Raw genomic sequence first — 88,762 nt, forward strand, 5'->3', positions numbered from 1 at the left:
ATTTAATCAACCGCATGTTTTTGCTTGTTCACATATTATCTTATTTGCACATAACCCAGCTTACACGCGTGCTGATTATGAAAAAGTAGTCGACCAAGGTATCGTTGATAATCGCACTAAATTAGAAGATAAAGAAAAAGCATTCGGCGGTTACGCTTTTGCTGATATGAATACTGATGAGCAAGGTCGTAATGCAAGCTGGACTAAATCTCAAACTTATATTGCATTAGGTAATGCAATGCATACGTTAGCGCGTTTAAAAGTAGATTCAACTCCGATGGAAGGTGTCGATAGCCAACTAATAGGTGAAATTTTTGCTGATGAGCTAGGTGGATATGAATGTGACGTTGCATTAGCAATTGGTTACCATCATCCATCTGAGGATTATAATGCGAAATTGGCTAAATCAAGACTGACAATGGAAAAAGTATTAACTGTTATTTAATATTGAATTATTTACAGGGTATTATTTTTTCTTTTAAAACAAGCAACTACACAGAAATATTTACAGGGATACTTGTTAGACTGTAATAAAAACGTTGTAGTTGCTTGTTTTTTTTAGTTTAAGGTTTTGGTTTATATTCGATACGATGAATAAATGTTTAAATTTTTGTGCCGATTAAATGATCTAATACAGGCACTAATACTAATGGTTGAGCAGAGCTAATGATTGCAGTTAGCATTTTAACTCGCGCACCTTCATGTTTGTCTTCCAACCCTTGTGCTTTCAAATAATGCTCTTCACTTATCCACTGACTGTAAGAAACCCATTGATTATCTTTAGTTTTATGTAAACGAGAGCCTAGAGCACCGTATTTTTCAATATTTCGTTGTACTAACTCTGTCCAACCTTCTTTAAATACTTTTTCATGTGCTGGATTTATTTCCCAACGAAATAATACAGTAACCATAAACTACTACTCCTAATGACTTGTCTTGTTCGTATTGTCGATAAAGATAATTGTTTCTATTATAGCCATGCCTGAATCTTACTTACTGTGAGTTAATTTGATTTTTGCGATAAATTATTTTTATTTTCATGCTTTTTAAGCATTTAGCGTATTTATTTTCTCTCTTTTTTAGCATATCTCCACATTTTCTTCACAATCTTTGCCTTTTTTTACTTTATGATAGAAGCAATAGTTGAATGCTATTGTCTTTTTCTTGTTACTCGAACCATATCTATTAGAAGATCAAATAATGAATAAATCAAAGAAGGTTTTTATTTTTGCGGGGCTATTATTGAGTGTCGTTAGCAGTTTAGCTTCTGCTCGTGGTCCAGCACCCGCTGTACCTGTTCATAGTGATGTGGTTGCGATGCATGAAGTTGCTCAATCCTTAACCCTGATCGGTAAGTTACAAGCCGAACAATTTGTTAGCATTGCCTCAGAAGTGACAGCCAAAGTCACGCGGATAGCGGTAGAAGCAAACCAAACAGTAAAAAAAGGGCAACTACTTATTCAATTAGATGATGCTAAAGCAAAAGCTTTATTGGCTGAAGCTAGGGCTTATTTACGAGATGAACAAAGGAAGCTAAAAGATTTTCAGCGTTTAATAAAAAAGCAGGCCGTCACACAAACAGAATTTGATGGACAAGCCTCGGTAGTTGCAATTGCTAAAGCGCGTTTACTTGCAGCACAAGTTTTTGTTGATAATCACCGTCTTGTTGCCCCTTTCGCTGGCACCATCGGTTTACTGGACTTTAGTGAAGGTAAAACCGTAGCCATAGGTGAAACGTTACTGACCTTAGATGACCTCTCTGAAATGACTTTAGATTTACCTGTCCCTGAGCGTTATTTATCTATGGTCGAAATTGGTATGGATGTTTCAGCTATTAGCCGTGCGTGGTCCGATACTTCGTTTATAGGTAAAGTAGCCGCTGTTGATTCGCGTATCAATCCTGACACCTTGAACCTACGTGTTCGTTTGCTTTTCGATAATAAAAGTCAACAATTAAAGCCCGGTATGATGATGAAGTCTCAGCTGGTGTTTGCCGCTGTTAATGAGCCTATTATTGAAGTGCAATCGCTGGAGTACTCAGGTACTAAACGCTTTGTGTATGTGATTGGTGATGATAATAAAGTACAACGTAGAGAGGTGACCCTCGGTGCGCGTATCGGTGACCAAGCTTTAATTGAATCAGGTTTGGAAATTGGAGAGCGTATTGTCGTGCAAGGTTTGGTGAATATGCGTGATGGTCTAGTCATCAATGATTTAGGTAAAGAAGGTTCAGCAGCAGATGTTAATGCGAAAGCAAAGACTGACAAGGACCGTAAATAATGTGGCTATCAGATGTGTCGGTAAAACGGCCGGTAATGGCAATAGTATTAAGCTTATTGTTGTGTGTATTTGGTGCAGTTTCTTTTAATAAGCTATCTGTTCGTGAAATGCCGGATATAGAAAGCCCGGTTGTATCGGTCATGACTCGTTATGAAGGAGCAAGTGCAACCATCATGGAGAGTCAGGTTACTGCTGTTATTGAAGATCAAATCACAGGTATTAGCGGTATTGATGACATTGAGTCAGTTACTCGAAATGGTATGTCACGTATCACGGTGACATTTGATTTAGGTTGGGACTTAACCGAAGGCGTTAGCGATATTCGTGATGCAGTAGCTAAAGCAGAACGAAGTTTACCCGATGAAGCCGATGAACCTATTGTTTCTAAAAACAACGGTTCAGGTGAGCCTTCCCTTTATATTAATCTCAATTCGACAACCATGGATAGGACTCAACTTACCGATTATGCAGATCGTATTTTGGTAGACCGATTTAGTTTGATCAGCGGTGTGAGTTCAGTGGATTTATCGGGTGGCTTATACAAGGTCATGTATGTGAAGTTATATCCAGACATGATGGCTGGCCGATCTGTGACCACAAATGACATTGTTAATGCATTACAAACCGAAAATGTTGAAAATCCTGGAGGTGAAGTACGCAATGACACCACGGTGATGTCAGTTAGAACAGCACGCTTATATGCGGAACCTCAAGATTTTGATTATTTAGTGGTTCGGACTGCCAATGATGGGACTCCTATTTATTTAAAAGATGTCGCAAAAGTCTATGTAGGAGCTGAAAATGAAAACTCTGCCTTCAAAAGTAATGGAGTGGTTAATCTAAGCTTAGGTATTGTTGCCCAATCCGATGCTAACCCATTACAAGTTGCTGCTGCTGTGCGCAAAGAAGTGGATAATATTCAACAGTTTTTACCTGAAAATACGACCTTGTTAGTGGATTATGATTCGACTGTATTTATCGAGCGTTCTATTGAAGAGGTTTATAACACCTTAATGATCACTGGTGGGCTGGTGATCTTGGTCTTGTATATTTTTATTGGTCAAGCAAGGGCCACCATCATTCCTGCCATTACAGTACCTGTATCGTTAATTTCCGCTTTTATTGCAGCCTATTATTTCGGATTCTCCATCAATTTAATTACCTTAATGGCGCTAATTTTATCGATAGGGCTGGTGGTTGATGATGCGATCGTGGTGGTTGAGAATATTTTCCACCACCTTGAAAAAGGGGAAAAACCCTTGATGGCTGCTTATAAGGGCGCCAGAGAAGTTGGTTTTGCTGTTATCGCGACCACTATGGTGTTGGTGATGGTTTTTTTACCTATCTCCTTTATGGACGGCATGGTAGGACTATTATTTACTGAGTTTTCAGTATTACTCGCCATGTCGGTTATTTTCTCATCCTTTATTGCCTTAACATTAACGCCCGTATTAGCGAGTAAAATGTTAAAAGAGCATCAACAACAAAACCGTTTTAACCGTTGGGTGGATAAACAGTTTTCACGCTTAGAAAGTGTTTATCGTGGTGGTTTAGTCTATGCAATGAAATTACGTTTAGCGGCCCCCTTAGTTATTTTGGCTTGTATTGCGGGGAGTTACTTTTTAATGCAACAAATTCCTTCACAATTAGCACCTAAGGAAGATAGAGGGGTGATCTTCGCTTTTGTGAAAGGAGCCGAAGGCACTAGTTTTAACCGTATGTCGGCTAATATGGATTTAGTACAAGCACGTTTGATGCCACTACTAGGTCAAGGTGTGATCAAGTCTTTTAGTACTCAAGCGCCGGCATTTGGTGGTAACGCGGGGGACCAAACCGGTTTCGTTATTATGATTTTAGAAGACTGGAATGAGCGAAGTGTATCGGCCAATCAAGCGCTTGGTTTGGTTAATAAAGCATTAAAAAATCTACCTGATATTAAAGTGCGTCCATTATTACCAGGTTTCAGAGGAGGTTCTGGTGACCAAGTTGAGTTTGTACTTGGTGGTTCCGATTACCCTGAGCTAGCCAAGTATGCCGAGCTATTAAGGCAACATGCTGAAGCAGATGGCATACTCATTAATGGTGATTTAGATTATTCAGAAAAAACACCTGAATTAGTGGTGACCTTAGACAAACAAAGAGCGGCGGAATTAGGAGTGAGTTTGGATGAACTATCTCAAACCTTAGAAGTGATGCTCGGAGGTCGTAGTGAAACCACTTATATCGATCGCGGTGAAGAATATGATGTTTATTTACGCGGTGATGAAAACAGCTTCAATAATGTCAGTGATTTAAGTCAGATTTATATGCGCACCAATCGTGGTGAATTGATCACTTTAGATACTATTGCTGATATCGAAGAGGTGGCTTCCGCCAACCGTTTGTCTCATTACAATAAACAAAAATCAATTACCTTAGGCGGAAGTGCCGCAGAAGGGAAGTCTTTGGGGCAAGTATTAGATTACCTGGACGCAAAAGCAATAGAGTTACTGCCAAGTGACATTTCAGTCTCGTATAATGGTGAGTCGAAAGAATACAAAGAAAACCGTAGTAGCGTGTTAATTGTATTTGGACTTGCTTTATTGGTGGCCTATTTAGTGCTAGCTGCTCAATTTGAAAGCTTTATCAACCCCTTAGTGGTCATGTTAACCGTACCGATGGGGGTGTTGGGTGGCTTTATTGGTATGGTTGTGATGAGTCAGGGATTAAATATCTACAGTCAAATTGGCATGATCATGTTGATTGGTATGGTAACAAAAAATGGTATTTTGATTGTTGAATTTGCTAATCAATTACGTGATAGAGGCGCTGCGCTAGAAGTTGCGATCATTGATGCCTCTGCACGTCGTTTACGACCTATTTTGATGACTGCGTTCACTACGCTGGCGGGTTCAATTCCACTCATTATATCTTCTGGTGCAGGCTCTGAGAGCAGAATCGCTGTGGGTACTGTGGTGTTTTTTGGAATGGCGTTTGCGACCATGGTGACCTTGTTTGTTATTCCAGCTATGTACCGTTTAATCTCCGGTAATACACATTCACCGGGTTACGTAGAAAAACAACTTAATGAAGAGCTAAGATTGAATGCAATGGAAACAACAAAGAGCAGAAATTAAACGTATTATTTCGACTCTCTATTAAGTTAAATGCTTGATGCGTTGAAAAATTAACGTAATAAAGCAGTGAGAAAATTAGTTTTCTCACTGCTTTCCGATATTCATGACTGTTTAGAGCTTATTCATTCTCTATCTATTATCCACTGTCTGTTTATTTTCAGCGGTCCTTTTCCCTTTTATGTCTCATTACTGAACTGCCGCATAATAAGCTTTCAGCTAAGCTCCATGCCCTGTTTTTTTATGGTTGCTATGATTAGAGCGGTATCTGTGACCGGTATTGTGCGTGTATCTTAAATTAGAGTTAAATAAACCAGTAAAATTTAGTACAGTCAGTACTTCATTTTATATTTTTACAAATTCAGGAAGTTAGTATGATTAAATTTATTCTTATTGCGTTAATTCTAGTCGTCGCATTTTTTATTTTTCAATCTATGAACGCAGGTAAAAATGCGCCAGAAAATATTGCTAAAGGAGAGGTGTTTTTAACTGAAAATGCAACTAAAGAAGGGGTGATGGTGACGGATTCCGGTCTGCAATATGAGATATTAGAAAAAGGCGAAGGGACAGTACACCCAACCGCAAAAAGTAACGTACAAGTTCATTATCATGGCACATTGCTTGACGGTACGGTTTTTGACAGCTCAGTAGACCGTGGTGAGCCTATTTCTTTTGGTTTGCATCAAGTTATTCCAGGTTGGACGGAAGGTGTTCAATTGATGGTGGAAGGGGATAAATTCCGTTTCTTCATCCCGAGTAAGCTTGCTTATGGCAATCGCAGTGCAGGTAAAATCACCCCCGGGTCATTATTGATTTTTGATGTTGAGTTATTAAAAATAAACTAATATAGCGATGTATTGAATAAAGCCATTTATTAAATAAAACCATTTTTTAAATAAAACATGTATGGAGTGAAAAGTGTGTTGATTGGCTTATAACGACTTCTAGGTAATAACAACCTCTTAATTGTAAGAGGTTGTTATTCATTAGCTAATGTCGGTTAACAGAAAAGAAATCAGTGTCAGTTAATAGATAATAACTTATTCGCAAGGCGGCGCTAGGTGAATCACAGCCAATCCACCCTGTGATGTTTCACGGTATTTTTTATTCATATCTTTACCAGTTTGAAACATAGTAGCGATCACTTTATCTAACGAAATGAGTGATTTACTATTACGTTTTAAGGCCATTCTAGAGGCATTAATCGCTTTCATTGCACCCATTGCATTACGCTCTATACAGGGGATTTGTACTAGTCCACCGATCGGGTCACAGGTCATACCTAGTGAATGCTCCATTGCTATTTCAGCGGCAATACAAATTTGCTCATTACTACCGCCTCGAATTGCTGTTAAACCTGCTGCTGCCATTGATGATGAAACGCCAATTTCACCTTGGCAACCTACTTCTGCCCCTGAAATAGAAGCATTCATTTTATATAGCATTCCAATCGCTGCTGATACGGCTAAAAAGTCTTTTAGTTTCGCTGTATCAATTTCACGTATGTATTTGTTGTAATACATTAACACTGAAGGGATAACTCCTGCTGCACCATTGGTCGGGGATGTGACCACTTGCCCGCCAGCTGCATTTTCTTCACTAACCGCAAAGGCATACAGGTTAACCCAATCTAAAATACTCATTGGGTCGTTATCAATCCCTTCACTAGATTGTAGTGTTTTTAATAAAGCGGGTGCTCGGCGCACAACCTGTAAACCACCTTCTAGGATGCCTTCTGTTTTCAGGCCTCGCTCCAGACATAGTGAGATCACTTTCCATATCTTCTCAGCCGTTTCATCGAGTTGTTGCTCACTGCAAAAACTAAGTTCATTCTTTAATACTAAGCCACCAATGCTTAATCCATTTCGGTCTGCTTGGTTGAGTAAGCTTTCTGCTGAATTAAAAGGGTAAGGTACGCTATTTTTAGGTGTTTTAACGGGGTTTAATAATTGCTCTTCTGTGCTGATAAACCCGCCACCGGTTGAGTAATAAGTGTGAGAATCGATTTGTTTATCTTGCTCATAAGCCATCAAACGCATTCCATTTTCATGCAATGGCAAGCTTTCACGTTTAAACTCAATATCAATCTCTGGATTAAATGCAATGCTCTGTGTATTTAAAAACGGCAGCATGTTTGTTTCTGCAATTTCCTTTAATAATTTATTGGCAGTATTGGTTTTTACTGTATCTGGTTTAAAGCCCATTAAACCTAACATGATAGCTCTATCTGTATGGTGCCCCTTGCCCGTTAACGACAAAGAACCATACAGTTCAATTTTAATACTGGTAATACGTTCTATATTTTCTTGGTTAGCAGTGGCAAACAGATAAGCGGCTAGCATAGGGCCACTGGTATGTGAGCTCGACGGCCCAATACCTATTTTATAAATATCAAAAATTGAAAGCATAGTTACTTCCTAATGGTAGAAAAATCTGTAAATGGGAGAGAAAGGGGATTTGCTACCCCTCCATATATTCATTAGTCGCAGTGTAACTGGAACTGCTGAGAAAAGAGTTGTCCGAGTGCATTATTGGGCGCTACGTCATCTGCTAAGGATAAAGTATAAGCACGTTGTGCATCTGAGGCTGTAGGCTCAAGTAATTTATATTTACAGTGCTTATTGATGTCTTCGGTGAGTTGAATATCTTTTGCCTCAAGCCATGACATATCAACAAAATAAGTTGAATCGTAAATAAACAGTTTAAAGTCTTTATTATTAAACGCGATAGGCTCAGATAAGGGAATATCAAAGGTTAGCACTAACTTGTCTTGATATCGTATTAGCTGAGGATAACGTGCTGCCTTAAACTTAATCGGCGTATTACCAACATAGAAATAGGTAAAATAATGTTCGTTATACATGTTATTGGTTACGCTGGTAGCTAATAACTGTAATGTATTATCGATATGTTCAGGGCTAATATCTTCACCCTGTAACATATAGTCTGATGTTTCTGCATCAAAAGTCCAAGTCATGTGTAAGGCGGTAATATGTGTTTTGTCACTTCCAATCGCTGTGTTTGTATCTACCCATGCGTGCGGGTGTGCAGACAAACTAGAAGAGAATGAGAAGCAAGCTAATAGTAACCATTTAATGGGTAGTAAATGTTTTAAGGTGTTTATTGTTCGGTTCATCTTGCTCTCATTCGACTTATCATTTATGCCTGCTTTAACCATATTTTCTATAAAGCATAGTAACGGGTATCAGTTTTCTTCAGTGTACTTTTGATAAAGCGCAATTGAAACTGTCATCAACTCAGCAACACATTAATAATTAATACACTTGTTAATTTTTTATTTTTTATTTTTTACTTTTAAGGTTAAGTTCATGTTCAAATTCATCAGGGAAGAAAATTAACCCTTTTAGATCTTTGTCTGGGAAAACAACAATCGATAGTTCATCATCTTCTAAGCCTGGTGTCCAACGTTCACGCCACTTATTCAAGCTAATCGCTTCAGCCTTACAATGAGACCATTCTTCTGTCGCCCAGTCCTCAGCAAACTCCTTATTTGGCCATACCGGAACACAGTCTTCATCTTCTGTGTTGAGCATAACGCAACCATGTTCATCTATTAATAACCAAATTTGTTGTTGCTTGTTTACTTCTTTACATAAATATTGAAAGCGTTGTTGCTGGTCGAGTTTTAATATTTCAGTAATACGTGATGGAGATAAATCACTCATGTGTTGTCCTATCTATTGCTTATTTAATTAACGATTAGCTTAAAGTAAATATTCTGATTTACTAGGGGAGTTTTGCTATTACTTGAATTCAATAATAGAAAAAGATATTCGAGTGAGTATGTTTAGCTTTAACGCTGACGGTATTACTTACTGAATTAGTTTTAGGATTGATTATAAAATTACTGATATCAATTCGATAGAATATTAGGTTGTAAAAAAGATTGGAATATTTCTTTATAAAAGTGAATTTTTTATAAAGTTTATTGACTAAATCTAATTATATTTACATAAAATGTTAATATAATACTTATTGTTGCAAGTATGTAACTTGTGCGTTACAACATTTAAAAAAGTGAATTGTACGATTTGAATACAAAGTTTCAATCGTACATTATAAAAATTCACATTATTACTACCTTATCAGTTTAATATTTATCATAATAAATGTTGAGTTCGTATATTATTAGTTTTTAGATTGAAATAGTTATCTGCTTTTTCTTTGTATAGTATTACAAATGATAATTGTTACCCGTCTTTAAGGTTGATGTTGTAATCACCTTTAATAACCTCACCTAAGGTGATTATGTTTTATAGTATAAAAGCCAAAATGATTACTCTGTTTTCATTAGTGATGATTTGTTTCACTGCGTTATTGTTAGTGACTATTTTTATCAATCAACGAGAGAATGTACTGAATTTAGAACTAGAGAAATCCAGTGAAATCTCAAATATGCATGCCAATATATTGAGCCAAGAATTTGCTCAATATATTGCGATGTTAAAAATGCAAAGTGACGACTCGCAACTTAAAAAAAATGACCCTGATAAAATCAAGCAAATACTGCAACGTCTGATGAAAGTAGGTAATCGTAACTTTGTTAATGCTATTTACGTGGATCAAAATTTAAACTTAGTTGATGCTTCAGGCAATAAAAATAAAGTGACAAACCCTTTGTTTTTGAAAGGTGAAGAGTGGCAAAATAAACCCTATAACATCACCGTGCCTTCGGACACGTTATTTGAAAAAAAACCAGTGATAATCGTTGCCGTACCAGTGTTAAATGACCAGGATGAATGGCAAGGAACACTCGCCGTAGCTGTGCCACTAAAAACTATTATTGATAAATTATCATCAATCAAATTAGCAAATGGTAGTTATGCGTGGTTAGCAGATTCTAATGATCTAGTGGTTGCGCATCCCGCTCCTAGTGTAGTAATGAACGCTCGTCTTTCAACTGAGAATACCGTTGATTTCCCTGGGTTTTATAAAATAACAAGGCAAACCAAATTACAAAACAATGGTTATGGGCGTTATTACGATACACAATTACAAGAGTCTAAAATAGTTACTTTTTCTAAAATTAAATATTTACCCGGGTGGAATTTGTTTGTAACCACTCAAGAAGTTGAAATTTTTCGAGGCATATACAGTATTGTATACAGCGTATTAACTATCTCAATTATCCTAATGATCGCTTTTTTGTTTATCATAAGCCAATTATCAAACAAGGTGACAGGGCCTATAGTGAGGCTAACTAAAGATGTAAAAGCGTCGGTAACTGCTAAAAGCAATTTTATACGTATTATTCATTCTAAAGATGAAATTGGCGCACTTTCTAAAGCGTTTCATCGCAGCCTTCAAAAAATTCATCTTCATACTACTCAGCTAGAAGAAATAGTTCGTGAACGAACCAAAGAGATCTCATCCAAAAATAACTTGCTCAGTGAGCAGAATAATAAACTTGAAGTGCTAGTTTCTAAAGATTCATTAACGAATTTATATAATCGCCGCGCTTTTAATGCATTAGTTGAAAAAGAGCTTTCGCGCGCTAAGAGGCATCATGTAAGCATCGCATTAGCAATCCTCGACCTTGATCACTTTAAAAATATTAATGACAAATATGGTCATGACACCGGAGATAAGGTTCTGTGTCGCTTAGCTAATGAATTGACCACAAGTATGCGTAAAGAGGATCTTATCTGTCGATGGGGCGGCGAAGAGTTTGTAGTGTTATTATCGGCCTCTACTTCAGAGAAGGTCTATGATCACATGGAAGAGATGCGTGAAAGGGTAGCTACGATGGATTTTAGTCCTGCTCCTCAAGTTACTTTCAGTGCTGGCATGTCAACCTATAGAGAAGGTGAAAGCTTTACAGAGTGGTTTAAACGCGCAGATAATGCGCTTTATAAAGCCAAAGACAATGGAAGAAATCAAATTGTAAAAGTTTAGCTTTTAACTCCCATTAATTACAGTGATAGCAACAGTGATAGAAGAAGTGTGCTACTGGTTATATTGTGGGAGATAAGTTGGTTTTCCTTAATGCTAACATCATTCAATATCAGTCCTTTTTAACCCCTTAGTGTTTCTGAAAATATTATCTTCGTGGCATATCGAATAGTTCTAACTTAAATACTTTGAAGAATGAGTTTTAAGTGCTCTAACATTTTCTATAAGTAGATAAGTAAATTTTACAACTACCGAGAATTATTTTCTTGTTTGAAATCTTCAATTATTTCCCCTTATCATTATTTTATTCTAAAAGTTAATTTAAGTCATTTAAAATCAATGCTTTATGCTTGTGTTTTGTTTGGCTTAAATAATGGCGTGATGTTTGCTCAATAATTATTGAACAAGGTCAGTATTTGAATACTTACCCATTTTATTGGATTAAATAATTTTAAGGATTAAATCATGGATATTATTCGTATTATTTTCGCTATTTTACTACCGCCAGTAGGTGTATTTTTACAAGTCGGATTTTCATGGACTCTTGTCCTTAACATATTACTGACAATACTTGGCTACATTCCCGGTATTGTCCATGCTATATGGGTTATCGCGAAAAAATAGCCTAATTAAACAATATAAATAGAACAATATAAATAGATAAAGCAGTAGGCCGTTAGATATGAATGGTAGCAAGTAAAAAATGTACTTTTAATCTAATGCCAGTCAGTTAATAACTGACTGGTATTTTTTTGCTTCTTTTATCTGCATACCTTTTATGGTGCGTTTACCAAGCGAACATCAATCGTTGTTGAAAGCTAATTTTATTTTTTTCGAGCTTTTTAAGCGAATAATTTGAGCTCGAGCGATCACCTTGCGAGTGACCTCAAACTACTTTCTTTTTTCAGAGGGGCTGTTAATGACGCTCGAACCATTGCTTTGTCATTAATTCAATAACTCAAGTGAATAAAACCCTTTATCAGGTAGCGTAAGAGGATTGTTTGGTGTTGTGTCGATTAAATCAGCAAGTGAACCCATTCCATTCGTTGCAACTTTATCAAATGACGAGCTTGAGTTCTTATGCTGTAGATATCTTCATAGTGACTAACTCCTTCAGAGTGAATATCAAAGAGTTAATCTATACCTGAAGTGATTTTTGTTACTGGACCGTTGAGACAGGCACAAAAAAGCCGTAAAAGAAATTAATCTATTACGGCTTTTAAAATGTGGTGGCCCTTCCCCGACTCGAACGGGGGACCTGACGATTATGAGTCGTATGCTCTAACCAACTGAGCTAAAGGGCCTAAATTTGTGGGCTGATTATATAAGCTAGATTTTTACGTGTCTAGTCTATTACGTTTGATTGCTTATTTTATCAGCGTTAAAGGTCAGATTTATATAAGAAAACAGAACTATCTGACCTTGACCTAGTATTTACTCGTCTAAGAAGCTACGAAGTTGTTCACTTCGGCTAGGGTGACGAAGCTTACGAAGTGCTTTAGCTTCAATCTGACGAATACGTTCACGTGTTACATCAAACTGTTTACCTACTTCTTCTAACGTGTGGTCTGTATTCATATCAATACCAAAACGCATACGCAGTACTTTAGCTTCACGAGCGGTTAACCCTTCTAATACATCGTTAGTTGCATTTTTAAGGCTTTCGCTAGTTGCGCTATCAACAGGTAGTGCAATCGTTGTATCTTCAATGAAGTCACCTAGGTGTGAATCTTCATCATCACCAATTGGGGTTTCCATTGAGATTGGCTCTTTAGCAATTTTTAATACCTTACGAATTTTATCTTCAGGCATCATCATGCGTTCAGCTAGCTCTTCTGGCTGTGGTTCACGGCCCATCTCTTGTAACATTTGACGCGAAATACGGTTAAGTTTGTTAATCGTTTCAATCATGTGTACAGGAATACGGATCGTACGCGCTTGGTCAGCAATAGAACGAGTGATTGCTTGGCGGATCCACCATGTCGCATAAGTTGAGAACTTGTAACCACGACGGTATTCAAATTTATCAACGGCTTTCATTAGACCGATATTACCTTCTTGGATTAAATCTAAGAACTGTAAACCACGGTTGGTGTATTTTTTAGCAATCGAGATAACTAGACGTAAGTTAGCTTCGACCATTTCTTTCTTAGCACGACGCGCTTTAGTTTCACCAATGCTCATTGCACGAGAAATTTCTTTCAAGTTAGCGATGGTTAGTGCACTTTCTACTTCGATTGCTAGCATTTTACGGATGCAACGCTCTAAATCTTCTACCGACTCTTTAATACCTTGAACATAAGGTTGATTGCCAGCGAGTACTTTCTCTAACCACGCACTGTTAGTTTCATTACCTTTGAAGATCTTAATGAATTCAGCTTTTGGCATTTTGCACTGTTCAACACAGATTTTTAATATTAAACGTTCTTGAACACGTGCAGCACTCATGTTGCCACGTATCAGTTTTACCATACGGTCAAACTGTTTTGGAATGAGTTTAAATTGTTGGAAATATTCAGCTTGTTCTTCAATCGCACTTAAGGTGTCCGCATGTTTACGGCCATTTTTTGTAATTGATTTTTCAACGATGTTGTTTAAACGACGTAGTTCAGTGAATTTTTCTGCCGCTTCTTCTGGACAAGGGCCTTTAGGACCTTCTTCCTCTTCTTCGTCATCTTCTTTGTCATCAGCATCGTCATCTAATTCAGCTTCCGATAATTCAGAACCGATATTGGTTGCACTAACCGCTTGTGTCATATCATCATTTGGATCAATAAAACCACTGATTAAATCAGTTAGTTTCATTTCTTCTGCTTCATAGCTATCGTAGTTATCTAATAGGTTACGAATGGTTGCTGGATATTCAGAAACAGAGTTCTGTACTTCTTTAATGCCTTCTTCGATACGTTTAGCGATAACAATCTCGCCTTCACGTGTCAGTAGTTCTACTGTACCCATTTCGCGCATGTACATACGAACAGGGTCGGTAGTACGGCCAATTTCTGATTCAACCGTTGCTAATACTTGTGCTGCGGCTTCTACCGCATCTTCATCCGGTTCATCGTTATCTGTGCCAGAAAGAATAAGATCATCAGCATCAGGAGCAGTTTCAACAACTCGGATACCCATGTCGTTGATCATCTGAATGATATCTTCAATTTGCTCTGACTCAACGATATCTTGCGGAAGGTGATCATTCACTTCTGCGAAGGTTAAGAAACCATTCTCTTTACCTTTAATGATCAGCTCTTTAAGCTGTGATTGAGGTGTTTGCGCCATAGGTACCATCCAAAATTAGTCGTGAAATGTGGTGTAAATGGGAAAAAAATATAAGCGCTCGAGTATACGCTTAAAATGAATTTTATGCCAATCCCATTAATGTTGTTTTTGTTCTTTTAGAAGTTGAGCCAGCTGGACTGTTTCTTCTGTTGTTAAAACCTCACCTTGCCTTGATTTTTGTTTTAAAAACTCAATTCGTTGGGTCAGGTGTAATGATAAAAAATTATCTAATATGTCGAAAAATACTTGTTCGTATTTATCTTCTTGTACTTGGTTATTCCAAGTTGCTAAAGCAATTAGTTGCTTTTCTTGTGGCTGTTCGCGCCAATGTTCTAATAGTAGACCAGTAGATAGATGGGGTGTATCTCTACAAATTTCAAGTAGTGAATTTAAAAGAGTTAAGCCGGGTATTTGCATTTCTTTAAACTCAGGTATTTCATCTAACTGATAGGCCATTTGGGGGTTCTGTAGTAGTAATGAAATAGCTAAACGCATTGGCGTTATTTTTTTTGATGTTGGTCTTTTTTCAAGCTTTGTTGGCGCGGGCAAAAGCTTTTTTAAACCTTCTTTTTCAATGCCTAATAAGCTAATTAAACGCGTTTCCATCATCTGTCTAAATACAGAGTCAGGCAGTTTTGTTAATAACGGAATCGCCAGTTGTGCTAATTTAGATTTGCTATCGGCACTACGCATATCAACTTGCGTTAGTAGATGTTGGTATAAAAAATCTGATAATGGCATTGCTTGGTCAACCAGTTTTTCAAAAAATGCTTTGCCTTCTTTTTGTACTAGGCTATCTGGATCTTCACCGTCAGGCAAGAACATAAAGCGTAATGTTCGACCATCTTGAATAGAGGGTAGAGCATTTTCAAGAGCACGCCATGCAGCGGTTCGTCCCGCACTATCACCATCAAAACAACAAATAACTTCGCTAGTTTGTCTAAACAATAATTGAATATGATCTGGTGTGGTCGCCGTCCCTAAAGAAGCAACTGCATAGTGAATATCAAATTGTCCTAGCGCAACAACATCCATATAACCTTCAACGACTAAAATGCGTTTTACGTCTTTTTCATGTTGTTTAACTTGATACAAACCATAAAGTTCTTTGCCTTTATGGAAAATAGGGGTTTCCGGCGAATTTAAATATTTTGGTGTTGTATCATCAAAAACACGCCCACCAAAGCCGATTACTCGGCCACGCCTATCTACAATAGGGAACATTAAGCGATCGCGGAAACGGTCATAGCTACCACCGCTATCTTTACTGATCAGCATGCCAGCATCAATTAACTGTTGCTCTAATTGCTTGTTGATAGCGAATTTTTTACGTACTTCATCCCAACCATCGGGGGCATAACCGATTTGAAAATGTTTAGTTGTTTCACCCGACAAGCCTCTACTTTTTAAGTAGTTAATGACTTTTTCACTGTGTTTATGTGTACGTAATTGTTGTTGATAAAAGCGGGTTATGTCAGCCATCAGTTGATAAAGATCTTTTCTATCGACATAAGTGGTTGCTGGTTGAGTGTGCCCTGATTCTTCACGGGGTACTTCAATGGACAATTGCTCTGCGAGTACTTCTACTGCATCGACAAATTCAATTCCGTCGTAATCCATAAGGAAGGAAACGACATTACCGCTAACCCCACAATTAAAACAATGGTAAAACTGTTGATCTGGACTTACAGAAAAAGTTGAGTCGTTATTACCATTATGAAAGGGGCAGCGTGCGCGGTAGCTTTTACCTTTTTTCTTCAATTTAAGACGGCTATCAATTACATCAACGATATCGGTGCGAGAAATCAGATCGTCAATGAAATTTTTGGGAATGCGGCCGGCCATTGTGAGTCCTATTGATAAAAGAGGCTAGTATACTCGTTGTGGTTAAAAGTACACAATAGTTGTTAATACTCATTACAATTAATAGATGAATAAATAATAGGGGGAATTAATATTTAATACAGGTTAAAACAAAAAAACCTCAGACTTAAATATTAAGCTGAGGTTTTTTTAATCAAAAAAGATGAATAGGGTTTATTTCAAGTGTGCTCTTACAAGACCACTGACTGAACCCATATCCGCTCTTCCTTGTATCTCTTTTTGGAGTATCCCCATCACTTTACCCATATCTTGCATGCCTTGTGCATCAACTGCTGCAATAGCTTGCTTAATATGTGCTTCAACTTCTTCCGAAGTGAGTGCTTGAGGTAAAAACTCTTCTAAAATAACAAGTTCCATTTTCTCAATATCAACAAGATCAGTACGGTCAGCTTTTTCAAACTGCGAGATTGAGTCTTTACGCTGTTTTACTGATTTAACAACCACCGCAGTTACAGCGTCGTTATCCAATTCAACTTTGTCATCGAGTTCAATCTGTTTCACAGCAGCAATTAATGAGCGGATAGTCTTTAAACGGACCTTATCCTTAGCGCGCATTGCAAGCTTTTGTTCTTCTTGTAATCTTGTTTTTATAGACATCGGAAACCTTTATCTATTCTAGTATAGACGAACGCGACGAGCGTTATCACGAGAAAGTTTTTTCAAGTGACGTTTAACAGCTGCTGCTTTAGCACGTTTGCGAACTGTAGTAGGTTTTTCAAAGAATTCACGCTTACGTGTTTCTGCTAAGATACCTGCTTTTTCACAAGAACGTTTAAAACGACGTAGTGCTACGTCAAATGGTTCGTTTTCACGAAGTTTAATTACTGGCATATGCCTATTACCTTTATGGTTACGGTCGTAAATTGACCAGTGCATTTAAATTGGTGCGAGATTTTAATCCTATTTGGGGGATAATGTAAAGAAATTCCGCACTAATTTTAATTAATAAAGTATAAAGATCCCAAAGATCCTCAGATCTGCATTTTATAATCAAGATCGACAAAAAAAGCAATCTTAAATGTACTTTTCCGTTAGAATGCGTCTAATTTTTTATTATATCCTCTATTTTATTTAATTAGCTTAATTAATGAGCTAATTGTTTTAGCTATAAGGTTGTTTATTATGCGCATTTTAGGCATTGAAACGTCATGTGATGAAACAGGTATTGCTGTTTATGACGATCAACAAGGTTTGTTATCTCACCAATTATATAGTCAGGTGAAATTACACGCTGATTATGGTGGTGTTGTTCCTGAGTTAGCGTCTCGCGACCATGTCCGTAAAACAATTCCACTGATCAAAGATGCTTTGAAACTCGCTAATTGTACTAAAGATGATATTGATGCCATTGCTTATACCGCGGGGCCTGGATTAGTAGGCGCATTATTAGTCGGTTCTTGTATTGGCCGCAGCTTAGCCTACGCATGGGGGAAACCTGCGATAGCAGTGCATCACATGGAAGGTCACTTACTCGCGCCTATGTTAGAAGAACATAAACCAGATTTTCCCTTTGTCGCATTACTCGTATCAGGTGGCCATACCTTATTAGTGCAAGTGGATGCGATTGGTGAATACACCTTATTAGGTGAAAGTATTGATGATGCTGCGGGTGAAGCATTTGATAAAACCGCTAAATTGTTAGGGTTGGATTATCCTGGTGGACCTCGTTTAGCTAAAATGGCCGAACAAGGCGTAGCGGGGCGGTTTAAGTTTCCTCGTCCTATGACTGATAGACCAGGGTTAGATTTTAGCTTTAGTGGTTTAAAAACTTCTGCTGCGGTGACGATTGCACGAGAAGGTAAAGATGAACAGACTCAAGCTGATATTGCCTATGCTTTCCAAGAAGCTGTGATTGATACCATTGCCATAAAGTGTAAGCGAGCTTTAAAACAGACCGGTTTAAAACGTTTAGTGGTTGCGGGCGGAGTAAGTGCTAACACGGCTTTACGTGAGCAGCTTGCCGCTACGATGAAAAAGTTAGGTGGTGAAGTGTTCTACCCGCGTAGTGAATTTTGTACTGATAATGGGGCCATGATTGCTTATGCAGGAATGCAACGTTTAAAAGCAGGGCATACTCAAGGTTTGGAAATAAAAGCAAAACCACGCTGGCCGTTACAAGATTTGCAGAGTGTTAATGAGTCAGCTGATAATTTTTAGTGCTATTAAAGCGCTAAAAAATCACTATCCAAGAGAATACTAAGGCCTTGCAATGTAAGTTGTAAGGCCTTTTTTGTGTATTAAATAAACCGTTATTGTCAGGCGTCTCTTGGTAACCCTTTTTTTACCGCATTAATTAAACGTTTATTTAAACGGTCAATATTGATTGGCATGTTTTGCTGTTGCTCGGTTAATGCCCATTGAATATGTTCATTAACTATCTCATCATCACTTAATTCAAGTTTATTTTGTAAAGCGGTAATAGTCTCGATACTGCTTGGCGCATTACCTAAAGCAACTGCGATATTTCTTAACCAGCGCTGGTGCCCAATTCTTCGAATTGGCGACCCTTCCGTGTTTTTTAAGAAAGTAGTCTCGGACCAATTAAATAAGGTTATTAGTGATTGGTTTTGTAAAAAGTCTTTTGCTTGATAATCCGATTCTTGGGTTGTTTCTGCAAAGCGATTCCAAGGACAAATCAACTGACAGTCATCACAGCCATAAATACGATTCCCGATCGCTTTACGAAACTCTACTGGGATTACACCATATAATTCAATGGTTAGATAAGAGATACAACGTCTGCCATCAACGACGTAAGGGGCTACAATTGCTTGAGTCGGGCAGATTGTCATGCAGGCGACACATTGCCCGCATTCGGCTGTTTGTGCTTGGTCCGTAGGTAAAGGTAAATCAATTAATAGCTCGCCAATAAAAAACCATGAACCTGCATCTTTATCAAGTAATAGTGAGTGCTTACCTGTCCAGCCTAGCCCCGCTTTTTCTGCCAATGGCCTTTCTAATATCGGTGCGCTATCAACAAAAGGGCGAAAGCCTAAGCCGCTAAATTCACTTTGTATTTTATCGCCGAGTTGTTTTAATTTTTTACGTAGCACCTTATGGTAATCTCTGCCTAGAGCGTAACGGCTGATATAAGCGAGATCTTTATTCTCTAAGTTTGAGGCAAATTGGGCTTCTTCTGGTAAGTAATCCATGCGTACTGAAATAACGCGTAAAGTGCCTGGCAATAATTGATCGGGACGGGCACGCATCATGCCATGTTTGGCCATGTAATCCATTTCGCCGTGGTATTGGTTATCTAACCAAGTTTGTAAATTAGCTTCTTGATCTTTTAAGTCAATATCACTAATGCCTACTTTTTGAAAACCCAAATCCTTCCCCCATGATTTAATTTTTTTAGTAAGCGCCCTAAGTTCTGTTTCAGAAAGTTTGGGGTTTTTAGTCGCGGAAACGTCATCTGAAGGAGTCGATGAAATAGCATTTGAGAGTGGCTGCGATGAAGAAGCGCTTGGTTGAGTATTTTTCATGGTTAGCTTTAATAAAAGGTGAAAAGGATGGGCTAAAATCTTTGTATAAAGGTGAGTTTAACACATTCTGGTAAGTATTTTGATAGCGCACTTAGGTTACTTTGAAATCGTCTAATTATTATTTTATAGTCTTGTTTTATAATGTCTTTATCTGAATAAGCAAGATTGCATTAATATTAATGATGTGGCGCTTAATTGTGTCTATCAGTTTTTATGTAACGGTCCTGTCCTGTTATCGATTTTAAATGCCTTATTCTGATTATTGTTAAAACTCTTAGCAATATCGTTAAAGAATATGCAGTTAAGGCGGATGCGGTGAAGAAAATGTAGTTAAAAATAGACATGTTGGTTAGCTTTGTTTAGCACCAAGTGAACTTAAATAGTCTATGATAATAATGTTTTTTAGCTTGTGGTGGCTAGAGGTGGTATGCGGGATATGCTTTCTGGTACTATTGGAAACGGTAGCTTTATGCCATTTATTTATTAAGTGACTCTTTTTAGAGAGATCGTTAATAATGAGAACTATCAACTATATTGGAAGTCAGTAAAAAGAAATGTCTACTTTATTAAAAGAAAAACTACAGGATGCAGAGCAAACGGTTTTGTTTGGTAAGCGTTTAAGTAAAGCCTGTGAACTCGCTACCTGTATTTATTTACATGGAGATTTAGGCGCTGGCAAAACAACATTAACGCGTGGTTTTATTCAAGGCCTAGGTCATCAAGGTAATGTTAAAAGCCCTACCTATACTTTAGTTGAGCCTTATGAATTGGCAGATTGGCAAGTTTATCATTTTGACTTGTACCGTTTATCGGACCCTGAAGAGTTAGAGTTTATGGGGATTCGAGATTATTTTGGTGATTCAAGTCATTGTCTAGTTGAATGGCCTGAACGTGGCATTGGTTTTTTGCCGCCTCCAGATTTAGATTTAACATTGACCTATATTGATGACCAACGTGAAGTCACTTTACAAGCGAATACTGAAATTGGATTAAGAGTATTGAAAAATTTATGATAGTGCAGGAAAAAAAGCCCGGTTCAGTTAAGACTTTCTCGTCTTCAATCAGATTAACACGGTTAACATCAGTGTTATGTTTTTTGTGCTTTGTATTTATATTACAAAGCATTAGTTTTAATGCCTTTGCTGCTCAAAAAAATGAGCTCAAAGGGGTACGAACTTGGCCATCTCCTGATAATACGCGTATTGTATTAGATCTTGCTCAAAAACCCGACTATGAAACTCATTATCTGACGCACCCAGACCGTCTAGTGGTGGACTTAAAAACCACTAATAACAAAGCGAACTTAAAAAAGATTAGCAATAAAGGTGTTTTGATCAAGAATATTCGTGAAAGTGCGAGTGGTGAAAGTGGTACATTCCGTCTAGTTGTTGATTTAAAAAAAGCCAGTAAAGCGAAAATTTTTAGTTTACGACCAGCAAAACCCTATGGCCATCGTTTAGTCATCGACCTGCCCACTCTTGTTACTAAGGTACCCAAAAGTATTGCTGCAGTGCCAAATGGTCGCGATATTATTATTGCTGTTGATGCAGGACATGGTGGTGATGACCCTGGTGCATTGGGTAAGTATACCTACGAAAAGAAAGTCACTCTACAAATTGCTAAACGTTTAAAAACCAAAATTGATGCACAAAAAGGGATGCAGTCTTTTTTAATTAGGACCGGTGATTATTTTGTTAATTTGAATAAAAGGTCTGAAATTGCACGCAAAGGAAAAGCCGACTTCCTCGTTTCTATTCATGCCGATGGTTTTACTTCAAGCCAACCTAGAGGGGCATCCGTATGGGTATTATCAAACCGCAGAGCAACCACTGAGTTAGGTCGTTGGATGGAAAAACACGAAGCACATTCTGAATTGTTAGGCGGTGCTGGTGATATTATTCAAGACTCCGATAGTGTGCCATTTTTGAATAAAATGTTATTGGATATGTCGATGGGTAATACCATGGGCGTCGGTTATACGATTGGTGACTTAGTGACGACGGAGCTTTCTAAAGTCACTCAAATGCATAAGAAAAAACCAGTACATGCAAGTTTAGCCGTGCTTAAATCGCCAGACATTCCTTCTATTTTAGTAGAAGCCGGTTTTATTACTAACCGCACTGAAGAACGTTTATTAAACCAAGCTGAGTTTCAAAATAAAATTGCGAGTGCGGTTTATAAAGGTATTTATAAGCATTTTAATGATAAACCACCTCAAGGCAGTCTATTCGCTCAGAAAAAACGCGCGATTAAACATACCGTAAGAAGCGGAGAGTCTTTATCTGTTTTAGCAAGACGCTATAGCGTAACGAGTAATGAACTTAAATCGTTTAATCATTTAAAATCTAAGTCATTACGAATTGGCCAAGTGTTAAGTATTCCACCTAATTATCAAGTTGCTGCAAATGAACCAACGAGTCAACAGAATGCAGTGCCGGTCAGAAGAAAAGCACAAACTCATGTTGTAAAACGTGGTGAGTCATTATCTGTGATTGCAGCCAAATACCAACAAAGCACAAAAACACTAGCTGAATACAATCAATTGCGTTCGACAACCTTAGCGATTGGGCAAAAGATTAACATTCCCGGAGATGTTCAACTTAGTGTTGCATCAACCACCGCAGTGAATGCGCCTAAACCTATGACTCAACGAGTGCTACAAAAAGAGCAACTTCATCAAGTTAAACGGGGAGAGTCTTTGTCTGTGATTGCTAGTCAATATGATAAAAGCATTGCTCAGTTAATGTCTTATAACAAGTTACAACGTTCATCTTTACAAGTTGGACAAAAAATTAAGATACCCGGTGTCTATATTGAAGTCGCAGCGACTGCAACACCTAGTGTACAAGCACCTATTGTTAATACTCCCGAGATACATAAAGTACAGCGTGGTGAGTCGTTGTCTGTGATTGCTAGCCAGTACAATAAAAGTATTGCTGAAATTAAAGATTATAACGACTTAAAAACGACCACCTTGTTTGTTGGCCAGCAGCTAAAACTTTCTGAACAACAGAAACCTGTATTAGTTGTCGTTGAACGAAAACAGTCACAACAAAAAAATAAAGTTATAAAAGCGCAAACACATAAAGTGAAACGTGGTGAGTCTTTATCTGCAATCGCACAAAAATATGCATCCACAACGGCGCAACTAAAACAATATAACAACCTTAAAAGTACGTCTTTATTGATTGGTCAAAAAATAAAAATTCCAGGTAATCAACAACAAATTACTCAACGACCGGATCTTATTTACCGTGTTAAAAGTGGTGACTCGCTATCGGTGATTGCAAGTCAATATGATATGAGCACAAAAGCATTAAAAGATTATAATCAATTAAGATCTAGTAGTTTACGTGTGGGACAAAAAATTAAGGTACCCGGAACGATGACGACGGCTGCTGTTAAAAAAGTTGTAGTGCCTACTCAGCATAAGGTCAGTAGTGGTGAATCATTGTCTGTGATTGCTGAAAAATATGATCGTACTTCAAAGCAATTTGAAGTCTATAACAATTTAAGTTCTTCACGTTTATTAGTCGGGCAGGTGTTAAAAATTCCAGGTGCGAATTATGTCGCTCCATCTGTACCTGAATCGCATAAGGTGAAAAGTGGTGAATCGCTGTCTGTCATCGCTTATCAATATGGAACAACGTCAGAGCAACTGAAACTGCATAATAAGTTACGCTCAAGTACCTTATTTGTTGGTCAAGTATTAAAAATTCCGACACAAAAAGTACAACAAACAGAGCACAAAGTGCGAAGTGGAGAATCTTTATCGGTTATTGCTCAACGCTATGGCACCACGACGACTGCCATTAAATCAACCAATAATCTACGTTCGAATTCACTGGCCGTTGGGCAAGTGCTTACTATCCCTATCAGCTAGTACTGCGAGTGTAAAAGCATGTCTATTCAAATATTACCGGCACGTTTAGCTAACCAAATAGCAGCTGGAGAAGTGGTCGAGCGACCAGCTTCAGTGGTTAAAGAGTTAGTCGAAAATAGTTTAGATGCCGGAGCAACGCGGATTGAAATCGAGATTGAGCAAGGCGGTGCTAAATGTATTCGTATTAAAGATAATGGTAATGGGGTTAGTAAAGACCAACTTACTCTTGCTTTGAGTCGACATGCAACCAGTAAAATAAGCCACCTTGACGACCTAGAAGCGATTGTTAGTTTAGGTTTTAGAGGAGAGGCGTTAGCCAGTGTCAGTTCAGTGGCTCGTTTAACGTTTACTTCAAAACCCGCGGATCAAGATCAAGCTTGGCAAGCCATTGCGGAAGGTCGAGATATGCAAGTAAATGTGCAGCCTGCGGCTCATCCTCAAGGTACTACTGTCGAAGTATTAGATCTGTTTTTTAACACTCCTGCTCGTCGCCGCTTCTTAAAAACTGAAAAGACAGAATTTCAACATATTGATGAATTAATAAAACGTATTGCGCTTAGTCGTTTTGATATTGCAATTAGTTTGAAACACAACAATAAAATGGTACGACAATATCGTGCCGCTCCGCAACAAAGTCAGCAAGAAAAACGTATTGCAGCTGTTTGTAGTGAACAATTTATTCAACATGCTGTTTTTTTTGAACATGCAGATCAAGCATTAAAAATTTCAGGTTGGGTATCGGATCGTTTATCGCCAAGAGCTTTAGCCGACGTGCAATATTGTTATATTAATGGGCGTATGATCCGCGACAAATTAGTTAACCATGCAATCAAACAAGTTTATGCTCACTTTTTACCGCCGGGTATGTTTCCTGGGTACATTATTTATATTGAATGTGATGCAAAAGAGGTCGACGTTAATGTCCATCCTGCTAAGCATGAGGTCAGGTTCCATCAAGCGCGTTGGGTGCATGATTTTATTAGTAGTACGCTGAATAGCACACTAAATGATAGCTCGTTATTAAGCCATCAGAATGACTTAACTACATCAGCTGCCGGACATGACTATCAAGCACCTACTAGTATCAGTGATACTCAACCCACAGGTGCAACCAGTAACGCTGCTAGTGTAAGTAATAGCGGTAATAGTCATAACAATTATCACAATCAAAATAACCCTCATTATTTAGATACGGGTACGAATAACCGTGTTGGGCAGGGCAACCAAGGGGCATCAACTGGAGCTGCCAATCATCATTACTCACCTGCAGTGCAGAGGCCTGGACTCGATCACCAACAAGTAGAGGCCTACTGTGATTTTGTTGCTGAAGCTTACCAACAAAATATCGTTTCTCCTGCAACGCATAACTCGTCGTTGAATAAAAACGTAGATGTAAAAGTCGCCAATGTAGTGTCCTCGATCGGTGCAGATTATTTATTGTTACAACCGTTACAACCCGAGTTGATGGCCTTATCTAACAATGGTTTGCTATTAATGTCATTAAAGCAGGCCAATGAGATCGTAGTTAGCGAGCATTTAGTGACTGCTTGGCAAAATGGTGAAGTTATCTCTCAACCTTTATTATTGCCAGTGCGATTTAAATTAGATGAAACAATGCAACAAGTGGCACAACAAGCTGAAACCTTATTAAATCGACTTGGTTTTAGTTATAAATTTCAATCTCAATTTTTGATTGTTAGTCAGGTGCCAGCGCCTTTCAGGCATTCTCCTATTGCGGTTATTCTGCCTGCTTTATTTGATTTATTAAAACAAAGCCATGCAGCAGCGATAGATGACAATGATCAACAACAAGTTGAATTAATTTGCCAACAATTAGGGGCTTTATTAGTCGCCAATGAAATGGCAATCACTCCTTCATTAACGCAAATAGAAACATTGCTAACGTCGTTAATGCCATTATCCGCAACACATTTACAACGCTGTTTCAAACAACCCGATTTGTCGTTGTTATTACAAGGTATTCAGTAGCATGTCCGATACAAGCATTTCTCCTTTTCCGCTCGCTATTTTTTTAATGGGGCCAACCGCATCTGGCAAAACTGATTTAGCTATTAAGCTCGCACAACAATGCCAATGTGAAATTATCAGTGTAGATTCTGCACTAATTTACAAAGGGATGGATATTGGAACAGCAAAACCAAGTGCTCAGGAGCAGGCACTCGCACCGCACCTATTAGTTGATATCATTGACCCTAAAGACAGTTATTCCGCCGGTAATTTTCGTGATGACGCGTTACGTTTGATGGGAGAGATTGTCGCGCGTGGTAATACGCCTTTATTAGTCGGTGGAACCATGCTTTATTATAAAGCCTTAGTTGAAGGATTATCTCCTTTGCCTAGTGCAGATATTGAAATTCGAGCGGGTATAGAGCAGCAAGTCAAAGAAACAAGCTGGCAAGCATTACATGATGAATTGCGTACCATCGACCCGGTATCAGCTGAAAGGATCCACGTTAATGACCCACAGCGTTTAGCGAGGGCTATTGAAGTTTATCGTATTAGTGGCAAGAGTATGACTGAGCTGACGGCCATTAAAAGTGATCCTATCCCCTTTAATATTAAACAGTTTGCAATTGCACCTCTAGACAAGTCAGTACTACATCAGCGAATTGAAAAGCGTTTTGATTTAATGCTCGCAGCGGGCTTTGAACAAGAAGTACAAAGTTTATATCAGCGTGGAGATTTGCATTTAGATTTACCTTCAATGCGCTGCGTTGGTTATCGTCAAATGTGGGAGTATATTGAAGGTAAACTGGATTATGAAGAGATGCGTTTTCGTGGTGTAGTGGCGACGCGACAACTCGCTAAAAGACAAATGACTTGGTTGCGAGGTTGGAAGCAAGATATTACTTGGTTAGAAAGTGCTGATGAGAATAACTTTGAAAAAATAAAGTCGGTTTTATTAAAACTTAGATTCAAATAAGAAAAGCATGATTAAAACGTTAGTTATTGAAATAACAAAGAGATAGAAAGAGGTGCGGATCAAAATTTTAGGTTTTCAGTCGGTTTTTTTTGATCCCTTCGTTATACTGCAGTTCAGTGATAATAAAAAGAATAATAAGGACTATACATGGCAAAAGGACAATCTCTTCAAGACCCATTCTTGAACACTCTGCGTAAAGAGCGTATTCCGGTCGCTATTTATTTAGTCAACGGCATTAAGTTACAAGGTCAAATAGAGTCTTTTGATCAATTTGTTATTCTATTAAAGAATACAGTGAGTCAAATGGTTTATAAGCATGCAATTTCAACTGTCGTTCCTTCTCGCGCCGTTCCTACCATTGCGCACGAAGAATAATTTATCAATTTTGGTAACATTTATGATAATGGCTTGCCTGCAGGCAAGCCATTTTTTTATCTAATCATTTTATAGCTGTGGTAGGATGAAGATCTATTTATAATTCTTACTTAATCTATTGGAGAGTTAATTGTTTGAACGTTACGAAGCCGGTGAACAGGCTGTTTTAGTCCATGTTTCTTTTTCAGATGAAAATAATAAAGAAGATCTTGATGAATTAAAACTGCTCGTCAGTTCTGCCGGAGTTAATTCAGTTGCAACCGTAACTGGCCCACGTAAGTCACCCCATGCACGTTTTTTTGTTGGTACAGGTAAAGCACAAGAAATAGCTGATACTGTACGCACCATGGAAGCTGATATTGTTATCTTCAATCATGCTTTAACACCAGCACAATTACGTAATATGGAAAAGATTTGCGAATGTTTAGTGCTCGATAGAACAGCACTTATTCTTGATATTTTTGCACAACGAGCAAGAACCTATGAAGGTAAGTTACAGGTTGAGCTTGCACAGCTACATTATATGTCGAGTCGCCTGATTCGAGGTTGGTCGCACCTTGATAAACAAAAAGGTGGTGTCGGAATGCGCGGTCCAGGTGAAACTCAGCTGGAAAGTGATAGACGTTTATTAAGCGCGCGTATTACCACTATCAAGTCACGTTTAGAAAAAGTATCTAAACAACGCGAGCAGGGACGTCGTTCTCGCTTACGCAATGAAGTGCCAACGGTTTCATTAGTGGGTTATACCAATGCGGGTAAATCTACATTATTTAATCAAATTACCGCTGCAAAAGTGTATGCCGCTGACCAACTTTTTGCTACCTTAGACCCGACATTGAGAAAGATCTCTGTTGATGATGTAGGGACTTGTATTTTAGCGGATACGGTAGGGTTTATTCGTCACTTACCGCATGATTTAGTTGCTGCTTTTAAAGCCACTTTGCAAGAAACTCGTGAAGCGACGTTACTATTACATGTTGTGGATTGCTCAGATGAAAACTATTTAGCGAATATTGATGCCGTTGAACATGTTTTAAATGAAATTGATGCCGGTGAAGTACCGTACTTAATGGTGATGAATAAAATCGATGCATTAGAGCAAGCCGAACCAAGAATTGATTACGACGAAACAGGTCAACCTATTCGAGTTTGGTTATCAGCTCAAAAAGATATTGGCGTTGATCTGTTATTCGATGCATTATCAATGTTGTTATCTGGAAAAATTCGTTCTTTACAGTTATCTATACCGCCTGCACAGGGGAAATTACGCGCTCTATTTTATCAATTAGAGTGTATTGAAAATGAAGAATATGCAGAAAATGGTAATAGTGTTATTAATATCCGTCTTAATAATACCGACTGGCAACGTTTGATCAAACAGGAAGGTAGTTATATCGAAGAGTTTGTAGTGGATAGCAATTACCAAACTGTTGCAGAATTAGATAAGGAAGAGTGGACCTAATATGTCATAAACTCTTTATTATTAGCGTGAACATTGTTACATTGCAGTAACAGTTTGAGTGTTTGGTAAATTCTTTTAAATGATTCATAGTTAAACAGATTTTATTAATTCAATTTATGAGTAAATCAGGAGCTAACATGGCTTGGAATGAACCGGGAAAAGATGATAAAAAAGATCAGGACCCGTGGAACAAAAACGGCAAAAAAAATGAACAAGGTCCTCCCGACCTAGATGTTGTTTTTCAAAAGATATCTGGTGTTTTAGGCGGTTTGTTTGGTAATAAATCAACACAAGGTCCTAGTGGCAGTGGTAATGGCGGAAAATTTATCGCTATTGCTATCTTAAGCATTATCGCTATTGTTTGGTTTGCAAGCGGTTGGTATACGGTTAAGGAATCTGATCGAGGTGTCGTGTTACGTTTTGGTGCTTACCACTCTCAAGTTGATCCTGGTTTACATTGGAATCCAAAATTTGTTGATCAAATTATTCCGATTAACGTTGAAGCTTTCCGTACCATGCCTACAACGGGTTTCATGTTAACTGAAGATGAAAACATCGTACAAGTTTCAATGGAAATTCAGTACCGAATTGTTGCACCTGAAAAGTATCTGTTTAGTGTGACTAATGCTGATAATAGTTTATTACAAGCGTTAGATAGCTCTTTACGTTTCGTTATTGGTCATTCAACCATGGATGATGCATTAACAACGGGTCGTGAAGTGGTTCGTCAAGAAACATGGGAAATGTTGGATAAAATCATCGCTCCTTATGATCTAGGTATCCAAATTGTTGATGTTAACTTACAACAAACGCGTCCACCTGAACAAGTTAAAGATGCCTTTGATGATGCAATTGCAGCACAAGAAGATGAAGAGCGTTTTGTCCGTGAAGCCGAAGCTTATGAGCGTGAGAAAGAACCGATTGCACGTGGTCAAGTGAAGCGTATCGAACAACAAGCTCGTTCATATGAAGAAGGTATTATATTACAAGCGCAAGGTGCGGTAGCAAAATTCAATCAATTATTACCAGAATATCAAGCTAACCCTGATGTTACTCGTCAGCGTTTATACATTGAAACGATGGAAAGAGTACTTAGTAATAGCTCTAAAGTCTTAATTGATAACCAAGCTGGCGGCAATTTAACTTTCTTACCTCTTGATAAGTTAATGAGTAATCCTGATAACGGCTCATCTCGTTTACCGGTTGAAACCGAAATTGAAACTCGTTCTCGTGCCGATGAACAAGCAGATCTCGATGAACGCGCAACAAGTAGCGAACGTGCTACGCGTGGCACTCGAACTACTGGGAGAGACTAATCATGAAAAAATTCTTAATACTGCCAGCCATTCTATTTTTGGTTTTTGTAAGCAGTGCATTTGTTGTGACTGAAGGTCAAAACGGTATTGTTTTACAATTTAGTAAAGTGAAGCGTGATAGTGAAGATAAACCGGTTGTATATGGTCCTGGTTTACATTTTAAAGTCCCGTTTATTGATGCTGTTCGCGTGATGGATACGCGTATTCAAACACTTGATGACCAACCTGACCGTTTTGTAACCTCAGAGAAGAAAGATTTAATTATCGATTCTTATGTGAAGTGGCAAATAGACGATTTGGCTGTTTATTACCTAGCAACAGGAGGTAATAAATTACAAGCTGAAGCGTTACTAAAACGTAAAATTAATAATGGTCTACGTAACGAGATTGGTTCACATACGATTAAAGATATTGTATCTGGTAAACGTGGTGAAGTGATGGAAACAGCACTGAAACGTATGGCGCGTTCATCTGAGTTAGGTATTAAAGTTGTTGATGTTCGCATCAAGAAAATTAACTTACCTGATGGTGTAAGTAACAGTATTTACAAACGTATGCGTGCTGAGCGTCAAGCTGTTGCAAGAGAGCATCGTTCAGAAGGTCAAGAGAAGTCTGAAGTGATCCGCGCAAACATCGACCGTAAAGTATCAATTATGTTGGCTCAAGCGAATAAAGAGTCTGCGGAGATACGCGGTCGAGGTGATGCTCATTCATCAAAGATTTACTCTGAAGCTTTCTCTCAAGATCCTGAGTTTTATGCCTTTATGCGTAGTATGCAAGCTTACCAGAAAAGCTTTGCAGACAAACAAGACGTGATGGTGTTAAGCCCTGATTCAGATTTCTTTAAATACATGGGCTCTCAAAAATAAATTTTGATGTGATTCATTTATTAAGAGATATTTGATTTAATAAACTTATTGAGATAGTAATAACTCATTGTAAAAAGGCCGATTTATCGGCCTTTTTTTATTTTTAAATATATAAATGCGTATTAACTAACAAAGATATTGATTCAACTGTTTAAACTTTGCTAAAATCCCCGTTCAATTCGCTAGAGATATGTGATTCTGATGGGAAAAAATGTAGTAATTCTTGGCACTCAATGGGGTGATGAAGGTAAAGGTAAAGTAGTAGATCTACTTACAGACAAAGCGCAATGGGTTGTTCGCTATCAAGGTGGACACAATGCGGGTCATACACTAGTAATCGATGGAGAGAAAACAGTACTTCATCTGATTCCATCAGGCATTTTGCGTGAAAACGTAAAATGTGTCATCGGTAATGGTGTGGTATTAGCACCAGATGCATTGTTCAAAGAAATGAACATGCTTATCGAAAGAGGCATTCCTGCTAAAGAACGTCTTTCAATCAGTGAAGGCTGTCCTTTAATCCTTCCTTACCATGTAGCATTAGATGTAGCACGTGAAAAAGCGCGCGGCAATAAAGCAATTGGTACAACTGGTCGTGGTATCGGTCCTGCTTATGAAGATAAAGTTGCTCGTCGTGGTTTACGTGTTGATGACTTATTCGACATGGAAAAATTCGCTGTTAAATTAAAAGAAGTCGTTGAATATCATAACTTCCAATTAGTTAACTACTACAAAGTAGAAGCAGTGAGCTATGAAGATGTATTAGCACAAATGACTGAAATAGCACCGCTATTAATTAGTATGGTTATTGATGTGACAGACGAACTAGATAAAGCTCGCTTACGTGGTGAGAATATCTTATTTGAAGGTGCTCAAGGTACATTACTTGATATTGACCATGGTACTTACCCGTACGTAACTTCTTCAAACACGACTGCAGGTGGTGTTGCTACTGGTAGTGGTTTTGGCCCAACACATCTTGATTATGTGTTAGGTATTGTTAAGGCTTATACCACTCGTGTTGGTTCTGGCCCTTTCCCTACAGAGCTTTACGATGGGATTGACAAGTTAGATCCTGCTGGTCACCACATGGGTACAATTGGCCATGAGTTTGGTGCAACGACAGGGCGTTTACGTCGTACAGGATGGTTTGACGCCGTTGCTATTAAACGTGCTGTGCAATTAAACAGTATTACTGGTTTTTGTTTAACTAAGCTAGATGTTTTAGATGGCTTAGAAGAAATTAAAATTTGTATTGGTTACACTATGCCTAGTGGCAAAGTAGTTGATGTGCCGCCTATGTCTGCAGACGGTTATGAGCAAGCAGTACCTATTTATGAAACAATGCCTGGTTGGTCTGAAGTTTCATTCGGTGTGACGACTTATGATGCATTACCAGCGAATGCTAAAGCTTACATCAAACGCTTAGAAGAAATTACTGGCGTGCCAATGGATCTTATTTCTACTGGTCCAGATCGTAACGAAACAATTATTCAAGTTAATCCATTTAACTAATTGATTTAGTCAATACAATATTTGTTTTAAAAAGCCCTCTATATTGTAAAATATAGAGGGCTTTTTTGTATTAAGGGAAATAGCAGTCATGGTTAAAAAGTTAACTATCATGGATATTGCTAAACTAGCGGGTGTTGGAAAATCAACGGTATCACGTGTTTTAACAAACGATCCTAAAGTAAAAGTAAGTACACGTGAAAAAGTACAGCGTGTTATTCAAGAGTCTGGGTTTATTCCTTCTAAATCCGCACAAATGATGGGAGGAGGCACTAGCAAGGTGATTGGGATCATTGTCTCTCGATTATCATCAGTCTCTGAAAATCAGGTAGTAAGTGGGTTATTAGACATTATTTATGCGAATGGTTACGACGCTTTAATCATGGAAGGGCAATTCAGTGCAAGTAAAACAGATGAACACTTACTTGTTCTTCAGAAGCGCCATGTTGACGGGATTATTCTATTTGGCTTTAGTGATTATGATTTAACAGCATTAGAGTTATTAGGTCAGAAAGCGATTGTCATTGCTGTTAATAGTGATGTTATTTCATCGGTTGGTTACGATAATGATGGCATGATCCAGCAAGCGATGATTCACCTTCAACAATTAGGAAAGCAACACATTAGCTATCTTGGAGTGAACCCTGAAGATAAAACAACAGGTTTAATGCGACTTAATGCTTACTTGGATTATTGCCAAGCGCATCAGTTAGCTAGTCGTTATGAGACCGGTGAGCTGAGCCATCATAGTGCTTATGATTTGACTGATGCAGTGTTAACTGCTGAAACCCAAGCCATTGTATGCGCTAGTGATACCTTAGCGATTGGTGTTGCAAAACGATTACAAGAACTTCAGCGTTATGACGTGATTGTTTCCGGAATAGGCGCATCAGATATGTTACCGTTTATTTTTGAGAATACATTCAGCATTGACCCAGGTTATTTTCAAGCAGGAAAAAGTGCAGCTGAATTATTATTCAAACAGTTATCTGGGGAACAGAAGGTAACGCACCTTGTTCAAGCTGCGACAATACATATGGGCCTAAAGGCTGAATAATTAACGCTCAAAAATAGTATAAACTGATATCACTCGCACACACTGGGAGTGTTCCCATTTGTTTCGTGATCATAACCACATTCTATGTCGGCTCTTGTTTTATTTATCTTCTTCATTGGTTATCATTTGATCAGTTAATGGGAGCGCTCCCATTTGCATGGTTAATTACTAAAATGGACATCATTATGAGTAAAATTAAAGAACAAGATATCGCCTCCTTGATTGAGTATATAGGTGGAAAAGAAAATATCGCTAGTGTTAGTCACTGTCTTACAAGGCTTCGTTTTGTTTTAAATAACAATGATGCTGCGGATATTAAAAAAATTGAAAGCTTAAAAATGGTAAAAGGTTGTTTTACTAATGCAGGGCAATTTCAGGTTGTGATCGGGACAGAAGTTGATGATGTTTATAAAGTTTTAAATAAACTCATTGGCCACAGTGGTGATACTAAAGAGCAGAGCAAAGTCGCTGCTCGTCAAAATATGAGCCTGTTAGAGCGAAGTATCTCGCATATGGCTGAGATTTTTGTTCCTTTATTACCCGCTATTATTACCGGTGGTTTAATTTTAGGTTTCAGGAATATCATCGGTGATATTCGTATGTTTGATGGGAAAACCTTAGTAGAAATAAGCACTTTCTGGGCTGCAGTACATTCTTTTTTATGGATAATAGGCGAAGCTATTTTCCACTTTCTACCGGTTGCTGTGTGTTGGGCAACGGTTAAAAAGCTAGGTGGAACACCGGTTTTAGGAATCGTTTTAGGTATTACACTGGTCTCTCCGCAATTAATGAATGCTTACAATATTGGGTCTCAAGTCCCAGATGTATGGGACTTTGGTTTCTTTGTAATAGAAAAAGTGGGTTATCAAGCGCAAGTCATACCCGCTATATTTGCAGGGATGGCATTAGCTTATATTGAAGTTAACCTTAAACGTATTATTCCAGCGTATTTATATCTTGTGGTGGTGCCTTTTATCTCTTTGTTGGTCGCGGTTATTCTTGCGCATTCAATCATAGGCCCTATCGGCCGTGAAATTGGTAATTATGTTGGTTATGCAGCCAAAATAGCGATGACTGGCGACTTTGCGGTAATAGGTTCAATGATTTTTGCTTTCTTCTATGCGCCTTTAGTGATCACTGGTATCCATCACACCACTAATGCGGTGGACTTGCAGTTAATGCAAGACATGGGTGGTACGCCAATTTGGCCGCTTATTGCACTCTCTAACATTGCTCAAGCTTCAGCCGTTGTTGGCATTATTTGGGTGAGTAAAAAGGCTAATGAACGTGAGATTTCAGTACCTGCTGCTATTTCTGCTTTTCTTGGAGTAACTGAGCCTGCGATGTACGGGATTAATATTAAATATAAATTTCCAATGTTGAGCGCGATGATCGGTGCTGCGGTTGCTGCTGGAATATGTGGTAGTGCGGGTGTGATGGCTAACGGTATCGGTGTGGGCGGTTTACCTGGCATTTTGTCTATACAACCACAGTTCTGGATGGTGTTCTTTGTCGCTATGTTAGCGGCCATTATTGTGCCAATTATATTAACCATCGTGCTTTATAAAAGAGCTGAGAAAAACCATAAGCTTGAAGGGCAAGAAGAAGCGGCGGCGGTGTCTTAATAGTTCCTCTTTAGGTTGATTTGATCTTCAACTTTAGCTTTTTTCTTTAAATAATTAGCAATTTCAAATAATAGTGGATGATTTTTTCATTCACTTAACGAGTACTCTATGAAAAATTTACACAACGAGTGGTGGCGTAAAGCGACTATTTATCAAATCTATCCTAAAAGTTTTTGCGATAGTGGCGGCAAAGGAACAGGCGATATTCAAGGCATCATTAGTAAATTAGATTATTTACAGACTTTAGGCGTTGATGCTATTTGGTTAACACCTATTTATTGTTCTCCAATGATTGATAATGGCTACGATATTTCCGATTATTACAATATTAATCCTGATTTTGGTGATATGGCAGATTTTGATATGCTGCTGTCTACTGCTCACCAAAAAGGGATCCGTATTATTCTTGATATAGTGGTCAATCATACTTCTACTGAGCATCAATGGTTTCAGTCTGCACTCGCAGATAAAAACAGTCCTTACCGTGATTACTATATTTGGCAAGATCCAAAAATGGGTGCCGAGCCTAATAATTGGCAATCTAAGTTTGGCGGTAATGCGTGGAAGTTTGATCAAAAAAGTGGTCAATATTATTTGCATTTATTTGCTGAACAGCAAGCAGACTTGAATTGGGAAAATCCAAAAGTACGTGCAGAAGTTGAGAATATTATTAGCTTTTGGGCTGAAAAAGGTGTCGATGGATTTCGTTTAGATGTGATTAATTTAATTTCTAAGCAACCCTCTTTTCCCGAGGATGAAAGCGATGGCAGAAAATTTTATACCGATGGGCCACGTGCGCATGAATATCTGCAGCGATTAAGTGAGTCTGTCTTTAATAAGTATGGTTCGGTTACCGTGGGAGAAATGTCTTCAACTAGCCTTACGCATTGCCAACAATATTCTGCAACAGATGCAACTGAACTGTCCATGGTATTTAACTTTCATCATCTTAAAACAGATTATAAGGATGGTAATAAGTGGACCAATGCACCGTTAGACTTGTTGCAATTAAAACAAATATTTAATTACTGGCAACAAGGAATGCATAATAAGGGGTGGTCTGCTCTTTTTTGGTGTAATCACGATCAGCCGCGTATTGTTAGTCGATTTGGTGATGATAAACAATATCGTGTGCAATCGGCTAAAATGCTCGCCAGTGCCTTACATATGCTGCAGGGAACACCTTATATCTACCAAGGTGAAGAGATTGCGATGACCAACCCTGGGTATCAATCAATTAGCCAGTATCGTGACCTTGAGAGCATTAATATGCATCGAATCATGCTTGAACAGGGGAAAACTGAACAACAAGTGATGGCTATTTTAGCTAATAAATCACGTGACAACTCACGCACACCTATGCAATGGAATAAAAAAGAGCAAGCTGGATTTAGTGATGTGCAGCCGTGGTTAGAAGTGGCGAGTAATTATCTTGAAATTAATGTTGAAGCTGCTCTGTTAGATCAAAATTCGGTCTTTTATCATTACCAAAAATTATTGATATTACGTAAACAGTTAGATGTTATTTGTTGGGGGGATTATCAGGATCTTTGTCCGGAGCATGAACTGCTATTCTGTTATCAGCGCACAACCCCTGAACAAAAACTATTATGCATTAATAATTTTTCCTCAGAGCAAGTGTCTTATGCTTTGCCCGATTCACTTTGTTTGGAAAATACAAAGGTTATTATTGCTAACTATAGCGAATCCGAACAAGTGGAGAGTAATGGACGAGTAATAAATAGTTTGTTAAGTAAAGAGATCACGTTACGTCCTTTCGAAAGTTTAGTGTTGTTGGAGGAAGTATAAGAGAAGTTTAGATCAAGTTTATAAGAGGTTGCTACGGGAGATGTCTCTCGTAGCAATTTTTTTACTGCGGTTGGAGTGATAATTACAGTACTTATCTTATTATTGCATCGTGGACGAAGCTAACTTAAATATTATCTACACACTATTTATGTTAATCAGTATCAACTAACTCGGTTTGCAGCTATATGTGCAAGGCTGATCAACGCTTGTTTATATTCGCTTTCAGGTAAGATAGCAATTGCATCAATGGCTTTATCCGCTTCTTGCATTGCACGTTGTTTTGTATATTCAAGTGCCTTCGTTTCATTCAGTGCTTGCATGATTAAATCAAAGTGTTGCATACCATTGGCTTTTTCAATTGCTTCTCTAATCAAAGCTCTTTGAGCTTCTGTACCGTGTTGCATTGCGTACAGTAGTGGTAGAGTTGGTTTGCCTTCTGCTAGGTCATCACCTGTATTTTTACCCATCTCCTGCGCATCAGACGCATAATCCATGACATCATCAGTTAATTGGAAAGCTGTGCCTAAGTAAGTCCCGTAATTAAGTAACGCATCTTCTATCGCTTGAGGTTGTTGGCCTAATACGGCAACTAATTGCGTAGCCGCTTCGAATAGTTTTGCAGTTTTAAAGTAGATCACATCCATGTAGGTTTTTTCAGTGGTATCGGGATTATTACAATTCATTAATTGCAATACTTCTCCTTCAGCAATGACATTGGTCGCGCTGGCTAAAACATTCATTACTTTAAAATTCTCAAGCTCTGTCATCATTTCAAAAGAACGGCTATATAGAAAGTCCCCGACGAGTACGCTTGCTGCATTACCAAATAAAGCGTTGGCTGTTTTCTCGCCGCGGCGAAGGTCTGACTCATCAACAACATCATCGTGTAATAACGTCGCAGTATGGATGAATTCAATAATAGCCGCTAACTTTGTAATGTTAGGAGAATAGACATTAATCGCTTGTGCCGCTAATACAGTGATAAGTGGACGAATGCGTTTACCGCCACTATTAATGATATAAAAGCCGAGTTGATTAATTAACGCAACATCAGAGCTTAACTGTTCAGTAATCAATTGATTCACCTGAGTCATACTTGTTGAAGAAAGCTGCTGAATTTGTTTAATATCCATGCGTAAAAAGTCCCATTGGATGTCTTGAAAATAGTGCGTGTATTATTGCCGTTTATTGAACATATCTCAACACCCGATGGCGATTAACAAAGGCTTAAGCGAAATTTATTAGTGATGGACATGCTTAACGACTATTTAATTGATTTTTAATGTTTTATTTTGCTGATTTTTGATGCTTTTTTGGGCTTTTTTTGAGCGTGTAAATTTAGCAATAAACTAATTGTAATTTTTTAGCCAAAACTGATTGCCAAAGGGCGAATGTCTCTGTAGAATCCGCGTCCATTGTGATTAATTAGTGCGCTCTCGATGTTATGTTTGAAATAAAACAACACGAGATGCCTGAACGGAGTAAGAAACATGTACGCTGTTATCCAGAGTGGTGGCAAGCAACACCGTGTTGCTGTTGAACAAACTCTTCGTTTGGAAAAACTTGATGTTGAAGCTGGTGCAACTGTAGAATTTGATAAAGTTCTATTAGTAGCAAGTGCTGAAGACGTTAAAGTTGGTGTTCCATACGTTGAAGGAAGTAAAGTTACTGCAGAAGTAGTAGCTCACGGTCGTGGTAAAAAAGTTAAAATCGTTAAATTCCGCCGTCGTAAACATTCGCGTAAACAAGCTGGCCATCGTCAGTGGTTTACTGAAATTAAAATTACTGCGATTAACGCTTAATTAGGAGTTATTAAAAATGGCACATAAAAAAGCTGGTGGTAGTACTAATAACGGTCGCGATTCAGAAAGTAAACGTCTAGGCGTTAAACGTTTTGGTGGCGAATCTGTTTTAGCTGGTAACATTTTAGTTCGTCAACGTGGTACTAAATTCCACGCTGGTCTAAATGTTGGCCTAGGTAAAGACCACACACTATTCGCTAAAGCGACTGGTACTGTTAAATTCGAAAAGAAAGGCATGCCTTTACGTTCATTCGTGAGCATTGTTGCTGAATAGTTTTTCGAAGCAAATTTTAAAAAGCCTCGCAAATGCGAGGTTTTTTTTTGTCTATCTATTTCTATTGAAAATAAAAAATGTGATCTATGATCAATAGAAATGGGTATAATCATCGTTACTTAAGTAGCGAATATGTTTTTTGGAGGTTGTAATGAAGTTTGTTGATGAAGCAAGAATAAAAGTTGATGCTGGAGACGGTGGCAACGGTGTAGTCGGCTTTCGTACTGAAAAATATATTCCTCGTGGCGGCCCTAATGGCGGCGACGGTGGTGACGGTGGCGATGTTTACCTTGAAGCTGATGAAAACTTAAATACTTTAATTGATTTCCGTTTTGTTCGTTTTTATAACGCAGAACGTGGTGAAAATGGTCAAGTTTCTGACTGTACAGGTTCTCGTGGTAAAGATAAAATCATCAAAGTACCGGTCGGTACTCGTTGTCGTGATGATGATACTGGTGAGATTGTTGGTGATTTAACTAAAAATGGTCAAAAGCTAATGGTCGCTAAAGGCGGTTTCCATGGCTTAGGTAATGCTCGTTTTAAAACGTCTACTAACCGTGCTCCTCGTCAAAAGACAGAAGGGACAGCTGGTGAAGTACGTAACTTATTATTAGAGTTATTATTACTTGCCGATGTAGGCATGCTAGGTCTACCTAATGCCGGTAAATCGACATTTATTCGAAGTGTTTCTGCTGCAAAACCTAAAGTAGCTGATTATCCATTTACTACGTTAATACCTAACCTAGGTGTGGTGAGTATGGGACATGGTAATAGTTTTGTTATTGCTGATATTCCTGGATTAATTGAAGGTGCTTCTGATGGTGCAGGGTTAGGTACACGTTTCTTACGTCATCTAGAGCGCTGTCGTGTGTTATTACACATGATTGACTTGTTACCGGCTGATGCAAGTGATCCGGCTGAGAATGCCTTAGTTATCTTAGAAGAGCTAAAAAAACACAGCCCTAAACTAGCAGAAAAGCCACGCTGGTTAATCTTTAATAAAACTGATTTGTTATTAGAAGATGAAGCCGAAGAAGTGATGCAACGTGTTAAAGACGCGTTACAGTGGGATGGACCTGTTTATAAAGTAGCTGCTATCTCTAAGACGGGTACTCATGACGTGTGTAAAGAGTTGGTTGCTTACCTTGAAGAGTTACCTACAGAATTCACACCAGAAGAAGAGCGTCAGCAAGTTGAATTCCAATGGGATGATTACCATAAAGCAGCCATTGACGCTGTTGAAGGTGCTGTGCATATTGACGACGATGATGATGACGAGTGGGATGATCATCCAAACATCGTGTATGTTAACGAATAATAATTAATCAATTAATCACTTAATCACTTAATCACTTAATTAACTGATTAAGTGAATGACCAATAGTCTGCTATTAAAGCTAGGTTATTGGTCATTTTTGTTTTTGTAACAATAAACCTACCCTATTATTTACCTTATTTACCTTATTTACCTTATTTACCTTATTTACCTTATCCATAACATTACCTTCGGTTTTCATTTATAGCTTTGATCGCATTCATTTTTGTTGAGTATCTATTTGAAAAAAGTCATTCGGCTGTTGTTTCTAATATAGTTATCAGTATTAATGAAGTAAGTGTTTACTGGATTATCAAATGACATTTTAGGAGTTATCATGTCACTACAAGAACAACCAATGATAGGCTCGTTAAAATCAGAAACTAGCTTTATTGAACAAAGTATTAACTGGTTTAGCGAGCACCATCAATTGTTTATAAGTTATATTTCTAATATTGTTATCGCAATATTAATTATTATTGTGGGGGTGAAAATAGCGCGAGGGTTGTCAGTTTTTTTAGAAAAAAGGTTAAAAAGCAAAGCAATAGACATGACCATCGTAGATTTTCTGTCCGCAATTACCTATTACGCATTAATTATTATTACATGGATTGCTGCCTTAGGGCGTTTAGGTGTTCAAACTGCATCTTTGGTCGCGATCATTGGTGCCGCTAGTTTAGCAATCGGCTTAGCACTTAAAGGTTCATTATCTAATTTTGCTGCTGGTGTGCTGTTAGTGGTGCTTAGGCCTTTCACTGCAGGAAATTTTATTGAAGCTGCTGGTACTGCAGGTACAGTTGAATCTATTCAGCTTTTTAATTGTGTATTAAGAACTGGGGATAATAAACTTATTTTTGTACCAAACTCAGCTATTTTGAAAGGTAATATCGTCAATGTTTCGCGCAAACCTGAACGTCGTATCGATTTAATCATACGCGTTAGTTATCAGGCCGATTTGAAACAGGTGAAACAGTTACTTAAAACAACAGTACTAGCAAATGAGAAGGTATTAAAAAAGCCAGGCTTACAAGTTGCGGTCTCTGAGCTTGCCAGTTCAAGTGTTAACTTAGTGGTACGTCCTTGGGTGAAATCTGCTGACTATTGGTCTGTTCGTTTTGCTTTAACTGAAAGTATTAAAAATGCGCTATATAGTGCCGAAATTGATATTCCTTATGCGCAGCTATATTTACATAAAAAGTAATCTGAACTGTTCTTGAGACAAGCAGACTAATATGCTCATCGCTTCTAGATGCTATCCTATTGAGGTATTAATATCTGGCTATTTAATATCTGGTTAATTAATATCTAGACAGAATTGAGTCTCAAGGTGAGTTTTCCCTTGTTAACTGTGCATTGCAACGCATCAAGGGGTAGTATCAGGGCTTATTTTTTATCCCCTTATCATCACCATTTATAATAATGTTTTTTCTTTTAAGGAGTCATATGATTGAACAGGCTGAAGTCTATGTAAGTACTTGGTTACTTTCATTAAATATTGGTAACTGGGTTGCTAACTTTGCTTTTATGTTATGTCTTACAATGATATTGCAACTAATTTGGCGTTACTTTGCAAAAAGAACTGAAAATGTAATTTCTAAAACTTCAAATAATTGGGACGATATTGTTTTTTATGGGGTGAATAAACCCATTAATTGGGTGATTTTGTTAATGGGCACCTCAATGTCACTAAGGGTCGTAGCCGAAAGTGAAGAATTGGTTATCTCTGACTACCTACCTGTGGTGCAAAAGGTGGCAATTCTCTTTATAGTGGGGTGGATATTCTGGCGCTTAGTCTATAAAGCAGAGCATACCTACGTTGCTGATGATGCAAAAGATACAACCACAGTGACTGCATTGGCTAAATTAGCAAAACTTTCCATTATTACTATTATCACATTATCTATTATTCAAACCTTAGGGGTGAGTATTTCTGGTGTGCTCGCATTTGGTGGAATGGGTGGACTAATAGTTGGTATGGCAGCCAAAGATTTATTATCAAACCTATTTGGTGCGACCATGGTTTATATGGATAAACCCTTTAAAGTTGGTGATTGGATACGTAGCCCAGATAAATCTATTGAAGGTACAGTAGAGGAAATCGGTTGGCGTGTAACGCGTATTCGCACTTTTGATAAACGTCCTATTTATGTGCCAAATAGTCTATTCACTACGATCGTTGTAGAGAACCCATCACGTATGACCAATCGACGCATTAAAGAGAACTTTGGCCTGCGTTATAAAGATATTAAACAAATCGAAGGGATCATTAAATCGGTTAGAGAAATGTTGGAAAATCATCCCGATATAGATCAATCTCAAACATTGATTGTTAACTTTGATTTATTTAATAACTCGTCTCTAGACTTCTTTATCTATACGTTTACTAAAACAACGAATTGGGTTTTATTCCATGAGGTTAAGCAGGATGTATTATTAAAGGTTGCAGATATTGTGATACAGCATGATGCTGAGTTTGCTTTCCCTACTCGTCAACTACATCTTAATAAAGACGATCATAAAATGCTTTTTAATGATAACCATAAGCACGAAAGTAGTCAGTACGATAAATATGACAAATATGAGAAGCCTGAAACGGCGAAATAAGGCTGTTAATTAATAGTTTTGCTTGATAGCCAACAAGGGTGCTTAGGCTTCTCGCTTTTGCTATAAATCTAGCGATAGTGAGTGGTTTACCGATACGTTAAAACTATGTAGTAGAGCTAAACTATGTTGATAGGGCAAAGGTGTAATAAAGAATATGACCGTTTAGATTTAAACGGTCATTTTCTTAACTTACGAGGCTGTAATAAAAACGCTGCAGCTGTCATTTATTGAAACGCTTTGCACTCTATTCACTCTATACTCACAAATAACAGATGTGATTATTTATCTATTATGTTGATCTTATTTTAAATAGGCCTGCGCTTCTTTTTCAACGTTATCAAGTTCGTCTAGTAGCTCTAATAATTCAGGTTCTAAATGATGTGCTTTAACTCCTTGCTTAAGCTCTTTTTCGATTAACCCTGCAATATTCTTTAATTTAGGTACGCCACTATAGCTACAACCGCCATGAAATTTATGAATGATGGTAACAAACTGCTCATGGTCGCCTTCTTCTTCAATAATTAGGTTTGCGGCGTTTCTGATGTCTGCAAACTCATCCAATAACATACTTAACATCTCTTTGGCTAAATCAGTTTTTCCTGCTGATTGCTGTAATGCAAGTGTCCAATCAAATGATTTTTTTTCTATAATAGGCAATGTTGGAGGAGGTGTTGGTGATGTTTCTTGAGTAGACAAAGGATCAATAACTTTAGCATTCGGCGCCCACTTATTAATAATTGCCTGTAAAGCCAATTCATCAATTGGTTTAGCTAAACAATCATCCATACCTTTTTGTAGCAGCTTTTCTTTTTCACCTGGTAAAACATGTGCCGTGACGGCAATAATCGGACTTTCTTGATTTAAAGAGTTCTTTTTGATTTCTGCACAGGCACTAACACCATCTAAAACTGGCATCTGGATATCCATGAAGATAATGTCAAAAGGTATTTTCTGTGCTTGTTCTACGGCTTCTCGTCCATTATGACAGGTAGTGACTCGATTAACGCGATCGCTTAGCATCGCTGAAATGAGTTTTAAATTGGCTCGGTTGTCATCAACGGCCATCACGTTAATGTCTTTACGCTGCAATGGCGCTGAAACTTGTAATGTGGTCGGCGTCGTTTCATTAGAGACTAAAGCATTGGCAAAGTTTTTATGATTAATCGGCTTGCTTAAACAATGAGTGATACCGGTATTCATTAATTGTTCATACACGCTTGGGTCACTGGAGTTGATTAATACAATTATATTGTCAGTATATTCCTTCGCTTGCTCTATATGATTTAATAATGGACGTATATTTTGGTTATTACTGTGTCCGATGACAATGCTGTCATAGCATTTGTTGAGTGCTTTTTTCCATTGTAGATCGGTTTCAGTAAGGGTGGCGTTTGTTTCCCACTGCGTTAATAGCTGTGTGCAAGCCCTTGCCGCATATTCATTCGATTCATAGGCTAATACGCTTCGACTTGATAACCTTGTAAGCGGTAAAGATTCCAATGAGGCTCTTGTATTCTTTTCTATTTCAATAACAAACCAGAAAACTGACCCTTGATCAGGTGCGGACGTAAGATCGATATGGCCTTTCATTTGGCGAACTAGCTTTTGTGTGATCACTAATCCTAAACCGGTACCACCATATTGACGAGTGATACTACTATCTGCCTGTCCAAAGGCTTTAAAGAGTTGTACTTGTTGCTCCTTAGAAATACCGATCCCCGTATCAGAGATAACAAATTTTAGCTTGATGTTGTTCTCTTTACTGCAGTCTTCCTCAATACGTTGAATATTAACGTCAATATTACCTTGTTCAGTAAACTTGACGGCATTACCTATTAAATTGGTTAACACTTGTTGTAAACGCATTGCGTCGCCGATTAACTCTTGCGGTACATTGCTATCAATATACATACTTAGTTCAATATTTTTTTCATGTGCACTTTGTGCCAAGAGATGCATCGTTTCGTTAATGCAATCACGAATATCAAAGGGAATGTTTTCGAGGTCTAACTTGCCTGCTTCTAGTTTAGAAAAGTCTAAAATGTCATTAATGATATTAAGTAAATTACCTGCGGAGCGTTCAATCGTTTGTAAGTAATCAACTTGGTTATTAGTAAGTTGTGTTTTCAGTAATTGCCTTGCAAATCCAATCACTCCATTAAGTGGAGTACGTAATTCATGGCTCATATTGGCCAAGAATTCAGATTTTACTGACGCTGCTTGTTGTGCTTCTTTACGGGTAATATCTAGTTCAATATTTTGTACTTCCATTTGATCTAGCGTTTCTCGCAACTCACTGGTGGCTAAATCAATACTTTCTTGCATCTCTTCGTGATGTTTAGACATGGCCACTGCCATTTCATTGATACCGTGTTGCAATAGACTAATTTCGCCAGTGTACTCACCTTCTACACGTGAGTTTAAACGTCCAAGACTAATTTTTTCAACGACGGAGGCCATTTCTGAAATAGGGGCGGTAATGCGCTTTGCTTGTCTGAAGGCTAAATAAACACTACCTAATATGCCCATTAATACTACCAGCAGGGAGATTGCAGCATCGCGATATAGTAATAATTCAACTTGGTCTCGATTTATCTCTAATGCCACATAGCCGACCACTTTGCGGGGTTGATCAAAGGTTAATTGGTACTCTAAAAAGTTGGTTTCATCAATAATGGGACTATGAATAATAATATTGTTACCGATAGTGCTGATCTGCGGTAAATCTGGAATAGGTTCATCGACGGCTAACCTCAATTGTTTATAATCTCGGTGATAATTACTGATCACAAACAATTCATTGTCAGCGGTAAATATCGCAATGCTCTTGATCATGGGGCTATTTTTACGGTGTGTCGCACCAATTAAACGGCGTAAAATAGTTCTTGTTTCATCTTGCATTCCATATTCACTGGCAATCGATAATGCATCTGCAATATTAAGAGCGCGATTAATTAAGAACTCATCGGCTTGTTGAAAGCGATGAAATGAAAAGTAACCGGCTAATAACCCTCCAATCAATACAGTAGGAAGGATGGTATAAGCAATAACTTGTGCGCGTAGGCCGTATTTAGTCATAGGATAAAGTCTAATTTCAATGGAGTAATGAATGCTTGCATGTTTTATGTGACAATAGTGTACCGATAAACGTAATCGCTATCATGGCATAGCTTACTTCACCTGTGAAATATTTATGGCCCAGTTCTTCAAAGCATCGCGCACAAACAAGCAAAATAACAAAGTAATTAAACATTGTCAGATTGATAAACTCGATCATCAAGGTCGAGGCATGTTATTTCATCAAAACAAACCTCTGTTTGTAGCAGGTGGATTGATCGGGGAAGTATTAGATGTTTCCATTGAGGAAGATAAAAAGCGTTATAAAAAAGCGACTATTCTCAACATACATAAAGCCAGTGAACTGCGTATAAACCCGCATTGTGAACACTATCAAGAATGTGGCGGTTGTCACTTACAACATATTGAGCAAAATGCTCAGATAGAGATAAAACAGCAAGGTGTATTAAGCTTATTTGAACGTTTTGCTAAACATAAACCAGAACAATTAGAAGAAACTTTGCAATCGGATGCCTGGGCCTATCGCCGTTGTGCGCGTTTTGGTGTGCTCTTTGATAAAAAAACTAAAAAAGTACAAATGGGGTTTCGTCGTTCGAAAAGTAGTGAACTGATTAATCAACAAATTTGTCCGGTATTAAAACCTGCATTGTCGCAATTAATTTTACCCATTAAAGCCCTGTTAAATCAATTACAAGGTAAAGCGGCGCTTGGCCATGTTGAGTTAGTAGAAGCAGAAAATACGGTGGCGGTTTTATTGCGCCATCTTAAACCGCTTTCTGAACAAGATGTACAATTGATTGTCGCTTTCTCTAAACAACATCAATTACAGTTTTACGCTCAGAGCAGCCCAACTACAATCACATGCTTAACGACTGAGCAACAATTATGTTACTCATTACCAGAGCAAGATTGCCAGTTTGGATTTAACGTTGATGATTTTCTGCAAGTAAATGCCGTGGTTAACGAAAAAATGGTCAAGCAAGCAATGAATTGGCTTGCACTAAAAGAAACTGATCAGGTTTTGGATTTATTTTGTGGGTTGGGTAATTTCACGCTACCTATCGCAAAAATTGCTAAACAAGTGGTTGGAGTGGAAGGTATTCAAAAAATGGTTGACCGTGCCACCGATAACGCCAAACACTGCCAAATAAATAATGCGCAATTTTATCAAGCTGACTTAAGTGACCTGAACGCGTTAAATGCACAATGGTCAAAGCAAGATTATAACAAAGTATTATTAGATCCAGCGCGAGCAGGTGCAGCTGAATGCATGGAGTTTGTCGCCAATAAAAAACCTACGCATATTGTCTATGTTTCCTGTGATCCGGTGACTTTAGCGAGGGATAGCCAGTTACTTTTAGATCAGGGCTATAAACTCGATAAATTAGGCTTAATCGATATGTTCCCACAAACTGCACATGTCGAATCGATGGCATTATTTATCAAAAATAAGTAATATTTACAGGGTAATAAAGTTTTGAATCAAATGAGAGCAGAAGATTCAGTCTCTTTATCATTGAGTATGTTTTAGTATTATTAGATTCTACTGAGGCCGCATTAAAATTAGTATTTAAAGTCTCAGTTTTCAAGGAACATGTTAACAGTGTTTTAGTTATTCATTGGTTGCTTGTAATCGAAAGATACAGTTGATTTTTTGGAGTATTAGATGGTTTCAGTTCGTGATACACACTTTTACCAAAGTGCATTAAATGACCCAGAGAAATGGGTGACAACTTTTGGTTTAAGTAAACAAGATCAAAATAATTTATTTGATAATTATAATAAAGTCAGTGAATTATGTGACTCTGAACAGCAAATCGTTGCTTTGCAGCTTGGCTGTGAAATGGTTGAAATATTGGTCACTCTAAACATGGACATGGATACTTTAAATGCAGCATTAATCTTTCCTCTACTAGCTCAAGATGTTTTAAGCACTGAAAAAGTGGATGAATTGTGGCCAAAGCGCATTGCTAAATTAGCAAAGGGTGCGATGGAAATGGAAGGTATCCGCGCTTTACAAGATAGAGGTGGCAAAAAAAGTGCTGAGTCTCAAGTTGATAACTTGCGTCATATGTTATTAGCGATGGTAGAAGATGTTCGTGCAGTAGTGATTAAACTTGCTGAACGTATTTGTTATTTGCGCCAGGTTAAAATTGCTGATGAAGAAACAAAAGTACAACTTGCTCACGAAATATCAACTATTTACGCTCCTTTAGCAAACCGTTTAGGAATAGGGCAGTTGAAATGGGAGCTTGAAGATCTCTCTTTCCGTTACCTACAAGCTGAAACCTATAAAAATATTGCTAAACAGCTTGATGAAAAACGTATCGACCGTGAAAACTATATTCAAGATTTTGTTGAAACCGTTAAATCTTCATTACAAGAGATGAACATAACGGGGACAGCTTATGGGCGACCTAAGCATATCTACAGTATTTACCGAAAAATGCAGAAAAAAGACCTTAAGTTTGATGAATTATATGATGTAAGGGCTGTACGAGTTGTGGTCGATAAACTGCAGGATTGTTATGCCGCATTAGGCGCTATTCATACTAAATGGCGACATATTCCCCGTGAATTTGACGATTATATTGCTAACCCTAAGCCTAATGGTTACCAATCTATCCATACGGTTGTTTTAGGCGATAGCGGTAAGCCTGTTGAGGTACAAATACGTACCCAACAAATGCATGAAGACTCTGAAATGGGGGTTGCCGCGCATTGGAAATACAAAGAAGGCAGTGCTGGTGGAAAATCAGCAAGTAATTACGAAGAAAAAATAGCCTGGTTGCGTAAACTCTTAGCATGGCAAGAGGATATGAGTGACGGCGATGATTTAGTTGAGGAAATTCGAAGTCAGGTCTTTGATGACCGAGTGTATGTGTTTACACCAAAGGGTGAAGTGATTGATATGCCTGCGGGCTCGACGCCACTCGATTTCGCTTATTATATTCACAGTCAAATTGGACATCGTTGTATCGGTGCGAAAATTGCCAATCACATTGTTCCATTTACTTACCAATTAAAAACCGGTGACCAAGTTGAAATTCTTACTCAAAAAGAAGCGAATCCAAGTAGAGATTGGTTAAATCCACAGCTTGGTTATATTAACGCGCCACGTGCTCGCCATAAAGTAGCGACTTGGTTTAGAAAGCAGGATCGAGATAAAAATATCATTGCAGGACGTGAGTTGTTAGAAGTTGAATTGGTTAAGATCAATTTAAAGCTGGCCGATATCACACCTGCGATCTCACGCTTTAACGTGGGTACTGCTGATGATATTTATGCGGGTATTGGTAATGGTGATTTACGTATTAATCAATTGGTACATTTTTTAGATGGCTTTTATCATCAAAAAACCCTAGAGCAACAAGATGCTGCCGCGTTATTAGAGTTACAAAACCGCAAGACACAAGTTGCGCCTAAAAATACCGGCAAAGATATCATTATTGATGGTGTGGGTAACTTAATGCATAACATTGCAAGGTGTTGCCAACCTGTACCTGGCGAGGAAATTGTCGGTTATATAACGCAAGGGCGTGGTATTTCTATTCACAAAAGTAACTGTGAGCAATTATCTGACCTAGAAGAAGCGCACCCAGAGCGTATTATTAGTGCCAATTGGGGGGATTCACAATCATCAGGCTATACGCTAACGCTACGCTTAATTGCAGACGATAGAAACGGGTTGTTAAAAGATATCACCACGGTACTATCTAATGAAAAGGTAAATTTATTGGGTGTACACAGCCAAACTAACACTAAAACATTAACCGCTATTATTGACCTGTCTTTAGAGGTTCAAAATAATAAAGAGATTAATAAATTATTAGTGAAGTTAAAGCAGCTTAAAGATGTATCAGACGCCCATCGTTTATAATGTAAATGGTTAACATGGGAAGTCTGGTGTTTACTATTACCTTATGATGTTCAGGAAAGGCCATCATGAGGTAATAAGCTTAAAGTGACGCTTAAAATTGCTGAAGAAAGAGTCCTCTTAAGCACTAAACTAAGCCGACGAGCGTAGACGAGATAAGTGCAGCAGCTGCTAGTTAAATGATCAATGCAGATCAGAATTATTGAAAGTAATCTCTATAACATCGTACCAATGAGTAGGCCTCATATTACCAATACAATAATGGTAGATACTTGATAATAACTGCTACTTGATATAGCTAGCTCTTGATATAAATAAATACTTGGCTTAAATAAAATCAATCGGATCAACATCAATTGACCAACGTACCTTTCGCCCCTCGGGTATTTTTTCAAAATGGGCTAATGCAATATTTAATGTTTTAGTCACCAAAACTCTTTGTTCACTTTGTATCAGTAATTGAAAACGATACTTTCCTGCTCGCCTTTCCATTGACGCAGCTATCGGACCTAATATCAACAAACGGTCACTGACCTTATTATTCAATGCAATCTGATTCAATGTTTGTTTACAGAGCGTTAAAAAGTTCTCTGCCTGTGTTGCATTTAATGATTCAGCTCTGATCAACGCTTGATATGAAAATGGCGGTAACTGTGCCATTTTTCGTTCTTGTAAAGCGCTGCGAGAAAAATCACCATAACCATTATTCACTAACTCTTGTAATAGGTTATGTTCAGGGTGAAAAGTTTGTAATACGACTTGCCCTTTTTTCTCTGCTCGGCCTGCTCGACCTGCTACTTGCGTAAATAACTGGCCCAGCCTTTCACTCGCCCTAAAATCATTACTAAACAGAGCTCCATCGACATCTACCAATGCCACTAACGTAACATCTGGAAAATGATGTCCTTTGGCCAGCATTTGAGTACCCAGTAATATTTTATATTTCCCACTGTTAATATCGTTGAGATATTCGTTAAAGCTATCTTTTTTACGCGTATTATCGCGATCAATTCTTACTGTTTTATGATCTGGAAATAACTGCGTTAATGTTTCTTCCAGTTGCTCTGTCCCTACACCGGTAGAGTGCAAATTGGTAGAGCCACAATCATGGCATTGTTCGGGTACTGGATGTGTCGCCATACAGTGATGACAATGTAGATAGTTTGCACTTTTATGATAAGTGTAAAAAGCATCACACCGCTCACATTTTGCCAACCACCCACATTCATGACACATTAAAACAGGAGCGTAACCACGGCGATTTAAAAATAAAATAACTTGATTGTTTTTATCAAGATGTTGCTGCATCAGTTCGATTAATTGTGGTGATAACCCTGATTTAAGCGGTAAACCGGTCAGATTAATCAAATCATTTCTAGGTGGAGTTGCATTGCCTGCGCGATGTGTCAAAAACAGATGGTGGTAACGCCCTGATAACGCATTATTAAGTGATTCAAAAGCAGGAGTCGCCGACCCGAGTAGAATAGGAATATTTTCTTGAGAGGCGCGTTTGATCGCAAAATCTCGAGCGTGATAACGAAAGCTATCTTGTTGTTTAAAAGAGGCATCATGTTCTTCATCTAAAATAATTAACCCAAGGTTTTTAAAATCACTAAAAATGGCACTTCGAGTCCCAATCACAATCGCAGCACTACCTTGCTTAGCGTGCAGCCAAGTTTCTAGTTGTTGCTGTTCGTTTAATGCTGAATGTTTCAAATAGATAGGGACATTAAAGCGCGCTTTGAAGCGTTTAATGGTCTGTGGTGTTAAGCCAATTTCTGGCACAATAATTAATGCTTGTTGACCTTTTTCTAAGACCGCTTTCAATATATTAAGGTAAACTTCTGTTTTACCACTGCCAGTGATCCCTTCTAACAAATAGCATTTAAATTGGTTTAATTGTTGCGTCACACTGGTGATCGCAATCGCTTGTTCAGTGCTTAACTGAGGTTTTTGCTGTAGCTCTCGTAATGATTCTGCCCACTCAATATTGCTGGCAGGGATTTCTTCATATCGTGTGATCAGTTGCTTTTCTTGTAGGCTATTTAATGTCGCTCGGCTGACATTGTTCTCTTTTAATTGGTCATAACTGAGTGCTGATACTTGTAATAGTTGTGCGGCTTGATATTGCTTTTTTGCTCTTGTTAGCTGGCTAATATCACTATTAGCTTGTTTCAATTTCCAATATTCTTGCGCTTTAAAGGTGGCGGGTTTTCCTTTGCGTAATAAAGTAGGGATTGCTTGTTGGAATACATCGCCAAAAGGGTGCTGATAATAGATTGCTGCCCAATTTAATAACTTATATAAGCTATCACTTAATAGTGCTTGTTGATCCAATAATTGTGAGATGGATTTTAATTTTTCGATAGCAAAGTCAGATTGCGCAGGTGTCGCAGTGATCACGCCCACTTGTTTCCGATGACCACCACCGAAAGGTACTATCACACGACTGCCAATTAATGAGGTGAGGTCCTCTGGGTAGAGGTAGGCTGGAAGTAAGTAATCAAATTGCTTATGTAAAGGAATTGCCAGTGCCACTCTGCAAATTATTAATTGAGTCATAGAAGATCTGTTTTAAGTGAATACATAATTAGGATTAAACATTGTAACCTGTTTACGAGAAGGGTTCTGTTTAAGTATTCTAAATTAATCAATTTATACTTATCTACATTTTATTTTTATACCTATAATCTATGCTTCTCGTTTATACCTACCATGTACTCTCCTAAGGGCTTGATGGTTTTGTATCTGCATGATAATAATAAGAAAATAATGAATGTCATTAAGCTTTTTTAATGCTGGGAATAAAGTTGTTATTTTTGGTTATTTTAAGTTGTACTTTTATTATCCATTACTATACAATCCGCAACCTGAAATTTAATGAAAATACGTGTGGTACTTTGTTGAGTGAAATAATTCATTCAAGCTGAGCAGCGACACGGCCTAAATAGAGGTTTTCCCAATGAGAAAAGAAATTCACCCAGAATACAAATTAGTTACTGCTACTTGTTCATGTGGTAACGTTATTAAAGTTGGTTCTACGCTTGGTAAAGAAGAGTTAACTTTAGATATTTGTTCAGCTTGTCACCCATTCTACACTGGTACTCAACGCGTTGTTGATACTGGCGGTCGTATTGACAAGTTCAAAAAACGTTTCGGTGCTTTATCTTCTAAATAAGATAACTACCACGTTTTTAAAAAGCACCTTAGGGTGCTTTTTTTGTATCTGTAAACCTGAAATTTACTTTTTTTCTAAAAATTGCCTTCCAATACAACCTTACCCTGTTTGAGCTGCTACAATACTGCTAATTAGCTCTGTGATTTTGGTTAAAATTTGACTATCATCACACTTTTATTTTTATGCTTATCTTTTATAAGCAATTTAGCCTATTCGAATGGAATTTATAGATGTCAGATTTTCGCCAGCAAGCCCTTGATTACCACGCTTTTCCTAAACCAGGAAAAATTAGCGTAGAGCTTACAACTTCAGCTGAAACAGCTGAAGATTTATCATTAGCATATAGTCCAGGTGTTGCCGAGCCGGTGAGAGAGATTGCGGCTAACCCTGATGATGTTTATAAATATACAGCTAAAGGTAATTTAGTTGCTGTGATCACTAATGGTACTGCTATTTTAGGTCTAGGTAATTTAGGCCCGTTAGCTTCAAAGCCTGTAATGGAAGGTAAAGCATTACTCTTTAAACGCTTTGCAAATCTTGATGCGGTTGATATTGAAGTAAAGCATCGCACACCAGAAGAGTTTATTAATACTGTCGCTAATATCGCAGATACCTTTGGTGGTATTAACCTTGAAGATATTAAAGCACCTGAGTGTTTTGAAATTGAAAAAGAGCTAAAGCAACGCTGTAATATTCCTGTTTTCCACGATGACCAGCACGGTACTGCAATTGTAACTGCAGCTGCAATGATCAATGCGTTAGACATTCAAGGTAAAAAAATTGAAGAGTCGAAAATTGTCTGTATGGGCGCTGGCGCAGCAGCCATTGCTTGTATGGAATTATTGATTAAATGTGGCGCATTGCGTGAAAAGATTTACATGTTGGATCGTAAAGGGGTTATCCATACTCGTCGTGACGATATCAATGAATATAAACAACGTTTTGCCAATAATACTGACCAACGCACTTTGCAAGATGTTATTTGTGGTGCAGACGTATTTGTGGGCGTATCTGGCCCGAATGTATTAGGTGCTGACGATGTTAAACTAATGGCTCCGAATCCAGTTATTTTTGCTTGCTCAAATCCAGATCCTGAGATTAACCCTGATTTAGCACACTCAGTACGTGATGATTTAATCATGGCGACAGGACGCAGTGATTACCCTAACCAAGTTAATAATGTACTTTGTTTTCCATTCATCTTCCGTGGTGCTTTAGATGTTCGTGCAACGGATATCAATGATGAAATGAAAGTCGCTGCTGTTAATGCAATTCGTGCGATTGCAAAACTGCCAGTACCAGAGTCTGTACTTAAAGCAAGTGGTTATGAATCACTCGATTTTGGTAAAAATTATATTATTCCTAAACCTATGGATCCTCGTCTATTGAAAAGTGTTGCTGGTGCTGTTGCACGTGCTGCTATCGCAACGGGTGTCGCACAAATCGAACTTCCTGAAGATTATATGCTTTAAGCTTGACTTCACAACTTGACATAACGATTCCTATTTTGTTGTTTTTTTACACCCAATAGAAGAGAATAGTTATATATTCAAGCTAATATCTAGCTCAAGCTTCACAATATGCAACTTATTCGCAAATGATTTATATTGATTAGAGTTCAATAGTGGAATCAAATGCTAATAAGTTGTAAATTACGACATTTATTTTTTCCATCACTTTCTTGTAAGGGTAATTATATGACAGGAAAACCTTCATCTTCTCAGTTTGAAGTGAATAATATTGCAGATCCGCTATTTATTCATGCTGAGCAAATCGCAAAAGACTTTTCTCTATTTCCAGATAATTCATTACCGTCAAATACAGATGGTGTAGAAGGTCTTATTGATAAGCAGCGTATTAAATCAAATCTGGCTACTATCAAAAAATTGGATGTTGATGCTTATATTGCACGTACGGTAACACCGGCTGAGAGTAATAAGCGACCTGGTTCAAAAACTATTATTGAAGGGTTTAACGGTAAAATCATTACCGAACAACTAAACGGAGCCTTTTATTCTGCAGAAATGGAATTGGATTTTGGCGGTTACAGCCGTCGTATTGGTCTAATTGCACAGGAGCGTAGTTCAAATAATGGTGCTTGGATGCCTGAACACCATCTAGCAGCAAGTAAAGCGATCCGTAAGTTTGCAGATATGTCATTACCGATTGTGTACTTAATCGACACGCCGGGAGCTGACGCTGGAGAAGCGGCGAATAGTCAAAACCAAGCGCACAGTATTTCACAAATGATCACTGAAAGTGCCAATGTTGATGTTCCTACTATCGGTATAGTGGTGGGTGTCGGTTATTCTGGTGGCGCTATTCCATTAGCAACGGCTAATATATTGTTATCGGTACGTGATGGTATTTTTAATACTATTCAACCTAAAGGTTTACAAAGTATTGCGCGTAAATACAACTTGTCTTGGCAGGAATGTGCTCAGTCTGTTGGTGTATCACCAGAAGAGCTTTATGAAATGGGCTGTATCGACGGTATTGTTGATTACTCGCCTGTTGACCAAGATGAGCGTCAACACAACCTTCAGAAAGCGATTATTTCTGGTATTTTATCGATTGAGTCAAAATCAGTTGAATTTGTACGTAAGCATCCTGATATTTTAGAACATTATAACCGTAGTCTTTCGCGTTACCTTGAACCTTCAAGCAAGCTACTAGCGATAGAAAATGCAACGGATGCTCAGCTATTAGCTAAAAACCCAACGTCACATAATAATGCATTTGGTACTACTTACCGCTACATGCGTTACTTGACGTTACGCTCTCGTATTAAAGCGATTCAAAAGAACGAATATGGCCGTTTATCTAAATTAACGGTACCAGAAGGTGATTTGAAAGCCCGTATTGAAGCAGATCGTAAGCAAGTATTCTTAAACTGGTTAGAAAACCCAGATAAGTTAATTTACGATGATAGACTGAATAAAAATTGGAAAACATTCCTACAAAAACGTGAAGATAAAGGTGTTGAGCGTAACGTAATTACTAAGCTTATCTTAGGTGAGCCAAAAGCAAACTATGATAACGCACGTAGTACATTAATGATCAACCTAACTTGGTCATTGTATAACCGTTGGAAAACCAGTGCTGAAAATAACTTTCATTCTCTAATTAAACATTTAGAAGATGAAAAAACGATGCCAATGACGGATTCATTTCCTGAATTAGCAGAGCTTGATATCATTGATGTTGTTTCACACACTGAAACGCGTGAATGCTTCATTATACATTGTCGTCATATGCTGGTGTTTAACGCACTTTATGACAATACAATGGGCAACTTAGCCTCTATTGCTAAAGAAGCAATGGCGACAAAAGAACTTTCTCGTCAATCGGTTTCATCATTGGTGCGTAGTTCATTAAAGACTGCACTAAACAAAGTCAGTGATGATGATTACGAGCAATTAAAAGTTACTTTTAATGCATGGTTACAATACTTCACCGAGCAGTCTGAGCGTGGTGAAATTCTTGCTAAAGTGGAAGAATGGAAGAGTATTGGTGCTCCACAAATGAACTCTAGTTTATTTGTTATTTTGACCTACTTGTTCGAAAAACTATTACCTGAATACTACAACAGTCGTGATGACGAAAGCTCTTACAATGGTGCAATTAACCCTGTAAGAATCGGACGTCGTAAAGATTTCTGGAACCGTTTAACAATGGGTTATCAAGATCTATTGATTCAAGCTGTATTACGTTCAGAAAAAAACAAAAAGAATAATTCTCATGAAGCGATTATTCAGAAATTCTTTACTAACTTCAAAGAGTCTCGTGCTGACTTAATGACAGCAAACCTATTAGAGTTCCCTGGTTTCCGTCTATCTGTAGAAGATGCGTTAGATAGAAATATCAAACCATGTGGATTGATCACGGGTACGGGTGAGTTTAAATTAGAAAGTGGCGAAACACAGCGTGTTGGTGTTGCTGTTTCTAATCTATCTTTCCAAGCGGGTGCTTTTGATATGGCCAGTGCAGAGAAGTTCTGTGCACTATTGGTTAAATGTGCAAAACAACATTTACCTGTTGTGGCTTTCATTAGTTCTGGTGGTATGCAAACTAAAGAAGGTGCTGCAGCACTATTCTCAATGTCAGTAGTTAATGACCGTATTACGCGTTTTATTCGTGATAACGACTTACCTATTGTTATGTTTGGTTACGGGGATTGTACTGGTGGAGCACAAGCAAGTTTTGTAACCCACCCAATGGCACAAACTTATTACCTTTCTGGTACTAATATGCCATTTGCTGGTCAAATGGTTGTACCTGCGTACTTGCCATCAACGTCTACATTATCTAACTACTTGTCACGTGTTCCTGGTGCAATGGATGGTTTAGTTATCAACCCATTCTCTGATGACTTGAATGACAAGCTACGTGATATTGATGAAAACATGCCAATGCCTGTTATCACTGTTGAAGAAACAATTAACCGTGCATTGTCTGGCTTTATACCTGTCTGTGATATCGAAGAAGAGAAATTCTCTAAATCTGATCCTCGTCAATTAATGCATCCAGTTAAAAAAGTATTAATACATGCGCGTGGTTGTACTGCTGTTAAATTAATTCGTATTGCCAAAGCTAACAATATTAATGTTGTTTTAGTGGCTTCTGACCCTGATATGACTTCTGTTCCTGCGGATATGCTAGGTGAAGGCGATAAACTAGTTTGTTTAGGTGGTAATACTTCAGATGAAAGTTACTTAAATGCAAGTTCTGTAATAAAAGTAGCTGAATACGAACAAGTTGACGCATTACATCCAGGCATTGGTTTCTTATCTGAAAGCCCACATTTTGCTGACTTATGTATTAGCCATGATATCAACTTTGTTGGTCCAAGCATGAACAGCATGCTAACGATGGGTAATAAGTCAAACGCAATTAAAACAGCACAAGCTAATGGTGTGCCTGTAGTACCTGGTTCTCACGGTATTTTAACCGGTGCAGAACAAGCTTTAGATATTGCTAATAATATGGGTTACCCAGTTTTATTGAAAGCAGTAAACGGTGGTGGTGGTAAAGGTATTTTGGTTATTGAAAAAGCTGAAGATATGTTTGCTGGCTTTAACCAAGTATCTGCTGAAGCACGAAGTGCATTTGGTAATGGTGACTTATACCTAGAGAAATACATAACTTCTTTACGTCATATTGAAGTGCAATTATTACGTGATAAATTTGGCAATACTAAAGTATTAGGTATTCGTGATTGTTCAGTGCAACGTAATAACCAAAAAGTAGTTGAAGAGTCTGCTTCAACTATGTTGCCTGAAAAATTAGAAAAAGAAGCGCTTAAGCATACTGCTGCTCTTGCTGATGCAGTAGATTACATGGGCGCAGGTACGGTTGAGTTTATTTACGATTTAGATGCAAATGACATCTACTTTATGGAAATGAATACTCGCTTACAAGTTGAGCATCCAGTAACTGAAGCAACATCATGTATTGATATTGTAAAAGCACAGTACGATATTGCTTCTGGTTGTGACATTTCTGAGCTGACGCCACAGAAAAAAGGTTATGCAATTGAAGTGCGCGTAACGGCTGAGAAAGCTGGCTTAGATTCTGATGGCATCATGCAGCTATTGCCTTACCCTGGTAAAGTTTCTGAATGTATCATTCCTGAGCAAGACGATGTTGAAGTGATGTCGATGATTGCTACGGGGAAAGAAGTTTCTCCATACTACGATAGTTTAGTGGCACAATTTATTTGTCATGGTGAAGATCGTAACGATACTATTGCTAAGTTACTTGAGTTCTTAGATAAAGTAAGTATTAAAGGTATCGCGACTAATATTCCATTATTGAAACGCATCCTAAAAGATGACACTTTCATAAATGGTGAATACGATACCACTTACTTACCTAAATTCATGGCTAAACTTGACCAACAAGTGATGATCGATGAAATGGAAGCGTCAGCTGCCTCTGGTCTTGAAGGTGTTGCTGAGTCTATCCAAGTTGATGGCAGTAATGAGCTGAAAGTAATTGCACAAAGTGCTGGTATTTTCTACCGAGCGTCTTCACCAGCTGAGCCTGATTTTGTATTAGAAGGTGACATTGTTAATGTTGAACAAACATTAGGTTTAATGGAAGCAATGAAAATGTTCTCACCTCTAACGCTAGCAAGCTTTAATCGTAAAGATGCAGTGCTTTATGATGCAAAAACTAAGTTCCGTGTAGAGCGCATTATCAATGCAAATGGGCAACAAGTATCGAGCGGTGATTTGTTATATATAATTACCCCGCTTTAAAGTTACTTTGTTACAAAAAACCAGTCGTTTGACTGGTTTTTTTTTGCCTTAATAATCTGTATTTAATCAAAATAGTGTAATAAAAACAGCAAGTAATATAGTTTTAAGTGGATAGTTATTCACTTATAGACTACTTTAATTTATCAGGCTGATTTAGTATTTAAGTAAAATAATACATTCAGTGATCATATATTTTGATTTGGAAATTATATTGACGTTCTTTAAAGCTACCTTTGAAAAAATCATGTTTGTGGGCATTTTCTTATGCTCATGTGTTTATGCTGATAATGCGCTTTCTAGTGAAGTTTTAGTATTGCATTCAGGTTATCAAGGTAATGAACAAACCCGTGAAATTCAAAAGGGCATTGAAGATAAATTTAAAGATAGCAATATTTCTTTGTATGTATCATACCTTGATAGCAACCAAGTGATGGGAGAGCAAGCCCTGATACAGCAAGTCGATTTTTTATCTAGAAAGTTTGATACCAGAAATTTTGATGCGATTATCGTTAGTGGTGAAAATGCATTAAAGCTAGTACAACAATACGGGGAAAGGTTATTTGTTAACACGCCCATTGTTTTTACTGGTATTAAAAATAGCGATACTTCACTACCCGCTTTTACACACAAAATCTCTGCGATTGTAGAATCAGAAAATATTTTTGAAACAATGCGCCTATCTACACAATTATTTCCGCTAACAACGGATATCTACCTTATTACTGGCCGTACGCTTGCTCGTCAAATCTCTGAACAAGATATTCAACAATTATCACTACGGTTAGAACCCACCCTAAACATTCTTAATAACGAGAGTGAAACATCTTTATTAAATAAAATTAATAATATCGCTAGCGACTCTGTGATTATATTTGATGACTTTTCTCGTGATAAAGACGGCTTCTTTATTAATCGCACTGAAGTTTTAAAAGCAATAACAGCTACGGCAAGAGTGCCATTATTTGTTATTAACCAACATGATTTGATGGAAGGCGTCATTGGTGGTGTAGTGACAAGTGGCTTTGCACAAGGTCAAGCCGCTGCTGATAAAGTATTGCAAATAAAACTCGGTGCTAAGATAGAACATTTACCCGTCCAAGTTATTTTGAGTAATAAGTATATTATTCAATATCCAGAGCTATTACGTTGGGGATTACAGGAAAGTGATGTCCCGATTGGCTATCGTATTATTAATAAAAAAGAGAATAAATATAAAGCAGATTTTAGTTTGTTAACCCTATCATTTATTATCCTTAGCTTTCTTTGTCTATTTTTTTGGGGATGGCGTAAATATTTAAAGTTAGTACAGAATACTGCTTTAGTTGAAACTAAACACGATCGCGTCATCAATATTTTTAATATCTCCTACGATTTTATTTTTATGCTTGATTTGGTTGGTGAAATTAAAATGGTCAACCAAACTGCTTTAGACTTTGTACAAATGCAAGAAGGGGAAGTGACGGGAAGCCTCTTATGGGACACTCTTTGGTGGCAAAATGATGCTGAGAGTAAGAAAAAATTAAAGTCTGCCATGGGGCAAGCAAGGGTTGGTAAAACAGCGCGTTTTGAATGTGGATTAATTGATAAAAATAAATTAAAGCATGCTTTCGATGTGTTTATTCAACCGGTAAAAAATGAAGTATTACATGGCAACGAAACAACCTCAATTATTGTAGAAGCTAGGGACATTAGTGGTATTAAAGCGGTTGAAGAGGAAGTTGAAAAAGCGAACAAGCGTTCTAACTTATTATTAGATGAAAGTCCTTCGATGTTGTTAATGCTCAATGCCCAAGGGTTAATTTTATCCTGTAATAAATTTGGCTGTAATTTGTTAGGTTATTATGACGGTGAATTAATTGGCCGTAACCTCGTTACCCTGTATTCAGAATTAGTAAACCTCACCGATTTAAAAGATTACCTAGCAGAATGTGAAGAACAAGAAGGCATGTTGTTATCTCGTGAAGTATCTTATTCGACAAAGAATGGCCGTAAAATTTGGATCAATGAACGTGTACGAAAAATCGATGGTCATGATCAATACTTTTTAGTGTGTGAAAATATCACTGAGCGCTATGAACTGTCTAAAGAGTTAAATTATCGTGCATCACATGACTATTTAACTGGATTGAAAAATAGATTGTTTTTTGAAAGTCAATTAGACAAAAACTTAGATAAAATAGACACGCATAAATCACCTTGTTGTTTGATGTATTTGGATATGGATAAATTCAAAATTATCAACGATACCTGCGGGCATCACGCCGGCGATGAAGTATTAAGACAAATTGCGACTATTCTCAATGAAAGTGTTCCTGCTAACGCAATGGTTGCTCGATTAGGTGGTGACGAGTTTGCTATTATTTTTCCTCAAACCGAACTTGACGTTGCTAATAAATCGGCAGAAAAGATAATCTCAGCAATCGGCAAACATTATTTTTTATGGGAAGGTAATCATTTCTCATTAGGAGTTAGTATTGGGCTTGCTGAGTTTACAGAACTTGGTCGTGGTGGTGTACATGCATTAAGTTGTGTTGATAGCGCATGTTATACCGCAAAACAATCTGGACGAAATAGGATCCATATCTACGAAGAAGATAAACAGGAAGAACTTCGTCGTGAAGAGGTCGTGTGGGTTAATAAAGTACAAGATGCGTTACGAGATGAGTCTCGATTTTGTCTTTACGCTCAGTTGATCAAGCCTGTGAGTGGCAGCGACGATTACCTACATTATGAAATATTAACTCGGATGATAGACGAAAATGGTGAACTTGCTCCGCCTGCAAAATTTATCCCGATAGCTGAGAGTTACAATCTAGCTGATAAAATCGATATGATTATTATCACTAAAACCATTAACTGGTTAAAAAATCATCCTGAGCATGTATTTAAATTAAATATGTGTTCTATTAATTTATCTGGTCAGTCACTCGGTGATCCAAAGTTTATTGAAGATCTTGTAACGCTATTAAGTCATTCATCACTACCGTTGGAAAAACTTTGTTTTGAAATCACAGAAACCGTGGCAATAGGCAACTTTAGTAATGCAGCTAAATTAATTAATTCATTAAAAAAATTAGGTTGTAAGTTAGCATTAGATGACTTTGGTACTGGCTTATCGTCATTTGGTTATCTTAAACGGTTGAATGTTGATTACCTGAAAATAGATGGGGTGTTTGTTAAAGACATGGCAAATGATGAACAGGATTTTGGTATTGTTAAAACGATCCATGAATTGAGTCATTTGTTTGGTAAAAAAACCATCGCTGAATATGTAGAGAGTGAAGATATTATCGAAAAATTAAATGAAATTGGTGTTGATTTTGCGCAGGGCTACCACTTAGGCAAACCTGTGCCTATTGATATGATGGCGTTATTATCAGAGTCATTGTATGAGGATGATTTTTAATGGATATCACATTAGTCTGTAACGAGAATATTCTTGCACCTAAAGCAAAAAAATTACGTGAAAAGTGGGGCTTTGTAGCGCTTAAAAGTGAATCATTTCAATTACGCTTATTGCCTGAGTATTTAGCACTTGAGCAATTAGATGACAAACAACAAGGGTTAGTCTTTGTTGACTTTGCTTCTGGCGCTGTTGCGCACCGTAGAAAATTTGGCGGTGGTAAAGGACAATCAATTGCAAAAGCGATAGGCATGAAAGCAGGTGTTACATTACATGTTATTGACGCGACAGCAGGCTTAGGTAGAGATGCCTTTGTATTGGCATCTTTGGGCTGTAAAGTCGATATGGTAGAGCGTTCGCCAGTTGCTGCTGCTTTATTGGAAGACGGTTTGGAGCGCGCTTATTTAGATGCTGAAATTGGCGAGTGGATGCAACAACGTATGCGCTTAACCCATGCCAGCGGATACGAGTATTTACAACAACATAAAGCAGATGTTGTGTACTTAGATCCTATGTTCCCTCATAAAAAGAAATCTGCACTCGTCAAAAAAGAGATGCGCGTTTTCCAGGGCGTAGTCGGTGCTGATTTAGATGCCGATGATTTATTAGATGTTGCCTTAGCAGCTGCTAAATATAGAGTAGTGGTGAAGCGTCCTGACTATGCACCGTTTTTGAATGACAAAAAACCAAGTATGAGCATTAAGACAAAAAAAAATAGATTCGATGTCTATGTCAAACAAGCCATTGGTCGCTAGTACAGGTTCATAGGTTGGATTTTAAGAAATATTGTCGCACAACCATACTTTGACATAAAACAACCATAACTGTTGTAGTCAATTAAATTTGGCTACATGGTTTAGGCATTTAACTCACTATTGGGGCGTTATTGACTTCGCTTCTTGGCTCCGTTTAGGATACATGCCGACTTAGTAAATTTTAGACTGTTTCTTTATAAAGCTATTCGATTTTGGCTAAGTCTGACACCGTACATCTACTTTCAATATTCTCTTATCTTCTTCACTGGTGCTGAAAAATCATCTTTGCAATTGTCGATATAATTGTATCGTGGTAAAAGCATAGAAATTGAAATCATTGTTAAAGTATTAAATCCGGTAGCTAACGACCCAATTAAATATTTATAGCCATGATATTTCAGGCTGTAAAGTTGGTAAGGAAAACTAGCGCCAAGATGATCGACATTAAATTGAGCTTTCAATAGATTAACTTCGTTAACTCTCTATCGCTAGAATGATTAAAGACATTATTTTTTGATAGTTATCCTACATTTAGATTTCAAAACCACTTCGATTGTTTTTATTTTCCTTCTCCTACAAGCCCGAGTTCAAATACCAGTGCAGTTTCCCTCTAAAGTGAGCATAAAATAGGATTATTTTGAATAGAAAAATAATAACGATATTAGAGTTGGGTTATATTTTTACTTATTATCTATTACTAAACTTAAAACGTATTGTGTTGTATCTAATAAACGGTTAGCAAACCCCCATTCATTATCACACCAAATTAATAATTTCACTAAGTGTTCATCACTAACTCGTGTTTGTGTACCATCTATAATACAAGAGCGAGGATCATGGTTAAAATCAATTGAAACTAAAGGTGCATTGGTATAACCCATAATACCTTTCAACTTAGTCTCTGAATAAAGTTTTAAGCAATTATTAATTTCTTCTACTGTTACCGTGTTGGTTACTTTTATACTTAAGTCCATTGCAGTTACATTAAGAGTGGGAACGCGTACTGCAATAGCTTCAAATTTATTTGAAAATTTTGGCAGTATACGCTCAATTCCAGCTGCTAATTTAGTGTCTACTGGAATAATAGAGTGGCTAGCTGCACGAGTTCGACGTAAATCACTATGATAAGCATCAATCACAGGTTGGTCATTCATGGATGAATGAATAGTGGTAATGGTCCCGCATTTTATATTAAATGTTTTATCAAGCGTGTCTATGACTGGTACGATGCAATTTGTAGTGCACGATGCCCCTGAAATAAATGTTTCTTTTCCTGTGAGTTGTTGATGGTTTACACCATAAACGACTGTAGCATCAACATCGGTACTCGCAGGATGTGAAAATATTACCTTTTTTGCACCGCTTTCAAGATGTGCTTGTGCATCAGACTTTGTACCATAAATTCCAGTGCAATCAATGACTACGTCAATACCGTAATATTCCCAAGGCAAATCGCTTATTAATTGATGGTTAACTAACGTAATAGTATCTTCATTAATAATTAATTTATTCTCTTTTAATCGCACAGGGTAAAGGAATCGACCATGTGTAGAGTCGTACTGAGTTAAATGCGCAATTGCTTCAGGGGAAGCTAGTTCATTAATAACAACAATCCTAATCTGCTCTTGGCGATTACTTTCATACAATGCACGTAAAATGCTACGTCCGATCCGTCCATACCCGTTAATAGCGACTCTGATTGTCATAATATAAATACCTTAAACTGTATTAAAAAAATGAAACATCTTTTTTATTCTTCGGATCATTTGTTTGCTTATTACTTAACTTCACCTTGTGAGCTTTAATGATGGTCTCAGCGTTTTTACAAATTCACTGTTACCACAAATTTAAGTAAGCCATTTGATTTTATTTTCTTAGCATAATGGAATCTGAGAGAAAGAAGATAATGCTATTTGATACTTAGAAGGTTACTTTTAAGCAATTTCTCTTTTTATATTAATAAGATGAATGAATATAAAGCGGAATAATAATGACAATCATATTTTCGTCACAAATAAAAAAATAGCTGGATGGTAGCATCAATAAATTAGATTCACTTTACGATGGGGTTATAAATTGGAATTGAAATGGATAGAAGACTTCCTATGTTTGTCGCAGTATGGAAGTTTTGTTAAAGCCGCCAAATCAAGGTGTGTCACCCAACCTGCTTTTAGCCGAAGAATCAAAGCATTGGAAGAATGGGTAGGTGTTCCCCTAATCAATAGAGAGACTTATCCTTCTACTTTCACAAAAGCCGGAACTTGTTTTTTAAAACATGCTGCTAATTTAAAAAAAGAAATTGAAGAAGCAAGAAAAGGAACGCAAGAAGTAGCATTAAATAAATTAAATTCCCTGACCTTCCATACACAACATGCTCTTTCTGAGTATGTTGTAAATAAAATGTCGACGGATAATCCTGATATATTCGAAAACTTACTTATTCATGTCATAGCAGATAATTTACATAATTCAGCAATGAATTTTTTAGATAAAAAATCCAGTTACCTCGTTGGTTTATCTTTTAAAACACCTAGGCTGGAACTTCCTTCTCCTAATATTCAATCAGCGGTAATCGGAACCGAAAGTTTAATTCCAATTGTCGGTATTGATAATAATGGAGATGCTTTTTATCAAGATAATGCAGGTGATATAGTGCCATTATTGAGTTACCCCTCTGATGCTTTTTTAGCTCAGGTAATTGAAACTAATAATGCAATGTCTCAAGCCAGTTGTGAGTTTCAAACTGTTTACATTAACTCTATTTCCAATTCATTAAAATCCATGGCACTTTCAGGAAGAGGAGTTGCATGGTTGCCATTAGGATTGGTTAAAGATGAGATTAAATCTGGAAAGTTAAAGATATTTTCTAAAAAAATAAAACCTATAGATGCAAAAATTAAAATATTTAGTTTTCCCACAGAAGATCCGACACCAGATAAATTGATGTTATGGGAGAAGTTAACATCAATCAAATTATGAGCAATAAATAGATAACCTATACCCGTTATCTTCCAAGATGTAAAAGTCAGCTAGACGTGGGGGAATCTATTGATTTGCTCTTACATTATTTAATATTTATAACGGTGTAAGCCTGTCTCCAATAATATTTTTGCAGTTATCTCTTCGACAGATAATTTAGTTGTGTTAATAAAGGGTATTTTAGATTTTTTATAGAGTTTCTCTACCTCCCTTATTTCCATTCGACACTGTTGAGGAGAGGCATACTTGCTATTAGATAATCTACTGTTTCTTATGTCTATTAATCTTTGAGGATCTATTGTAAGCCCAAATAATTTCTTTTTATGACGCTTTAAAAAATCAGGTAATTTTAAATCTTCCATATCATCATCAGTGAAGGGGTAATTTGCAGCCTTTACGCCGTATTGTAATGCTAAATATAAAGAGCTTGGTGTTTTACCTGATCTAGAAACGCCTACCAAAATAACATCAGCAAGATCGTAGTTGGTAACATTAGAACCATCATCATTGCCCAGCGCATAATTTACAGCATCAATACGCCTATCATAGCTATTTTCATGAATACTATGAATCCCTTGTGTTCTCGATGCGACCGTTTTAGCTTTTACGCCTAACTGCTCTTCAATAGGCGAGACGAAAGGCTCTAAGAAATTATAAAAAATTCCATTGCAATCACTAAAAACTTCTCTTAAATCTGGATTTGAAAACGTGTGAAATATTAAAGGTAATTCACCTGAATGAATGAATTCTTTGTTTATTTGTTCTTTAACATTATTGGCTTTTTCAATATTTTCAACAAATGGAATAGTGAAGTGCACAAAGTCTATGGGGAAAAGAGACAATAGCGCATGACCAAAAACCTCAGATGTAATGGCTGTCCCATCAGAAATATAAAATGCAGCTCTCATTTTTTCTCTTATTATTTTTGTGAAAATTAGTTAATTAGGTTAATTATTGCTATTACGACCTTCAATCATTAAACGTTTCATTTCGACCACCGCAGCTGAGAAACCATCAATTAAAGAACGTGCAACAATAGCATGACCAATATTAAGTTCGATTATTTCAGGTAGTGCAGCAATTGGTTTTACATTATGATAATTCAAACCATGCCCTGCATTTACTTTAATACCAGATTGGTTAGCATAGGTCGCAGCTTTAGCAACGCGGTCAAGTTCTTGTTGTTGTAAAAGATCAGTTTCTGCATCAGCATATTTTCCGGTATGTAATTCAATATAGGCAGCACCGGTTTTAATGGCCGCATCTATTTGTTGTATTTCAGGGTCTATAAATAACGAAACTTGAATGCCAGCTGCATTTAATCGATTTACGATTTTTTCAATTTTAATAAATGATCCAAAAACGTCTAATCCTCCTTCTGTTGTTAACTCTTCTCGTTTTTCTGGTACCAAACAAACAAATTTTGGCTTCGTTTTAATAGCTATATCCACCATTTCTTCAGTAACAGCCATCTCTAAATTCATTCGAGTCTGCAGTGTATGTGCTAATACACTTACGTCTCGGTCATTAATATGTCGACGATCTTCGCGTAAATGAACTGTAATACCGTCTGCACCAGAAGATTCTGCTATCGATGCTAGATGCACAGGTTCTGGGTAAAGGGTTCCACGCGCATTGCGCAAAGTTGCAACATGATCAATATTGACGCCAAGCAGAATTCTACTCATTGTTAAACTTTCCTCTGTTATTAATATAAATATATAGTTATATGATTAGGATGCACATATTTTAAATTAATCACTTAAAAGTCAATGATCTAATTGTTGAAATAAAATGGTTTATGAAGCGTTAGCCATCTGTAGGCACGACAAAAACGGCACGTCCAGAATGTTTGATTACCTTTCGTGTTGTCGCGCTAGAACGTCCAAATTTATTATGTGACCCCATCACTATAATATCTGCATTTAATTTATTTGCTTGCTCAACAATTGCGTAACGACTAAAACCCTTTACCACTATCTGCTCAATTTCAGGAAGGTTTTTTCCAGCCATTTCGTCTTGATAGAAATCTGCCAATCGTTGTTTCATCGTATTTTTAGTTTCTTGATTTGCTACATTTTGAATTTTTTGTATATCTTTTTCACTTAAATAGCTCTGTATAGCCATGATATTGCTATCACTTAGGGGTTTGAGTACATGTAACATAATTAATTTAGCTTGATACACATTAGCTAAGTCGATTGCATGTTGAAATACTCCACGAGTGTGGTTGCTTAGTGAAGTCGCGTATAAAATAGTTTTAACACTTGGTATCGTCATTCTATTCTCCAATTGAATTTTTAAAATTAAAAGTTGTATAAATATCAGACAGAAAAAGTGATTGCATATATTATTAATACAAAGGATATATTGGATCTTTTACTCATAATGAATCATCTGATTTCAGCGAGTATGCATTAAAAAAATATTTCGAACAATGATGAATAACATTGATTTTTCATTAGGTGTTAAAAATAGAATTGAAACTAAAAAATGAGATCTCAAGCAATAAATTATTTTTATCTTTTTGTTTTTAAAGTTAATTTTTTGTTTTTTTTGTTTTTCATTACTATTTTTTAGCCTAGAATTAATTTGTTTTTTTATAAATATTTAATTTTCATTTTTTAAAAGTAAGTCATTACTCTCTCCCTCAATAAAATGATAAAACCTCAATGTTTATCAATACTTTAATCGATTTATTTGCAATTTTCCTTCCTCTCTTTATTAAGATAAATATCATTATTTACTGATTAACGAAGATTCTCTATGTTAATTAAATGTTATCAAGTTGTTTAAATGTAACTTTCCAGTTACTAAATAGCATTATCTTTGGTGGGGCCAATTACATTAATGTAATTTCTCACCCAATAAGGAGATACAAAAATGCATTTAGCTCGCTTCCCTCGTGTAAATTTAGCTCACTCAAATACACCTTTAGAATTATTAACTAACTTAACTAAAGAATTAGATGGTCCAAACATTTGGATTAAACGTGATGATTGTACAGGACTTGCTGGCGGTGGTAACAAGACTCGTAAGCTTGAATTCTTGATGGCCGATGCCATAAAAGAAGGTGCTGATACAATTATTACGCAAGGTGCTACGCAATCGAACCATGCTCGTCAAACTGCAGCTGCTGCGACGAAGTTGAATATGGATTGTTATGTTCTTCTTGAGGACAGAACTGCAAGTGAAGATCCAGATTACAACTTGAACGGTAATGTGATGTTAGACCAACTATTTGGCGCTACGATGTCAAAATTCCCTGGTGGTACTGACATGAACGCAGCGATGGAAGAAGTTGCTGCAAAATTAGTTGCTGAAGGTAAGAAGCCTTACATTATACCTGGTGGCGGCTCTAATCATATTGGTGCATTAGGTTATGTTACCTGTGCATTAGAAATCCTTCGTCAAAGTAATGAAAGTAACTTAGTTATCGACCATGTAGTGCATGCAACAGGCAGTGCTGGAACACAAGCAGGTCTTGTTACTGGTTTTTCTTTAACTAATAGTCATATCCCCGTGCTTGGAATAGGTGTTCGTGTAGATCAAGCAACCCAAGAAAATAATGTATTTAAACTTGCTGAGCGTACTGCCGCACATCTGGGATGTGAAGGTCAGATTCAACGTAATGAAGTTGTTGCTAATTGTGATTACGTTGGAGAAGGATACGGTGTTCCAGCCGCATCAACTATTGAAGCTATTGAAATGTTTTCTCGATGTGAAGGTATTTTACTTGATCCTGTGTATTCAGGTAAAGGTGGCGCTGGCCTTATCGATTTAATTCGTAAAAAACACTTTAAGAAAGGTGAAAACATTGTTTTTGTTCACACTGGTGGTTCACAAGCTTTATTTGGTTACCGCAACAGTTTTGATTTCACCAATTTTTAAAGCTAAATAAAAGTGAATGAAAAGAATGTGACAAGCCTAGTAGCTAATTTGACTAAAGTAGATATATTCAGCTCATAAAAATTGACTATAACAGATTTTTTTCTATTTTATCATTGGGTTAGCAGTACTTTATCATTAAATAATTATACTGCTCCAGTGATATTAATGGCGTTACTACTAGGAATGTCATTGCATTTCCTAAGTGCTAGTGAGGCTCATTTATAGGATTGATTTTGTCGTTTTTTTAGTTGCTATTTAGATCATCATTAAAAGATGCCTTAACAGTAAGAATTAAGCCGATAATATTGGTTGTAACTGAACCCCTATTTATCGCAACAGTTATTTTACTTTGTATTTTTATATCACGCACATTTATGTAAGGAAAAGAAATGGAATTTATAAAATCAGCTACCAAAAAAAATGATGTAAGTAGTAATGACATTGAGACAAGAGAGATTGTTGAAAGCATGCTCAACAAAATCAACTTAGAGGGTGAGTCAGCAGTAGCTGAGTATGCAAAGAAGTTTGATAATTGGACATCAGATTTTGTCCTGACTGAATCAAAATTACAAGATCTTATAGATTCTGTTCCTCAAAGCGTTAAAGACGATATTGATTTCGCTCATAAGCAAATTAAACGCTTTGCCGAGGCGCAAAGAAATAGTTTAACTGAGTTCGAATTAGAAACTGAAGAAGGTGTAACTCTTGGACAGAAAGTGATGCCAGTGCAAGCTGCTGGTTGTTACGTACCAGGTGGTCGCTATGCTCACGCTGCATCTGCCTTAATGAGTGTTGCTACTGCTAAAGCTGCGGGCGTAGATAAAATTGTTGCTTGTTCTCCACCAAGAGGGAACAGTATTAATCCTGCTGTTGCTTATGCAATGCATGTAGCAGGGGCGAATATTATTCTGGAAATGGGTGGTGTTCATGCTATTGCGACTATGGCCAATGGACTTTTTGGAACAGCAAAAGTAGATATTATTGTCGGGCCAGGCAACGCTTATGTTGCTGAAGCTAAACGCGCTTTATTCGGACCTGTAGGTATTGATGTATTTGCGGGACCAACCGAATCAGCAATCATTGCTGATAAATATGCAGATCCAATGACAATTGCAGTCGATTTAGTGTCTCAAGCCGAGCATGGTATTAACTCCCCTGTATGGTTATTTACAACTTCACGAGAAATTGCTGAAGAAGTACTTGCGATTATGCCATCTGTTATTGCTGATATGCCAAATGCTGATGTTTGTGAAGCTTCATGGCTGGATTACGGGGAAATTATTTACTGTGAAGATAAACAAGAATTAGCAAAAATAAGCGATGAATACGCTTGTGAACATCTGCAAATAATGACTGAAGATCTAGATTGGTGGAAAGATAATTTAAAAAATTACGGTTCTTTATTCTTAGGGGAAGGAAGTACTGTAACGCATGGTGATAAATGCTCAGGCACAAATCATATTTTACCGACTAAATGTGCTGCACGTTATAGTGGTGGCCTTAATGTACAAAAGTTTATGAAAATACTGACCTACCAAAAGCTAACTGAAAAAGCTAACTTGGTGTTTAGTGGGGCTGGTTCTCGTATTTCAAGAACGGAAGGGATGGAAGGGCATGCTCGAGCATGTGATTGGAGACTAAGAAAGTATTTTCCTAATAATGAGTGGAACTTTGATGTTTACGATCAAAAATCTTATTCAAGCCAAGGTGAGAAAAATGCTTAAATTTACTAAATCATTTACACAGCAAGAGCCTATACCGCAAGAGGGTATAGATCTTGCGCTACAAGTTATGTCAACAGGACGATTGCATCGTTATAACGTTGAGCAAGGAGAAAAGAGTTTAACAGATATATTAGAGCTAAATTTTGCTGATTATATGGGGGTTGATAACTGTTTAGCTTGTGCATCTTGTGGTTATGCGTTGCACATTGGTATGCGAAGTGTTGGTGTTACTGTTGGTGATAAAGTACTTTGCAATGCCTTTACACTTGCGCCTGTCCCTGGTGCAATTCACAACACGGGCGCCATTCCTGTATTAGTTGATATTGATGAAAACTTGCGAATAGATCTAGAGGACCTAGAAAAGAAAGCTCAACAAAGTGGTGCTAAGTATTTTCTCCTATCGCATATGCGAGGCCACATTGTAGATATGGATAGAATTTTAGAGATTTGCGCTAAGTTTAATTTAAAGTTGATAGAAGATTGTGCACACACCATGGGCGCAAAGTGGAAGGGTAAGTTGAGTGGAACTTTTGGTGATGTTGCTTGTTTTAGTTCTCAAACTTATAAGCACTTGAATTCTGGTGAAGGTGGTTTATTGATCACTCCACACAAAGAAGTAATAGCCAAAGCGATTATATATTCAGGCTCTTATATGTTGTATGACCGTCATTATGCAGCTCCTGATAAAAGTTATTTCGAAGAAGCTCGCCTGCAAATTCCAAATTACAGTGGCCGTATGGATAACTTGCGAGCAGCTACATTGATCCCGCAATTAAAAACGCTTAATCAACGTTGCAAAGCTTGGAATTTACGATACGAAATCGTATCTGAATTACTAGCAAAAAGTGACAAAATTCGATTAATTCCTCGCCTTCCTGAGGAGGAGTTTGTTGCTAGTTCCATTCAGTTTAGTATGAAAAATTTTTCATACAGTGATGTTGAATCTTTTCTTAATCGTTGTAGTAAAAGAGGTGTTGCGTTGAAGTGGTTTGGCAATCATAGCCCTGATAATTATACAAGTAAGTACGACAGTTGGTCTTACATTGATGATAAGGCGGCACTTATAAACACAGATAAAGTGCTTTCAACATTAATGGATATGCGTTTACCACTTACCTTTAATGAAGTCGATTGTAAGTTAATTGCAAATATCATTATTCAAGAGGCAGAGCAAACTGATGCATAAACAAATGATACCTGGAATTATTGGTGGTATGGGGCCTGAAGCTACAATCGATCTGATGTATAGAATTTATAACAATACACCTGCAACTGAGGATGGAGAACACCTTAGAATACTTATTGATAATAATGCAAAAGTACCTTCAAGAATTAAAGCAATTATTGAAGGTACTGGTGAAAGTCCTGCACCTTGTTTGATTAGTATGGCACAGGGCTTAGTACAGCAAGGTGCTGATTTTTTAGTGATCCCTTGTAATACAGCACATTATTATTTCGATCAAGTATCTGCATCAGTTGATGTACCCGTTGTTAATTTATTAGAAATTACGGCTCAAACATTAAAAAATAATAATATGGTTAAAGTTGGCATATTAGGGTCAACCGCTTTGTCTATTGTTGGATTATATAACCCTGTATTTGAAAAGTTTGGTTTGAATCCTGTTTATCCTGAAGAGCTTTATCAAGATAAGTTAATGGAAGTAATTAAAGCGGTTAAAGCTAAAAATATTACTCAGGAACATTTAAGCCATTTATCTGATTTATTACAACACATGGAAGCTAGAGGGATCGATTGTTTTGCCATTGTTTGTACTGAGCTATCAGTCATTAGAAATAAGATATTACCTAATGTAAAAATTTTTGATGCCTTAGAAATACTAACAGATGAAATTATTAAAAGATCGATGAATAATAATTAAATACTGAAGAAGGATAAATATGGAAAGTGAATAAATAAACAGAGCAAAAAAGGAAGTCTTTTGTAAACAATTATGTACAAACCAAAATTTTTAATGGAGTTTAAAATGACAATTGTAAAAAATCTTATCTTAAGTACAGCAATTTTAGCATCTTTTTCTACTAGTGCAGCACAATGGAAAATTGCAGTTGGCGATGGTGGTGGATCAACTCAAGATGTAATTGCTAAAAAGTTTTCAAATCTTATTAATGCTAAGACCGACGGGAAAATATCAACAGCTATTTTTGTGAACGGGCAATTAGGCTCAGAACAGGCAACCGTTAACGATGTTTCTATGGGGTTTTTAGATATGTCTGTGGTTGGTAGTTCTAATTTAGCATCATTCTCTCCTGCTATTGGTTTATTTACGCTTCCGTATATGTTTCATAACCTTCAAGATGCTAAGAGTGCTCTTGATAGTAAAGTGACGGAACAGATCGAACAAGATATATTAAAACAAGCTAATGTGCGCGTTGTATCATGGACTTACTCTGGATTTCGTCGATTAACGAACTCAGATCATCCCGTTACAAATATGGCTGATTTAGCCGGTTTATCTATTCGGGTTCCTAAAAATAAAGTTATTTTAGATACTTATAAGGCTCTTGGAATAGGCGCAACACCAATATCTTGGACCGAAACATTTACAGCACTTCAACAAGGTGTAGTAGACGGCCAGGAAACACCTTATGCGGCAATCCAGTCAATGAAATTTGGAGAAATCCAACCTTACTTAACAGAAACTCATTATTTATTCCAAATTGAACCCGTTTTAATGTCTGAAAGCTTGTACCAATCACAAAGTGATTCAGTGAAGACTGCAATTAAACAAGCAGGCGAAGAAGCAGAGCTATTTAGCTATAACTACCTGTTAGAAACAGAAGATAAAATTAAACAAAACTTAATCGATACTTACGACATGAAAATTAGCAAGCTTACTGATGAAGATAAGTGGATCGAAAAAGTAAAAAAAGAAGTTTGGCCTAAATATTATTCAGAAGTAGGTGGTAAATCACGGGTCAATGAACTGTTAAAAGTACTTGGTCGTGACGAACTATAAATTAATTATGAATTAAATGCGGGCAGCCATGCCCGTATTTTTATCAAAGAGAGTTGCTATGCTTACATGTCTTTTGAAAAACATAGAAATTTATATGTGTAGATTATTCTTCATTGCTTTTATTTCTATTATTTTATTGCAAATAATTAGTCGCGAAATATTCGAATATTCCATTATATGGAGTGAAGAACTCGCTGTGTATTTATTTGTTTGGTTTGTTTTTTTTGGTTCAAGCATCGCTGTAACCCTAAACAGGCATAACAGAATTGACTTTCAATATAAGTATTTCCATGTGCGATTAGTATTTGTATTAAAAGTACTATCTGAGCTTACCTGGCTAACCTTTAATATATATTTCTTTTATCTCTGCTATGACTTTGTATTTAATCGAATGAACTTATTTTGGACGTCTCAGACTATCGGCATTCCAATGAAGTTTGTATATGTAATTATGCCGTTATCATTTTTGCTGATGACGGTTCGACATGCTCAGATGAATTTTAAAGCAATTTTTGAAGCGTCTCGCTCATAAAATCAGGCTTTATCAATTAAAAGAATTTAAGGAAGTGAAATGATCACTCTGTCTATTACATTTGTACTCTTTACCACATTTTTTGTATTGCTCATAATAGGTGCTCCTATTGCCATTGCACTTGGCGGCGCATCTGTTCTTTCATATTTGTATGTGGGTGATAACCCAGTGAAATTAGTACAATTAGGTTTTAATGCGATCGGATCTTTTCCCCTTATGGCTATTCCTGCTTTTGTCTTCGCTGGGGCAGTAATGGAAGCGGCAGGTATTTCTAAGCGTCTTGTTACTATTGCCGAATCTTTTGCAGGTTCTTTTACTGGAGGTATTGGAGCCTCGACGGTAGTCGCTTGCTTATTTTTTGGTGCGATCTCAGGGTCTGGGCCTGCAACAACAGCCGCCGTTGGTATGCTTATGATACCTGCAATGGTTAAACATAATTATAGTAAAGATTATGCAGCTGCTTTGACATCGGCAACCGGTGGTTTAGGCATTATTATTCCACCATCCATTCCAATGGTTATATTTGGGATTTCTGCTTTGGGGATAACAATACCTTTCGAAGCATTGAATGAATACGGTTCATTTCAAACGATATCAATCAGTAAAATGTTCATCGCTGGTATTATTCCTGGGTTGATTATCTCTTGTAGTTTATTACTTTATAACTACTTCTATTGTAGGAAAAATAAGGTTCCTCGTGCAACGGATGAGTGGTCATTTAATTTAGTCTTCAAAGCATGTAAAGATGGTATCTGGTCTTTAAGTGCACCAATTATTATTCTAGGTGGTATCTACACTGGGTTATTTACACCAACGGAATCTGCAATTGTGACCATATTTTACGTTGTATTTGTTGGGATATTTATTCACAAGGAATTGACTTGGAACAAGATAAAGAAATGTATCGATTCAACTGCATGGTTATCTGGCCGTATTATGTTAATACTTTTAACGGCGACAGCATTTGGTCGGTTATTGGTAGAAAATCAAATTCCCGTTGTTATTGTTGACACATTAACAGCACTAACATCCAGCCAACATATTACTTGGTTGATTATTATTGGTATTTTAATGTTTGTTGGTATGTTCATGGAAACACTGGCTGCCATCATGATTTTAACGCCTGTTCTATTACCGGTCACTTATGCACTAGGAATTGATCCTGTGCACTTTGGTGTAGTGATGATTTGTTGCCTATCTATAGGATTCTCGACTCCTCCACTTGGTGAAAACTTGTTTGTCGCATCTGCAATCGCAGAAACTCCTTTTGAAAAAATAACTGCAAAAGTAATGCCTATGGTCTTAATTTCGACTTTAGCTGTAGTACTTATTGCTTTTGTCCCTTCGTTATCATTATGGCTCCCTAGTTTAATGTATTAAACATATTAGAGCTGATGATTTTGTATTGATAGAGGTTAGTGAGGTAGATGATGGGAAATACTGTATTTAAACTTAATGGTGTATTTGCGCACGTTCTGTCATCTTTTTTTTTTGCACTGATCCCGCTTTATATTCAGTTATTTCCGCAGACTAGTAATTCAAATTTATCAATCGCACAAGGGGATTGGTTAGTAATGCAAAGAGTTATTTGGAGCCTATTTGTCACCATCATTTTTTTACACTTGACGAGAAGGCTTAAGCCTTTGCTTGTAATGATTGTAAATATCAGAAAATGGCCAATATATATCTGTTCTGCAATACTTATTGCCCCGCAATATTGGGTCTTTATATGGGCTCCCTTGAATGGTGAAACCCTGTCTGTAGCATTAGGGTATTTTTCTATGCCACTTGTGATGGTGGCAATAAGCTATTTTATATATAAAGAAAAGTTGTCAAAATTACGCATTTTATCCATTACTGTTGCATTTTTAGGGGTGTTATATGCCTATTTTTTATCTGATGGTATCTCTTGGGTTGTCTTTGTCATTGCTATTGGTTACCCCGTTTATTTCATTTTCAGAAGACATAACCCTGTTCAAGCTGACCTTGGTTTTGCATTAGATAATTTATTTTTGTTACCTTTTATCTTTTTTTTGATTGCACCGTATTACTCTGATCCTGAAATATTTAATTTCTCATTCATTAATTGGTTTTTTTATTTAGGGTTAGGGGGGATAGCTACATTGCCTATGTTGTTGTATTTGTATGCGTATTCTAAATTGACCATCTCTTTATTTGGGTTGTTAGGCTACGTTGAACCCACTCTGCTTTTTATTGTTGCCGTCGTACTTGGGGAAAATATTGTCGAGGCTGATTTTCCTGTTTATATCTGTATTTTTATAGCCGTATTATTATTAGTATTTGACGGTTTGAAGCACTTTAAAAGAGAAAGAAAAGTTTGTATTTAAAATATGTTTAAAGTTGCAAAAGAACTGATGGTTGGCTTAACTCTAAAATAAGTATTTATGAATAAAGTCTTTGTTACTAGCTGTATGAAGTAGTAATTGAAGGTATTTTCTCTCGTATTGAAGCAACTGTATTTTATTAGCATATTTAATTTATACGATCTAATAATATCAATTTTTATTTGCTGGTCTTTTATTTTTAAGTAATGTGGAATGTTGATGACAGTACTATTTTATCGATGAAGTTATTTTAGGGGCGATTTTCATCTGTTCGATTTGAAACGGGTACAACTGAGCATTATCCGTTGATTAATGAAGCTCATCAGAATGATTACTATTAACTATATATTGGGAGTTATAATGCGAGAATATACACTTTGGTATGAGCAATTGGGGATGGGGGATGTTGATCGTGTTGGAGGAAAGAATGCATCACTTGGGGAAATGATTTCTAACCTCTCAAATTTAGGAGTACAAGTACCTGGTGGGTTTGCAACGACTTCATATGCTTTTAATGAGTTTCTAGAACAAAGTGGTCTAAATGATAAAATTTATAAGTTATTAGACAGCCTAGATATTGACGATTTAAATGCACTTTCGGAATGTGGAGCATGTATACGTCAATGGATAATCGATACTCCATTTTTACCCAACATGCAGCAAGCAATTGAAGATGCATATAGTCAACTTTCAGCAGGGTTTGGCGATGATGTATCGTTCGCTGTTCGTTCCTCTGCAACTGCTGAAGATATGCCTGACGCTTCTTTTGCAGGCCAGCAAGAAACATTTTTAAATGTGAGAGGGATGGATCCAGTATTTATCGCTATTAAACATGTTTTTGCTTCTCTTTTTAATGACCGTGCTATTTCCTACCGTGTTCATCAAGGTTATGACCATCGTGGTGTTGCGCTTTCTGCTGGTATACAGCGCATGGTCCGTAGTGACATTGCTTCTTCTGGGGTTATGTTTTCAATAGATACCGAATCAGGCTTTGAAGATGTAGTGTTTATTACATCAAGTTATGGCCTAGGTGAGATGGTAGTTCAAGGGAGTGTTAATCCGGATGAATTCTATGTCCATAAACCAACCTTGCTCAAGGGGAAACCATCAGTTATTCGTCGTAATATTGGTAGTAAAGCCATTAAAATGATTTATACCGATAGTACAGACCATGGGCAACAAGTTGAAGTTGTTGATATAGAAGCGAGTCAGTCAAGACAATTCTCAATAACGGATACTGAAGTACAAGAGCTTGCTAAACAAGCAATTATCATTGAAAAGCACTATCAATGCCCAATGGATATTGAATGGGCGAAAGATGGCTTGGATGGCAAGCTGTATATCGTTCAAGCAAGACCTGAAACAGTCAAAAGCCGTGAATCAGGCAATGTAATGGAGCAATATCAATTACAAGCTAAAACTAAGATTGTATGCGAAGGGCGATCAATAGGACAGAAAATAGGCAGCGGTACGGCGAAAGTTTTGTATTCATTGGATGAAATGGATAAGATAAAGCCGGGTGATGTATTGGTTACTGACATGACAGATCCAGACTGGGAGCCCATCATGAAACGCGCATCAGCTATTGTTACAAATAGAGGTGGGCGAACATGCCATGCTGCGATCATTGCTCGAGAAATGGGGATCCCTGCGGTTGTAGGTTGTGGTAATGCAACGACAAAAATTGCGCCTGGTGATGAAGTCACTGTGTCATGCGCAGAAGGTAATACAGGGTTCATTTATGAAGGGAAACTTGATTTTGAAGTAACAAAATCAAGTGTTGATGCAATGCCTGAACTTCCTTTAAAGATAATGATGAACGTTGGTAACCCAGATAGAGCTTTTTCTTTTGCCCGTTTACCTCATTCTGGTGTTGGCTTAGCCCGCCTTGAATTTATCATCAACAAAATGATTGGAATTCATCCGAAAGCACTGCTCAATTTTGAACAACAATCAACCGATTTGAAAAATGAAATAACAGAAATAATTGCTGGTTATGATAGCCCAGTCGAATTCTATATTTCCAAGCTAACTGAAGGTATTTCCAGTATTGCTGCATCATTTTCTCCAGAAAAAGTGATCATTCGTATGTCGGACTTTAAGTCTAATGAGTATGCTAATCTTATCGGCGGAGACGTATTTGAACCGGAAGAAGAAAATCCTATGATAGGTTATCGAGGTGCGGCTCGTTATATATCAAAAGATTTTAGACCTTGTTTTGAGCTTGAATGTGAGGCTATTAAACGGGTTCGTAATGAGATGGGACTAACTAATGTTGAAATAATGATTCCATTTATACGTACTGTTTCAGAAGCGAAAGAAGTGACTGAAATATTAGCTGAAAATGGCTTAAAACGCAGAGAAAATGGTTTACGTGTGATTATGATGTGTGAATTACCATCGAATGCAATTTTAGCCGATCAATTTTTAGATCACTTTGATGGATTTTCAATTGGCTCTAATGATTTGACGCAATTAACTCTAGGTTTAGACAGGGACTCAGGTTTGATAGCTCATCTATTTGATGAGCGTGATCCTGCAGTATTAGCTTTGTTGTCGATGGCTATTAAGGCCTGTAAAGCGCGCGGTAAATATGTTGGTATTTGTGGGCAAGGGCCTTCTGACCATACTGACTTTGCAGCTTGGTTAGTAGAGCAAGGTATTGACAGCATCTCTTTAAACCCAGATACGGTTTTACCTACATGGTTATATTTAGCCTCTTAGCATGAAGTTAGGTATTTTAACGTAATATACGATTCAGATTTAAATCATACATTCCAATAGAAGCTCCTTGCTTTTAAGTGAGGTATTAGCAGGGCACATGCTCCATGCGCTAATACCTTACTATTTCCTTACTGTATATTCATTCAAATTGACCATACTTTATTCACCTTCAAGATCCAATATTAGTTTTATTAGACAAGGCTTATTATTACAAGTTTATTTTTTGTAAGAGGTTGATGGTAAATCGATGAAAATATAATATCGAATATTCACCAGTATCCATTTTTTAAATCATCTGTTAACATTTATTCATTTAAATATATAGATTCAATTTAATTACATTAAATATCATCGGTAGGCATCAACACACATTTACTTCATATTTCACCTGATAATACCAAGGCATACCCATTATGCTTGTTCCGCTTAAGTTTGAACTCAGTGAAATAAAACAGCGTAGTAGCAGTCGTTCCTATCAACTAGGGAGAACATTGTATGTTTCTGGTAATGTCAGCCGTTTATCAGTGACTGAAAATAGTGCGACTGCCATTGTCTCCGGAAGTGACGACTATCATACCACTCTACAAAAAAGACGATTCAATCCACGGTGAAACACTACAGGTTAGATGTACATGCCCTGCTAGTGCATACCAAGATATTTGTAAACATGCAGTTGCTGTTGTTTTGTCGGTTGATAATACCCCCAGAGAAAGAGCGCGCATACGAAGAGGTTAAGCAAAGCCCGTTTATGAACTCACTGATATTTTAATGACTTATATTGATGACTCAAGCAATGAACTAGATAAGTGGCAATTAATTATGCGTAGTGAAGAAAATAATGTAACAACGGGCGAACTGAATAAATTGTTTACCAAAGCATTACCTGCAAAAGAGATGTGGGAGTGGAATAAGGTAAGTGAATATTTTCATCATGCTAATGAGATGTTTACGACTATTTTTAACTTGATTGATAAGCTAACAGTAACCGAACAATGGAAACTAACCTTGAGGGCTAACCAGCGCTTAAATAAAGTGTTAGAGCGGATTGATGACTCTGGTGGTTTTCGTTTTTATATCGAGGATGAGCTCAATCAACGCTTAGTCAGACTGTTTAATCAACTACCTTGGTCTGATCAAAAGAAAGCTCTGTGGATATTCAGCCATACTGAGGAATCTAAATATGATGTGTTCCCAAGTGTGCCTAAAGATTTCGACATAAGCCCAGAGGTTAAACAGATTTTTTTAACACAATGCCTTAATACGGCTAAACAGCAAGCACCATTGGGTGATCTTAATGACTGGGAGCATAGATGGTCGCTTCAACGATTAACCGCACCACTTATTGATGAGGCAAAGGAAACAGGCGATTGGCAATTGCAATGTCAATTTATGAAAATAACGGCGATAAGGCTCTCTGATTATTTAGCCATTGCTGATGTCTGTTTAGATAATAAAGAGGCGTCAGAGTCAGAATACTGGCTGCAGCAAGCTTATAAGACAGTGCAAACACCTTACGAAAAAGCGGAATGCCAAGCCTACGAGGTTAAGGTGCGAGTTGCTTTAGCTGAATATGAAAAAGCGTGGCAATTAGCCTGGCAGTTATTTAGCTGTCAGCCCAGTTTTATGAAGTATAAAAAGTTAGAAGAGCTACAGCAAAAAATTGGTGTGATGGACGTACAGTTTATTGCTAAAGTAGAGCAAATACTTGCTGATTTTTATGTTGAAACAGGACATGGTTTCGCAGCGAATTCTGATGCACTGCTGGATTTTTATATCGATAGAAACGAGGTAGAAAAGGGGCGGAAGTGGGCGTTAACACATCAAGCTAATACTCATAGTTTGCTGCAAATTGCCAATTTAATGATTGCGTCACATCCGCATGATTGTATTGCTCTATATAAACGTGTTGTCGGATCAATTATTGGGCAAACTAATAATTCTGCTTATCAAGAGGCTACGGATTTACTGTTAAAATTAAAGCGAATGTTAATAGCAAATAATACACAGCTGAAGATTTTTAATGAGATGGTGAAACAGGTAGCTCAAGCCTATAAACAAAAACGTAATATGCTGAAACTATTCAAAGAACATTTTTCTGATTGCTTTTAATTTTTCCTTAGGTTGCTATGCCCTTTATCATTCAAAATCTGAAAATCTGAAAATCTGAAAATCTGAAAATCTGAAAATCTGAAAATCTGAAAATCGAAAGATGAATAGTTTCTAGGTATAAAAGACTCGATTTAACGGGGTAAATCGAGCTTTAAAACAACGAGGATGTTTCTACTGCCTTTTGTGTTTTTGAGAGATAAATTGTTACCACATCTTACGTACTCTTTCCTTTTCCCTTTCAATATTGCGTCCTTGCAATTCACTCCATAGTTTGATGCCAGTGTATTGTTCAACTTTACTAGTTGGTACTCTGAAAGTGTCTGTTGGTTGATCTGTTGCTACGTTTGGTATTATGAACGACCACATATTTAAACTGCCTCGATTGGTTTCAACTAATACTGATTTAAAATAAGCATTGGGGATAGGAATCGATACATTATTGTCGTCATTGGTCCCGATACTTTGAACGGGTTGGTCGAAATAGAAAATGGGTCCACAAATGACATAGGTTTCAAAAATTCTTGCTTTTTCATTAAGCCTTCGCACATCTGATTCTAAGTTTTTCCAAATCCCTCTATTGAATTGTTGTGCCTGTGGAGACATATTTGATAACAGGAAAGTCTCACTGTTTTGGAGCTCATCGACCTTTTGATTCATACTTGCAACGAGATGTCCTCGGTCATAACCAGACCCTCGATAGTCAATGAGATCGGTTCGGAATAACGTTGGAATTCGAAAGTCGGGACGAAAATTATCGACACGTGCGATACTTGGGTTATTAGGGCTGATGATTTCAAGCGCCCATTTTGCTTGTCTAAAATAATATGAATATCCAATGATGTAATGTCGATTTACTAATATTTGATCTGCAGCTGGCATGCCATATCTAGATTGAGGAATAGAGTTTGGAATATTCATAATAACTTCCTTTATGTCGATCGCATCAACTCATTTAAAGCTTAAATTGGTACGCATTAGGCTGTTTTATTTAATATTATAGGGGAATGCAACATTAAAGAGTATACGTTAATATACTCGTTAAATTTCCAGTTTATGCTTTCTATCTGGTGTAAATTTTTCTTACTTCTCACTATTTAAAGGAAAAACCTTTGATTAAGTGGTTTGATTGCACAGTATTGTTGTTACGGTAACTCCCAACACTGCACAAAAAAGGCTATTAGATTATTTTAATTACTCTGAACTAAAGTTATTTAGTTTGTGGTGGGTAATCGCTGAGCATTAGGGTAATTTCTTTAACAATAAAATCATTTCGTTGCTGTGCTGACATTGTCTCAGTCAATTTATTTTGAGAAATAGACTGCCATATTATCGATTTGCTAGCAGGGTTTATAAACTCAAGTACTAGTTTGTTATAGTGGTTTTCATTGTAACTAGAGGGGGTACTCATACCAATGCCCGCTCGACCGAGGCCAATCCCAAAACCGAAAGTACCACCATTAGATTCGATCTCTGTAGTCATTTCTAGCCGATAGTTTATTTGTAAGTCAGCACTTTGTGTTTCTGTCTGGCTAAGCCCTTTTACTTTCAGTTGGACTGCGGTTTCATTTTCTATTCGTTTGCTATCAATGCTTGATACACTCTTCTCAGGTGAAGTAACAAAAGTAAATGTTTTATATTGAGAGAAGTCATGGCCTAGAGCATAGTCAGACACTGGAGTCGCCGTACAGGCAAATAGAAAGGAACATAATAAAAGTGGGGTAATAAAACGCAGCATATAAAACTCCTATTAAAAAATGTAATTAATAATAAACCATAATAGTGTTGTTAAGTGTTGTAATGCTATTAATTTGTGAAATGGATTATCAGTCTACTCAATTTCATTACCTGAGCCAATGTTGTTAATTGTAGTGAAAAATATATTTGAGACGTTTTTTGCTGATAATGTAGGTTGTAACATATCTTGGATTAAGATCATAAGGAACACCTCATTAACAACCTACTACTATAGTACTAGAGGGGTCCATGAGTGCTGCTTTGCATATGGGCAGTGTCTAATTACGGATATTTTTAATCATGGGATCGGTGTATAATTACTCCATGATATTTTTATTTTGTAGGTTTCTATCTAAATATAAGCTAATAGCGATGATGATTTTATCATCCTTTAGCCTTAATATTTTTGCAGGTGAAGTCTCTATTACTCAAAGTAATACATTAATTAACAACCAAGTGTTTGAACAAAAAGAGATAAGAGCATTAGAATATAAACAACGAGAAAAGCAACGGGTATTAGATAATTTGCAGTGGATATACTCTCTTCCAAGCGTTTGTCTTTTGTATCAAAAAAAATATTTAATTTATCGGTGTGGCAAAATACTGTTTTATAGAGGGTATGAGTTTAATGGCTTTATTAAATATAGGCTGCTAACTAAAAACGAAACCTTGAAATTAAAGCCATACTAAATCAAGATAACAATTTATGCTTAAAATTATCAGTAGAATCAGGTATTCTGCTGATAATTGAAATGACCAACCCCAATTAACTTATTTAATAACATAGTGGATATACCGATGATTGTATTAGGACACCAAAACCCAGATTGTGATAGCTTATGTAGTGCTATCGGCCTTGCAAGTTTATTTAATAAAATGGGCAAATCAGCAACCCCGGCTTTACAAGGTGAGCCCAATCCTGAAGCATTATTCTTATTACAGCAATCAGGTTTACCACAACCTGAAATACGTACTGAAGTCGCGGGCGAAGAGATCTTTATAGTTGATTATTCAGATTGGGGTCAAGGTACTGCTGATATGAAAAAAGCAACGATCTTAGGGATTGTTGATCATCATAAATTAGGTGATATCACCACATCTACACCTTTAGAGTGTTGGATTTGGCCTGTAGGTTGTAGTGCTACGATTGTTTACAATATGTATAAATTTAATAATCAAACGCCTGACGCGCCAGTAGCAAAAATGATGATGGGTGCAATCATTTCTGATACGGTAAACTTTCAAGGTCCTACTTGTACAGACATGGATATTGTTGCAGCTAAAGAACTCGCTGCAATTGCTGGTGTAGATGATATACAAGCATTTGCGGAAGCACAATTTGAAGCTAAGTCCGATATTTCAGCTGAATCTGCTGCTGATCTTATTCTTCGTGACCAAAAGGTATTTGAAATGGCCGGTGAAAAGTTAGCCATTGGTCAATTAGAGTTAACTTCATTAGAAACAGCATTTTCTAAAAAAGGTGAAATGTTGATAGAAATGGGGCAATTACAAGCAGATAAAGGTTATCATTCTACGATTGTGTTACTAACTGATATCAATAAGCTAGATACAACTGCTTTAATCATCTCTAAAGATGCAGAAAAAGTAGCAAAAGCTTTAAACAGCACAGTGGTCGATCATATGTTTGAATTACCAGGTGTTGTTAGTCGTAAAAAACAAATTATTCCTTTCTTACAAGCTGCATTTGAAGGTTAAGTATATAGCTTAAACTTTATTAAAAAGAATGCTGAAAGGCGAGTCTCATAATGAGTCTCGCCTTTTTTATTGCCAATTTTTAATTTTCTTACAATCACTTAAGTTTAATATTTGATAACATCCCTTATATTATTCCTATTTCTAATATTGAGGTTACATGCATATTCATATTCTTGGTATTTGCGGCACATTTATGGGCGGTGTTGCGATCCTTGCTAAATCCTTAGGTTATAAAGTCACTGGTTCAGATAAAAATGTTTATCCACCAATGAGCACGCAGTTAGAAGAGCAAGGGATTGAACTTATTCAAGGCTTTGACCCAAGCCAATTAGACTGTAAACCTGATCTTGTGGTGATTGGTAATGCAATGAGCCGTGGAAACCCTTGCGTAGAAGCGGTATTAGATAAACAAATACCTTATATTTCAGGCCCGCAATGGTTGTTAGAACATGTTTTGAAAGACCGTTGGGTATTAGCAGTTGCAGGCACGCATGGAAAAACATCAACCTCTAGTATGCTCGCTTGGATTTTAGAGTTTGCCAATATGCAACCGGGTTTTCTAATTGGTGGTGTGCCAGAGAATTTTGGTTTATCTGCTCGTCTAGGTGAAACACCATTTTTTGTTATTGAAGCTGATGAATATGATAGTGCATTTTTTGATAAACGTTCTAAGTTTGTGCATTACCATCCAAGAACATTAGTTTTAAATAATCTTGAATTTGACCACGCCGATATATTTGATGATTTGAATGCAATCAAAAAACAATTCCATCACCTAATGAGAACAGTGCCTAGTAGTGGGCGTGTATTTATTCCCAATAAAGATGAAGCGTTAATGTCTGTTAAACATATGGGATGTTGGAGTGAGGTAGAATATTTAGGTGAAAATTGGTCTGCGCAAAAGGTCAAAGAAGACGGTACTCAGTTTGAAGTAAACCTAAACGGAGATAAACAAGGTCAAGTGAATTGGAATTTAATGGGTGACCATAATGTTGATAACGCATTAGCTGCGATTGCTGCTGCTAGACATGTTGGCGTGACGCCTGAGATCTCTATTCAAGCATTGGCCGAATTTAAAAGTATTAAACGTCGCATGGAAATTAAAGGCAAAGTTAACAATATTACAGTATATGACGATTTCGCCCATCATCCCACCGCAGTAAAAACAACTTTAGCAGGTCTACGTGCGAAAGTGGGCAACGAAAGAATTATTGCAGTGTTAGAGCCACGTTCAAATACGATGAAATTAGGTATACATAAAGAAGCATTAGTTAACTCATTAGCTTTAGCGGATAGTGTTTATTGTTTTGAAGATAAAAGTATTCAGTGGTCTATGAAAGAGTTGTTTGCAGAACAAGGTAAAGCAGTAAATATTGAAACTGATATAGATAACTTAGTGGATCAATTAGTTAAGCACGCTAAACCTAGCGATCATATATTGATCATGAGTAATGGTGGATTTGCGAATATTCACCAAAAATTATTAGACAAATTATAGGATGAACATATAGATGACTATGCAATATAACGATACCGTTACTTTAGGTGTAACGGGGGCTTCTGGCAGTGGTTATTTTTTACGTTTATTACAGTCAATGGTAAATGCAAACGTGAAAGTATATTTAATTTTATCTGAAGCGGCACAAATAGTATTAAAAACCGAAGTCGATGAAGACTGGCCGGTCGATATTGTAGCGTTGAATGAATTTTTGATCACTCGCTTTAATAGTAAACAAGGACAAATTACGGCATTAACGTCAAAAGACTGGTTTTCTCCTGTCGCATCAGGATCGTCAGCGCCTAAAAAAATGGTTGTTTGCCCTTGTAGTTGCGGAACACTTGCTTCAATTTCACAAGGTTTATCAAATAACTTAATAGAACGTGCAGCCGATGTTGTATTTAAAGAGAGAGGGCAGTTAATTGTAATGCCAAGAGAAACGCCTTTTTCCACCTTACATTTGAAAAATATGCTCACTCTTTCTGAACTAGGAGCCACTGTTATGCCTTTAGCTCCTGGTTTTTATCATCAACCAACAACTATTGAAGAGTTACAAGATTTCATGGTGGCGAGAGTAATGGACCATTTAAAAATTGATCACCAAGCAAGTAAGCGCTGGTGTGAGTAAATAATAAGCAAAAAGGCATGCGTTTGTTTGTTATTTAAACGAATTTTTCTAAATACTAAAAATAATGATTTATTTGCAATAAAACGCTTGCTTACCTTTTCAAGATCCCTATAATGCGCATCCACAGACACGGGACGGAACGCAAGTTACCCAGCGAGTTTGAGAATATTTTTAACGTATTAACGCTTCGTAGTTCGCTTCGAAATTAAGTTAAATTAAAACGTTGACAATGTTTGAAAGGCGCGTAATATACGCCGCCTAGCCGCAAGGCACGCTCTTTAACAATTTAATCAAACAATCTGTGTGAGCACTTGTTGTTGATGTGATTTCAAAAAAATCAAAGTCCTTTCTTGTAAAGGCAACATCAATAATAGTGACACACGAAATAATTCATTTACATTGAAAGATTTATCTTTCAATGAATAACGAAGCGAATGAACTTGTTCAATCGCAGTTATTTCAGAATAGTAAATTGTTGGTTTTTTATATTTATATAAGTAATTAGCAGTAAGTTTTAGTCAGTAGTATTGAGTCGCACTTTTAATTAAG

The 88,762-nt window shown here is 37.2% G+C and carries 65 protein-coding genes, 1 tRNA gene and 2 pseudogenes; 49 read left to right on the top strand and 19 right to left on the bottom strand.

Annotated features, from left to right (window positions below):
* Positions 1-445: nitroreductase family protein (locus MT391_RS12940; RefSeq protein ID WP_499498408.1), on the top strand; the 445-nt coding region annotated here is incomplete at its 5' end.
* A 157-nt stretch (positions 446-602) separates the two neighbouring features.
* Here MT391_RS12940 and MT391_RS12945 read toward each other — a convergent pair.
* Positions 603-911: an antibiotic biosynthesis monooxygenase family protein gene (locus tag MT391_RS12945; protein WP_166372331.1), complete on the bottom strand. Its 309-nt coding sequence runs from the start codon at positions 909-911 to the stop codon at positions 603-605.
* 289 nt (positions 912-1,200) lie between these two features.
* Between MT391_RS12945 and MT391_RS12950 the strand changes: the two genes are divergently transcribed.
* The 3 genes from MT391_RS12950 (at position 1,201) to bamJ (ending at position 6,238) form a co-directional block, all read left to right on the top strand.
* On the top strand, positions 1,201-2,280 hold the full coding sequence (locus MT391_RS12950; RefSeq protein WP_499440821.1) for an efflux RND transporter periplasmic adaptor subunit: 1,080 nt from the start codon (positions 1,201-1,203) through the stop codon (positions 2,278-2,280).
* The gene (locus MT391_RS12955; RefSeq protein WP_499498410.1) at positions 2,280-5,396 is read left to right on the top strand and encodes a multidrug efflux RND transporter permease subunit; all 3,117 of its coding nucleotides are present in this window, start codon (positions 2,280-2,282) and stop codon (positions 5,394-5,396) included. Before MT391_RS12950 ends, MT391_RS12955 begins: the two co-directional genes overlap by 1 nt.
* 371 nt (positions 5,397-5,767) lie before the next feature.
* Entirely contained in the window at positions 5,768-6,238 is a 471-nt protein-coding gene (gene bamJ / locus MT391_RS12960; protein ID WP_499440819.1) for a BamJ family beta-barrel-assembly machinery protein, read from the top strand.
* A 195-nt stretch (positions 6,239-6,433) separates the two neighbouring features.
* Here the strand turns inward: bamJ and MT391_RS12965 are convergent, their stop codons facing one another.
* From MT391_RS12965 to MT391_RS12975, 3 genes are all read right to left on the bottom strand, one after another.
* Entirely contained in the window at positions 6,434-7,801 is a 1,368-nt protein-coding gene (locus MT391_RS12965; protein WP_166372335.1) for an L-serine ammonia-lyase, read from the bottom strand.
* A gap of 71 nt (positions 7,802-7,872) precedes the next feature.
* Complete coding sequence (locus MT391_RS12970) at positions 7,873-8,529, bottom strand: DUF1007 family protein (RefSeq protein ID WP_499498412.1); 657 nt, start codon at positions 8,527-8,529, stop codon at positions 7,873-7,875.
* 166 nt (positions 8,530-8,695) lie between these two features.
* A complete protein-coding gene (locus tag MT391_RS12975) occupies positions 8,696-9,079 on the bottom strand; it encodes a DUF2750 domain-containing protein (RefSeq protein WP_499498414.1) in 384 nt (127 codons plus the stop codon).
* Positions 9,080-9,662: 583 nt separating this feature from the next.
* On the opposite strand from MT391_RS12975, the gene MT391_RS12980 reads away from it, so the two are divergent.
* Positions 9,663-11,309: a sensor domain-containing diguanylate cyclase gene (locus tag MT391_RS12980; protein ID WP_499498416.1), complete on the top strand. Its 1,647-nt coding sequence runs from the start codon at positions 9,663-9,665 to the stop codon at positions 11,307-11,309.
* 462 nt (positions 11,310-11,771) lie between these two features.
* Complete coding sequence (locus tag MT391_RS12985) at positions 11,772-11,930, top strand: YqaE/Pmp3 family membrane protein (protein ID WP_166372339.1); 159 nt, start codon at positions 11,772-11,774, stop codon at positions 11,928-11,930.
* 603 nt (positions 11,931-12,533) lie between these two features.
* Here the strand turns inward: MT391_RS12985 and MT391_RS12990 are convergent.
* From MT391_RS12990 to rpsU, 5 genes are all read right to left on the bottom strand, one after another.
* Positions 12,534-12,610 (bottom strand) — tRNA-Ile (locus MT391_RS12990).
* A 130-nt stretch (positions 12,611-12,740) separates the two neighbouring features.
* Positions 12,741-14,585: an RNA polymerase sigma factor RpoD gene (rpoD, locus tag MT391_RS12995; RefSeq protein ID WP_205963082.1), complete on the bottom strand. Its 1,845-nt coding sequence runs from the start codon at positions 14,583-14,585 to the stop codon at positions 12,741-12,743.
* 96 nt (positions 14,586-14,681) lie between these two features.
* On the bottom strand, positions 14,682-16,430 hold the full coding sequence (gene dnaG / locus MT391_RS13000; protein ID WP_166372341.1) for a DNA primase: 1,749 nt from the start codon (positions 16,428-16,430) through the stop codon (positions 14,682-14,684).
* Positions 16,431-16,622: 192 nt separating this feature from the next.
* Positions 16,623-17,066, bottom strand: a complete 444-nt coding sequence (locus MT391_RS13005) for a GatB/YqeY domain-containing protein (RefSeq protein ID WP_028868999.1) — start codon at positions 17,064-17,066, stop codon at positions 16,623-16,625.
* A gap of 18 nt (positions 17,067-17,084) precedes the next feature.
* Positions 17,085-17,300 carry a 30S ribosomal protein S21 gene (rpsU, locus tag MT391_RS13010; RefSeq protein WP_025563760.1) on the bottom strand — a complete coding sequence of 72 codons (216 nt, stop codon included), beginning with the start codon at positions 17,298-17,300 and terminating at the stop codon, positions 17,085-17,087.
* Between the two features lie 291 nt (positions 17,301-17,591).
* Between rpsU and tsaD the strand changes: the two genes are divergently transcribed.
* Positions 17,592-18,626, top strand: coding sequence for a tRNA (adenosine(37)-N6)-threonylcarbamoyltransferase complex transferase subunit TsaD (gene tsaD / locus MT391_RS13015; RefSeq protein WP_499498419.1), 1,035 nt, complete (start codon positions 17,592-17,594; stop codon positions 18,624-18,626).
* 98 nt (positions 18,627-18,724) lie between these two features.
* On the opposite strand, the gene queG is transcribed toward tsaD, so the two are convergent.
* A complete protein-coding gene (gene queG / locus MT391_RS13020; protein ID WP_166372344.1) occupies positions 18,725-19,954 on the bottom strand; it encodes a tRNA epoxyqueuosine(34) reductase QueG in 1,230 nt (409 codons plus the stop codon).
* A 554-nt stretch (positions 19,955-20,508) separates the two neighbouring features.
* Between queG and tsaE the strand changes: the two genes are divergently transcribed.
* The 13 genes and pseudogenes from tsaE to treC all read left to right on the top strand — a co-directional run bounded on the left by tsaE (position 20,509) and on the right by treC (position 36,806).
* Entirely contained in the window at positions 20,509-20,967 is a 459-nt protein-coding gene (tsaE, locus tag MT391_RS13025) for a tRNA (adenosine(37)-N6)-threonylcarbamoyltransferase complex ATPase subunit type 1 TsaE (RefSeq protein WP_166372345.1), read from the top strand.
* Positions 20,964-22,130, top strand: a pseudogene (locus MT391_RS13030) (N-acetylmuramoyl-L-alanine amidase); the annotation flags it as partial. The gene tsaE and the pseudogene MT391_RS13030, both read left to right, overlap by 4 nt.
* A gap of 1,563 nt (positions 22,131-23,693) precedes the next feature.
* Positions 23,694-23,828, top strand: a pseudogene (locus MT391_RS13035) (LysM peptidoglycan-binding domain-containing protein); the annotation flags it as partial.
* 27 nt (positions 23,829-23,855) lie between these two features.
* Positions 23,856-25,826, top strand: coding sequence for a DNA mismatch repair endonuclease MutL (mutL, locus tag MT391_RS13040; RefSeq protein ID WP_499498421.1), 1,971 nt, complete (start codon positions 23,856-23,858; stop codon positions 25,824-25,826).
* 1 nt (position 25,827) lies between these two features.
* Positions 25,828-26,781, top strand: a complete 954-nt coding sequence (miaA, locus tag MT391_RS13045) for a tRNA (adenosine(37)-N6)-dimethylallyltransferase MiaA (RefSeq protein WP_499440804.1) — start codon at positions 25,828-25,830, stop codon at positions 26,779-26,781.
* Positions 26,782-26,928: 147 nt separating this feature from the next.
* A complete protein-coding gene (gene hfq, locus MT391_RS13050) occupies positions 26,929-27,156 on the top strand; it encodes an RNA chaperone Hfq (RefSeq protein ID WP_025565420.1) in 228 nt (75 codons plus the stop codon).
* 130 nt (positions 27,157-27,286) lie between these two features.
* The gene (gene hflX / locus MT391_RS13055; protein ID WP_166372349.1) at positions 27,287-28,618 is read left to right on the top strand and encodes a ribosome rescue GTPase HflX; all 1,332 of its coding nucleotides are present in this window, start codon (positions 27,287-27,289) and stop codon (positions 28,616-28,618) included.
* Positions 28,619-28,755: 137 nt separating this feature from the next.
* Positions 28,756-29,934: an FtsH protease activity modulator HflK gene (hflK, locus tag MT391_RS13060; RefSeq protein WP_166372350.1), complete on the top strand. Its 1,179-nt coding sequence runs from the start codon at positions 28,756-28,758 to the stop codon at positions 29,932-29,934.
* A gap of 2 nt (positions 29,935-29,936) precedes the next feature.
* Positions 29,937-30,803, top strand: coding sequence for a protease modulator HflC (gene hflC / locus MT391_RS13065; protein WP_166372351.1), 867 nt, complete (start codon positions 29,937-29,939; stop codon positions 30,801-30,803).
* Between the two features lie 201 nt (positions 30,804-31,004).
* Positions 31,005-32,318: an adenylosuccinate synthase gene (locus MT391_RS13070; RefSeq protein ID WP_499498423.1), complete on the top strand. Its 1,314-nt coding sequence runs from the start codon at positions 31,005-31,007 to the stop codon at positions 32,316-32,318.
* Between the two features lie 88 nt (positions 32,319-32,406).
* On the top strand, positions 32,407-33,372 hold the full coding sequence (treR, locus tag MT391_RS13075) for a trehalose operon repressor TreR (RefSeq protein ID WP_499498425.1): 966 nt from the start codon (positions 32,407-32,409) through the stop codon (positions 33,370-33,372).
* 185 nt (positions 33,373-33,557) lie between these two features.
* Complete coding sequence (gene treB, locus MT391_RS13080; RefSeq protein WP_299661528.1) at positions 33,558-34,997, top strand: PTS trehalose transporter subunit IIBC; 1,440 nt, start codon at positions 33,558-33,560, stop codon at positions 34,995-34,997.
* 108 nt (positions 34,998-35,105) lie between these two features.
* On the top strand, positions 35,106-36,806 hold the full coding sequence (gene treC / locus MT391_RS13085; protein WP_499498427.1) for an alpha,alpha-phosphotrehalase: 1,701 nt from the start codon (positions 35,106-35,108) through the stop codon (positions 36,804-36,806).
* A gap of 161 nt (positions 36,807-36,967) precedes the next feature.
* Here treC and ispB read toward each other — a convergent pair whose 3' ends face one another.
* Positions 36,968-37,939: an octaprenyl diphosphate synthase gene (ispB, locus tag MT391_RS13090; protein ID WP_499440794.1), complete on the bottom strand. Its 972-nt coding sequence runs from the start codon at positions 37,937-37,939 to the stop codon at positions 36,968-36,970.
* A gap of 357 nt (positions 37,940-38,296) precedes the next feature.
* Between ispB and rplU the strand changes: the two genes are divergently transcribed.
* The 5 genes from rplU to MT391_RS13115 all read left to right on the top strand — a co-directional run bounded on the left by rplU (position 38,297) and on the right by MT391_RS13115 (position 42,801).
* A complete protein-coding gene (gene rplU, locus MT391_RS13095; RefSeq protein ID WP_025563511.1) occupies positions 38,297-38,608 on the top strand; it encodes a 50S ribosomal protein L21 in 312 nt (103 codons plus the stop codon).
* 16 nt (positions 38,609-38,624) lie between these two features.
* Positions 38,625-38,882: a 50S ribosomal protein L27 gene (gene rpmA / locus MT391_RS13100; RefSeq protein WP_025563510.1), complete on the top strand. Its 258-nt coding sequence runs from the start codon at positions 38,625-38,627 to the stop codon at positions 38,880-38,882.
* 151 nt (positions 38,883-39,033) lie between these two features.
* Positions 39,034-40,200: an Obg family GTPase CgtA gene (gene cgtA, locus MT391_RS13105; protein ID WP_166372357.1), complete on the top strand. Its 1,167-nt coding sequence runs from the start codon at positions 39,034-39,036 to the stop codon at positions 40,198-40,200.
* A 334-nt stretch (positions 40,201-40,534) separates the two neighbouring features.
* Positions 40,535-41,398, top strand: a complete 864-nt coding sequence (locus tag MT391_RS13110) for a mechanosensitive ion channel domain-containing protein (RefSeq protein WP_499498429.1) — start codon at positions 40,535-40,537, stop codon at positions 41,396-41,398.
* Between the two features lie 242 nt (positions 41,399-41,640).
* Positions 41,641-42,801, top strand: coding sequence for a mechanosensitive ion channel family protein (locus MT391_RS13115; RefSeq protein WP_499498431.1), 1,161 nt, complete (start codon positions 41,641-41,643; stop codon positions 42,799-42,801).
* A gap of 300 nt (positions 42,802-43,101) precedes the next feature.
* Here the strand turns inward: MT391_RS13115 and barA are convergent, their stop codons facing one another.
* Positions 43,102-45,879, bottom strand: coding sequence for a two-component sensor histidine kinase BarA (gene barA / locus MT391_RS13120; protein WP_499498433.1), 2,778 nt, complete (start codon positions 45,877-45,879; stop codon positions 43,102-43,104).
* A 115-nt stretch (positions 45,880-45,994) separates the two neighbouring features.
* Here barA and rlmD point away from each other — a divergent pair, with 115 nt between their 5' ends.
* Both rlmD and relA read left to right on the top strand, forming a co-directional pair.
* Entirely contained in the window at positions 45,995-47,335 is a 1,341-nt protein-coding gene (gene rlmD / locus MT391_RS13125) for a 23S rRNA (uracil(1939)-C(5))-methyltransferase RlmD (protein ID WP_499498435.1), read from the top strand.
* Between the two features lie 210 nt (positions 47,336-47,545).
* Complete coding sequence (gene relA, locus MT391_RS13130; RefSeq protein ID WP_499498437.1) at positions 47,546-49,759, top strand: GTP diphosphokinase; 2,214 nt, start codon at positions 47,546-47,548, stop codon at positions 49,757-49,759.
* Between the two features lie 324 nt (positions 49,760-50,083).
* Here relA and priA read toward each other — a convergent pair whose 3' ends face one another.
* Positions 50,084-52,318 (bottom strand): primosomal protein N', encoded by a 2,235-nt coding sequence (gene priA / locus MT391_RS13135; RefSeq protein ID WP_499498439.1) that lies wholly within the window; start codon positions 52,316-52,318, stop codon positions 50,084-50,086.
* Positions 52,319-52,718: 400 nt separating this feature from the next.
* Here priA and rpmE point away from each other — a divergent pair, with 400 nt between their 5' ends.
* The 5 genes from rpmE to MT391_RS13160 all read left to right on the top strand — a co-directional run bounded on the left by rpmE (position 52,719) and on the right by MT391_RS13160 (position 63,355).
* Positions 52,719-52,934, top strand: a complete 216-nt coding sequence (gene rpmE, locus MT391_RS13140; protein ID WP_025563502.1) for a 50S ribosomal protein L31 — start codon at positions 52,719-52,721, stop codon at positions 52,932-52,934.
* 230 nt (positions 52,935-53,164) lie between these two features.
* Entirely contained in the window at positions 53,165-54,406 is a 1,242-nt protein-coding gene (locus MT391_RS13145) for a malic enzyme-like NAD(P)-binding protein (RefSeq protein WP_166372363.1), read from the top strand.
* A gap of 225 nt (positions 54,407-54,631) precedes the next feature.
* Entirely contained in the window at positions 54,632-59,197 is a 4,566-nt protein-coding gene (locus MT391_RS13150; RefSeq protein WP_166372364.1) for an ATP-binding protein, read from the top strand.
* Positions 59,198-59,408: 211 nt separating this feature from the next.
* Positions 59,409-62,603 (top strand): ABC transporter substrate binding protein, encoded by a 3,195-nt coding sequence (locus MT391_RS13155; protein ID WP_499498441.1) that lies wholly within the window; start codon positions 59,409-59,411, stop codon positions 62,601-62,603.
* Positions 62,603-63,355 (top strand): class I SAM-dependent methyltransferase, encoded by a 753-nt coding sequence (locus MT391_RS13160; RefSeq protein ID WP_166372366.1) that lies wholly within the window; start codon positions 62,603-62,605, stop codon positions 63,353-63,355. Before MT391_RS13155 ends, MT391_RS13160 begins: the two co-directional genes overlap by 1 nt.
* A gap of 680 nt (positions 63,356-64,035) precedes the next feature.
* Here MT391_RS13160 and epd read toward each other — a convergent pair.
* Positions 64,036-65,061 carry an erythrose-4-phosphate dehydrogenase gene (gene epd / locus MT391_RS13165; protein WP_499498443.1) on the bottom strand — a complete coding sequence of 342 codons (1,026 nt, stop codon included), beginning with the start codon at positions 65,059-65,061 and terminating at the stop codon, positions 64,036-64,038.
* 370 nt (positions 65,062-65,431) lie between these two features.
* On the opposite strand from epd, the gene MT391_RS13170 reads away from it, so the two are divergent.
* A complete protein-coding gene (locus tag MT391_RS13170; protein ID WP_499498445.1) occupies positions 65,432-66,334 on the top strand; it encodes a LysR family transcriptional regulator in 903 nt (300 codons plus the stop codon).
* An 89-nt stretch (positions 66,335-66,423) separates the two neighbouring features.
* Here MT391_RS13170 and ppsR read toward each other — a convergent pair whose 3' ends face one another.
* The 3 genes from ppsR to MT391_RS13185 form a co-directional block, all read right to left on the bottom strand.
* Positions 66,424-67,242: a posphoenolpyruvate synthetase regulatory kinase/phosphorylase PpsR gene (gene ppsR / locus MT391_RS13175; RefSeq protein ID WP_499498447.1), complete on the bottom strand. Its 819-nt coding sequence runs from the start codon at positions 67,240-67,242 to the stop codon at positions 66,424-66,426.
* Positions 67,243-67,281: 39 nt separating this feature from the next.
* Positions 67,282-68,022: a pyridoxine 5'-phosphate synthase gene (gene pdxJ, locus MT391_RS13180; protein WP_299661441.1), complete on the bottom strand. Its 741-nt coding sequence runs from the start codon at positions 68,020-68,022 to the stop codon at positions 67,282-67,284.
* A 121-nt stretch (positions 68,023-68,143) separates the two neighbouring features.
* Positions 68,144-68,614 (bottom strand): universal stress protein, encoded by a 471-nt coding sequence (locus tag MT391_RS13185; RefSeq protein WP_499498449.1) that lies wholly within the window; start codon positions 68,612-68,614, stop codon positions 68,144-68,146.
* A 603-nt stretch (positions 68,615-69,217) separates the two neighbouring features.
* Between MT391_RS13185 and cuyA the strand changes: the two genes are divergently transcribed.
* The 12 genes from cuyA to MT391_RS13245 all read left to right on the top strand — a co-directional run bounded on the left by cuyA (position 69,218) and on the right by MT391_RS13245 (position 82,637).
* Positions 69,218-70,225, top strand: a complete 1,008-nt coding sequence (gene cuyA / locus MT391_RS13190; RefSeq protein ID WP_499498451.1) for a D-cysteate sulfo-lyase — start codon at positions 69,218-69,220, stop codon at positions 70,223-70,225.
* Positions 70,226-70,614: 389 nt separating this feature from the next.
* The gene (hisD, locus tag MT391_RS13195; protein ID WP_499498453.1) at positions 70,615-71,949 is read left to right on the top strand and encodes a histidinol dehydrogenase; all 1,335 of its coding nucleotides are present in this window, start codon (positions 70,615-70,617) and stop codon (positions 71,947-71,949) included.
* Positions 71,942-73,135 carry a DegT/DnrJ/EryC1/StrS family aminotransferase gene (locus MT391_RS13200; RefSeq protein ID WP_499498454.1) on the top strand — a complete coding sequence of 398 codons (1,194 nt, stop codon included), beginning with the start codon at positions 71,942-71,944 and terminating at the stop codon, positions 73,133-73,135. Before hisD ends, MT391_RS13200 begins: the two co-directional genes overlap by 8 nt.
* Positions 73,128-73,829 (top strand): cysteate racemase, encoded by a 702-nt coding sequence (gene cuyB, locus MT391_RS13205; protein WP_499498456.1) that lies wholly within the window; start codon positions 73,128-73,130, stop codon positions 73,827-73,829. The genes MT391_RS13200 and cuyB overlap by 8 nt, the downstream gene beginning before the upstream one ends.
* A gap of 105 nt (positions 73,830-73,934) precedes the next feature.
* Complete coding sequence (locus MT391_RS13210; RefSeq protein WP_499498458.1) at positions 73,935-74,927, top strand: TRAP transporter substrate-binding protein; 993 nt, start codon at positions 73,935-73,937, stop codon at positions 74,925-74,927.
* 94 nt (positions 74,928-75,021) lie between these two features.
* The gene (locus MT391_RS13215; protein ID WP_499498460.1) at positions 75,022-75,459 is read left to right on the top strand and encodes a TRAP transporter small permease; all 438 of its coding nucleotides are present in this window, start codon (positions 75,022-75,024) and stop codon (positions 75,457-75,459) included.
* Between the two features lie 39 nt (positions 75,460-75,498).
* Positions 75,499-76,839, top strand: coding sequence for a TRAP transporter large permease (locus MT391_RS13220; protein ID WP_499498462.1), 1,341 nt, complete (start codon positions 75,499-75,501; stop codon positions 76,837-76,839).
* A 47-nt stretch (positions 76,840-76,886) separates the two neighbouring features.
* The gene (gene rarD / locus MT391_RS13225; RefSeq protein ID WP_499498464.1) at positions 76,887-77,807 is read left to right on the top strand and encodes an EamA family transporter RarD; all 921 of its coding nucleotides are present in this window, start codon (positions 76,887-76,889) and stop codon (positions 77,805-77,807) included.
* A 357-nt stretch (positions 77,808-78,164) separates the two neighbouring features.
* Positions 78,165-80,528 carry a phosphoenolpyruvate synthase gene (ppsA, locus tag MT391_RS13230; protein WP_499498465.1) on the top strand — a complete coding sequence of 788 codons (2,364 nt, stop codon included), beginning with the start codon at positions 78,165-78,167 and terminating at the stop codon, positions 80,526-80,528.
* A 413-nt stretch (positions 80,529-80,941) separates the two neighbouring features.
* Positions 80,942-81,139, top strand: coding sequence for an SWIM zinc finger family protein (locus MT391_RS13235; protein WP_499498484.1), 198 nt, complete (start codon positions 80,942-80,944; stop codon positions 81,137-81,139).
* Positions 81,090-81,263 (top strand): SWIM zinc finger family protein, encoded by a 174-nt coding sequence (locus tag MT391_RS13240; RefSeq protein ID WP_499498482.1) that lies wholly within the window; start codon positions 81,090-81,092, stop codon positions 81,261-81,263. The genes MT391_RS13235 and MT391_RS13240 overlap by 50 nt, the downstream gene beginning before the upstream one ends.
* A 33-nt stretch (positions 81,264-81,296) precedes the next feature.
* Complete coding sequence (locus MT391_RS13245; RefSeq protein WP_499498467.1) at positions 81,297-82,637, top strand: hypothetical protein; 1,341 nt, start codon at positions 81,297-81,299, stop codon at positions 82,635-82,637.
* A gap of 204 nt (positions 82,638-82,841) precedes the next feature.
* On the opposite strand, the gene MT391_RS13250 is transcribed toward MT391_RS13245, so the two are convergent.
* Positions 82,842-83,516 (bottom strand): DNA/RNA non-specific endonuclease, encoded by a 675-nt coding sequence (locus tag MT391_RS13250; protein ID WP_499498468.1) that lies wholly within the window; start codon positions 83,514-83,516, stop codon positions 82,842-82,844.
* 328 nt (positions 83,517-83,844) lie between these two features.
* Positions 83,845-84,372: a DUF4136 domain-containing protein gene (locus MT391_RS13255; RefSeq protein WP_499498472.1), complete on the bottom strand. Its 528-nt coding sequence runs from the start codon at positions 84,370-84,372 to the stop codon at positions 83,845-83,847.
* A 371-nt stretch (positions 84,373-84,743) separates the two neighbouring features.
* Between MT391_RS13255 and MT391_RS13260 the strand changes: the two genes are divergently transcribed.
* The 4 genes from MT391_RS13260 to MT391_RS13275 all read left to right on the top strand — a co-directional run bounded on the left by MT391_RS13260 (position 84,744) and on the right by MT391_RS13275 (position 88,213).
* Positions 84,744-85,061 carry a hypothetical protein gene (locus MT391_RS13260; RefSeq protein ID WP_499498476.1) on the top strand — a complete coding sequence of 106 codons (318 nt, stop codon included), beginning with the start codon at positions 84,744-84,746 and terminating at the stop codon, positions 85,059-85,061.
* 108 nt (positions 85,062-85,169) lie between these two features.
* Entirely contained in the window at positions 85,170-86,087 is a 918-nt protein-coding gene (locus MT391_RS13265) for a manganese-dependent inorganic pyrophosphatase (protein ID WP_499498478.1), read from the top strand.
* Positions 86,088-86,244: 157 nt separating this feature from the next.
* Positions 86,245-87,585 carry a UDP-N-acetylmuramate:L-alanyl-gamma-D-glutamyl-meso-diaminopimelate ligase gene (gene mpl, locus MT391_RS13270; protein ID WP_499498480.1) on the top strand — a complete coding sequence of 447 codons (1,341 nt, stop codon included), beginning with the start codon at positions 86,245-86,247 and terminating at the stop codon, positions 87,583-87,585.
* Between the two features lie 19 nt (positions 87,586-87,604).
* Entirely contained in the window at positions 87,605-88,213 is a 609-nt protein-coding gene (locus tag MT391_RS13275) for a flavin prenyltransferase UbiX (protein ID WP_166372376.1), read from the top strand.
* The last annotated feature ends 549 nt before the right edge of the window (positions 88,214-88,762 follow it).

It is taken from the genome of Vibrio sp. 1-Bac 57 (genome assembly GCF_037546855.1).
Classification (GTDB): Bacteria; Pseudomonadota; Gammaproteobacteria; order Enterobacterales; family Psychromonadaceae; genus Psychromonas.

Excerpts from the sequence above, each read along its gene's own strand:
- MT391_RS13145 (WP_166372363.1), top strand. The coding sequence starts at position 53,165 with ATGTCAGATTTTCGCCAGCAAGCCCTTGATTACCACGCTTTTCCTAAA.
- MT391_RS13245 (WP_499498467.1), top strand. The coding sequence starts at position 81,297 with ATGACTTATATTGATGACTCAAGCAATGAACTAGATAAGTGGCAATTA.
- MT391_RS13070 (WP_499498423.1), top strand. The coding sequence starts at position 31,005 with ATGGGAAAAAATGTAGTAATTCTTGGCACTCAATGGGGTGATGAAGGT.
- epd (WP_499498443.1), bottom strand. The coding sequence starts at position 65,061 with ATGACAATCAGAGTCGCTATTAACGGGTATGGACGGATCGGACGTAGC.
- mpl (WP_499498480.1), top strand. The coding sequence starts at position 86,245 with ATGCATATTCATATTCTTGGTATTTGCGGCACATTTATGGGCGGTGTT.
- queG (WP_166372344.1), bottom strand. The coding sequence starts at position 19,954 with ATGAAAAATACTCAACCAAGCGCTTCTTCATCGCAGCCACTCTCAAAT.
- ispB (WP_499440794.1), bottom strand. The coding sequence starts at position 37,939 with ATGGATATTAAACAAATTCAGCAGCTTTCTTCAACAAGTATGACTCAG.
- MT391_RS12945 (WP_166372331.1), bottom strand. The coding sequence starts at position 911 with ATGGTTACTGTATTATTTCGTTGGGAAATAAATCCAGCACATGAAAAA.
- relA (WP_499498437.1), top strand. The coding sequence starts at position 47,546 with ATGGTTTCAGTTCGTGATACACACTTTTACCAAAGTGCATTAAATGAC.
- rpmE (WP_025563502.1), top strand. The coding sequence starts at position 52,719 with ATGAGAAAAGAAATTCACCCAGAATACAAATTAGTTACTGCTACTTGT.
- MT391_RS12970 (WP_499498412.1), bottom strand. The coding sequence starts at position 8,529 with ATGAACCGAACAATAAACACCTTAAAACATTTACTACCCATTAAATGG.
- MT391_RS13275 (WP_166372376.1), top strand. The coding sequence starts at position 87,605 with ATGCAATATAACGATACCGTTACTTTAGGTGTAACGGGGGCTTCTGGC.
- treC (WP_499498427.1), top strand. The coding sequence starts at position 35,106 with ATGAAAAATTTACACAACGAGTGGTGGCGTAAAGCGACTATTTATCAA.
- ppsA (WP_499498465.1), top strand. The coding sequence starts at position 78,165 with ATGCGAGAATATACACTTTGGTATGAGCAATTGGGGATGGGGGATGTT.
- MT391_RS13210 (WP_499498458.1), top strand. The coding sequence starts at position 73,935 with ATGACAATTGTAAAAAATCTTATCTTAAGTACAGCAATTTTAGCATCT.
- miaA (WP_499440804.1), top strand. The coding sequence starts at position 25,828 with ATGTCCGATACAAGCATTTCTCCTTTTCCGCTCGCTATTTTTTTAATG.
- MT391_RS13235 (WP_499498484.1), top strand. The coding sequence starts at position 80,942 with ATGCTTGTTCCGCTTAAGTTTGAACTCAGTGAAATAAAACAGCGTAGT.
- treR (WP_499498425.1), top strand. The coding sequence starts at position 32,407 with ATGGTTAAAAAGTTAACTATCATGGATATTGCTAAACTAGCGGGTGTT.
- MT391_RS13260 (WP_499498476.1), top strand. The coding sequence starts at position 84,744 with ATGATGATTTTATCATCCTTTAGCCTTAATATTTTTGCAGGTGAAGTC.
- hflK (WP_166372350.1), top strand. The coding sequence starts at position 28,756 with ATGGCTTGGAATGAACCGGGAAAAGATGATAAAAAAGATCAGGACCCG.
- cuyB (WP_499498456.1), top strand. The coding sequence starts at position 73,128 with ATGCATAAACAAATGATACCTGGAATTATTGGTGGTATGGGGCCTGAA.
- MT391_RS13220 (WP_499498462.1), top strand. The coding sequence starts at position 75,499 with ATGATCACTCTGTCTATTACATTTGTACTCTTTACCACATTTTTTGTA.
- mutL (WP_499498421.1), top strand. The coding sequence starts at position 23,856 with ATGTCTATTCAAATATTACCGGCACGTTTAGCTAACCAAATAGCAGCT.
- priA (WP_499498439.1), bottom strand. The coding sequence starts at position 52,318 with ATGACTCAATTAATAATTTGCAGAGTGGCACTGGCAATTCCTTTACAT.
- bamJ (WP_499440819.1), top strand. The coding sequence starts at position 5,768 with ATGATTAAATTTATTCTTATTGCGTTAATTCTAGTCGTCGCATTTTTT.
- MT391_RS12985 (WP_166372339.1), top strand. The coding sequence starts at position 11,772 with ATGGATATTATTCGTATTATTTTCGCTATTTTACTACCGCCAGTAGGT.
- MT391_RS13200 (WP_499498454.1), top strand. The coding sequence starts at position 71,942 with ATGCTTAAATTTACTAAATCATTTACACAGCAAGAGCCTATACCGCAA.
- MT391_RS13185 (WP_499498449.1), bottom strand. The coding sequence starts at position 68,614 with ATGACGATACCAAGTGTTAAAACTATTTTATACGCGACTTCACTAAGC.
- ppsR (WP_499498447.1), bottom strand. The coding sequence starts at position 67,242 with ATGAGAGCTGCATTTTATATTTCTGATGGGACAGCCATTACATCTGAG.
- hflC (WP_166372351.1), top strand. The coding sequence starts at position 29,937 with ATGAAAAAATTCTTAATACTGCCAGCCATTCTATTTTTGGTTTTTGTA.
- rplU (WP_025563511.1), top strand. The coding sequence starts at position 38,297 with ATGTACGCTGTTATCCAGAGTGGTGGCAAGCAACACCGTGTTGCTGTT.
- MT391_RS13255 (WP_499498472.1), bottom strand. The coding sequence starts at position 84,372 with ATGCTGCGTTTTATTACCCCACTTTTATTATGTTCCTTTCTATTTGCC.
- cgtA (WP_166372357.1), top strand. The coding sequence starts at position 39,034 with ATGAAGTTTGTTGATGAAGCAAGAATAAAAGTTGATGCTGGAGACGGT.
- MT391_RS13005 (WP_028868999.1), bottom strand. The coding sequence starts at position 17,066 with ATGTCTATAAAAACAAGATTACAAGAAGAACAAAAGCTTGCAATGCGC.
- MT391_RS12975 (WP_499498414.1), bottom strand. The coding sequence starts at position 9,079 with ATGAGTGATTTATCTCCATCACGTATTACTGAAATATTAAAACTCGAC.
- rpoD (WP_205963082.1), bottom strand. The coding sequence starts at position 14,585 with ATGGCGCAAACACCTCAATCACAGCTTAAAGAGCTGATCATTAAAGGT.
- MT391_RS13265 (WP_499498478.1), top strand. The coding sequence starts at position 85,170 with ATGATTGTATTAGGACACCAAAACCCAGATTGTGATAGCTTATGTAGT.
- rarD (WP_499498464.1), top strand. The coding sequence starts at position 76,887 with ATGATGGGAAATACTGTATTTAAACTTAATGGTGTATTTGCGCACGTT.
- rlmD (WP_499498435.1), top strand. The coding sequence starts at position 45,995 with ATGGCCCAGTTCTTCAAAGCATCGCGCACAAACAAGCAAAATAACAAA.
- MT391_RS13150 (WP_166372364.1), top strand. The coding sequence starts at position 54,632 with ATGACAGGAAAACCTTCATCTTCTCAGTTTGAAGTGAATAATATTGCA.
- treB (WP_299661528.1), top strand. The coding sequence starts at position 33,558 with ATGAGTAAAATTAAAGAACAAGATATCGCCTCCTTGATTGAGTATATA.
- MT391_RS13115 (WP_499498431.1), top strand. The coding sequence starts at position 41,641 with ATGATTGAACAGGCTGAAGTCTATGTAAGTACTTGGTTACTTTCATTA.
- barA (WP_499498433.1), bottom strand. The coding sequence starts at position 45,879 with ATGACTAAATACGGCCTACGCGCACAAGTTATTGCTTATACCATCCTT.
- MT391_RS13110 (WP_499498429.1), top strand. The coding sequence starts at position 40,535 with ATGTCACTACAAGAACAACCAATGATAGGCTCGTTAAAATCAGAAACT.
- dnaG (WP_166372341.1), bottom strand. The coding sequence starts at position 16,430 with ATGGCCGGCCGCATTCCCAAAAATTTCATTGACGATCTGATTTCTCGC.
- MT391_RS12950 (WP_499440821.1), top strand. The coding sequence starts at position 1,201 with ATGAATAAATCAAAGAAGGTTTTTATTTTTGCGGGGCTATTATTGAGT.
- hisD (WP_499498453.1), top strand. The coding sequence starts at position 70,615 with ATGGAATTTATAAAATCAGCTACCAAAAAAAATGATGTAAGTAGTAAT.
- MT391_RS13160 (WP_166372366.1), top strand. The coding sequence starts at position 62,603 with ATGGATATCACATTAGTCTGTAACGAGAATATTCTTGCACCTAAAGCA.
- MT391_RS12955 (WP_499498410.1), top strand. The coding sequence starts at position 2,280 with ATGTGGCTATCAGATGTGTCGGTAAAACGGCCGGTAATGGCAATAGTA.
- cuyA (WP_499498451.1), top strand. The coding sequence starts at position 69,218 with ATGCATTTAGCTCGCTTCCCTCGTGTAAATTTAGCTCACTCAAATACA.
- MT391_RS12965 (WP_166372335.1), bottom strand. The coding sequence starts at position 7,801 with ATGCTTTCAATTTTTGATATTTATAAAATAGGTATTGGGCCGTCGAGC.
- MT391_RS13215 (WP_499498460.1), top strand. The coding sequence starts at position 75,022 with ATGTGTAGATTATTCTTCATTGCTTTTATTTCTATTATTTTATTGCAA.
- tsaD (WP_499498419.1), top strand. The coding sequence starts at position 17,592 with ATGCGCATTTTAGGCATTGAAACGTCATGTGATGAAACAGGTATTGCT.
- pdxJ (WP_299661441.1), bottom strand. The coding sequence starts at position 68,022 with ATGAGTAGAATTCTGCTTGGCGTCAATATTGATCATGTTGCAACTTTG.
- MT391_RS12980 (WP_499498416.1), top strand. The coding sequence starts at position 9,663 with ATGTTTTATAGTATAAAAGCCAAAATGATTACTCTGTTTTCATTAGTG.
- rpmA (WP_025563510.1), top strand. The coding sequence starts at position 38,625 with ATGGCACATAAAAAAGCTGGTGGTAGTACTAATAACGGTCGCGATTCA.
- hfq (WP_025565420.1), top strand. The coding sequence starts at position 26,929 with ATGGCAAAAGGACAATCTCTTCAAGACCCATTCTTGAACACTCTGCGT.
- MT391_RS13250 (WP_499498468.1), bottom strand. The coding sequence starts at position 83,516 with ATGCCAGCTGCAGATCAAATATTAGTAAATCGACATTACATCATTGGA.
- rpsU (WP_025563760.1), bottom strand. The coding sequence starts at position 17,300 with ATGCCAGTAATTAAACTTCGTGAAAACGAACCATTTGACGTAGCACTA.
- tsaE (WP_166372345.1), top strand. The coding sequence starts at position 20,509 with ATGTCTACTTTATTAAAAGAAAAACTACAGGATGCAGAGCAAACGGTT.